Raw genomic sequence first — 114,089 nt, forward strand, 5'->3', positions numbered from 1 at the left:
ACGCACCGCGCCTGCACCCTGCCGAGCTGTACGCCGTGGTGCGCGACGGGCGGCTGCGGTTCGGCGTCGTCTGGTCGCCCTCGCCCAGTGACGGGCTCGACGGCGACAGCGTCCGGGCGCTCTGCTCGCAGGTGCACGGCGTCCTCGCCGAACTCGCCGCGCCGCACGGCGAGTCCGCTCCCGTCTCCGGACCGGAGAACGGCATGGCGATCGCGCCGGCGGTCACGGACTGGACACGTGCGGAGGCGGAGCCCGGCGCGGCGGCGCCCGGAACGGTCGAGTGGCCCCTCACCCCGCAGCAGCTCGGCGTGGTCGCGGAGGCTCTCGCGGCGTCCGTGCCCGGTCAGCACGTGGAGCAGTTCCACTGGTGGTGGGGCGGCGCGTTCGACGCCGAGCGGTTCGACCGCGCCTGGCAGGTGCTGCTGCGCCGCCACCTCGTGCTGCGGGCCCGCCTGGTGGACGGCGCGACGCCCCGTCTCTCCGCCGCACCGGACTGCACGCCGCCGCTCGCCCGGCTCCCCGGCGCGAGCGCGGACGGGCCGGCGTGGGAGGAGGTCGTGCGCGCCGAACGCGACCGCGGCTTCGCGCCCGGGGAGCCGCTGCTGCGTCTGACGGTGCGCCCCGAGGACGGACGGCACCGCCTCCTGATGACCTTCCACCACGCGCTCCTCGACGGATGGAGCGTCGCGCTGCTGCTGGAGCAGCTCTACGAGGCGTACCTCGACGGCACCGGCCCGGAGGAGACCGCGCCGCACCGCCCCGACGCACGCGACCACGCCACGTGGGTCGCCGGCCGCGACGAGGAGCAGGCCCGCGCCTACTTCGAGGGCCGCCTGAACGGCGCGGACGCGGCGGCTCTGCCCGGCCTGTCCCGCCCGGCGGGCCCCCTCCCGGCCGCCTCCGGGACCGAACCCGCCCAGGCACGCTCGGAGTTGCCGGCGGCGACGGTGGACGCGCTGCGGGTCTGGGCGGCCCGGCACGCGGCGACGGAGAGCAACGTCCTGCAGGCGGTGTGGGCGGCGCTGCTGTGGCGCTGCGCCGGAGGCGGACAGGCGAGGCGGTCCCGGCTGGGCGTGACGATGTCGGGCCGGGCCGACGGCCCCGAAGGGGTGCGGGGCATCCCCGGGATGCTCGCCACCACCCTCCCCCTCGACCTCGCCGTCGACCCCGGAGACCGGGTCGCCGACCTGCTGGTGCGGGCCCGGGAAGCAGCGCTCGACCTGCAGGACGTCGAGTGGGTGAGCGCGGGTCAGGTCCACGGGTGGGCCCGCCTGCCGGGCCGGGAGCCGCTGTTCGACAGCCTTCTCGTGGTGGAGAACTACCCGGCGTCCCTCGGCGGAGTCGGCGAGCGGCTCGCCGCGGCCGGATGCGACGTGGGAGTACCCACCGCCGCGGGCGCCCGTACCGGTTACGCCGTGACCGCCGTCGCGCACCGCCGGCCCGGCGCCTTCGTCACCGAGTTCGTGGCGGACGGCAGCCGGGTGGACGCGGCGGACGCGGAGCGGCTGGCCCGGCTGTGGGGGCGGTGTCTGAGCCGGCTCGCCGACGCGCCCGAAGAACTGACGGTGCTGGACCTGGTAGGAGGCGTCGGCGACGACGAGCTTCCCCGCGTCGCCCCGCGCCGCGCGGCCGAGGTCCCCGCCGCGGACGGCACCGCTGCGTGGCCCGCCTCCGGGCAGGACGCCGACGTCGTACGGGCGGCCTTCCGGGAGGTGCTGGGCGTCGAGGACGTCGCCGCGGGCGACAACTTCTACGCCCTGGGCGGCCATTCGCTGCTCTCGGTCCGGCTGCTGAAGGCACTCGCCGACCGGGGTGCGCCGTCGCTGACACTGGGCGACCTGGTGCGGCACCCGGTGGCGGGCGCTCTGGCGGCCCTCGTCGCCGAGCGGCGCACCGGCACACCGCCGGACGGGCAGGACCCGGCGGCGGCGCCGCTGGTGCCCCTGCGCGACCCGGAACCCGGAGACGGCGGTCCGCCGGTGACGGTGTACCTCGTGCACCCGCCGGGCGGGCAGGTCGCCTGCTACGGCGGGCTCGCCGCGCAGTTCCCCGGCCCCGCCCGCCTGGTCGGCGTCCAGGACCCGCGCACGGCACTGCCCGGCGACGTGCCGGCCCGCACTGTGGAGGAACTCGCGCGCTCGTACGCGCAGGCGCTGCCGGAGCCCGCGGAGGGCGAGCGGATCGTGCTCGGCGGGTTCTCCGGAGGCGGCGTCATCGCGTACGAGCTGGCGCGTGTGCTGCATGCCGAGGGCCGGGCCCCTGACCTCGTCGTCATGCTGGACGCCGCCGCCCCCACGGGCCGGACCACCGACACGGAGGCCGACGGCAGCTTCCTGCGGCAGGTCGAGGCGTACGACCGCTCCCGCGGCAGCGCAGCCGAGGAGCCGGCGACGCGGAGCGGCACGGAGAGCGGCACCGGGAGCGGCATGGGCCCCGGTGACGACGTGGCCGGCCTCGCCCCGGACGAGTACCTCGACGAACTCGCCCAGGTCGCCGCCTGGATGGGCGGCGGCGGACCGGACCCCTTCGCGCTGCTGCGGGAGACCCTCGGGGCCGTCGAGTCGTACCGTCCGGGGCCGTACCCGGGCCCGCTGCTCGTCCTGCGGGCTGCCGAGACCGACTTCGGCCGGGGCAGCGCCTTCGACGCGTCCGACGCCTACTACGCGCGGCGGTGCATGGGCTGGGAGGACCACTGCTCCCTGGTGACCGTCGAGGAGGTTCCCGGCAACCACATCAGCCTGCTCTCCCACGACCACGCGGCGGAACTCGCCGGACTGCTCGCCGCACGTATCGCGCGTACGGAGGACCCCGCATGACGACGGTGCACATGTTCGCCGGCCAGGGCAGTCAACGGCCGGGAATGGGCGGCGAGTTGTTCGACCGCTTCCCGGCGCTGACCGAGGAGGCCGACGACGTGCTCGGCTACTCGGTCCGCGAACTCTGCCTGACCGGCGGCCGGGACGGCCAGCTGGACGACACGCGCTACACCCAGCCCGCCGTGTACGTGGTGAACGCCCTCGCCCACAGGGCCCTGCTGGAGGAGGAGCGCGCCCCCGACGCGGCCCTGGGACACAGCCTCGGCGAGTACAACGCCCTTGCCGCGGCAGGGGTGTTCACCTTCTCCGAGGGGCTGAGGCTCGTGGCGGCGCGGGCGGAGGCCATGGCGGCGGTGACGGGCGGAGGCCTGAGCGTCGTCGTCGGCCTGAAGGAGACGCTGCTGCGCTTCCTGCTGCACCGCTCCGGGTTCGGCTCCGTGCACCTCGCCAACCTCAACTCCCCCGACCAGCTCGTACTCGCCGGTCCCCGCGACGACTTGGAGATGATGGAGCTGATCCTGGAGGACGCGGGCGCGCGGATGGCACGCCGGCTGCCGGTGAGCGGGCCGTTCCACTCGCCTCATATGAGCGTCGCCGCACAGGAGTTGGGCCCGCTGCTGGCCGCCACGCCCTTCCGCGCCCCGCGGTTCCCGGTGATAGCCAACACGACCGGCCGCCCGCACCGGTTCGAGGAGCTGGCGGCCACCCTCACCGCCCAGATCGACCACCCCGTGCGCTGGACGGAGTCGGTGGAGTACCTGCTCGGCCGGGCCGCCGGGGAGGCGCCGCGGTTCGTGGAGGTGGGTGGCAGCACCGTCCTGACCGGCATGGTGCGGCGCATCGTCGCTGAGCGCCGGGAACGCGGCACGCCGTCCCCCGGCCCGGACGGCTCGCCGCCCCCGCACGAGCGCACGCGGGCAGTCGCGTCCGCCGGGACGCGGTGACCGTGACAGGTGCCGTGAGCCGTCCCCGCCCCGTGGCCGAGCCCCGGCTGCGGCTGTTCGTGTTCCACCACGCCGGCGGGTCGCATCACACCTACCGTCCGCTGGCCCGTGCCCTCCCCGCGGACTGGGAGGTCTGCCTCGTCGACGCGCCGGGGCGGGGCAGGCTCGGCCACGAGAAGCCGCTCGAGGATCCGGCCGCTCTCGTCGCCAGGATCCTCGACGAACTGCTGCTGTGGCTCGACCGTCCCTACGCGTTCTTCGGCCACAGCATGGGCGCGCTGCTCGCCCACGGCCTGACGCTGCGCATCCGCGACGCCGGGCTGCCCCTGCCCCGCTGGCTGGGGATGTCGGCCCGCGGCGTGCCCCGCCCGGACGGCGGCGGCGTACGGCGGCACCTGCTGCCGTCCGCCGAGCTGCGCCGGACCGTCGGGCTGCTCGGCGGCACCCCGGACGCCGTGCTCGGCGACGACGTCCTGTGGGCGCTGGTGGAGCCGGTGCTCCGCGCCGACCTGAAGGTCACGGAGACCTGGGGCCCCGCCGCGCGGGAGCCGGTGCCGCCGGTGCCGCTGTCCGTGCTCGGCGGGCGGGACGACCCCCTCGTCTCCCCGGACAGGCTGGCCGCATGGGCGGGCCTCAGCCCCGCCTTCCTGGGACTGCGCCTCCTGCCGGGCCACCACTTCTACCTCTCCGAGCGGCCGCAGGAGACAGCCGCGGTGATCGCGGCGGAGGCCCGCCGGGCGCTGGCGGGTGCCGCGGACGCCGGTCCGCGTCCGTCCGGAGCACGAGAACCGACCGCCCTGGAGGCATGGTGACTTCCCCTTCTCCCGCCGATTCCCCCACCGCACTGCTGGCCGGCGAGCTCGCGGCCGTCCTCGGCGTGGACGCGCAGCAGATCGACACCGGACGCCCGCTGACGGAACTCGGCCTGGAGCCCGGCTCGGCGACACTGCTGCGCCACCGGCTCCGCGCGTACGGCGACGCCGACCTGTCGGTGCGCCGCCTGCTCGGCGGGGGTTCGGTGCGGACGCTCGGTGCGCTGCTCGCCCGCGCGGACAGCCCTCCGGCCGCCGCCCCGTCCTCCTCTCCCGCGGCACCCGCCGCGGACCCGCCGGTCCCGCTCCCCGGCGACCTCCTCGCGCGCTTCACCTCGCGCGCGGAGGCCGCCGAACTGACCCGCGAGGAGGCGCTGTTCGCGGCAGTCGTACTGGCCGCCGCGCGCTGGACGTGCGGCACCGGCGGCCTCGGCGTGGAGGCGGAGCAGCCGTCCGCCGGTACCGCGCGGGTCCCCGTACCGGACCTGCTCCGCTGGGAAGGCTTCGCGGCGTACGCGCGGGAGCTGCGCAGCGCGGCACCCGCCCCGTCCGCCGCGCTGCGGTCCGGCGGAAGCGCCGTCAGGTTCCGGCTGGACGCCGGTGGCGGGGCCGTCCTGGGTCTCGTCCTGGACCTCGACGGGCCCCGGCCGGGGGCCCGTTGGGAGTCCCGCGGCGCCACGGGGACGCCGGGTGACGCGCCGCTGGCGACGGGCCTCGGCGCCGCCTTCGGACGGCTGCTGTCGGTCCTCGCCGGCGACCCGGAGGCGTGGCTCCGCCCCGACCTGGGCTGGGACCCCACCTTCGCGTTCCAGGAACCGCTGACCGTACGCCCGTTCCCGGACGCGGGGCCGCTGCTCGACGGCCCGCTCAGGGCCGCCGCGGTGCGCACCCCGCACGCGCCCGCCCTCCTCGGCCCCTCGGACGCCCTCACCCACGGCGAACTGGCCGCGCGGGCGGCGCACGTCGCGGGCCTGCTCCGGGAGGCGGGAGTGCGGCGGGGAAGCTCCGTCGCGGTGGCGCTCCCCAAGGGGTTCGAGCAGATCGCCGCGGTGACGGGCGTCGCACGGCACGGCGCCGTCTACGTCCCGGTGGACGTCTCCTGGCCCGGTACGCGTATCGCGGCCGTGTGCCGCCGGGCCGGTATCGGGCACGCTCTCGTCCCCGCCGGCGGGTCCGCCGAACTCCCCGCGGATGTGGTCCCGTTGGTGCTGGACGAGGGCACGGCGGGCGAGGGGGACGTCCCGTCCGCCGCAGAAGCCGGGGCTCCCCGCGCCGACCCGGACTCCCCCGCGTACACGATCTTCACCTCCGGTTCGACCGGCGAGCCGAAGGGCGTCGTCGTGGACCACGCCGCCGCCCGCGTCACCGTGGACGACATCACCGACCGCCTCGCCATCGGCCCGGACGACCGCGTGCTCGGCCTGTCGGCGCTCAGCTTCGACCTCTCCGTGTACGACGTGTTCGGCGTGCTCGGCGCGGGCGGCGCCCTCGTGCTCCCCGAACCGGGCGGCGAGCAGGACCCGCAGCACTGGATGGACCTGATCGAGCGGCACCGCGTCACCTTCTGGAACACGGCACCGGCGCTGATGCAGATGCTGCTCGACCTGGCCGACGCCGATCCGGCCGCCGCCGCCCGTCAACTGGCCTCGCTGCGCTGCGTCCTGCTGTCCGGCGACTGGATCCCGGTGACGCTGCCGGACAGGCTGCGTGCCCTGGTGCCCGGGGTGCGGGTGGTGAGCGCGGGAGGGGCGACGGAGGCCGCGATCTGGTCCATCTGCTACCCGGTCGGCACCGTCCCGGCGCACTGGCGGAGCATCCCGTACGGACGTCCGCTGCGCGGCCAGTTCTTCCACGTCCTCGACGACGAGGGACGTCCGCTGCCGGTGGGCCAGGAGGGCGAGCTGCACATCGCCGGCCGAGGGCTCGCACGCGGATACGCCGGCGACGAGGCGCAGACGGCGGCCCGGTTCCCCGTCCACGAGAAGCTCGGCGAACGCGTCTACCGCACGGGCGACATGGGCATGTGGCGGACCGACGGCACGATCGAGTTCATGGGGCGCAAGGACCGGCAGGTCAAGATCAGGGGGCACCGGATCGAGCTGGGCGAGATCGAGTCCGTGCTGGACCGGCTCCCCGCGGTGCGGCGCGCGGTCGCCTCGGTCGTGCGTGAGTCCGACGGGCGGCCCCGGCTGACGGCCCACGTCGCGCTGCGGCCCGAGGCGCTGGCACGCGGCACGCGGCTCGTACGGGGCGAACTGCTGGACGCGCTGCGGCAGTCGGTGCCCTCGTACATGGTCCCGCAGAGCCTGGTCCTGACCGACGCCCTGCCGGTCACCGCGAACGGCAAGGTCGACCACGCCCGGCTCGCGTCCCTCGAGGAGACTGCGACAGGCGCCGACGGCGGGACCGGCGCGGGCCCCGCGGCAGGCGACGGCGGGCAGACACCGCGTGCCGCGCTCGCCGACGCCGTGGCGGACGCCCTCCGGCGCGGACTGGCCGTACGGATCTCCGTCACCCCGGGGCCCGGCCAGGACGCCGCCGAGGTCCGGGAGTGGGCCGGAGCGCTCCGCCGCGACAGCACGTTCGCGGTGGAGGCCGGCTCCCCCGCGGAGGGCTCGGGCGCGACGCTGACCAGCCGGCCCGGCCCGGCGCCAACTGGAGTGCGGTGAACGGGATATGACAGACTGTGAGCACGCCGATGCAGGTCTGCGGGCCCCGCGCCCCGGCGCCCGGTACCTGCCCGCAGCGGGGCGCCCCCGTCCCGGATCCAGCACGCCGAAGCGAGTACCCGCACCCATGCCCTTACTGCGGTCCCCGCCCGCGACCAGCCGCCCCGGCCGCGCCCGCGCGCGGGCCAGGTGCTTCCGCGCCAGGCGGCGGACAGGGCGCTCCGGCCCTGCGCGGTGAGCCCCCGCTCCGCCCCGCGCGGCCGCGTCTCCCGGCCGGCGCCCGGGCCCGCCCCCGTACCCATCCGTCCACGAGAGGACCGCTGAGATCCATGACGAGCACGTCACAGGAAGCAACGCAGGTGAGAGCCTCGCGGCCGCGGGCCGTGCTGGCCATCCTCTGCATGACGCAGCTGCTGCTGACCCTGGACGACAACGTCGTCAACATCGCCCTGCCCACGATCCAGGACGATCTGGGCTTCTCGGCCCCCTCCCTGGTGTGGGTCATCAACACCTACATGCTGACCTTCGGCGGCTTCCTCGTCCTCGGCGGACGCCTCGGTGACCGGTACGGCCTGGTGCGCACCTTCACGGTGGGGACGACGGTCTTCGCCGTGGCCTCGCTCTTCAGCGGTCTCGCCGCCGAGCCGTGGCAGCTGATCGCGGCGCGCGCCCTGCAGGGCCTGGGAGCGGCGCTGGTGGCCCCGGCGGTGCTGGGCCTGCTGACGCTGGTCTTCACCGAACCGGCGGCGCGGGCCAAGGCGTTCGCGGCCTGGGGCGCGACCGCCGTGACCGGCGCCATGGCCGGCCTGATCCTCTCGGGTCTGATCACGCAGTACCTGGACTGGCCCTGGATCTTCTACATCAACCTGCCGGTGGCGGCACTCGCGCTGGGGCTGCTGCCGCGGCTGCTGCGAGGCGTGCAGTCCGTTCGGGGCGCCCAGCCCCTGAACTGGCGCGGCGCGTCCCTCCTCACGCTGGGCCTGGCGCTGCTCGTGTACGCGCTGCTGTCCGTCGAGGGCACCGGCCGTCCGCTCGTGACCGGCGGATGCGCCGCACTGTCGCTGCTGCTGCTCGCCGGGTTCGTCCTCGACCAGCGCCGGTCCGCCAACCCGCTCGTCGCCGCCGGGGTGTTCAGCTCTCCGGTGCGCTCGAGAGCGCTGGTGTCCGGCGTGCTGCTCTGCGCCGCCACCTTCCAGGGCTTCCTGGTGCTGACGCTCTATCTGCAGAAGGGCCTTCACTGGTCTCCGCTGATGGCGGGACTCGGCTACGTTCCGTTCGCCCTGGGGTCGCTGGCCGGCGTGAAGTGCGGCGAGCGGGTCACGGTCCGCTTCGGGGCGGGCCGGGTGCTCACCGCGGCCTGCGCCGGCGCCGGAGCGGGAGCGCTGCTGCTGGCGTTCGCCGCGGCCTGGGAACTGTCCTACGCCGGACTGCTGCCCGGCATCCTGTTCTTCTCGCTCGGTGTCGGTGCCGGCCTCCCGGCGGCGACGGCCGCCGCAGCGCAGGGTGCGGACCCGGAGTCCTCCGGTGTCATCGCCTCCCTGGTCAACTCCAGCCAGCAGCTCGGCGGCGCCGTGGGCCTGGCCCTCTCCGGAATCGCCCTGGGCGGGTCGGGTCTCGGCTTCGGTACGGCGCTGGCGGTGACGGCGACCGCGGCCGTCCTCGCCTGCGGCTGGGCGGCGGCGGTGGTGCGCTGCGAGCAGGCCGCCCCCACCACCACGCCCTGACGGCCGGCGGCCGCCCCGTGCGGGCCGGCGGCCTGCCCGGGGCGGTCAGTCCGGAGTGAGTCCGACCAGCGCACCGCTCTCCATGGCCGCCCACACCGTGCCCGCTCCGGTGGCCGCGATCCCGTGCGGTTCGCTGACGCCGGGCGGGAGTTGCCACGTCGACACCCGCCCGGAAGCGTCGACGCGTCCGATGCGGCAGGTGCCCCACTCCGTGAACCAGCAGCCTCCGCCGGCCGCTGCGGCGACGCCGTGCGGACGGGTGGCGGGCCCGCCCGGCAGCGGCACCTCGTCGATCTGCCCGTCGGCGGTGATGCGGCCGACGCGGCCGACGCCGATCTGCGTGAACCACATCGCCCCGTCGGCGCCCGCCGCGATGTGCACCGGCCGCGCACCCGCGGACGGCAGCCGGTGCACTGTCACCGCGCCGCCCGGGCCGATGCGGCCGATCGCGTCGGCCCCGCTGAGGGCGAACCACAGTCCGCCGTCCGGCCCGGCCGTGATCCCCGCGGGGCAGCCGCCGGAGACCGGCAGGGTGAACTCCTGTACGGCGTAGGGCTGTTCACGCTCGTGCCCGCCGCCGGCGGGCACGAGCCGCCCGATCCGGTTCGCGGTCAGCTCGGTGAACCACACCGCGCCGTCCGGCCCGGCCGTGACGCCGTACGGCCCCTCGTCCCCGGCAGGCAGAGGCACGCGCACCGGGGTACGGCCCGGGCGGACGCCCACGACGCGGCCCGCGAGGAACTCCGTGAACCACATGGTCCGCCCGTCGGGTCCGGCGGCGACGACGGTCGGCCTGGCGTCGGCGCGCCCCGCCGAATGCAGCCGCGGCGGTTCCCGGTCGTTCAGCTCGGCGATCTGCCCGGACCCGGCGAGCGTCACCCACAGCGCCCCGTCCGCGTCCTCGGCCACCGCGTACGGCCCCCGCCCGGGGACCGGGACCACCCGGGTCGAGAAGCCGGCGGGCGGGCAGCCGGTGTGCGGCGGGGCGGTTCCGGTGCGGTGGTGCTCGGTGGGCAAGACGTGCTCCCGTGGTGGTGCCGCGGCCCGGCCGGGAGGGCGTCCGCCTCTCCGGCACGGCCTGCTCTGACCACGAGAGCATGGGTGCCGGGCATGCCGCATCCACCGCCCGCTCACCTCCGCGAGGGGCAGGTTCACCCGAAGGGGCCACGTTCCCGCCCGCCCCGACGGCCGCTGCGGGGCGCCCCGTCACGGCGCGGCGGCCTCCGCTCCCGGCCCGTCAGCACCTCGGCCCGTCAGCACCTCGGCCGTTCAACACCTCTCGGCCGTTCAACTCGTCGCGCTTCAGGGCGAGTCCGCGGCCACGGACTCGCCCTGAAGGGCCGCCCGGTCCGGCGACGCGAAGTCCAGCGGCATCCGGGTCGCGGCCCCGGTGACGATGTCGGTGAGAGCTTCGCCGATGCCCGCGGCGTGCTTGAAGCCGTGCGCGTTGCAGCCGCCCGCGAGGACGAGCCGGGGGTCGCCGCCGGGGCGGCCGAGCACGAACTGGCCGTCCGGCGTCGTGGTGAGCATGCACACCGACACCCTGGCGGGAGCGGTTTCGAGGCCGGGCAGGCGGGTGCCGAGGACGTCCGTCAGGTGCGTCCAGTCCTGCGCGACCACCGAGCGGTCGTCGGTGACGGGGTCCAGCGGGCGGGGCGTGCGGCCGTGGACCTCCAGGCCGAGCTTGACGTCGTACGGGCCGTCGCTGCCGTTGCCCCACAGGACCTCGCCGCCCGGCAGGTCCCGCATGAAGACGGGGAACCGGTCGAGTGCGTGGCGCCCGTCGACGGCAGTGGAGCGGAACCAGGTGATGGGCATCCGCAGCGTCTCCAGCGGCATGCCCGGCACGAGCGAGCTCAGCCAGGAGCCGACGGTGAGGACCGCCTGACGCACCCTCAGCACCCGCGATCCGACCTCGAGTTCCACGCCTCCGCCGACGAGGCTCACCTTGTGCACCCGGGTGCCGGTGAAGACCGCGGCCCCTGCCGAGCGGGCGAGGCCGACGGCCGCGCGCACGGACTCCTCCGGCCGCAGGATGCCCGCGGACGGTTCCCACACCGCGACGTCCCTCGGGTCCAGCGCGGCGTGCTGGGGGAAGCGTTCGGCCAGTTCCGCCCGGCCGAGGCGCTGGACCTCGATGCCGTGCTCCCGCGCGGCGCGCAGCGTGCCACCGACGATCCGGCCGTCCTCGGGGCCGATGAGCAGGCCCCCGAGGTTCTCGAAGAGCGTCGTGCCCGAGGCGCCGGCGAGCTCGTGCCAGAGCTCCAGGGAGCGGCGCGCCAGCGGGACGAGGCCGGGGTGCTCCAGGCAGGTGACGCGGAACATCCGGGAGCCGCCGTGCGACGAGCCGAGGGAGTGGCCCGGTTCGAACTGCTCGACGCCCAGCACGTCCACGCCTCTGCCGGCCAGTTGCCACAGCGCGCAGGAGCCCCATGCGCCCAGACCGACGACTGCGACGTCGGCATCCCATGTGCTCACGCGGGTCTCCCTCTCCTGGACGTCTCCGCCGCCGTGGGGCGGCGAAGGGGCACCGGGAGTTTTCCGGCCGCCGCGGAGCGGTGTAAAGGACGCTCCAGCGCCGGTCCGGCAGGTCTCGAGCGGCCCACCAGCACCGGTCGCTCCCCGGCCGGCCGCCGGCCCTGTGCGCGGACGAGGGGCCCGCGGTCGCGCGGCTCACGGAGCCGTCCGCGGCCCCTGGTCCGCCTCCGCCGTGCGGGGCAGGACGAGGACGCGTGGGGCCGCCCGGCTCCAGGGGAAGCCGCAGCGCAGCTCGGCGAAGGGCTCCGGGGTGGCGTCGGACCGGACCGCCACGGCGGCGACGACGTCCGGCGCGGGTTCGAACTCCAGGAACCGCCAGCGGCCCGCCGAGTCGTCCGCGGGGGGACGGAAACCGGTGACGCCGCCGTCCGGCGCGAGCGTGAAGGAGAAGCTGTCGAAGGGCAGGGCGAGTCCGAGTCCGCGGGCCTTGGCGTAGGCCTCTTTCAAGGTCCACAGCCGCAGGACCCGGTGGTCGCGGGGACGGCCGGGCGTCCCGGCGGCGACCCAGTCCCGCTCCTCGGCGCTGAAGACGCGCTCGACGGTCCGGATGCCGCGTTCACCGCGGTCGAGGCTTTCGACGTCGACGCCGATGCGCCCGCGCGGCACCGTTCCGAGCAGGTTCCAGTCGCCGGAGTGGGTGAGGCTGAAGTCCGGTTCGCGGCCTCCCCGGAGCGGTCCTCCCCGGGGGAGCCGCAGGGCGGGCCGTCCCCGCGGCGAGCGCCGGAAGGCCAGTTCGCCCTCGGGCAGCCCGGTTTCGAGGCTGAGGGCCCGTCGGAGCAGCGCGTGCGCGACGAGATACCGGCGCCTGTCGCGTCCGAAGACGAAACGGGAGGCGACGCCGCGTTCGTGCTCGTCGAGCCAGTGGCCCGCCAGCTCCTCCGCGACCGTCGCCGGCAGATCGCCGCAGGCGCAGAACCACAGCCTGACCGGGGGCGGTTCGCCGGTGTCCGCACCGTGCGGAAGCGGAGCACCGTCCGCCGCCGCGTCGCCGCGGGCGTCCGTCGGCGGATCTCCCATACGAGCGCTCCCGCCCCGGACCGCCGGCCGCCCCGCGGGAGACGCCCCGGCACCCGGCAGCAGCCCGGGTGCCGTTCGGCGCGTCACGGCGCGCGGGCGGACGCCTCAGGCCGAGCGTACGAGGCGCTGGCTGTCGTCGGCGGACGCCGAGGGCTGCTCGGCGTTGGACATGAGGACGGAATGCTGCAACCTGCGCAGCCCCGCGGACGGTTCGAGTCCCAGGTCTCCCACCAGGGTGCCGCGCAGCCGCTGGTACACCTCCAGCGCGTCGCCGCGGCGCCCCGACCGGTGCAGGGCGAGCATGAACTGGGCGTGCAGGTTCTCGTGAGTGCGGTACCGGCTGACCAGGACGGTCAGTTCGGAGAGCAGTTCGCGGTGGCGGCCGAGGCGCAGGTCCGCCTCGATCCGCTGGTCGAGGGCGCAGAGCCGGCTCTCCTCGAGGCGGCGGATCTCCGTCTCGAGCTGCGTCCCCGCGTGGACGTCCGTGAGCGCGGAGCCGGACCACAGGTCCAGCGCCGCCCTCAACTGCCGGGCCGCGCCCTGGTAGTCCTCGGCGTCCATCGCCCGGTAGCCGAGTCCGGCCAGACGCTCGAACTCACGGACGTCGCTCGTCCCGCCCGCGGTGTTCAGCATGTAGCCCCCGGGCGAGGTGACCAGCACGTCCTTGGCGCTGAGCTGCGCCTCCCCGGAGGGCTCGCCGTCCTCCAGCGCCGCCGCGATCAGTTCGCGCAGCTGCAGCACGTACGTCTGGAGCGTGGTCCGGGCGCTGCGCGGCGGCGTGCCGGCCCAGAGCTCCTCGGTGAGTACGGATACCGGCACCACCTTGTCGGCGTGCAGTGCCAGCAAGGCCAGCACCTGCCTGGGTTTGGGAGCCGTCGGCGTGATCGAAATGCCGTTCTGCCGCACTGCCAGCGCACCGAGTACACCAATGTCCACGCCGTTTTCCCCCTGTTTGCCTGGTCTGGTCGCATCGAGCCCTGCACGACTCGATCTCTGCTGTCGGGGTCGCCTCGAACCCGAAGGGATTCTTCCGGTGCGAGGATCCTGATTAGAGAACAGGGCGCACTGTCTGTCAATATAAAACCGTTCACGTGGTTTGTTTCAACGGACAACATCGTCGCCCGCACGCCCTCCTCCGCCGACAGCCGGGCACCCTGCCGCCCATCCGGCGCAGGACCCACGGAACCTTCTCAACTCCGCCATGTCCAGCGGTACTTGTGGCATTCTTGAGTGACCGTCGAGTGCCCCCGCCCCAAGACCGGAGCACAGTCGGCGAATGCGACAGGACGCCCTCCGAGGGAGTCCAGCAGGGAGTTATGAAACCGCGTGGACGGTTTATGTAGCACCGATCCGCTAGACCTGCGGCGGCCCGCCGGCGTCGGTGCCGCGGGCGCTGAGCTCACCGAGCACCCCCGGGTGGGACAGCCGCGGCAGCAGCAACTCCCAGAAGCGCGCCACGGTCTCCGGAGCGACCCAGGCCCGGTCGCGGGAGCCGAGCATCTCGAAACCGACGGTGGACGTCACCACGGCCGTCGCGGCGTCCGCGGCCGTGACGCCCTCGGCGAGATCGCCCTTGCGTTCGGCCTCGGCGAGCAACTTCCCGACCCAGTCCTGCCATTCGCGCCGCAGGTCGAGCCCCCCGCCCCGCCGTCCGGTCGAGGCGCAGAGCTCGAACCCCGCCCGCACCACGACGTCCTGGTGGAGAGCGGTCATCAGGCGGTGCGTCGCGTCGACCAGCCGCTGGAGAGCGCTGCCCGGGGCCTCGTCCGCGGTGGCGGCGATGCGCCGGAGGGTCACGGCCGCGCGCTGCTCGACGGCCTCCGCGAGCAAGTTCTTGGTCTCGAAATGGAAGTGGAGAGCCCCGTTGCTCACACCGGCCCGCCCACTGATGGTGCTGAGCGAGGCGCGCGCATAGCCCTCCCGTACGAACACCTCGGCGGCCGCCTGCAGCAGCAGCTGCCTGGTCCGCGCCGCGCGTTCCTGCTTCACCATCGGTCGTCTCCTGACATCGGGGAGTCTGCGTACCGGTCGTCGCCCCACCCGCCGCACCGGCGGCCCCCTCTGGCACCGGCACCGGCGCGGACCCCCGGGCACCCCGCGCACCGGAACCCGGGGCGGCGCGCCACGGCCCGGACCTGCCGGACCGCGACGCTCCCCCACCAGCGGGCTCTCCTTGTCTCGCGGCGGCGGCGCCGCGGTTCGCGGAACGCCCCGCCTGCCGGCCGAGGGAGCCGTGCGATCGCCGGCGCGGTCCGGTCCGGGCCGGCCGGCAGGGCACCGGCGGCCACCAGGACGCGCCGCCCGCGCGGGGTATGCACATCGAGAGGCGCACAGCTCTCGGAAGTCCACGCTAACAAACCGCATATGCGGTTTCTGCGTCCTCTATCAGGCAGGCACAAAGGCTTCACGCGCATCGGACACAGGTCCCGACCCCGGCCCTCGCGGAAAGCCGCGCCCGCGCGTACGGCGACACCGCCATGCCGCGCCCCTGCCCCCGCCCGCGGCCATGGCCATGGCCTTCCGGACACACTCCAGCGCGCACCTCGAGAACGGCTCGTACGCTGCTCGAAGGGCGGTCCCAACACACGGCGGTTCACCGGGAGTTGGGAAGCAGCGTCCCCGTTGTCGCACGGAGCGCGCCTCCCGGCCCGCTCGACCGCACCACGGGCACGGCCACGCGACGCGCTCCGCGGCAAGCCCCCGGAAGCCGCTGCGCACCCCCGCACTGAGCTCCCCGGCAAGAGGGCCGTGCCACTTGCCGCGCCTCCCGCGGCGACCACCTGCACCTACGCCGGAACCGGCTTCTTCCTCCCCGGCGAGTAGAGGGAATCTGTAGAAACTAAACCGGGTGGTATGTATCTTACGGCAGCGAGGGGTCCGGCGGATCAACACCCCTAATCTGTAAGTTCTGTTGCAGTCAATCGGGGAATATCATGATCGCGAGCACTGCCCAGGTCACGTCCTGCTCGTCCGGAATACCGGAGGAGGCCGGCCCGCACCCGGCACACCTCAGCCAGGCGCTGTCCCACTTTCCGCCGCTGACGACCACCGTGCCCAAGGAGTTCGTGCACCGGGCCGCAGTCGCCGAGGTCCTGCTGACCAGTTGGACCCCCCGCAGCGGGACGGAGTTCCGCGTCACCGCCCAATGGCCGCGCTGCCACAGCTACTTCGCGCCGGTCGACGGCCGCTACGACCCCCTGTTCGCCGCCGAGACGATCCGCCAGATCGGCGCGCTGCTCGCCCACACCGGCTTCGACGTGCCCCTCGGCCACAAGTTCCTCATGTGGGACCTGGAGTTCGCCGTCGTACCCGAGCAGCTCCGGATCGCGGGCGCCCCCGCCAGCCTCGACATCGACGTCTCCTGCACGGAGGTGGACCGCCGCCCCGGCGGCGCCCTCAAGGGGCTCCGGTACGAGGCGGTGCTGCGCCAGGACGGGCAGACCGTGGCGACCGGCGGTGCCTCCTTCACCTGCACCAGACCGGAGGTGCACGACCGGCTCCGCCGCGACCGTCCGCGCAGCGACGAGTCACCGCTCCCGCTGACCGCGCCGCTGCCCCCTCAGCACGTGGGCCGCACCTCGCCCGTCGACGTCGTCCTCTCCCCCATCGGCGAGGCCGGCCGGTGGCTGCTGCGGGCGGACACCCGGCATCCCGTCCTCTTCGACCACCCCGTCGACCACGTCCCCGGCATGGTGCTGCTCGAAGCCACCCGGCAGGCCGCGCACGCCCTGCTCGGCCACGCCCCGTTCCCCGTCTCGGCCCGCAGCACCTTCGAGCGCTACGCCGAACTGGACGCCCCCTGCATGGTCGAGGCCCGCGAACTGCCGGACAAGGAGGGCTCGTTGACCACGGTGCTCGTCACGGCCACACAGGGGGACGAGCAGCTCTTCAGCTCCACTCTCGCCGCGGCACGCCTCTGACGGCGGGGCGCACGCAGGCCGCGTCCGGCAGTCCCGCTACTCCGGGCGCCGCCCGGCCCCCGCCTCCCCCGGCCGACGCGGCACCGCGCCGTCCGCGAAGAAGCCGATGTGGTCCGCGGCCCACTGCGCGTAGGAGCGCGCCGGACGGCCCGTCACCTCCTCGACGGTCGGCTCGACCCGGGCCTTCGCACCGGCCCGCTGCTGCTCCGCACTCTGCAGCAGCGCCTCCGCGACGTGCTCGGGATGGCGCCGCAGATAGGCGGCTCTCGCCCGGGCCGCGTCCATCTCCTCGAACCGCACCGGCTTCCCCAGCAGCCGGGAGAGGCAGGCCGCCTGGTCGACGGCGCTGACCGGCTCGGGCCCCGTCAGGGTGTACGCCCTGCCCCCGTGCCCTTCCTCGGTGAGCGCGCGGACCGCTACGTCCGCGATGTCCCGGGGGTCGACGCAGGAGTTGAGCGAGGTGCCGTACAACGCGGACACGGGACGCCCGGAGGCGATCAGCGGAGCCCACCCCAGGGTGTTCGACATGAAGGCCCGCGGACGCAGCAGCGTCCACTCCGTCCCGCATTCCCGCAGACGCGCCTCGCATCGCCGCTGCCACCGGGTGATGGCGTCGTCCGCCGCCGAGTTGGCGACCGCGGCCGCGGAGAGCTTGACGATCAGCCGTACGTCCGTGCCGCGTACCGCCCGCAGGAAGCGCTCGTCGTCGTCGCCGCCCACCGCGCCGGTGAGGAGGAAGACCTTCGTCACGCCGCTCAACGCCCGCTCCAGAGACGGCGCGTCGCCGTAGTCGCCGGCCGCCACCTCCACGTGGCCGGGCACGTCGCCGACGCGGCCCGGACGCCTGGTCAGGACACGGACCGGACCGTCGGCGGGCAACCGGCGCACGACCTCCCGCCCCACCGTGCCGGTGGCGCCGGTCACGAGGATCACAGCGGGACCCCGGAGGCTCCGTCGCTGCCGTCCCGGCCGGACGGCGCAGCCCTGAACACCCCTGATCCCCCCAATGCGGCGGGAGCCCGGCAGCCCCCCTGAACGCAGACACGGTACGGGCCGGTAAGATACAAACTCTTCGGTTTCTTTGCCAGGGGTCCCCCGCGGACCGCCGGCCCACATCAGGAGGGGGCGTGGCTATGCAGGACCGGGCCATCCGCACCCGCCGGAAGATCCTCGAAGCCGCGGCGGCGGTCTTCGGGGAGCGCGGTTACCAGGCGGCGACGATCGCCGACATCCTCTCCACCGCGGGCGTCACGAAGGGCGCCCTCTACTTCCACTTCGCCTCCAAGGAGCAGCTCGCCCAGGGCGTTCTGCGGGCCCAGGAGGGCCAGGACCCGGTTCCCACACGCACCTGCAAGGCGCAGGAGCTCGTGGACATGGTCATGGTCTACGTCCACCGCCTGCAGACCGACTCCATGGTGCGGGCCGGGGTGTGGCTGGCGCTCAACCAGCAGGCGGCGGACCTCGACCGCAGCGGGCCGTTCCTGACCTGGAGCGAGACGCTGACCGAGATGCTCGAAGCGGCCCGGGAACAGGGCGAGTTGCTGCCGCACGTGAAACCGGCCGAGACGGCCCGTGTGATCGTCGGCGCCTTCGCCGGCGTCCAGGCCATGTCGCAGACGCTCAGCGACTACGCGGACCTGGGCGAGAGGATCGCCGAGTTGCTGCGGCACATCCTGCCGAACGTGGTCATCTCCTCGGTCCTCGCGTCGGTCACCCTCGACGGCGACCGCGGCACGAAGGTCAGCGCGGAGATCGCGGCCGAGGCCGACGGGCAGCACCTCGAGACCGTCGGCGGCTGACGGTCCGTCCGGCGGCGTGCCTCGCGCCTCGCCACAGGGCCGCTCGAGTCCCGCTGCAGGGTGATGGCTGCGTCCGCCGCCAGGCGGTTGACTGGCGATCATGGCCGGCCCGCGCACACCCACCGTGCCCCGCACCGGCACAGCTCCGGCCGGAAGCGCCAAGTGCCGCTCCCTGTCCCGGAGTTGCCGTGCGCCCCGCGCTCCCCGGCCGCGCGGGCGCGGGCGACGCCGCCTCCCACCGCGTCCGGCGGGCGGCCGCGTTCGTCCGGCGGCGCGCGGGGACGAAACCCGCTTGCCCTCACCGCCGGAGCCGTGGCAGCGTCCGCACGCAACTGTCGTCGCAGCAGTGGAGTGGTCATGCTCTTCCCGGGCGCTCACCGAACCTCCCGGCCCACAGCGGCCGTCCAGCCGTCGAACGCCCCGAAGGACCCGCATGCCCACTCAGATCAGCTGCCGCTCCGTCACGAAGTCCTATAACGGCCGACTCGTCCTGGACTCCGTCACCGCCACCCTCACCACGGGCGAGCGCACCGGAATCGTCGGCGAGAACGGCTCGGGGAAGAGCACCCTGCTGCGCCTTCTCGCGCGGGCCGAGGAGCCCGACTCGGGAGACGTCGTCGTCCAGGCGGACGGAGGCGTCGGCTACCTCCCGCAGGAGGCATCCTTCCCGCCCCGCCACACCGTCCAGCAGGCCATCGACGTCGCGCTGAGCGACCTGCGCTCCCTCGAACGCCGCATGCGCCGGCTCGAGAGGCTCCTCGCCGAGGACGAGTCCGCGCTCGCCGAGTACGGCGAAGTGACGACCGCCTTCGAGCTGCGCGGCGGCTACGAGGCCGACGCCCGGGTGGAGCGCGCCCTGCACGGCCTCGGCCTGGTGGACCTGCCGCGCGACCGGGCCGTCGGCGACCTCGCGGGCGGCGAGCAGGTCCGGCTGCGCCTCGCCGCCCTCCTGGCCGCCGCCCCGGAGGTCCTGCTGCTCGACGAGCCCACCAACCACCTCGACGACGAGGCCCTGACGTGGCTGGAGGAGCATCTGCGCACGCGCCGGGGCACGACCGTCGCCGTCTCGCACGACCGCACCTTCCTCGAACGCGTCACCGGCACGCTGCTGGAGGTCGACGGCGACCGCCACACCGTCACCCGCTACGGCAACGGCTACGACGGCTACCTCAAGGGGAAGGCGGCGGCCCGTCAGCGCTGGGAGGAGAGCCACCTCCGCTGGAAGGCGGATGTCGAGGCGGTGCGCGAGACCGCGGAGACCACGGCCCGCCGCGTCGCGCCCGGACGGTCCATCACCGACGGCAACAAGATGGCCTACGACCGCGCCGCCGGGCGCGTCCAGCAGTCGCTCGCGAGCCGCGTCCGCAACGCCGAGGAACGCCTCCGGCGCCTCCTCGCCGACCCCGTGCCCACGCCGCCCGAACCCCTCCGCTTCACCCCGGTCCTGCGCGCCGAGCGCCTCACGGGCACAGTCCTCGAAGCCGACGGCGCCACCGTCGGCGGACGCCTCCCCCGCACCTGCCTCACCGTCGAGGCGGGGGACCGTCTGCTGATCACCGGCGGCAACGGCACGGGCAAGAGCACCCTGCTGCGCGTCCTCGCCGGAGAACTCGCCCCCGACGGCGGCCACGTCGCCCGGCGCGGCCGCGTCGGCCACCTGCCGCAGGAGCCCCGGCCCGGCCGCCCCGGCCAGACGCTCCTGCAGGCCTTCGCGGAAGGGCGCCCGGGCACCCCCGAGGACCACGCCGAACAGCTGCTCTCCCTCGGCCTGTTCACCTCCGACCGGCTCACCGCGCAGGTCGCACAGCTGTCCACCGGCCAGCGCCAGCGGCTCGCACTCGCCCGGCTGCTGACCCGGTCCACCGACACCCTGCTGCTCGACGAGCCGACGAACCACCTCTCGCCCGCCCTCACCGAGGAGCTGGAGGAGGCTCTCAGCACCTACCCGGGCACGCTCGTCCTCGTCTCGCACGATCGCCGCGTCCGGGCCCGCTGGCAGGGGAGGCAGCTCTCCCTCGGCTCCGGTCCCGCGGACGAGGCGCGACGGGGAAGCGTCAGAAGGACACCGTCCCGGACGCGTTGAGGAACCGGAACCGGAACCGGGTGCGTGTGCGTCCGTCGCGCCGGATCACGCTGCGCGCCCGGCCCGGTGCCGATTCCCCGCGCGGGGATCAGCGCGCCGGCGGGCTCGTCCACCCGTCCGGGACGTGGGCGACGCGGACGCGCTGAGGATGGTCCCCGACCGGCACGGAGACCGTCTTCTCGCCCGTGCCGAAGTCGATGGCGGTGACCTGGTCGCTGCCGCTCTCGGAGATGACGCAGAACTTCCCGTCGCCGCTCACCGTCGCCCAGTACGGCTTCGAGGCCGTCACCAGCGGCCCTTCCTCCAGGGTCTCCCGGTCGACGACGGTGGCGTAGTCGTCCATCGTCCCGGCGACGCACAGCTTGTCGCCCTGCGGACTCATCGACATTCCGTGGTGGCGCGAGTCGTTGACCCAGGTGGTGCGGTCCTCGCTGGTGTCGGGATTCTTCGGGAGGGTCTTGTCGCGAGTGATCTTGTCCTCGGCGACGTCGTACTCCAGGAACCCGTTGTAGAAGGAGACCTGGAAGTACAGCTTGGACTCGTCGGGCGTGAACGCCACCGGCCGCACGGCGTCGGAGAGGTCCTTGCGGCCGAACGCGTCGAGGCGCTCGCGCATGTCGATGACCTCGACCTCCTCGAACGTCTCCGTGTCCACGACGGTGATCTTGCGGTCGCCCTTCGTCCAGTCGAGCCAGGGCGCGTCGGTGTCCGTCTGGACGTCGCCGATGGACATGTTCCACAGGTGCTTCCCGCCGTCGGTGAAGACGTTCTCGTGGGGCTTGTCGCCCGTCTTGAACGAGCCCGCCTCCTCCCCGGTCTCGATGTCGAGGACGTGCACGGTGTTCGACGTGGAGGCGGAGACCGCCACCCGCTTCCCGTCGGGGGAGACCGCCATGTGGTCGGAGCGGAATCCGGAGACGGGGAAACGCCAGTTGAGCTTCCCCGTCGTCACGTCGACGGAGACGACGTCGGCGAAGCTGGGCCGGGAGACGACCATCGACCTGCCGTCCGGGGTGGAGTACATGTCGTCCACGAACTGGTCGTGCCCCTCCCCCGGTCCGTTCCTGATGCCCAGGAAGAACAGCAGCTTGATCGGGTTCGCGTAGATCTCGTCCAGCCGCTCCTGCTTGTCGGGCACGACGTTGATGCGTCCGAGCTTCCCGAAGGAGCCGCTGGACTCGATCACGTCGGCCGTCCCGTCCCAGTTGTTGCCGACGAACATCACTTCCCGCAGCTCCGCCCGCTCCCCCTGCGGGGCGGGCGCGGCACCGGCCGCACCCGTCGTGGCGGCCACGGCCGCGAGTGCCGCCGCGAGGGCCACCGGGAGCCGGTGGCGGCGCCTCGCGCGGGGGGCTTGCCGTTCTACGGGGGCGGGCGTCCGGGGGTCCGCGTTCTTCCTGGTCACGTCCACGGCTCTCCTTCACGTGGCGGCCCGCACCGCCGGGGCGCGAGCAGCTGATACGTCATGAGCTGTGCCGGACCCTCCGGGGAGGCGCTGCGGCCCTGGGAACGGCCCGGCAGCGGGCGCGCCCTCCGGTGCGGAGGTACGCCGCGCGCTGTGCGGTCACGCGTCGCCGTGCGGGGGTGCCCCGCCCCACAAAGTGAAAATGATGCACTTCACATTCGGCTACTTGAAAGTAACGACAGCGCAGCGGTTGTTCAACCCCCGTGCGCGAGAAGCGCGGGAGAAGATGGCCGGGACACGAGCGAGGGAGAGCGGGTGACGGAGCGACTGAGGCGGTCCACCGGTCGCTACGCGGGCAAGGCGGCCACGGAACGCCACGCGGAGCGGCGCCGGAGGTTCCTCGACGCGGGGCTCGAACTCTTCGGCGCGGGCCCCGGCTACCGCTCGACGACGGTCGCCGCCCTCTGCGAGGCAGCCGGACTGTCGACCCGGCAGTTCTACGAGGAGTTCCGCACCCTGGAGGACGTCCTCGCCGTCCTGCATCTGGAGGTCAACGACTACGCGGAGAGAGCCGTTCTGGACGCCCTCGCGCGGACCGCCGAACTGCCCGCCGCCGAGCGGTACGGCTCCGTGTTCAGGGCGTACGCGGCGAGCATCGCCGAGGACCCGCGCCGCATCCGCATCACCTTCACGGAGATCGTCGGGGTCAGCCCCCGCCTGGACGAGCAGCGCCTCTCGCGGCGGGCCCGCTGGATCGACCTGATCCGGGCCGAGGCGGCCGCGGCGGTCCGCAGGGGCGAGGCGGCGGACCGCGACTACCGTCTCGCGGCGGCCGCCTTCATCGGCAGCGTCAACGGGCTGCTGCACGACTGGGCGGCCGGCTGGGTCGACGCAACGCTCGACGAGATCGTGGCCGAACTCGTGCGGCTGCTGCTGGCGTTGATGCGGTCCGGGGAGGAGTGACCCGGGGAGTGACGGGCTGCCGCGGCCGACGGCGGGGCACTCGGGCGGTGCCCCCGGCCTGAACGCGACAGGACTGGACGGGCCGGGGGCCGGGCCGGGCTCAGCGTGCGACGGCGGTATTGCGCGCCATGACGTCCTCCGCCGTGCCCCACAGCCGCGGCAGGAACCGCAGGACGCGCTCGGCCCGTTGGAGCAGGTCCGCGAAGGAACCGATCCCGAGGTCGGCGACGGCTTCGCGGAACGCGGGATCGAGGGAGCGGTGCAACTCCGGGGCGTCCGCGGCGAGGACGGTGTGGCAGCGCGTGAACGTGGCGACGATCCAGAAGACGGCTTCGCGGTGGTCGCCGCGGTCGATCAGCTCCTGACTGCCGTCGACGGCGATGGGACGCGCCGCGGCGGTGAGGTCGCCGCTGAAGAAGAACGGCGTCCTCGAGACCTCGGCGGCCGCGTCGAACGTCCGGGCCAGCGCGCGCAGATGGTGCCGGACGCGAGCGGCGGACCACTCCCGGCATCCGAGGAGTTCCAGCAACTCCGGGTAGAGCTCCGAGAGTCCGTGGTCGGCGAGCACTTCGCGCACGCGCAGGTAGCGCAGCCGCACCGTGGGGTTGCGCAGGGCGGCGACCAAGGGGACGTGCGTGGTCACGCCGGTGGGGAACAGCCATGCCATGACCTGCTCGTGGAACGGCGCCGAGACCTCCTGTGCCTTCAGAGCCTCCAGCCTGCTGACGATCCTGTGCCGGGCGTCCTCGCACCGGCGCCGCACCCAGGGCAGATCGGCGAAACGGGCCGGAACCTCGGCCAGCAGTCCGCGCAGCAGGCCGCCGGGGTCCTCGATGACCGTGCAGGTGCGGAAGCTGCCCGCCAAGTGGTAGGACGCGAGGACCTGTTCGGGACGTTCGAGCTGCGACGCCGGCATGTGGCTGACCTCCAGCACCGCCTCCCGGTAGCCGAACTTCCCCGGCGCGGCGGGCGGTCGGGGCGCATCGGTGACCACGACGACGTCGACGTCGGAGGTCGCCGGCAACTCCGCGTCGTCCGGGAGCCCCACGGTGGAGCCGCTGAAGTACGCGCCCCTGTACCCGGGCACGGACCGCCCGTACCGCGCCACCCAGTCCGCGGCGACGGCTCGTGCCTGCCCGACCCTCACAGGGTTCTCCGCGCCGGCGTCCTCACGCGGGGCTCCACTTCTGGCTGTCGTCCCCCGAACACTCCCACAGCCGCAGGGGAGTTCCGCTCCGCACGTCGCCGTCCTGTACAGCGACGCACTTGTCGGCCTGCGGGTTGACCAGGTCGCTGCCCTCGCTCAGCACGAACTGCTGCGCGGGGTTGCCGCTGCAGCGGGCGAGCTGGATCACCGCCCCGTTCTCGACGGACCCGTTCGCGACGTCCATGCACAGGTCCCGGAACCGCACCGTGCCGTCGTCCACTATCCTCCACCGCTGCGACGCGGATCCCGAACACGTCCGTATCCGCAGGGGAGTTCCGTCCTCCCCCTCGCCTCCCGGAACGTCGATGCACTGGTCCGAGTTGTGGCTCCAGAGCCGGACGGTCCCCTCCGGGCCCTCTCCGCCGCCGGGCGGAGGGCCCGGCGCCGGCGGCTTCTGCGTACCGCCGTCCTGCGGGGGGCGGTCCTTGCCGTCGTCACCGTCCCCGGGCCGCTCCGATCCCGGCTTCTCATCGTCCTTGCCGCCCTTGCCGCCGTCGTCGCCGGAGGGGGAGCCGCCCGAGGAGGGGGCACCGGGCCTGTTCGCGTCGTTCTCCCGGCCCCCGTTCCACTCCGGGCCCGGGTTGGCGCCCGTCCCCGTCGACTCCTCGCCGCCGCTGCCGCCGTACAGCGCGAACCCGCCGATCAGCAGCCCCAGTACGGCCACGGCGGCGATCGCGGCGAGTACGGCTCTGCGGGTGTGCCCGGCGGGCTCGGGCGGTGCCGGGTTCCGCGAACCCGCGGGGACGATACGGGGGTTGACCGTCGTGACGATGCGGTCGGCAGGCTCCGGTCCGTCGTCGGAGCCGGTGCCGGCCCCCTCCCCGGAACTTTCCCGCGCACCCTCGCCCTGTGCCGGGGCGGCGGGCGTCCCGGGACGGGAGTGCGGGCCCGACGGACCTGCGGGGGTGGCGGGTTCGGCGGGACCGAGGGGGTCGGCGGGATCGGTCATCGTGTCCTTTCGGGTGCCGTGCCGTACGGAGATCAGGCGGCCGGGGGCGGCGGGTTCCGGTCGCGCACGCCGGTTCGCGGCCGTGACGAGCCACGCGGAACCGGCACCTGCCCGGCTCCTCGACGTCTCACACCACTGGTGCCGGAGACCGGGCGGCCAGAGGGCCGGGGAACCGGAGGGTGCCGTCCACCGGACGCCGGGCCGCGGGTGGCGGGCCGCTTGCGGGGGTCGCCCGCTCTCACCAGTCAAAGGGAACCCGCCCCGTCCGCGGAAGCGGCCGAGCAGGAAAACGGCCTGAACATGAGCCCCGCGCGGTCGAGATGAGGCACTTTGTGCCCGCCTGTCTTCCACGGCGTCTTCGCGGGAAGCCTCAGGACGTATCAGTGGAAGGGGGAGGAAGTCGCACCGGTGACCCGAGCGCCACGAAGGCGGGGTACGACGCGCCTCCGCCGTCCCGTCTCCGCGGTCCGTGGCCGGGAAGCGCCGGGACGAAGCCGCCGCGATCCGCAGTTAGTTGCCCGAGCTTACCAATTACTGATATCCCGTCGGGGTCGCCGTACAGGCCCGTCACGACCGGGTCGCGGCCCCGCGAACGGCGGCGGACCAGCACGCCCTTGAACACGGAGGTGTTCGTTGAGTACGGACCAGCAGTGGGACATCGTCACGGGAGTCGGGCGGACCGCCCTGGCGGTCGCCGCCGGGAGAGCGACGGAGACCGCGCGTCCCGACGCGCTGATGACCGACCCCTACGCGTCCCGCCTCGTCGCCGCCGCCCAGCCGGGCGGCCCGTTCTCCGCCCCCGGCAGGAGCGGGGGCCAGGAGCCCGACGACGAACTGTGGGCCGCGACCTCCGAGTACGTGGGCCTGCGCTCCCGCGTCTTCGACGACTACTTCGCGTCCGCCACCGCCGACGGCCTCACGCAGGTGGTGATCCTCGCCGCGGGCCTGGACACCCGTGCGTACCGGCTCGGCTGGCCCTCGGGGACGGTCTGCTTCGAGCTGGACCAGCCCGCCGTACTCGAGTTCAAGTCGGGGGTCCTCGACGCCGAGGGCGCGAAGCCCGGTTGCGACCACCGGCCGGTCCCCGTCGACCTCCGCGACGACTGGGGCGCGGCGCTCCGGGCGGCGGGTCACGACGCCGCCTCCCCCACCGCCTGGCTCGCCGAGGGCCTGCTGCCGTATCTGCCGCCCGAGGCGGAGACCCGGCTCCTCCAGGAGATCAGCCGGCTCTCGGCGCCGGGCAGCCGCTTCGCCGTGGAACGCATAGACGACATCGCCCGCCTGGTCGGCGATCCGGTTCTCCGGGAAGGCTCCGACGACCTCGGCATCGACGTGAAGTCCCTCTTCCCCGAAGGGGAACGCGAACCGGTGGAGACGCAACTCAAGGCGTTCGGCTGGGAGTTGGAGAACCGCTCCGTGCCCGGGACCGCGGCCGCTCTCGGCCGCCCCATGACCCGGATGAAGGCGCTCACCGAGCACGTCACGCACACCTTCGGCCGCCTCCCCTGACGGCGCGCGGGCCGCGTCCCGCCGTCGGCGGCGTGCCGGCCCCCGGGGGTCAGCCGGCGCCGGCGGCGGGCTTCAGGCCCACTCCCGCCCAGATCGGCACGTCGCCGTCGCGCAGCGCCTCGCGTACCCCGGCCTCGATCTCCACCGGCTCGGGACGCCAGTGCTGCGGAGCCACGAGGCCCGGCTCCAGCAGCCGCAGCCCGTCGAAGAAGCGCTCCACCTGGGCTCGCGTCCGGGTGCGCACCGGAGAACCGGTCTCTTCGAAGTCCTCCTCGATGCGGCTGACCCGGACGTCGAAGTCGGCCGTGACGTGGGTGACCACCAGCGCGCTGCCGCCCGGCACCGCGTCCATGAGCGTGCGGACCATGGCGTAGCAGTCGTAGTCCGGCGGCAGCCAGTGCAGGAGGAGGCAGAGGGTGACGGCGACGGGCCGCTCCAGGTCGAGCGTGTCGCGGAGCGCGGGGGCGCGCAGGATGCTCCACGGGTCCGTCGCGTCGGCCTGGATGTACGCCGTTCTGCCCTCGGGGCTGCTGGTGTGCAGGGCACGCGAGTGCGTCAGTACGATCGGGTCGTTGTCGGCGTAGACGATCCGCGCCGCCGGGTCTGCTGCCTGCGCCACCTCGTGCAGGTTGGGCGAGGCGGGGATGCCGGTGCCGATGTCCAGGAACTGCCCGATGCCGTGCTCCGTCACCAGTGCCCGCGCCACCCGGTGGACGAACGCCCTGTTCTCCCTCGCGCTCGCCTCGGCGGACGGGACGGTGGCCAGGACCTTCTCGGCCTGTTCCCGGTCGGCCGCGTAGTGCGTCTTGCCGCCGAGCAGGCAGTCGTAGACGCGGGCGGCGTGCGGCCGGTCGACCTCGAGGGCGACGAGCTGCTCCGGCTCTCCGTCCGTCCACGTGTGGCCCGTCTCTTCCATCCCCCGGCCCTCCCTGCCACTGCGCCCGTCCGCTCCCGGTCCCAAGTCCGGGCGATGCTAGGCGTGTCGGGCCTACGCCCCGCGCTATCCGGCCACGGCCGCCGCCATCCCGGTTCACGCCGCGGGGGCGAGTGCTGGCATGGTTTCCTGACCGGGGGCTCCGCCTCACGCCGAGGCGGCCCGCCGGCGGACCGGCCCGCGCCCCGACGTCACAGCACCTGAGGAGACAGCCCGACGATGAGGAACAGCGCCCACGCACAGGCTTCCCGCAGGAGCCGCTCGCTGAGGCGGGCCCGCGCCGTGGTCACGGCCGGGGCGGTCGCCGCGTCGCTGCTGGTGGGCTGCTCGGGCGGCGAGGACGAGAAGCCCGGGCGTTCCAAGCCGCCATCGCCCTCGCGGGACGGGGACGGCTCCGCGAAGGAGCCCCGGAAGAAGCCCGTCCCCTTCGCGCCGTACGTCGACACCTCGCTCAAGCCCTCCTACGACCTGCTCGAAGGCGCCCGCCGGACCGGCGTGAAGGAGTACAACCTGGCCTTCGTCTCCCCCGGACGCGGGAAGTGCGTGCCCATGTGGGGCGGGCGGCAGGAGCTGCGCGAGAACCCCGTGGCCCGCCAGGCGGCGGAGCTGCGCAAGGCGGGGGGCGACGTCCGTGTCTCGTTCGGCGGGCAGAGCGGCAACGAACTGGCCCGGGCCTGCAAGTCCGTCGACGATCTGGTCGCCGCGTACAGCGAGGTCGTCGACGCCTACGACCTGACGAAGGTCGACTTCGACATCGAGGGCCCCGCGCTCACCGACACCCGTGCCAACGAGCTCCGCGCCCGCGCCGTCGCCCGGCTGCAGAAGCGGCTGCCGAAGCTGGACGTCTCCTTCACCCTCCCCGTCATGCCGGGCGGCCTGAACCGCGACGCCCTCGCCGTGCTGAAGAGCACCGAGGAGCACGGGACACGGGTCTCGTCCGTCAACATCATGGCCATGGACTACGGCACCTACTACGACGGCGACATGGGCGAGTACGCGGTGAAGGCCGCCACCGCCACGCAGAAGCAGGTGGCGAAGGTGCTCGGGATCCGCGGCCGGGAGGAGGCGTGGCGGGCGGTGTCGGTGACGCCGATGATCGGCGTGAACGACGTCAAGGTCGAGGTCTTCCGCCCCGAAGACGCCACGGAGCTGCGGAAGTTCGCCGAGAAGAAGGGCCTGGGAGGGCTGTCGATGTGGTCGGCCACCCGGGACAGGCCGTGCCCCGGAGGCCCCAACACCAAGGCCCAGGCGACCTGTTCGAGCACCGGGGACACGGCGCACGAGTTCGCCGAGGCGTTCAGGGGCTGAGCGCCGGCCGACCCCCGGCCTCAGCCGGCCTTCCTCCCCGAACCGGGTTCAGCGACCCGCCGGTGAGCCGCGGCCTTCAACCGGTCGGGGAGGACCCGGTCGGCGATCCCCTGCGCCTTCGTCGCCGCCGATCCCGTCACCAGTTTCGGCTTGCCCGACATCACCGCGTCGAACGCCTGCCCCGCGACCTGGGCGGGGTCGTCCTTCCGCATCCGGCCGAGGCGGGTGTCCAGCATCCCCGCCCGGCGGAAGAAGTCCGTCTCCGTGGGCCCCGGCATGACGGACGTGAGGCTCACCCCCGTCTCCTTCAGCTCCTCCTGCAGGGCCTGGACGAAGGACTGCAGGAAGGACTTCGAGGCGTTGTAGACCGGCTGGAACGAGCCGGGCACGGTCGCGGCGATCGACGAGGTGACGAGCATCCGCCCCTCGTCGCGGGCGGCCATCTCCTTCAGGAAGCGCTTGGCCAGCCGGACGGTGGAGACGACGTTCAGGTCGATCACCGCCAGGTCGTCAGCGAGATCCGTGTCGACGAAGGCGCCGCCCTGCCCGACGCCCGCGTTGAGGGCCACCGTGTCCACGGGCCGTCCCGTGGAGGTCACGGCCACGTACAGCTCCTCGACGCCCGCCTCGGTCCGCAGGTCCGCCTGCACCGCGCGGACGTCGACGGGCGCGGCCCTGAGCTCTTCGGCGGCGGCCGCCAGCGCACCGTCCTCCGAATTGATCACCAGGTCGAAGCCGTGTGCGGCGAAGCGCCGGGCCAGTTCGTAACCGATGCCCCGGGACGCGCCGGTCACGACCGCCAGGGGTGCGTTGTCACTCATCGGCCCCGGGTACCCCGCTGCCCGCTCCCATTCCCCGCTCGCGGGAGCCGTGCCGGCCCCGGACGGGGGCGGGCGCAAAGGCCCGGGAACCGTCGGGCAGCGCCCCGGGCCTGGCCGTGGCGGAGGATGCGGAGCATACTGACTACACGATGACGAAGCGTTCCGCGCCCAGGCGCCACCTGCCCACCAGTCCCTTCAAGGCGCCCGTCGCCCCGCTCGCCAAGCAGTTCGCCCTGGGAGACCGGGTCTCGCACGACCAGTACGGCCTCGGCAGGATCATCGGCGTGGAGGAGGGGATCGCGATGCTCGTCGACTTCGGTTCCCGCCAGGCCCGGATCCCCAGCCCGTACACGGCGATGGACAAGCTCTGACCTGACCCGCAGGGCGGTCCCGCCCCGGCGGTAGCCCGGAGAGGCCCGCCCGCGAGCCGTCCCACCGCAGCGCACCGAGGCGTACCGGCCGCACAGGCCGGTACGCCTCGTGCTGTCCGGGGCGTCCGCCGGAACGCCCGTGCCGTCCAGGACGGCCCGCCGTGCCCGTTCGGACGCGTGCCGCGGCGCGTTCTTCAGCGGCGCCGTCCTGGGTACACGGCCGCGGGCCGCCCGCCGCGGCGATGCCCGCGGTGTGCGCGGAATCTCCTCCGCGGCCGGGGCCGGATCCGGGGGGCGGTGTCCGCGGACGCCGCCCAGGAGATATCTTGACGTCGAGACGACGTAGACGTGAAGCGGAGTATCGGTGACTGACTCGACCATCATCTACACGCAAACCGACGAGGCGCCGGCCCTGGCCACGTACTCGTTCCTGCCCGTCATCAGGGCCTACGGGTCGACGGCCGGCGTCGGTGTCGAAAGCCGTGACATCTCCCTCGCGGCGCGCATCATCGCCGGCTTCCCCGAGCGTCTCCGGGAGGACCAGCGCATCGACGACGAGCTGGCCCACCTCGGCGAGCTGGCGAAGACGCCCGAAGCCAACATCATCAAGCTGCCGAACATCTCGGCGTCCATCCCGCAGCTCAAGGCGGCCGTCGCCGAACTGCAGGAGCAGGGCTACGCGCTGCCGGACTACCCGGACGACCCGAAGACCGACGAGGAGCGGGACGTCCGCGCGCGCTACGACAAGGTCAAGGGCAGCGCGGTCAATCCGGTGCTGCGGGAGGGCAACTCCGACCGCCGCGCGCCCGCCTCGGTGAAGTCCTACGCCCGGAAGTACCCGCACCGCATGGGCGCCTGGACGTCCGGGTCGAAGACGAACGTCGCGCACATGGACGGCGACGACTTCCGCTCGACGGAGAAGTCGGTCGTCGTCCCCGAGGCCGGCTCGCTGCGCATCGAGCTCGCGGGCGACGACGGAAGCGTCACCGTGCTGCGCGAGTCCGTACCCGTGCTGGCGGGCGAGGTCGTGGACGCCGCCGTCATGCGCGTCGCGGCGCTGCGGGAGTTCCTCGAGGCGCAGGTCGCGCGGGCGAAGTCGGAGAACGTGCTGTTCTCGGTCCATCTGAAGGCCACGATGATGAAGGTCTCCGACCCGATCATCTTCGGTCACGCCGTCCGCTCGTTCTTCCCGAAGACTTTCGCCGAGTACGGCCAGGCGCTCGCGTCCGCCGGCCTGTCCCCCAACGACGGCCTCGGCGGCATCTTCAAGGGCCTGGAGTCGCTGCCCGAGGGCGCGAAGATCAAGGAGTCCTTCGAGGCCGAGCTCGCCGAGGGCCCCCAGCTGGCGATGGTCGACTCCCACCGCGGCATCACGAACCTGCACGTTCCGAGCGACGTGATCGTCGACGCCTCCATGCCGGCGATGATCCGCACCTCGGGCCACATGTGGAACGCGAACGACGAGGAGGACGACACCCTCGCCGTCATCCCCGACAGCAGCTACGCGGGCATCTACCAGGTCGTCATCGACGACTGCCGCGCCAACGGCGCCTTCGACCCGTCCACGATGGGCTCCGTGCCCAACGTCGGCCTGATGGCGCAGAAGGCCGAGGAGTACGGCAGCCACGACAAGACCTTCGAGATCGCCTCCCCCGGCACGGTGCGGGTGCTCGACGGCAGCGGCGCCGTCCTCATGGAGCAGGCGGTCGCCACCGGCGACATCTTCCGCATGTGCCAGACCAAGGACGCCCCGATCAGGGACTGGGTCAAGCTGGCCGTGAGCCGCGCCCGCGCGACCGGTGACCCCGCCGTCTTCTGGCTGGACCAGAGCCGCGCGCACGACGCCAACCTCATCGCGAAGGTCGAGCAGTACCTCCCCGAGCACGACACGGAGGGACTCGACATCCAGGTCATGTCCCCGGTCGACGCGATGGCGTTCTCCCTGGAGCGCATCCGCCGCGGCGAGAACACCGTCTCCGTCACGGGCAACGTGCTGCGCGACTACCTGACGGACCTCTTCCCGATCCTGGAGCTGGGCACCAGCGCGAAGATGCTCTCCATCGTCCCGCTGATGAACGGCGGCGGCCTGTTCGAGACGGGTGCCGGGGGGTCCGCGCCCAAGCACGTGCAGCAGCTCGTCAAGGAGAACTACCTCCGCTGGGACAGCCTGGGCGAGTTCCTCGCGCTCATGGTCAGCTTCGAGCACCTCGCGCAGCGGACCGGCAACCCGCGCGCCCAGATCCTCGCGGACACCCTCGACAGGGCGACGGCCACGTTCCTGGAGGAGAACAAGTCGCCCAGCCGCAAGCTGGGCGGCATCGACAACCGCGGCAGCCACTTCTACCTGGCGCTGTACTGGGCGCAGGAGCTGGCGAAGCAGACCCAGGACGACGAACTGGCCGCGGCCTTCTCTGACCTCGCCACGACGCTGTCGCAGCAGGAGCAGACGATCGTCGACGAGCTGATCGCGGTGCAGGGCTCCGCGGCCGACATCGGCGGGTACTACCACCCCGACGAGGAGAAGACGGGGGCTGTGATGCGTCCGTCGAAGACGTTCAACGAGGCGCTGGCCGCCCTCAGCCGGGGCTGAGGCACGGCGCGGTAGGTCGGACCGAGTCGTCCAGGGCTCCGTTCCACTCCGGTGGGGCGGGGCCCTGACTCGTGCCGTGCCCGCACGTGTGTGAGCGCGACGGCGGGCGAGGGGGAACGGCCTGCGAAGGGGACGGAGCACGCCTCTGCGCACGCCGGGAGCCGGAGCGGTGACGGGAGGGCGCGGGGCCGGGCGGGTCGCGCGCGTGGCGCGGGGCCGGGCGGCCGGTGGAAGCGGTGGTTCCTCCGGCCGCCGTACGGGAGTCGTCAGCGGACGGGGACGGTCATCCGGAGCGGAGACCGCCCCGATATCGTCCCCGATGGAAATCCGGGCATTCCCAGGCGTTCCTGCCGCGGCGGTGCGGCGAGCGGAGTTCCGGGGAATTCGATGCGTCGCCGCCCCGGGCCTGCGGCCCGGTCCTGGAATCGCATGGCCGGCATTGTGCCGGGTGTGCCGGGATTCCCGGGGCGGAGGCGCGAGTCAGCCGGGCAGACCGTCCAGATGCGGCAGGCTGTGATCGAGCCGCTCCCGCTTGGTCCACAGATAGTCGAAATTCTCCTTGTTGGGCTGAATCAGCAGCGGGATGCGTTCCGAGATGTCGATGCCGTTGGCCTCCAGCGCGTTGCGCTTTCTCGGGTTGTTCGAGAGGAGGCGGACGGATTCCACGCCCAGGTCGTTCAGGATCTCGACGGCGACGCTGTATTCCCGCGCGTCCACCGGGAGCCCCAGCGCGAGATTCGCCTCGACCGTGTCGAGTCCCTCGGCCTGCTGCAGCTTCAACGCCTTCAACTTGGCCAACAACCCGATGCCGCGGCCCTCGTGGCCCTGAATGTAGACCAGGATGCCCGCGCCCTCGGCCACCATCATCTGCAGGGCCGTGCCCAGTTGGTCACCGCACTCGCAGTGCGTCGACCCGAAGACCTCTCCTGTCAGGCATTCGGAGTGCACACGGGTGAGCACCCCGTGCGGGGTGATGTCGCCGTGTACGAGGGTTATTTGCTCTCTTCCGCTCTCCCGGTCCAAGTACCCGATGGCCAGGAAATCTCCGTGCACCGTGGGCAGCCGGACCTCGACCACCCGCTCGACAGCAGATCGCGGCGGGGCGCCGTTCGCAAGGGATTCAAGGTCTGCCATGGGCTGAGCGTACCTCCCGTACAACCATTCATCTGGCTCTTGCTGGAAAAGCTGAATCGACGTGCGCATTCTCGGAATTGAATGCGCGGAGTTGGGTGAAAAGCACAGTCAGGGCAGCGTCGCGCGGGAACGCCCGGGATACCGGGCGGCCGGAACGGAGCCGACTCTCCCACAGCGCGGACGGGACTGCCACAGCCAGACGACATCACGTGTGAAGGACCACACCAGCGAGGTCAGCGCGAGAGCGACCAGCGTGACGTTCACAAATCCGGGCAGAACACCGGCGGTCGCGACGAGGAGGACGATCCCCTGGAGCGCCGCGACGGTCTTGCGCGCGAAGCTCGGCGGGAGCGGGGCGTTCATCCAGGGCAGCACCCGGGCGGCGGCGACGAAGGCGTACCGCATGCCGCCTATGGCTATCACCCACGGCCCGAGGGCGAACGCGAGGTAGATGCTCAGTACAAGAAGAAGGAACGCGTCGACTTCCATGTCGAATCGCGCTCCGAGCGAGGAGGCCGTTCCCGTACGCCGCGCCACGAGGCCGTCCACGAAGTCCAGCATGAGCGCGCAGGTGGTCATCGCCACGGTCGCGCCGATATGCGCGCCGCCGCCCGCGTCCGCCACGAGCGCCGTGACCCCGCCGACGAGCGTGGCCCGGGCGAGCGTGACCTTGTCGGCCGGCCCGAGCCCGGGCTTGCCGGACCGCAGCAGCACGGCGCAGACCGTCACACCGAAGAGCGTGCCGGTCAGCCAGCCCACCGGCCCGAGCCCGACCGTCCACCCCAGGAGCGCGAGAAGCAGCAGCTGAGCGGCGACCCCCAGGACGGTCTGCCGTTCCAACTGCCCGGCCTTCCGCCCGCCTTGCGTGATCATCGCGCCTCCCGGTGCAGGTGTAGCGGAGCCGGATGGGGCTGATTATGGTACGAGTGATCAGCGTGATGTGAAGAAATTGCAGTTGCCACCTTGCCTGGAGGGCACAAATGGAGCGCACGGCACGGGCTTACTGGCTCCGGTCCCCGGGATTCGGCGAGATCCACTCCGTCACCCTTCCTTCCCTCGGCCAAGGCGAGTTGCTCGTGCGTACGGTCTGCTCAGGTGTGAGCCGCGGGACGGAGAGCCTCGTCTTCCACGGCCGGGTGCCTGAAAGCCAGCACCATGTCATGAGGGCCCCCTTCCAGGAGGGCGATTTCCCCGGACCCATCAAGTACGGCTATTTGAACGTGGGGATCGTCGAAGAGGGGGATCATGACCTGTTGGGCCGCCGGGTCTTCTGCCTCTACCCGCACCAGACCCGCTACGTGGTCCCCGCCGAGGCGGTGACTCCCGTGCCGGACGAGGTGCCCTCGCGCCGGGCGGTGCTCGCGGGAACGATGGAGACCGCGGTGAACGCGGTGTGGGACGCGGCGCCGATGCTCGGCGAGAGGATCGCCGTGGTCGGGGGCGGGATGGTCGGGTGCAGCGTCGCCGCCGTCCTCGGCCGCTTCCCCGCCTCCCGGGTGGAGTTGGTCGACGCGGACCCCTCGCGCGCCGAGGCCGCGGAGGCACTGGGCGTCGGCTTCGCCCTGCCGGAGGAGGCGGCGGAGGACTGCGACCTCGTCGTGCACGCCAGCGCCACGCAGGCCGGCCTCACCCGGTCCCTGGAGCTGCTGGCACCGGAGGGGCGCATCGTCGAACTGAGCTGGTACGGCGAGGAGAAGGTCAGCGTCCCGCTCGGGGAGTTCTTCCACTCGCGCCGCCTGGCGATCAGGAGCAGCCAGGTCGGGGCGCTGCCCCCGTCGATGCGTTCGCGCCGCACGTTCGCGGACCGCATGGCCCTCGCGCTCGACCTGCTGCGGGACCCCGCGCTGGAGATGCTCGTCACCGGCAGCTCCGGCTTCGACGAACTCCCCGAGGTGATGCCCGAGATCGCGAGCGGCCGGCTGCCCGCCCTGTGCCACCTCATCACGTACGGCGACGACGACGCCCAGTGACGGACCCGAACCCGACCACCGGCTCGATCCCGGCCGGCACCACCACCAGAACCACCGGAGAGTGAACGATGTTCAGCATCACCGTCCGTGACCACATGATGATCGCCCACAGCTTCCGCGGTGACGTCTTCGGACCCGCCCAGCGGCTGCACGGTGCGACCTTCGTGGTCGACGCCACCTTCCGCCGCCGTGAGCTGGACTCCGACGGCATCGTGGTCGACATCGGCGCCGCGACGCAGGAGCTGAACGGCATTCTCGCCGCCCTCAACTACCGCAATCTGGACGACGAACCGGACTTCGCCGGGATGAACACCTCCACCGAGGTGCTCTGCAAGGTCGTCGCCGACCGGCTCGCCGAGAAGGTCCACGGCGGCGCTCTGGGCGAGAACGCGCGCGGCCTGGACTCGGTCGTGGTGACGCTGCACGAGTCGCACGTGGCGTGGGCCAGCTACGAGCGCTCCCTGTGAGCTCGGCGGACGGTACCGGGGGCGGTCCGGGAGGCGGCGCGCAGAGGGCTTCACCCGTGCACTTCGTGATGCCCGGCGACGTGGACGACCCCGCGTCCCCCAGCGGCGGGAACGCCTACGACCGCCGGATGTGCCGCGAACTCGCCGCCGCGGGACGGCCGGTGGGCGAGGCGGCCCTCCCGGGCGGCTGGCCCGATCCGGGCCCGTCGGCCAGGGCCGCCCTGGAGCGTGAACTGGCGGGCCTGCCGGACGGATCCGTCGTACTCGTGGACGGTCTCGTCGCCTGCGGGGTGCCCGAGATCGTCGTACCCGAGACCGGACGGCTGCGCGTGGCGGTGCTGATGCACCTGCCCCTCGCGGACGAGACGGGGCTCGAACCCGGCACGGCGGCGCGGCTGGAGGAGCTGGAGGGCCGGACGCTGCGTGCCGCGCACGCTGTCGTCGCCACCAGCGACTGGGCGGCACGCGACGTGCGGCAGCGGCACGGGCTGGACCCGCGGCGCGTGCACACGGTGTGCCCCGGCACGGACCCCGCTCCGCTCGCCCGGGGCACCGACGGCGCCTCGCGGCTGCTGTGCGTCGCCGCCGTCACGCGCCGCAAGGGGCAGGCCGATCTGGCCCGCGCTCTGGCCGAGGTCGCCGACGCGCCGTTCACCTGCGAGTTCGTCGGAGCCCTCGACCGGGACCCCGCCTACACCGAGGAGCTCCGCGGTGTGCTGCGCGACGCCGGACTGGAGGACCGCGTAAGGCTGTCGGGGCCTCTCACGGGGCGGCCGCTCGCCGAGGCGTACGACGCGGCGGACCTGTTCGTCCTCGCGTCGCACGCCGAGACCTACGGCATGGTCTTCACGGAGGCGCTCTCCCGCGGCATCCCCGTACTGGCCACAGCGGCAGGCGCCGTGAGGGACACCGTGGGAACGGCACCGGACGGGAGCGTCCCCGGCATCCTCGTACCGCCCGGCGACGCCGGTGCCCTGGCCGGAGCCCTGCGCAAGTGGCTGACCGAGCCCACAATTCGTCGTCTTGTGACAACATCCGCACGTCGGCGCCGTGCCGGACTGCAAGGTTGGCCCGGAGCCTCTCAGCGCCTTGACGAGGTACTGGAGAGTCTTCGCGGCGAACGACCCGATGCGCCCGAACCGTCCGTTCCGCCGGACGACGGAGCGCGACACGAAGACCGGAGAACTCCTTGAACGCTGTCGGCGCTTCCCGCTACGCCCCCGAATGGCTCTCGCTGCGTGAAGGCGCCGACGCACAGGCCCGCTCCGGCGAACTGCTGGAGCCGCTGCGCGAGTTCCTGGCCGCCGCCCGGCCGGGCGGCGGCGGAGGTCCGGTCACCGTCCGCGACCTCGGCTGCGGCACGGGGTCGATGGGGCGCTGGCTCGCGTCCCGGCTGGACGGCCCGCAGCGCTGGATCATGCACGACCGCGATCCCGACCTGCTCGCCGGCATCGCCTCCCGGATGCCGGAGCAGGCCGCCGACGGCAGCCCCGTCGAGGTCGTACCGGAGGAGCTGGACGTCACCGAAGTGACCGGCGACTACCTCGCGGGCACCTCCGTGGTGGCCGCCTCGGCGCTGCTGGACCTGCTGACCGCCGAGGAGGTGGACCGCATCGCCGCCGCGTGCACAACGGCGGGCAGCGCGGTCCTCTTCGCCCTCTCCGTGGAGGGCAGGGTCGAACTCGACCCCGCCGACCCCCTCGACGGCGAGATGGCCGCCGCCTTCAACGAACATCAGCGCCGCGCCGTCGACGGGCGCCGCCTGCTCGGACCCGACGCCGTCGAAGCGGCCACCTCCGCGTTCGAACTGCACGGCGCGACGGTGCGCACCCGGCTCAGCCCGTGGCGGCTCGGGCCGCAGGAGAGAGAGCTGACCGCCGAGTGGCTGCGCGGCTGGGTCGGGGCGGCTCTCGCGCAGCGGCCCGGTCTGCGGGCGGCGGGAGAGGACTACCTGCGCCGCAGACTCCGCACGTGCGAGGAGGGCGGGCTGCGCGCCGTGGTGCACCACCGCGATCTGCTCGCGCTCCCCGGACCGGGCGGACGCGCATGACGCGCAGGCTGTGGCGCGGGCTGCGCGTACCGATCGCCGTCGGCATCCTCGTCGCGGTCCTCTACCGGCTGGGCACCTCCGAACTGCTGGACGCCCTGGGACGGATAGACGCCCGCGCCGTCCTGCTCACCTTCCTCTTCAGCGTCCCCGCCACCGTCTTCAGCGCGGGCCGGTGGCTGGTGGTCTCCCAGCGGCTGGGCGTGCGGATGCGGTTGCGCACCGCGATCGCCGACTACTACCAGGCGCTCTTCCTCAACGCGACGCTTCCCTCGGGCGTGCTGGGCGACGTACACCGGGCCGTCCGCCACGGCAAGGACAACGGCGACGTCGGACGGGGCGTGCGCGCGGTGCTGCTGGAACGCACCGCCGGCCAGGTCGTCGTGGTCGCCGCCTCCCTCGCCGTGCTGGGCGCGGGTACGTCGTACCTGCCGGTGCTCGGCGCGTACCGGATCCAGCTGGCCGTGTTCGCCGTGCTGGTGGCCGCTCTCGGCGCCGTTGCCACGGTGTGTGTGGTGCGGGCCCGCCGCTCCCCCGCGGAGCATGCCGGGTGGCAGCGTTCGCTCGCCGCGTTCTTCGCGGACGCGCGCACTGCGCTGCTCGCCCGCGACAGCTGGCCCGGCGTGCTGGGGCTGTCGGTGCTCGCCCTGGCGGGCCACCTGAGCCTGTTCCTCGCCGCCGCCCGCGTGGCCGGGGCGACCGCTCCGCTGGCGGTGCTCGTACCACCGCTGCTGCTCGCGCTGCTGGTGATGGCCCTTCCCGTCAACGTCGGCGGGTGGGGGCCCCGCGAGGGCGTGTGTGCGCTGGCGTTCGGCGTCGCGGGGCTGGGAGCCGCCCAGGGCCTCGCGGCCGCGGTCGTCTACGGGGCTCTGGCGCTGCTCTCCAGCCTGCCCGGCGCCGGCGTGCTGGCGCTCCGCCTGGTGGCGGCGCGCCGGTCACGCCGCGAGGAGGTCCAGCTCGAAGAGCACGTCTTCGCCGAGTGGGAAGACGCGGGTGGGCGGACGCAGGGCCTCCCCCATCCGGACGGGTCCGGGGAACCGCAGGCCGGGCACGCCGTCGCCGATGACGACGGGCGCGACCGTCACGTAGAGCCGGTCCAGCACGTCCGCGCGCAGGAACCCGGACACGGTCGCACCCCCGCCCTCCACCATCACCCGGCGCAGACCGCGCTGCGCTAGCGCGTCCAGCAGCGTCCGGGGCTCGAAACCGCCCTCGCCGCGCGGCAGCCGGAGCACCTCGACGCCGGAAGCGCCGCCGGAAGCGCCACCGGACAAGGAGGCGCCGGACGATGAAGCGCCGGACGAGGAGGCCGCCTCCGTACCTGCGGGAGCGTCCGTGCCGATCACGTGCAGGGTGGGCGCCTGCCCGTCGGTGAAGACCTGCGCGTCGCGGCTCGACTCCCAGGCGCGGCCGCGCGGATCGAGCACCACCCGCACCGGGTTCCCGCCCGTGCAGGCGCGCACCGTCAGCCGCGGATCGTCGGCGATCGTGGTGCCCGCTCCGACGAGGACGGCGTCGGACAGGGCGCGCAGCCTGTGCAGATGGAGGCGGTCCTCCTCGCCCGTGACGTAGTTGGAGTGGCCGGTGCGCGTGGCGATGAACCCGTCGATGCTCTGGCCGAGCTGGGCGAAGGCGCACTCGGCTCCCGCCAGGCACAGCGGCGTGTACAGCGAGGCGAGGACCCCGGCGTCCGGCGACGCGGGGACGCGCCACCGCCATCCGCCGTCCGTCCCCTGTTCCAGGCCCGCCCCGGCTGCCTCCTCGCGGGTGCGCACGCGCAGCAGCCGCTCCCACGCCTCCTGGCCTCCCAGGGTTCGGGGCGTGCCGGTCGCCGCTGCCTCGGCGGCGGCCCCCGGCACGGCGGCCGTGCCGGTCACGTCCGCGTGGCCGTGCTCGCCGGGGGCGGTCACAGCGCCTCCAGCACGCGCAGGTGGTCCTCGAACGCGCCGCAGAGGGCCGTGAGTACGTCGTCCCCCTTGCGGGCGGAGGCGAGGGAAGGGCGTCCGACGACGCCGGAAGAGGTGTAGGGGCCGAGGCCGAGGGAGTGCAGATGCCGGCGGTCGTCGCACAGCCAGTCCGCCGACTCGTATCCCTCGCGTACGGCTTCCGGCCGCGTGTGCAGCAGGATCGACGTCTCGAGCTCGCCCGCGTGCATGTCGCTCCGGGCGGGTGTCTCCACCCCGGCCTTCGCGGTGGCGTCCTCCCAGTCCGCGCCCGTCGGGAAGAGCACCATGCGGTGCCCCTCCTCCGTGGCCTCCTGGACGATGTTGCGCAGCACGTAGTTGCCGCCGTGCCCGTTGACGATCGCGAGCCCCGTCACCCCGGAACGCCGCAGGGAGGCCGCGATGTCGCGGATCACCGCGATGAGGGTGCCCGCGGTGATGCTCACCGTGCCCGGCCACTTCGCGTGCTCCTGCGAGCAGGAGAACGTCAGCGGCGGGAGCGGCTGCACCGGGTAGGCGGCGGCGAGCCGGCCGGCGACGGCGCACGCGACGAGCGTGTCCGTCGCCAACGGCATGTAGCGGCCGTGCTGTTCGTAGCTGCCCACGGGCAGGACCGCCACGGTCGCCCGGCGCTCCCCTACGTCCTCGGTCGTCTCCTTCGGCAGCGCGTGGGAGGCGATGCTGTCCATGGGTGTCGGGCTCCTTCGGGGCGGTGCGTCGAGCGTCGTGGGGGTGCCGCGGCGGCGGGCCCGGCGGCGGCACGATCACGCTTGCACAGAAACCCCACACCCACCAGCCCCACCGGAGAAGGGGGAGAAGGCCCACGTCCGGCCCGTTCCCCCTTCCTTCCGCTGCGCCGGGTGCTCTCGCGCGTCACCGCCCGTCCGGGACGCCCGGAGCGTCCAGGACGTCCGCGCCGACGGGCCCCCTCCTGGTCATCAACCGGACGTGGCCGGGGTTGAGTTCGCCGACGGAGGTGACGCCGAGCAGCTTCATCGTCCGCTCCACCTCGGCGCCGAGGATCTCGATCGCGCGGGCCACGCCGGCCTGGCCGCCGGCCATCAGCCCGTACAGGTAGGCGCGGCCGACGAGCGCGAAGTCCGCGCCGAGTGCGTGCGCCGCCACGATGTCGCCGCCGTTCATGATCCCGGTGTCCAGCATGACCGTCCCGCGGTCGCCGACCGCCTCGGCGATGCGCGGCAGCAGGTGCAGCGGCACCGGGGCGCGGTCGAGCTGGCGGCCCCCGTGGTTGGAGACGACGACGCCGTCGGCGCCGTGCGCCATGACCTGCTCGGCGTCGGCGACGGTCTGGATGCCCTTGACGAGGATCGGGCCGTCCCACGTCTCACGGATCCAGTCGAGGTCGTCGAAGGTGACCGTCGGGTCGTAGAGCTTGCTGACCAGGTCCGTGAGGGCTCCTTCGCCGCTCTTGTCGAAGGCGAAGGAGTACGGCTCGGTGGTGAGGAAGTTCAGCCACCACTCCCAGCGGTAGGAGGCGTCGAGGAACGTCCGGAGCGTGAGCTGCGGCGGGATCGTCATGCCGTTGCGCAGGTCGCGCAGCCTGTTGCCGTTGACGGGGACGTCGACGGTGACGAGCAGCGCCTCGTAGCCCGCCGCCTTGGCGTTGGCGACCAGTTCGCGGGAGAGGCCGCGGTCCTTCCACAGGTAGAGCTGGAACCACTTGCGGGCCGAGGGCGCGGCCGCGGCGACGTCCTCGATGGAGGTCGTGCCCACGGTGGAGAGCGCGTAGGGGACCCCCGCCTGCTCGGCGGCCGCGGCCACGGCACGCTCGCCCGCGGAGTGCATCATGCGTGTGAAGCCGGTGGGGGCCAGGCCGAAGGGCAGCGCCGACGTCCCGCCGAGCACGGTCGCCGAGGTGTCGGCATGTGCGACGTCCCGCAGCACGCCGGGCCGGAACTCCAGGTCCTCGAAGGCCTCCCGGGCACGGCGTACGCCGACCTCGCCGTCGGCCGCGCCGTCGGTGTAGTCGAACGGGCCCGCGGGGGTGCGGCGCTTCGCGATCCGCCTCAGGTCCCAGATGGTGTGGGCGCTCGCCAGTCGCCGTGCCGTGGCGTTCCTCTGCCTCGGCTTCATCTTCAGCAGCGGCGCGATATCCCTGGGGCGCGGGAACCGGCGTTCGAGTGTCGTCATGGGAATGCTCTCCCTCGATGCGTGTGGTCTCGTACTGGTCGCGGACGGCGCCCGCCAGGACCGGCAGCCGGGTCCCGGCACCCGCCGCGGCCCCGTCTACGGCCCCCGGGAGGGGACGTCCGGCCCTCCTCCGCGGTGACCGCCGGCGGAGGGCCCGGTCGCCGCCTCCACCGCCGCGGCCACTCCCCCGCGCTCCAGCACCGCCAGCAGTTCGCCGACGGCGGCCACGAACTCGGCCTGCTCGCCCAGCTCCTGACCGAGCAGCGCCTCCTCCCGCAGGGACAGCCGGGCGAGTTCGTGCGCACGCCGCTCCGGGGTTCCTCCCCTGGCCGACCGCTCCCTCATGGCCGGCAGCCGCTCCGCGTTCGGGTCGGCGGGGGCCCGGCCCCCGGGCAACGCCTCGGGATGGGCGAGGCACTTCAGCCATGCGGCGACAGTCAGTGCGAGCACGGCGGGCAGCGTGCCGTGCCGCCTGTGCCACAGCACCGTCCCGGGGACGCGCTGGGCGAGCTTGAGCGATCCGTCGGCGCCGACCTGCGCGGTGGCGTGCGCCAGCCTGCGGTTCGCGAAGCGCTCACGGAGCTGCCTGCGGTAGGCGGCGACGTCGAAGCCGTCGGGGACGACGAGCGTCGGCTCGTACTCGTCGCCCAGCCGTTCGGCGGCCCTCGCGACGACGGGGTCGGCGGCGGCGTCGGCGATCAGCTCGCGGCCCGTGAGCAGACCGAGGTAGGCGAGGAGCGAGTGGACGCCGTTCAGCAGGCGCACCTTGGCGGTCTCGTAGTCGTGCACGCGGTCCGTCAGCACGGCGCCGGCCTCCTCCCACGCGGGGCGGCCGGCGGCGAAGTCGTCGCGCATCACCCACATGGTGAACGGCTCGGCGGGGACGGGCACTTCGTCGTCGAAACCGGCCCCGGCGGCCAGCCGCCGGTGCTCGTCGGTCGTTGCCGGAACGATCCGGTCGACCATGGTGTCCGGGAAGGTGACCGCCCCGTCGAGGTAGCCCAGCAGCTCCGCGCCGTCCCGGGCGGGCATGGCACCGGCGAAGTCCCGCAGCAGACCGGCGAGGGTGGTGCCGTTGGCCGTGAGGTTGTCGCAGCTGAGCAGCGTGACGGGCTCGGCGGAGGTGCGGCAGCGGCGCAGCAGCCCCGCGGCCAGGCGGCCGACCGTGCTGCGCGGCGGGGAGCCCGCCAGGTCGTGGCGGACGGCGGGGGCGTCCAGGTCGAGCCCGCCGGTGCGGGCGCTGATGCCGTACCCCTTCTCGGTCACCGTGAGGGAGACGATCCGGGTTCCCGGGTCGGCGATCTCCGCGGTGGTGCGGGCGGGTTCGTCCGCGGCGACGAACGCGTCGGTGATGCTCGCGACCGTACGGATGTCCGTCTGCCCGGGGCCGAGCGTCAGGACGTGGTAGCGCATCCCCTGCCGCCGCAGTGCCTCCACGACGCCGCGGGTGCTCCCGGCGGCCCCCGTGATCGTCCAGGGGTCGCCGGAGCGGGCCGCGTCCTCGGTGTAGAGGGCCTGGTGGGCGCGGTGGAAGTTGCCGAGCCCCAGGTGCAGGACGCGGCGCGTGCCGGGCCCGCCGGCGGATGCGTCGGTCAAGTCCGCTCCTTCGCCGGGGACTTCGGCGGCCGGCCGGCGGCGCCGCTCTCCTCGTCCTGCTGCGGGTCCTGCTGCGGGTCCTGTCGCGAATCCTGTCGCACGTCCTGTTCCACGTCCTGTTCCACGTAGCCGTACACCTCGGGCAGCACGTACGTCGCCGCGAGATAGCCCGTCAGGGAGAGCACCGAGACGATGACCGTCGCCAGCGGGACGCCCAGGCTCTCGAACATGATCGGGAAGAAGAAGATCGTCACGAACGCGGCGAGCTTCACGAAGATGTACCCGAAACCCGACGCGGTCGCCTTGTAGCGGCTGGGCGCCACCATCGAGGCGATGGTCATCCCGTTGGACGCTGCCCAGTAGTGGCCCCACATCAGGCCGCCCGCCGCGAGGGGCACGAGCCACTTCCAGTCCAGGTGGAGGAAGAGCGCCGCGAGCAGCAGCGACAGGAAGGCCGTCCCGAACCCCCAGCGGGCGACGCCGCGGTGGCCCAGCCGGGGCGTCACCATGGGGGCGACGAAGCCGCTGACCGTGGCGACGACGTAGATCGCGCCGGTGATGAAGTTGGTCGCGCCGATGCCCGAGACGCCCGTGAGGACCAGGATCACCGGCAGGTAGAAGGCGAACGCGGCGAACTCCGCGCCCTGCATGGCGTTGGAGATCCACGCGAAGACGCTGCTGCGCCGGCGTACGGGGTCCTTCCAGATCCCGGCGAGGAAGTCGCGGGTACGGGGGCGCTCGATGCGGAAGTCCTCGTCGGGGAGCATCGGCAGGTCGTCCCCGAACATCTTCCGGGCGACGGCCTTGGCCTGCCGGAACTTGCCGCGCTGGATCAGCCACAGCGCCGTGTCGGGGACGTCGAGGCGCCCGATCAGCAGGGCGAGCGCGGGCAGCGCGCCCAGCCCGAGTCCGATGCGCCACAGCAGGCTGTGGTCCATGCCGCTGAGGTAGAGCCCGGTGACGACGGCGATCGCCGCGATCTCGCCGAGGCCGAACATCCCCTGCCAGCGGTTGCCCATCACCTCACGCTTGCCCTTGGGCATCGTCTCCATGATGTAGGCGTAGCCCGTGGAGATGTCGCTGCCCAGCGGGAGCCCCAGCAGGAAGCGGACGAGCACCAGTTCCCACATGGATGTGACGAAGGACTGGGCCAGGGCGAGGACCACGAAGAGCGCCATCGTCGTGATGAAGACCTTGCGGCGGCCGAACCTGTCGGCGAACCAGCCTCCGCAGACGGCGCCGATCAGCGCGCCGAGCTGAACCGCGCCGGAGGCGAGTCCGAGCATGCTCGCGCTGGGGTTCAGATCCGCCTTGACGAAGAGCAGCAGGAAGGAGATGGCGTACAGGTCCCACGCCTCGATGAGGATCGTGGAGATCATCAGCCAGCCGGTGCGGCGTCCGGCGTCGGTACCGTGTCTGGCGAGGACGTGTCTTGCCGCGGAGTCCGAGAGGTGTCGTACTTCCGCCTGAGTCGTCACAGCGCCTCCTCACCGTCGCCGGGGCCGTCAGTATTCCGTCACATGGAACGCAATTCCGTGATCTAGAATCCCGCGCAACTTACGAAGCACTGCGTGGCCCTGTCAATGACCTCCCCTTCTCTCCGATCTCTCCGGGCCTCTCCGGCCTCCATCGGTCTCTCCGGTCTCTCCGCCGGAGCACGGCCGGTTCCCCGTTCCGGCCGGCGGCAGCGGTGGGCCCCGCGCTCACCGGCGTCCCGCCCTGCCCCGGCGCCCGCACGCAAGGCGGGGACGTCCCGGGGGCTGACGCGTGCACGCCCGCAGGTGATCCGGCGCCGGCAGCGTGCCCGTGCGGGTACGCATCCCGCATGACGATGCAGACCGACTCGGAGAAGGCGGTGTGGCGGGAGCGCGGCGCACCTCTGGTCGCACCGGCGGCGGCGGGGCCCCTCAGCGGCGTACGCCTCGCCGTCAAGGACGTGCACGCCGTCGCCGGCCACCGGATGGGCGCCGGAAACCCGTACTGGCTCCGGGAGGCCGAGCCGGAGACCCGCAACTCCTGGGCAGTCCAGGCGCTTCTCGACGCGGGGGCGGAGGTGACCGGCATCGCCCAGACCGACGAGCTGACCTACAGCCTCGACGGGACCAACGCCCACTACGGCACGCCGCCCAACCCGGCCGCCCCCGGCCGCATCCCCGGCGGCTCCAGCAGCGGACCCGCCTCCGCCGTCGCCCTCCGCGAGGCCGACGCCGGACTCGGCAGCGACACCGCCGGATCGATCCGGGTGCCGGCCTCCTACTGCGGGCTCTACGGGATGCGGCCCACGCACGGCGCCGTACCCGTGACCGGCATGCTGCCGCTCGCCCCGCGCTTCGACACCGTCGGCTGGCTCGCGAGGGACGCGGAGACGCTGCTGCGGATGGGAGACGCGCTGCTTCCGCCCGCCGAGGACGCCGGCCAGGGGGACGAGGGCCGGGGCGCCGCGGGCCCGGAGGGATCGGCGCTCTTCCGTACGGCCCTCGTCGACGAGAGCCTGCTCACCCCGGCCGACGACGCGGTACGCGAGGGTTTCGCTCCGGCGGTGGAGGAGCTGGCCGTGCGGACCGGTCTGCGCGTCGAGCGGTATCCGCTGCTGGGGCCCGAGGGCGCCGACTGCGAACTGCGGGCCGGCGCCTTCTCCGCCGTACAGGCCGTACAGGTGTGGGAGAACGACGGGGAGTGGGTCGCCGCGCACCCGGACGCGCTCGGGCCCGGAGTCGCCGAGCGCTTCACCTGGGCCTCCACCGTCACCCGGGAACGGGCGGAACGCGCCGCCGAGTTGGTACGCGCCACCGCGCTCGGCCTGGACGCCGCCCTCTCCCCCGGCACGCTGCTCCTGCTGCCCGCGGCGGCCGGTCCCGCACCGCGCGTCGACTCCACACCCGCGGAACGGGACGACGTGCGACGCCGCACCATCCAGCTCACCTGCCTCGCGGGCATCGGGGGCCTGCCCTGCGTGGTGCTCCCGCACATGACCGCCGGCGGCCTGCCGGTCGGCCTGTGCGCGATCGCGGCGCGCGGCCAGGACCGGGCGCTGCTCCGGCTCGCCCTCGCCGGCGGCGCCCGGCGGGAGGGCTGACCCGGCGGCGCCCGGCGGGAGGGCTGACGCAGGGGCACCCCGCGGGAGGGCTGACGCAGGGGCACCCCGCGGGGGCGGGCCCCGTCAGGCGGGCCCGCCGCCGGACGCCTCCTGCCGCAGTTCGACCTTGCGGACCTTCCCGCTGACCGTCATGGGGAACTCCGTCATGACGCGCAGGTGCCGCGGGATCTTGTAGTGCGCCAGCCGCCCGTCGCAGAAGGCGGCGATCTCGTCGCGGGTGGGCGGATCGCTCTGGTCGTGCGGGATGACACAGGCGAGGATCTCCTCCCCGTACCGCTCGTCGGGGACGCCGACCACCTGCACGTCGGAGATCTTGGGATGCGTGTAGAGGAACTCCTCGATCTCCCGCGGATAGACGTTCTCCCCGCCCCTGATGATCATGTCCTTGATGCGGCCGGTGATGGCGAGGTACCCGTCCTCCCTCATCACGGCGAGGTCGCCCGTGTGCATCCAGCGGCCGGCGTCGATGACCTCCGCGGTGCGCTCCGGCTCCTCCCAGTAGCCCAGCATCACCGAGTAGCCGCGGGTGCACAGCTCTCCCGCCGCACCCCGTGGCAGCGTCACCCCGGTACCCGGGTCGACGACCTTCACCTCCAGATGCGGCAGCACCCTGCCGACGGTGGCGGTGCGGCGTTCCAGGTCGTCGTCGGTACGGGTCTGCGTGGAGACCGGCGAGGTCTCCGTCATGCCGTAGCAGATCGCCACCTCGGCCATGTGCATCTCGGCGACGACGCGCTTCATCACCTCGACGGGACAGGGCGAGCCGGCCATGATCCCGGTCCGCAGCGAACTCAGGTCGTAGGACGCGAAGTCGGGGAGCCCCAGCTCCGCGATGAACATCGTCGGCACCCCGTACAGCGACGTGCACCGCTCGTCCTGCACCGCCTTCAAGGAGGCGGCGGGCTCGAAGGAGGGCGCGGGGACGACGACGCAGGCGCCGTGGCTGGTGGCCGCGAGATTGCCCATCACCATGCCGAAGCAGTGGTAGAAGGGCACCGGCAGGCACACCCTGTCCTGCTCGGTGTAGCCCAGCAACTCCCCTACGAAGAAGCCGTTGTTGAGGATGTTGTGGTGGGAGAGCGTCGCTCCCTTGGGGAAACCGGTAGTCCCGGAGGTGTACTGGATGTTCACCGGGTCGTCGCAGCTCAAGAGGGCTTCGGCCGCCCGCAGTTCGTCCTCCCCCACGGTGTCGCCGGCGGCTGCCAGCTCGTCCCAGCCGGGTGTGCCGATGTGCACGGTCTCCGCCAGCTGCGGGCACTCGCCGGCCACCTCCCGGGCCATCGCCCGGTAGTCACTCGTCTTGTACTCGGTGGACGCGATCAGCATGCGCACGCCCGACTGCCGCAGCACGTAGGCGAGTTCGTGCGTGCGGTAGGCGGGATTGATGTTGACCATGACGGCGCCGATCCGGGCCGTCGCGTACTGGACGAGCAGCCACTCGGGGCAGTTGACCGCCCAGATCCCCACCCGGTCGCCCCTGGTGATGCCGCGCGCGAGCAGCCCGCGCGCCAACTGGTCGACGTCCGCGGTGAATTGCGCGTACGTCCACCGCCTCCCGCTGGGGGCGTCGACCAGCGCCTCACGCTCGGGATGCGCCGCCGTGGTGCGGTCGAGGTTGCTGCCGATGGTGTCGCCGAGCAGGGGCGTCGTGGCGGTCCCGCTCGCGTAGGAGAGCTCCGTCGGATGTCCGGTCACCGGGACCTCCTCGTCGTGAAGGCGTCGCGCTGGCACACGCGCCCCGGCCGGGGGCGCCCGAGGCGGCCCGGCGGGGACGTGCCCTGGCATCCTGCGCCACGGGCCTGCTCGGCACCACCCCCCGTCGGCTCCGAGTACCGCCTCGCGGACCGCCGCCCGCCGGCCGGAGCTTCAGCGGGCGGCCCCGGAGCCCATGACGTCGAGCGGCCCCGGGTGCCGGGGCCGCCGGCGGGTCAGCCGCGGCAGCGGCGCCGGTGGTACGCCCAGGTGACGGCGGCGAGCAGCGGCGCCCAGGCCAGCAGCGGCAGGTAGCACGCGATGAGCACCGCCTGCCACAGCCCGTCGGAGAAGCCGAGCCCGGCCAGTGTGGGGAAGTCGCGGAACGCGTACGCCCAGATGGCCTGGAGCGCGGCGGCGCCCGCGACGGCGGGTACGAGCGCTGCCGCCGGGCGCACGCGCCGCCCGCCCAGCAGCGGGATCCACCGGGGCACGCGCTCGCCCCAGGGCTGGACCAGGCCCAGCGTGAGCAGGGCGAGCCCTTCGCACAGGACGCTGAGGAAGACGAAGTAGACGGCGTCCCCGCCGTCGGTGCGCACGGGTTCGCCGTCGACCGTCAGGCCCATGGGGAAGCCCAGCGCCAGGCCGACGCGCCACAGCCCCGACGGCAGCGTGGTGAGCGGCACGAGATGGGCGGCGAGGACCGCCCAGCGCTGCGGCGCCCGCCCGTCCCGGGGGAAGGCGGGGTCGCGCGGAAGGTGGACGGAGGGGCCGGGAACGGGACGGTGTTCGCTGCGTTTCGCTGTCCGAGTCACCTCTCCAGCCTGGCCGCGGCGCCTGGCGGCGCCGTCCCGCTGCGGAAGGAACCTCCTCCGCCGCGCGGGGGACCCCGGGGCGCCTTCCTCCTCCTGAAGGCGTGCGGGCAGGCGGGCGCGCGTTTCAGGTGGGCGCGTTCCCGCGTCCGGGCCCCGGCCCACGCGGGCTCAGCCGGCCACCGCGTGCAGGACGAGGATGGCCAGATCGTCCTCGACGGGTTCCGGACCGAAGTCGTGCGCCGCCTGCCGTACGCGCTCGGCCACTGCCATCGCTCCCATGCCCCCGCATCCCGCGAAGATCTCGGCCAGGCCGTCGTCGTCGTCCAACTGCCGGTGGCCGCTGCGGCGTTCGGTCACGCCGTCGGTCACGCACAGCAGCGTCTCGCCCGGCGCGAGGTCGAAGGGGTAGGCGGTGAACTCGGTGCCGTCGTCGATGCCGAGGAGCATCTGCTGCTCCGCCACCCGCACCACTCCCGTCCCGGGCGACAGTTTCAGCGGCGGGGGGTGTCCGGCGCTCGCCAGGGTGCAGTGCGCACCGCCGGCCTCCGGGTCGGGCTGCAGCTCGCCGTAGACGAGGCTGAGGAACCTCGGCTGCGCGCTCTCCCCTCCCACGGCCACCGCTTCGGCGCCCTCCTCGGCCATGGCGGCGTTGAGCCGTCCGAGTACGGACTCGACGCCGTGGCCCTCGCGGGCCAGCAGCCGCACGAGGTGCCGGGTCAGTCCCGTCACGGACATCGCTTCGGGGTCCTTGCCCTGCACGTCGCCGAGGAGGAAGGCCCACCGGCCGTTGCCCATGGGGAACAGGTCGTAGAAGTCCCCGCCGACGGTCTGGCCCCTGCCGTGCGGCTCGTAGACGATCGCCGACTCCACCCCGGGGAGGCTGGCCAGGGACGGCGGGAGCTGCCTGCGCTGGAGCGCGCGGCTGATGCTCGTCTGACGGGTGTACTGGCGGGCGGTGACGACGGCCTGCGCGACACGGCGTGCGACGTCCTCGACCGTGCGGGCCACGGTGTCGGTCGTCTCCGGCGGACCGGCGCGTCCGATCACCAGTGAGCCGACACAGGTTCCGCCCGAGACCAGCGAGAACGCCAGAGCCGATCCTCCCGTCCCGTCCTCGTCCGGGCCCTCGGGCCAGGGCCAGGGGATGCCGACGGTGCGCAGCGTGGGCGGCGGCGGGTCCGGTTCGAGGGCGAAGCGCAGGGCGTCGACGCGGCGCTCGTCGGCGTGCCAGACGCGGGAGAGCCGCATCGCCCCGGAGTCGGTCGTCAGCCATACGGCGCACCAGTCGGCGAGCCGCGGCACGAGGAGCTGGCCCGCGAGCGCGGCGACCATGTCCTCGTCGAGCTGCCCGGCCAGCAGTTCGCTGGCCTCGGCGAGGAAGGCGCCTCCGCGGTCGGTCCACTCGGCGACGCGCCTGCGGTCGGCCTGCGCGGACGGGGAGAAGATCTCGGCGGCGTCCAGCTCGCGATGCATGGCTTCGCTGAGCGCTCCCGCCGGCGCGGGGACGATCTCGGAGATCGCGAGGCGGAACCAGACGACCTTCTCGGTGCGCCGGTAGGTCACGCCCCAGGACTCCGCGAGCGCGCCGACGATCTGCAGGCCGAGCCCCCGCCCGCGCCGGCCCGAGGTGTCACCGGTGAAGCGGCCGGAGGGCTGCCGGTCGGCCACCTCGACCAGCACGCCGGTGAGCTGTCCGCCGTCGGCCGGGCCGCCGGGCTCCCCGGGAGCGGCCGCCGTGCCTCCGGGGCCCTGGCCGGCCGTCTCCAGCCCGCAGGCGATCTCGACGTCCGTGCCGGCGTGCATGAGGGAGTTGGTGACGAGTTCGCTGACCAGGAGTGCGGCGTCGTCCGCGAGGCGCTCCAGCTTCCAGGCGTCGGTGCCTGCCGGGGGCGGGCCCTCACTGATGGCCGCGCGTACGAGGGTGCGGGCCCTGGCCGGTGCGAGCTGGCTCGCCGACAGCGCTGTCCGCGTGACGGGATCGCTGAGACCGGAGAACGGCAGTCGCACGGGTATCTCCTGACTCGGATCAGAAAGCACCAAAGCCACTACAATAGGATAAAGGCCATACTTCCTGGTCGCTGGGAATGAGGTGCCATGGACGACCCGCTGGGGCAGTCGGTGCGCACGGCTGATCTGCGTCCACTGCTGGGAGCGCTCCGGTCGCTGTCGGACGGGGACTTCTCCGTCAGGGCAGCGACCGAGGCGGAGGGGATACTGGGCGAGATCGCCGGAGTGTTCAACCAGATAGCTGCCCGCAACGAACATCTCTCCTCGGAGCTGAGGCGGGTCCGCGAGGGAGTGTCCAAGCAGGGGGCTCTCGACGAGCGGATCACGGCGAGTCCCGGCGCAGGAGGCTGGGCGAAGAACGTCGACGACGCGAACCATGTGATCGAGTCCCTCGCGGCCCCGGTCACCAAGGCCACGCGCGTCCTGGAGGCCGTCGCGGACGGCGACCTCACCCAGCACATCGATCTGCGGGACGGACACCGCCTCGAAGGGGACCTCGGACGCCTGGGGAACGGGCTGAACCGGCTCGTCGACCAGCTGTCCATGTTCACCGGCGAGGTGACGAGGGTCGCCCGCGAGGTCGGCACCGAGGGCCGTCTGGGCGGCCGGGCCGACGTGGGGGCGCTCTCGGGAGACTGGCGGCACGTGACCGAGGCCGTCAACACGATGACGGAGCGGCTGACCGGCCAGGTTCGGGACATCGCCGGGGTGACCACGGCGGTCGCCCGCGGCGATCTCACGCAGAAGGTGACGGCCGAGACCGCCGGTGAGCTGCAGGACCTGAAGCTCACCGTGAACACGATGGTCGACCAGCTCTCCGCCTTCGCCGACGAGGTCGCCCGTGTCGCCCTCGAGGTCGGCACCGAGGGCAACCTCGGCGGCCAGGCCGAGGTGAGGGGCCTGTCGGGGGCGTGGAAGAACCTGACCGACAACGTCAACACGATGGCGTCCAACCTGACTTCGCAGGTACGCAACATCGCCCAGGTATCGGCGGCCGTGGCGCAGGGCGACCTCAGCCAGAAGATCACCGTCGACGCCAAGGGCGAGATCCTCCAGCTGATGAGCAACGTCAACAGCACGGTCGACCAGCTCTCCGCCTTCGCCGACGAGGTCACCCGCGTCGCCCGCGAGGTCGGCACCGAGGGCAACCTCGGCGGCCAGGCCGAGGTCAAGGGCGTCTCGGGCGTGTGGCGCGACCTGACCGACAACGTCAACCTCATGGCGTCGAACCTGACTTCGCAGGTACGCAGCATCGCGCAGGTCGCCACGGCCGTCGCCGAGGGCGACCTCAGCCAGAAGATCACCGTCGACGCCAAGGGCGAGATCCTCCAGCTCAAGACGACGCTCAACACGATGGTCGACCAGCTCTCCGCCTTCGCCGACGAGGTCACCCGCGTCGCCCGCGAGGTCGGCACCGAGGGCAACCTCGGCAGGCAGGCGCAGGTGAGGGACGTCTCCGGCGTCTGGAAGGACCTCACCGACAGCGTCAACTCCATGGCCCTGAACCTGACTTCGCAGGTACGCAACATCGCCCAGGTGACCACGGCCGTCGCCAACGGCGACCTGTCGAAGAAGATCGACGTCGACGCCCGCGGCGAGATCGCCGAGCTGAAGGACACCGTCAACACGATGGTCCACCAGCTGCGGGCTTTCTCGGACGAGGTCACCCGCGTCTCACGCGAGGTCGGCACCGAGGGCAACCTCGGCGGCCGGGCACAGGTGCACGGCGTCTCCGGCGTCTGGAAGGACCTCACCGACAACGTCAACTTCATGGCGACGAACCTGACTTCGCAGGTACGCAACATCGCCCAGGTCGCCACCGCGGTCGCCAACGGCGACCTGTCGAAGAAGATCGACGTCGACGCCCGCGGCGAGTTCCTGGAGCTGAAGACGACGCTCAACACGATGGTCGACACCCTCTCCTCCTTCTCCTCGGAGGTGACCCGGGTGGCCCGCGAGGTGGGCAGCGAAGGCCAGTTGGGAGGGCAGGCACGCGTCGAGGGCGTCTACGGCACCTGGAAGGGCCTGACGACCAGCGTCAACGAACTCGCCTCCAACCTGACGAACCAGGTGCGCGCGATCGCCGAGGTCGCCAGCGCCGTCGCGCAGGGCGACATGTCCCGCACCATCTCCGTCGACGCCCGCGGCGAGGTCGCCGAACTCAAGGACAACGTCAACGTGATGGTCGGCAACCTGCGCGAGACCACACGCACCAAGGACTGGCTGGAGTCGAACCTGACCCGCATCGCCGGGCTGATGCAGGGCCACCGCGACCTGGTGGAGGTCGCCGACCTCATCCTGCGGGAGCTGACACCGCTGGTGAACGCGCAGGCCGGCGCCTTCTTCCTGGTCGGCTCCGGCGCCGCGCCCGGCGAGGAGCTGGAGTTCATCGCCGGGTACGGCACCAGGGGCCCCGGCGAGGCCGAGGCGCAGACCAGCGGCCCGATGCGCGGGCTGATCGCGCAGGCCGTCGAGGAGAAGAAGCGCATCCTCATCGAGGACGCTCCGCCGGACTACGTCCGGGTGGAGTCGGGCCTCGGCGCCGCGCCGGCGGCCAACATCCTCATCCTGCCGATCCTCTTCGAGGACCGCGCTCTCGGCGTCATCGAGGTCGCCTCGTTCAGCAAGTTCAACGACATCTACCTGACGTTCATCGACCAGTTCGTGCACACCATCGGCGTCTCGGTGAACACGATCATCGCCAACGCCCGTACCGAGGTGCTGCTCTCGGAGTCGCAGCGGCTCACCAAGGAGCTGCGGCAGCGCTCCGAGGAGTTGCAGCGCACGAACGCCGAACTGGAGGAGAAGGCGGCCCTGCTGGCCACGTCCTCGCAGTACAAGTCGGAGTTCCTGGCCAACATGTCGCACGAGCTGCGCACTCCGCTGAACTCGCTGCTCATACTGGCCCGGCTGCTCGCCGACAACCCCGACGGGCGGCTGTCCGGCCAGGAGGTGGACTTCGCCAACACCATCTACCGCTCCGGATCGGACCTGCTCCAGCTCATCAACGACATCCTCGACCTGTCGAAGGTCGAGGCGGGCCGCATGGACGTACGCCCGAAGAAGCTGCCGCTGACCAAGCTCTTGGACTACGTCCACGCCACGTTCCGCCCGATGACGATCGACCGGGGCCTGGCCTTCGAGATCGCGGTCGGCGAGAACGTCCCGCGCGAGCTGTTCTCCGACGAGCAGCGGCTGCAGCAGATCCTGCGCAACCTGCTGTCCAACGCGGTGAAGTTCACCACGTCGGGAGGCGTGGAACTGCGCGTGAAGCGCGTCACGACGAGGGCGTTCGAGGAGGACACGCTCCGCGGGGCGGAGTCCGTGCTGGCCTTCTCCGTCAAGGACACCGGCAGCGGCATCCCCCCGGAGAAGCTTTCGGTGATCTTCGAGGCGTTCCAGCAGTCCGACGGCACCACGAACCGCAAGTACGGCGGCACCGGACTGGGCCTCTCCATCAGCAGGGAGATCGCGGGACTGCTCGGCGGCCGTATCGACGTCGAGAGCGAGGAGGGCGTGGGCTCCCGCTTCACCCTCTACATCCCCGCCGTCTACCCCGGCAGCACCCCCTCCACCGAGCCGGGTCCCGCGTCGATGGCGCGTACGGTCTCCGGCGGTGGAGCGGCCGCGGACCCGCTCGGCGCCCCGGCAGTGCCGGCCGCTCTCCCGGAGTCCGCGCCCACCCCGCGCGCGGAGCCCCAGGCCGACGGCGAGGCCCCCGCGGCCCCGTCCGCCGAACGCCCCGAGCGCGGCGCGGGCACCACCGCCGCGGCCTGGCCGGAGGCCACGCACACCGGGCCCCCCGACCCGCCGGACAGCCCGCCGCGCCAGTCGGCCCCCGAACGGCCGGCCGAGTCCGTCACCCAGGAGCGCGGCGCGCCCGCCGAGCCCCGCGAGCCCGGCGGCGGCGCGCACGACGACACGTGGCCGGAGACGACGCAGCTCAAGCGGTGGCTCAGCGGGCCGCAGGGCCGGGTCCTGTCGGGTGCGAACGTGCTGATCGTCGACGACGACATCCGCAACGTCTTCGCCCTCACCCACGTGCTGGGACGCGTGGGGATCTCGGTGAAGTACGCGGAGAACGGCCGGGAGGGCCTGGACGTGCTGGACCGCTCCCCCGAGGTGTCGCTGGTCCTGATGGACATCATGATGCCGGAGATGAACGGTTACGAGGCGATCCGCACCATCCGCAACACTCCGCGGCTCGCCGGACTGCCCGTCATCGCCCTGACGGCGAAGGCCATGTCCGGCGACAGCCAGAAGGCCCTGGACAGCGGCGCCGACCTCTACGTCGCCAAGCCGGTGGAGGTGGACAAGCTGCTCGCGTCGATGTACGAGCTGCTCAACTCGCAGGACCGGCCCCCGGGCACCGACCCGCGGACGCAGGGCGGAATCCCGCAGGACGGACCGACCGCCTCCGCCCAGCGGAACGGCCTCACGGGCACCGGGGCCCCGCACGGCGGCGCGGCCTCGCCGGACGGGAGGGCGTCGCCGGACGGGAGCGGACCGGCCCAGGACGGTTCCGGCCATCCCGCCGACGAGAACGCCGACCCGCCCGGACGGACCTCATGAGCGCCCCCACGCCGGACAGGTCGAGCATCCTGATCGTCGACGACATGCAGGAGAACCTCGTCGCCCTGGAGGCCGTGCTGGGGCCCCTGGACCAGCAGCTGGTCACCGCCCGGTCCGGCGAGGACGCGCTCAAGGCGATGCTGCGGCAGGACTTCGCGGTCGTCCTGCTGGACGTCCTGATGCCCGGCATGGACGGCTTCGAGACGGCCAGCAACATCAAGCGCCTCGACCAGACCAAGGACGTCCCGATCATCCTGCTGACGGGGACCGACGTCGACGCCGACTACGCCTACCGCGGATACGCCCTGGGCGCCGCGGACTTCCTCTCCAAGCCCATCGACCCCTGGGTACTGCGCACCAAGGTCAACGTGTTCCTCGACCTCGACCGCAAGAACCGGCAACTCGCCGTCCAGGCCGAGCAGTTGCGCCGTCTTCTGGTCGCCGAGCAAGCCCCGGGAAGAAGCGGCGGGCCGGCGGCGGAAGGCCCGTTGGAGGGCACCACCGGCGGGAACGGCCGCATGGGAGCCGGCACGGGCGGTGCGGAACGCCTCGCGGAGATCACCGAGAAGCTCACGGAGATCGAGGTACTGGTGCGCGACTCGCAGCATCCCGACAAGACCGGACTCGCGGACCGTATCGCCGAGTTGGAGGCCGCGGTCCGCGCTCTCAGCTCGGGAGAGGGCGGGGCGTAGCTCCTCCGTCCCGCTCCTCCCGGGCCGGCACCGCCGGCGGTTCCGCAAGGATTCACGCCGGTTGATGACCGACCGCCTCCGCAGCCATCGGCGGACGCTCGCTGCGCCGGTGCGCTGACCGGATGGGCCCACCGGTTCCGTCGTGGTCCGAGCGGCGCGGAAAGTCGGATGCGGCCGTGCCGGGCGCCTGCGAGCATGCGGCGCTGTGGAGATCAACGACGTTGCCGTTCGGCGCGCGGTCGACTCCGACGCCCCCGAGGTGGCCGAGGTGTGGCTGCGGTCCTTCACGGCGGCCCTTCCGAGCGTGCGCCGCGCTCATACGGACGATCAGGTCCGGTCCTGGGTCCGGGAGGTGGTCGTGCCCGGCCTGGAGACCTGGATGGCGACGGTCGAGGGGTCGGTGGTCGGGATGGTGGTGCTGGACGGCGAGGACATGGACCAGCTCTCTCTCGATCCGGCCTGGCAGGGCCAGGGCATCGGCGGCCGCCTGGTGCGGGTGGCGAAGCGGCGGCGCCCGGCGGGCCTGGCGCTGTGGACGTTCCAGGTCAACGAGTCGGCACGTCGCTTCTACGAGTGGCACGGTTTCGTCGCCGCCGAGTGCACCGACGGTCACCGCAACGAGGAACGGGAGCCGGACGTCCGCTACCGGTGGCGACCTGGGAGGCAGCGGCCCTGAGGATGCTCAGGCCACCCCGCGCGACTGGTCGCGGACGGTGGCCGGCTGGATGACGGACTCCCCGTCGCCGCCGCCGAGCAGGCGGAAACGGCGCTCCCGCTTCAGCGGTCCCGCAGGTAGACGTCCGTGGACGCGGTCGTCATGTCGCGCCCCGCGCGGGCCCGCCTGCGTGCCTCACGCAGTGCGGCGCTCGCCGCCGACTCGATGCGCACGCCCTCCGCGCTCGTCTCGCCCCGCCGCCGCTCGCGGCGCACGAGGACGGCCGTCAGCCAGGCGATCACGCACACCGTCACGGCCGCCACCGCGATGACAGTCACCATGGGTCCCCCCGAAACCATCGGCCAGGAGCCCATTTTCCGGCATCCCGCCCTTTCCGGGCCAGGCTGTTTCCGGCCTTCAGCGGGACGCCGCACCGCCCTGCGTGACCGTCACACCCGGCAGACCCGACACGGCAGGGGTCCCTCCGGCGTCCACCTCCACCGCGAACCGCCGCTCGCCCAGCCGCAGTCCGCGAGCCTGCAACGGCCGGTAGGCGGCGGACATCCCGGGGCGGACGGTGAGCCGTCCCGCCGGGGCGTCCGCCTCCAGCCCGAGGACCGCCTGGAGCACCGCCACGGCGGAGGCCGCGGCCCATGCCTGCGGACGGCAGGCCGCCGGGTAGGGCGCCGGACGCGCGTCGAGAGCGGTTCCGTGACCGGCGAACAGCTCGGGCAGCCTTCCGTCGAAGGAGGCGGACGCGCGGACCAGTCCCGCGGCGAGCGACTCGGCGGCGGCGTGGTGGCCCGCTCGTGAGAGGCCCTGCACGGCCATCGCCGTGTCGTGCGGCCAGACCGTTCCGATGTGGTAGCCCAGCGGGCTGTAGCCGCCGGAGCCCTCCGCGAGGGTGCGCAGGCCGAAGCCGGAGTCGAGCTCCGGCCCGGCCAGCCGCTCCGCCACGAGACGGCTCTCGTGCTCGTCGAGGAGTCCGGTGCCGAGGAGGTGGCCCATGTTGGACGTCACCGCGTCCAGGGGCTGCTTGTCGCTCCCCAACGCGATGGCCGGGTACGGGCCTTGGGCGTCCTCCACCCAGAAGCTGCTCCGGAAGCGGGACTTGAGGCTCGCCGCCCACTCCGTCCAGCGGTCGGCGCCCGGCCGGCCGAAGGCCCGCAGCAGCGCGGCCCCGCCGAGGGCGGCCTCGTGCGCGTACGCCTGCACCTCGCACAGCGCCACGGGGGGCTCGGCGAGCCGGCCGTCGCTGTGGCGTACGGCGTCGCCCGAGTCCTTCCAGCCCTGGTTGGACAGTCCGCGGCCGGTGCTGTCGACGTACTCCAGGAAGCCGTCGCCGTCCGCGTCGCCGTGGCTCTCCATCCACCGCAGCGCCGACTCCGCGTGGGGCAGGAGGCGTTCGACCTCCTCGGCGGGCATGCCCCAGCGCCAGGCGTCGTGCAGCAGCGTCACCCACAGCGGGGTGGCGTCCACCGTGCCGTAGTAGCAGGGCGGCAGGGCGACTTCGTCGCTCACCCGGAGCCCGTCGCGGCGTACCTCGTGGAGGATCTTGCCGGGCTGCTCCTCCGTCGGCGGGTCGGTCCTGGTGCCCTGGCGGCGGGCGAGGGTGCGCAGGGTGCCGGCGGCGAGATCCGTACCGAGCGGCAGCAGCATGCGGGCGGCGATCAGCGAGTCGCGGCCGAAGAGGGTCAGGAACCAGGGGGCGCCCGCCGCGAGGAAGGTGTCGTCGGTGTCGAGGGGGTCCGCGAGCAGCAGCGCCCCCAGGTCGGAGCAGGAACGGGCGAACCAGTGGTCGAGGCCGCGGTCCGCCGAGTCGAGCCCCGCGTCGGCGGCGAGAGCGGCACGGGCCGCGGGCGGCGCCGGGCGGAAGGCCGCGCCCCTCTCGTCCTCGACGGTGCAGCGCAGGGTCGCGGTCCAGCGTTCGCCGGCGGCCAGTCCGACGCGGTAACGCAGTTCGCCCGTACCGCCGTCGCCGCCGCTGCCGCCCTCCGCGGCCTCTCCGCCACTCCGTCCGGGTACGCAGTGGACGTCGTCCGGCGCGGGCTCGGCGGCCAGCCGTACGGTCAGCTCCTCGTCGGCCCATATGAGCCCGTCGCGCTGCCGTTCCGGGGAGACGTCACGCGTGGGACGCCCGCCCTTGACCGTCTCCAGGGAGGCCAGGTCGCTCGCCGCGCGCACCGTCAACTGCACGCTCGTGGAGGTGCGTCCGGCGTTCACGACGGTGAGCGTCTCCGTCAACTCGCCTGCCTCGACCCGGCGTTGACGTTCCAGCGTGACCGCGGGGTCGGGACTGTGCTCGGCGAGACCGCGCAGGACCGAGCGGAAGGAGGCGCTCTCGGCGGTGTCGGGACCGCCGCTGATGGGGGCGTTGGGCACGCCTTCCGCGACGACGGTCAGCCGGGCGAGCCCCCGGCGGTCGCCGTGGTAGAAGCCGTCCGGGCCTCCGGCGAGCTGCCCGTCCGGCCGGGAGACGGCCATGCTGGGCGCGCAGATCGTGAGGCAGGCGTCGTGCAGGAACGGCTGGAGTTCCACCGCAGCGGCGGGCGCGCTCGTCGTACCTGTGCCGTCGTGAGTCTTGACAGTTGTCTCCACGTGGGCGCAACCTCTCAGCCATTGGATCGATCAAAACGACCATAGCAAAGAGGTCAAGGCCCCAATTTGCCCACTTTGCACGGTAGATCGACCCCCTTTACCAGCCATCGCTCCCGGGAGCCCGTCTCATGCCGTCACGTTCCGTCCCGACGCCGCCCGCCCCGCGCCAGGGCCCGGGCGGCGACGCGAGCACGCCTCCGGCATCGGGCGCGGCCAAGGGCTCGGTGACGATGGCGATGGTCGCCCGCAGGGCGGGCGTCTCCACGCAGACCGTCTCCAACGCCCTCAACACCCCGGAGCTGCTGCGGCCGGAGACCCTGGAACGCGTCCGCCGCGCGGTCGACGAGATGGGCTACCGCCCGCACCGCGCCGCCCGTTCACTGCGTACCCGCGCCAGCAGGCTCATCGGCTTCGGCATCGAGCCGGCCGGCCCGGGCAACATGGTGCTCGACCGGTTCCTGCACGCGCTGTCGGAGACGGCGGACGCGGCCGGCTACCGGCTGCTGCTGTTCGCCGCCGGTTCCGGGCAGCGCGAACTGGCCGCGTACGAGGAGCTGCTGGGCGAGCACGGTGTCGACGCCTTCGTGCTGAGCAACACCGCACACGGCGACCCCCGTCAGGCGTGGCTGGACGAACGGGGCATCCCCTTCGTCGCGTTCGGCCGGATGTGGTCCGAGCACGAAGTGGGCGACTGGGTCGACGTCGACGGGGCGGCCGGCACGAAGGCCGCCGTGGACCGGCTGGCGAACGAGGGGCACCGGCACATCGGCTTCCTCGGCTGGCCTCCCGGGTCCGGCTCCGGTGACGACCGCGCCGAGGGCTGGCGGCGGGGCCTGCTCGCGCACGGCCTGGAGCCCGAGCACCGGGCGGAGAGCGTCGACGACGTCGGCGCCGCCGCCCGTGCGGTGGAGCCGCTGCTCGACGCGGGGGTGACGGCGGTGGTCGCCGCCAGCGACACGCTCGCGCTGGGCTGCTACCGCGCGGTCGGCAACGCGGGCGGCACGCCCGGGCGCGAGGTGTCCGTCGTCGGGTTCGACGACTCCCCGGTGGCCTCGCTCCTCTCCCCCGGCCTCGCCAGCGTCGCGCAGCCTCTCGGCGACGTGGGCCGGGAGGCGATGCGCCTGCTGCTGGCCCGCATGTCCGAACCCGCCAAACCTCCCGAGCGGGTGCTGCTGCCACCCGCACTGGTCGTACGAGCAAGCCTCGGCGCCGCCTCCGGCTGATCCCGCCGTACGCGGCGCACCCGTCACCGCACCACTTCGAATCTCCTCATCGACTCCCCCAGGAGGCCCGCATGTTCCGCCGATCCGCAGTGGCCGTCACCGCGTGCGCGGTGCTCGCCGCCACGACGACAGCCTGCTCGTCAGGGTTCGACAAGAACAAGAACGGACCCGAGCAGGACACCGGCAAAGGCCAGTCGCTCCGCGTCCTCGTCGCCGTCTCCGGCGACGCCGAGACCAAGGCGGTGAAGAAGGCCACCGCGGCCTGGGAGAAGAAGTCCGGGCACAAGGTGACCGTCCAGCTCGCCAAGGACATCGACCAGCAGCTCGCCCAGGCGTTCGCGGGCAACCGCCCCCCGGACGCCTTCTACGTCAACTCCGACCAGTTCGCGAACTACGCCAAGGGCGGCTCCCTCTACGCGTACGGCGAGAAGGTCCCCGACAAGGAGGACTTCGCCCCGCAGCTGCGCAAGGCGTTCACGTACAAGGGCGAACTGGTCTGCCTCCCCAAGGACTTCTCGACCCTCGGCCTCGTCGTCAACACCGAGAAGTGGAAGGAGGCGGGGCTGAGCGAGAAGGACTACCCGACCACCTGGGACGAGCTGGAGAAGACGGCCGCCAAGCTGACCAAGGGCAAGACGGCCGGCCTCGTCACGACCAACGAGTACCAGCGGCTCGGGGTCTTCATGAAGCAGGCCGGCGGCTGGATAACCGACTCCTCCGAGTCGAGGATGACCGCGGACAGCAAGGAGAACGCGGAGGGCCTCGGCTTCGCGAAGAAGCTGCTGCGCTCCGGTTCCATGAAGTACGCCAAGCAGGTCGACACCGGCTGGGCGGGCGAGGCCCTCGGCAAGGGACGGGCCGCCATGATCATCGAGGGCAACTGGCTCGCGGGCGCCATGGAGCAGGACTTCCCCGACGTCGACTACAAGGTCCTGCCGCTGCCGGAGGGCCCCGCGGGCAAGGGCACGCTGGCGTTCAGCAACTGCTGGGGCGTGGCCAAGGAGAGCACCCACCAGGAGGCGGCCGTCGACCTGGTGCGCCATCTGACGTCCGCCAAGGAGCAGTTGGCGTCCTCCGACGCGATCGGCGTGATGCCGAGCCGGGAGAGCGTGATGGAGGAGTTCACCAAGGAGCACCCGGAGTCGGCCGGCTGGGCCGAGGGCGACAAGTACGCCCAGAGCCCCGTGACGGTGCCCGGATTCACCAAGGTCCTCGACCAGTTCAACTCGGATCTGCAGTCGCTGCGCACGGACAAGCCCGCCACCATCCTCTCCACGCTGCAGCGCAACGGCGAGCAGGCCCTCAAGAAGGGCGACTGAGCAGGAATGTCCACCTCGACCGGGACTCCGGCGCCGCCGTCCTCAGCACGGCGGCCCGGCCCGTCCCCACGATCCCGCTCCGCCTCACGCGGCACACGCGGCCGTGAAGGCATGTGGGGCTGGCTGTTCGTCAGCCCCATGGTCCTGGGGCTCGGGCTGTTCATGGCGCTGCCGATCCTCATGGCCGCCTGGGTGAGCCTGCTCGACTGGGACGGGCAGTCCAACCCCTTCACGCCGGACGCCGACTTCGTGGGCCTGGCCAACTACCGCAGCCTCCTGGCGGAGGACGGCCTCGCGCGCACGCTGCTGGCGACGTCGCTGCGGAACAACGCGTACTACGTGCTGCTGACCGTCCCGCTGCAGACCGCCCTCTCGCTGACGCTGGCGATCATCGTCAACCAGCGGATGCTGCGCGGCCGGAGCATGCTGCGCACGACGTTCTACTTCCCCTCCGTCACCAGCTCCATCGCCGTCTGCACGGTCTTCCTCTTCCTGTTCCAGGGCAGCGGCGCCGTCAACCAGCTGCTGGGCTGGATCGGCGTCAAGGGCCCGAACTGGTTCGCCGATCCGCGCGGTGTCCTGTGGGTGCTGCTGGAGGCGGCCGGCGTCATCGACGGGGAGAAGCCCGGCGGGTTCCTCGCGGAGCACCGGCTCATGGGCCTGCACTGGTCGGAGTGGCTGGCAGGGCCGTCGGTGGCCATGTGCACCCTCATCATGCTCGCCGTCTGGACGACTTCGGGCACCTTCATGCTCATCTTCCTCGCGGCGCTGCAGAACATCCCCCGGGAGCTGGAGGAGGCGGCGGCACTGGACGGAGCCGCACGCCGGCACGTGCTGCGCCACGTACTCCTGCCGGCACTGCGTCCGGTGATGTTCCTGGTGACGACGCTCGGACTGATCGCCACCTGGCAGGTCTTCGACCAGGTGTACGTGCTGGGGCAGGGCGATCCCGCGAACACCACGCTCACCCCGGCCTTTCTCTCCTACTCCTACGGCTTCGACAACGCGGAGTTCGGACAGGGAGCCGCGATCTCCTTCATCCTGCTCGCGATCGTCCTGCTGATGACGGGGGTCCAGCGTCTGCTCCTGCGCGAGCGGGGATCCCGCGGGCCGAGGAGAGCGCGCGGACGACAGGCCCACGGCACGCCGGAGAAGGGAGCGCTCCGTGCGCACGACTGACACAGACGGGACGGGTACGGAGACGACCGGCACGGCCGAGTCCGGCACGCGCAAGGTCGGCACGCGCAAGTCCGGTGCGGAGAGGGAGGGTTCGGCCGCCTCCACCGAGGAGCGCCCGGTACTGGCCCGCTTCCCGCGCCCGGCACGGCTCGCCGGCTACACGCTGCTCCTGGCCTTCGCCCTGCTCTACGCCCTGCCGTTCCTCATCCAGGTGGCGACGAGCTTCAAGACCGACCCGGAGGCCGCGTCCCGCCCCCTCTCGCTCCTGCCGCAGGCGCCCACCACGGCCGTCTTCGACAAGCTGAGCGGCTCCGGGGAGGCGGGGGACGGCGTGCCGTTCATGCGCTGGCTCGGCAACAGCACGCTGGTGACGGTCGTGGTGACGCTCGGCCGGGTCCTCTTCGACTCGGCGGCCGGATACGCCCTGGCCCGGCTCCGCTTCCGCGGCCGCGCGCTGCTGGTCACGTTCGTCATCGCGGTCATGGCCGTTCCGGGGGTGGTGCTGCTCATCCCGAAGTTCCTGGTGCTCAACACGCTGGGGATCTTCGACACCTACACCGGGATGATCGTCCCGCTGCTGTTCGACGCGGCCGGGATCTTCATCATGAAGCAGTTCTTCGAATCGATTCCGCGTGAAGTGGAGGAGGCGGCCCGGATCGACGGTGCGGGCATCGGGCGCATCTTCTGGTACGTCGTCCTGCCGATGTCGCGGCCCGCGCTGATCACGGTGACGCTGCTGTCCTTCCAGGGCTCGTGGAACGAGTTCACGCACTTCCTGGTGGCCACGCAGTCGAGCGACTACGAGACCCTGACCACCGGTCTCGCGCGCTTCGTCTCCGGCGGGCTGGGCGCGGGCACGCAGTACCCGCTGAAACTGGGCGCCGCCCTGCTCTCGACGATCCCCGTCGCGGTGCTGTTCTTCTGCTTCCAGCGGTACTTCATCCGCGGGGCCAACGCCGGCGCGGTCAAGGAGTAGCAGGAGCACGAGCGCGCTCCCGCCCCTTCACGGGGCGGGAGCGCGTCGACGCGGAGCGGGCCTGTGCGGGGCCCGCGCCGCGTCAGTCCGTCAGGTTCGTCGGACGGTAGGGCTTGTACTCGCTGCCGGCGTCCAGGCCGTAGTCGAGCACCCGGTGGTCCGTGCCGTGCCCGCCGCGCTGCTCGAACGCGGAGTAGGCGGTGTGCGAGTCGTCGGTCCACTTCTCGAAGATCACCACGTGGCGCGTGGTGTTCGAGCCGTCGGCGTCGATGAGCAGGTCGCCGGGCTTGAGGTCACCCAGGTTGATCGGGGTGGTCAGGTCCCGGTTGTTCGCCAGCTCGACGGTGTTGGGCCCGGACTTCCACAGGCCCAGCGTCATCGAGACGTAGCCGGAGCAGTCCTGGCGGTACCCGTCGGTCCAGGTCTCGGTCTGGCTGTAGGGCACCTGCGCCCCGTTGTTGGCGGTCAGCCAGGTCGCCGCACGCTCCAGCATCTGGGCCCGTGTGACGGCATCCTTGGTGCTCTTCTCGCTCTGGGCCGCGGCCGCCGGCTTGTCGGCGGGGGTGGCGGTCGCGGTGGACGGCAGGACAGCGAAGCCCAGGACGGCGGCACTGCCGGCGGCCACAGCAGCCAGCGATATACGCGCGCGCCGGCTGATGGACGTGATTGACATGTCGCTTCCTTCATGTGGGGGGTCTGGCCTGCCTCCCGGACGGGCCCGCGGCCTTGCCGTGAGAGTCCGGGAAGCACGCACATCCTGGTGCCGCCTCCCTCGTGAACGCCGCCCCCGGAACCGGACCTTCACCTCATGGGCACAAACGGAATGCGGTCATCGGGGCAGAAGTGGTCTCTTCTTCCGACAGGCCCGCGCGGCCGCTTCCGCAGGTCGGCCCATTGAAGGTGAAGACCCCGCGCACCCTCGCCGGGCCCGGGCCCGGCCGTCCGAAAATCGGTGGACCGGCCCCGCGGCCCGTGAAACGGTCCCGCCATGCCTGACACGACCGAGCAGCCGCTGCCGGACCTCTCCGGAACGTTCGAGTCCTTCGACGGGACCACCATCGGCTACCGGAGGTACGGATCCGGGCCCCCGGTCGTCTTGGTACACGGCTCCGGCGGAGGGCTGCACTCCTGGCAGCCGGTGGCCGAACGGCTCGCCGACCGGTACGAGTTGTGGCTGCCGGCCCGGCGCGGTTACGCCCCGAGCGGGCCCAGCCGGCCGCCGAAGCGCTTCACCGACGAAGTCGGCGACCTCAGGACACTGATCGACAGGATCGGACAGCCCGTACACCTGGCCGGCATGTCCTACGGTGCCACCGTCGCCCTGCACGCCGCTGCCGCCGGGCTCCCGGTGCGCTCCCTCGTCCTGTGGGAGCCGCCGCTCTTCGCCGCGGGCAGCGCCCTGACGTCCGTCCAGGCGCGGTTCGAGCAGCTGACGGCGCAGGGCGACCGGCGGCGGGCCGAACTGCTGCTGGCGGAGGAGGTGGCCCGCATCCCCGCCGCGCTGCTGAAGCTCATGGACGCCGGCGAGCCCGCCGACGACGCGCCCTCCGACGCGCCCGGCTGGTGCGGCGACCTCGAGTCGATGAGCGCGGAGACGGCGGACGAGCGGCGCTGGTCGGCAGTCACCGCTCCGGTGCTCCTGATGCGGGGGGCCGACACCTGGCAGCCGATGCCGGAGACCCTCGACCGCCTCGCTGCCGCGCTGCCCGACGTGACGCAGAAGTCGTTCCCCGGCCAGATGCACTTCGCGCCCATGACCGTTCCGGAAGACGTGGCGGCGGAGATCGGCGCCTTCCTGGCGCGCCGCTGACACCGCGCGGAGGGCGGGCTCTGCGGCACACTCCGGCCGGTGCCGCCGAGTCGGGCGTCGCACGCCGACGCCCGGGCTCAGACGGACAGCGTCTCGACGGAGACCTCCCACAGGCGTTCCGCTGCCGCAGGGTCGAGGGCGTACGGCGCCACGCCCCGGCCCCCGCCGGGCTCGCCGCGCGGCGCCTCGTCGCAGTCCTCGAAGTACCGGCCGCCCACGCCTTCCAGCAGCGGCGACGTCGCCAGCAGCACGGAGGCCGCCGCGCCCTGCCCGGGCGTCTTCCAGGCGGGGGCGTCCGGCCCCGCCTCGGCCCTCATGCGCCGCAGCTCCTCCTCGTCGACGTGCCGCTGGAGCCGCGTCGGAATCGCCCCCGGCGTCAGGGCGTTCACCGCGATCCCGTCGCTCTGCCAGCGCCGCCACGCCTCGACGGCGAAGAGCACGTTGGCGGTCTTGGACTGCCCGTAGGCCTGCCACGGATCGTAGGGGCGCTCGCGGAAGTGGATGTCCTCGAAGACGACGGGTGAACGCAGGTGGGCGCTCGAACTGACGGACACCACGCGGGCGCCGCCCGCCGCTGCCAGCGCGCGGTGCAGCCCGACCGCGAGCGCGAAGTGGCCGAGGTGGTTGGTGGCGAACTGCAGCTCCCAGCCCTCCGGCGTGCGTGACTCCGGAGCGGCCATCACTCCGGCGTTGTTCACCAGGATGTGCAGGGGCCCTTCCCAGCCGGCGATGAACGCGGCGACCGACCTGCGGTCGGCGAGGTCCAGCGGTGCGACGCGTCCCTCGGTGTTGCCCGTGCCCGCGCCGATGTCCTCCGCCGTGCGCCGTCCCGCGGCCGTGTCCCGTACGGCCAGTGTCACCTCGGCACCGGCTCCGGCCAGCGCGCGGGCGGTCTCGGTGCCGATTCCGGAGGAGCCTCCGGTGACGACGGCCCGGACGCCTGTCAGGTCGATGCCGTCGACGACTTCCTCGGCGGTGGAGTCGGCGGTGAAGGGCGTGCTGATGGGAGCGGTGTCGGTCATGGTCTGATCCCGTCTCGCGCGGCGGTCCGGAGTGGGAGACCCGCCCTCGTGCGATGCGGAACGGAGGAGGAGCCTCCACTACGACCACTACCGGCGAGCCCCGCCGTCATCAAGGTGCCCCGCCGACGCGGCCCACGCCGGCGGGGCGGGCCCTTCCCCCTCCGCCCCCGAGGCGGGCAGTGCCGCAGGTGCCCGAATTGACAGATCGGACGGGGGTGCCAGGCTGGGAGAGAAGGACGATCCGGACGGGCCGCACCCGTCCGGCGCCACCGCGAGGAGCGGACGTCCACCGGGCCTCGGAGCCGCGGCGCCGGGTCGGCGGGCCGCGCTCCGGCACGGCACACCCTGACGGGAGCCACTCATGACTCACGCAGCGAGCACCCCCCTGCGGGCGAAGGCAGCAGCCTCCGGCGTCGTGATACGGGAACCGCTGGCCATCTACCTGAACGACCACCTGCTCGGTGCGACCAGCGGCAGCGAGCTGGCACGGCGGGTGGCGAAGCAGCATGCGCAGACCGCCGACGGCGCAGCCCTGGTGCGCCTCGCCGACGAGATCGCGCAGGACCGCGCCGAACTGCTGCGGATCATGGACGACCTGGGGGTGCCCGTCCGCCGCTACAAGATCGGCATCGGATGGGTGCTGGAGAAGGCGGGCCGCGCGAAGTCGAACGGCTCCCTCCTGCGCAGGGCGCCGCTGAGCAGCCTCATCGAACTGGAGTCGCTGCGCGCGGGCGTCGAGGCGAAACGGCTGATGTGGCAGGCGCTGCGCGCCGCCGGGGTGGACCGGACGGGCCCCCTGGGGCCGGACCGGCTGACGGAGCTCCTGCACCGGGCGCGGCGGCAGTCGGAGACGCTCGAAGAGCTGCACCAGCGGACGGCGGCCGTCCTCGCACGGTCCTGACCGGCGCCCGCGCCGGCCGCACGCGGGCGGCGCGGAGGCAGGCCCGTCCCGTCCTGCCCGTCTCACCTGCTGGAACGCAGGGCGACAGGGGTTGAACCGCGCGCGAGCCTCGCACACAATGCGTGACATGACAGCTGCCGCCGACATCCTCGTGGGACGTCTCCACGTCGATCTGTGCCGCCTCCACAGCGCGGCCTGTCGCAGCTGACACCTCGCCGCGGCCTCCTCCGCCGCGCTTCTCTCTCCCCATCGGCGGTATCGCGTTTCGGCGGTATCCCGTTCCGGCGGCATCGCGCCGCTTCTTCCCGTGCCGTGTGCCGGGGCCCCCTTCCGCGCGCCCGGGCGTGACCGCCGGGCCGCGCCGCGTCATGGCCGGGGCCCCGCGTGCCCGGCCGCCACCCCTGCCTGACTCCCACCTTCCCTGGAGCTTCCGTGTCCACTGCGGCATCGCGCCCGGACGTCCAGTCGTCGCCGTCCGGCAGCGCCTCTGCTCCCGAGGCGCCTCTGACTTTCCACTGGTTCCTTCCCACCACCGGCGACAGCCGCCACATCGTCGGCGGAGGCCACGGCTCGACGCCCGGTTCCGCCGGGGGCGACCGTCCCGCCTCCGTCGAGTACCTGGGCCAGATCGCGCGCAGCGCCGAGCAGTTGGGCTTCACCGGCGCGCTGACCCCCACCGGCGCGTGGTGCGAGGACGCCTGGATCACCACCGCCATGCTCACGCAGGTCACCGAACGCCTGAAGTTCCTGGTGGCGTTCCGGCCCGGCCAGATCTCCCCGACGCTCTCCGCGCAGATGGCGGCCACGTACCAGCGTCAGTCCCACGGGCGGCTGCTGCTGAACGTCGTCACCGGGGGCGAGTCGGCGGAGCAGCGCGCGTACGGCGACTTCCTCGGCAAGGACGAACGGTACGCCCGCACAGGCGAGTTCCTCGGCATCGTGCGGCGCCTCTGGAAGGGCGAGCGCGTCGACCACGACGGGGAGCATCTGCGCGTCGAGGGCGCGGAGTTGAACCGGCTGCCCGACCCGGTGCCGCAGATCTACTTCGGCGGCTCCTCCCCCGCCGCCGGTGAAGTCGCCTCCCGTCACAGCGACGTGTACCTCACCTGGGGCGAACCGCCGCAGCAGGTGAAGCAGAAGATCGACTGGATCCGGTCGCTGGCGGAGGCCAGGGGGCGGACGGTGCGCTTCGGCATCCGGCTGCACACGATCAGCAGGGACACCTCGGCCCAGGCCTGGGCCGAGGCGCAGCGGCTGCTCGACGGCATGGACCCGGAACGCGTCAAGGCGGTCCAGCAGGGCCTGGCGGCGAGCGAGTCGGAGGGCCAGCGCCGCATGCGGGAGCTGCACGGCAGCGGCACCAGCGGCCAGCTGGAGATCTACCCCGGGCTGTGGGCGGGCGTCGGGCTGGTGCGTGGCGGCGCCGGCACCGCTCTCGTCGGCAGCCACGCGGAGGTCGCCGCCCTCATCGAGGAGTACCACCGCCTGGGCATCGACGAGTTCGTCCTGTCGGGAGTGCCGCACCTGGAGGAGGCGTACTGGTTCGGCGAGGGCGTACTGCCTCTCCTGGAGAAGCGCGGGCTGTGGCGCCATCCGGCGGGCCCGCACCCGGCGGAGGCGGGCCTCGTCCCGTTCGCGGGCCGGTGAGCGCCGAAGCGCCGGTTCAGCCGGCTGCCCCGGCGGCGCGGGACGCGGAGCCGCGCAAGCTCAGGACGGTGGTGCTCTCCAGCCTGCTGGGGACGACCGTCGAGTGGTACGACTTCTTCCTCTACAGCACGGCCGCGGGGCTCGTCTTCGGCGAGCTGTTCTTCCCCACGACGAACGGCACCGTCGGGACCATGCTCTCCTTCGCGACGTTCGCCGTCGGCTTCGTCGCACGACCGGTCGGCGGGCTGCTGTTCGGCCACATCGGGGACCGGATCGGACGCAAACGCACCCTCGCCTTCACCATGGGCCTGATGGGGGTCTCCACAGCCCTCATCGGCGTGCTCCCCACCTACGAGCAGGCGGGGCTCCTCGCTCCGGGTCTGCTGCTGGTGCTGCGCATCGCGCAGGGAGTGGCCCTGGGCGGCGAGTGGGCCGGTGCCGTGCTGCTGGCGGTGGAGTACGGTCCACCCGGCCGCAAGGGCAGGTTCGGCAGCTATCCGCAGATCGGCCTGGCGCTCGGACTCGCCCTGGGAACGGGGGCGTTCGCGCTGCTGAACAACGTGCTCAGCGACAGCGCGTTCCTCGGGTGGGGATGGCGGGTGGCCTTCCTGGTCTCACTCGTCCTCGTCGGACTCGGGCTGACCGTGCGGCTGAAGATCGACGAGACGCCCGCGTTCCGGGCACTGCGGAAGCTGAAGCAGCCGCCCCGCTCGGCTCCGCTGGTCGAGCTGCTGCGTGAACCCGAGCCGCGGCGGCACGTGCTGCTGGGCATGCTGGCGCGGTGGGGCGAGGGCGCGGCGTTCAACACGTGGGGCGTCTTCGCGATCACGTACGCGACGTCGACGCTCCGGCTGGACCGCACCGCCGTCCTGCTGGCGGTGACGGCCGCCGCCCTGGTGATGGCCGTGGTGATACCCGTCTCCGGACGGCTGACGGACCGGCAGGGTGCCCGACACGTCTACCTCGTGGGGATGGCGCTGTTCACGCTGTCGGTCTTCCCGGCCTTCCGGCTCTTCGGCGCCGGCGGGCCGTGGGAGTTCGCGGCGGTTCTCGTCCTGACGCTCGGCGTCGTGCACGCGTACTTCTACGGAGCCCAAGGCACCCTGTTCGCGGCCCTGTTCCCCACCCGGATCCGCTACACGGGCATGTCGTTCGTCTACCAGATGTCCGGCATCGTCTCGTCCGGCATCACACCGCTGATCATGACCGCGCTGCTGGCCGCCGCTTCCGGCAGCCCCTGGGCGGCCTGCGCCTACCTGGCCTTCACCGGCCTCATCAGCATCTGGGCGACGAGCCGGCTGCGGGAAGCGGACCTGCACATCGCCACGGGACCGTCCGCGCAAGGCGGGCAGACGAAGGGGGAGGCCGCGGTGGCGGCCGGGCCTTCCGGGGCTGCCGCCGCGGTCGCCGGCGCCGGCTCCCTCTCCGGGGAGGCGAGCGCCCGTAGCCGCTGAGCACCGCCCGACGACACGACGCAGCTCCCGCTGCGGCCTCCGTCTCAGCGGGCACGCCGAAGCCACCTCACTTCAAGGAGATCCGCACATGCCCAACGTCCTCGCTCTCTCCGGCAGTCCGTCGCCCCGCTCCCGCACCGCCTCCCTCGTACGGCACGTCGGCGGGCTGCTGGCGGCGGAGGGCCACGCCGTACGGCACGTCGCCGCACGGGACCTGCCGCCCGACGCCCTGCTCACGGGTGACGCCTCGCATCCCGCCGTGAAGGAGGTGATCGACTCGATCACCTGGGCGGACGCCCTCGTCGTGGGGACGCCCGTCTACAAGGCCGCCTACAGCGGGCTGCTCAAGACGCTCCTCGATCTGCTGCCCCAGTTCGCGCTGGCCGGCAAGACCGTCCTTCCGCTGGCGACGGGCGGCACTCCGGCCCATGTCCTCGCGATCGACTACGCGTTGCGCCCCGTCCTCACCTCCCTCGGCACCGACAACGTGCTCCGCGGCTGGTTCGTACTGGACCGGGACGTGACCGCCGGCGCCTACGGCGAGGGCGCCCTGGCCCCCGAATCGGCCACCGGGGTCGCGGAGGCGGCGGGCCGCCTCATCACCGCCCTGGCCGCCCCGGATTCGGCGACGGCCCGGGTGCCGGGGCGGCCGAGGGGACTGCCCACCGCGGTCTGAGGCGGCGCCGGACGCGGGCGCGGCGCAGCGGCGTGAAGGGACGGCAGCGGGGGCGGCCGGGGGCGGAAACCGGCTTGCGGGACGGGGAGCCGGGCACGGAGGCTCGCGTCATGAACCGACCGGCCCCCGACGAGCCCCGCTCCGAGCCCGGGGCCGCGGCCCCCGACGAGCCCGCACCACCCGAGGAGGTCCTTCGCTACTACACCAGGGGCGGCGAGGACGGGCGGCTCCGCGCGGGTGTGGGCCGTCTGGAGTTCCTGCGCACCCAAGATGTCCTGCGCCGGCTCCTGCCGTCCTCGCCGTCGCTCGTCCTGGACGTCGGGGGCGGCAGCGGCGTCCACGCCCGGTGGCTCGCCCAAGAGGACGGCCACCGCGTCGAGTTGTTCGATCCGGTGCCGCTCCACGTCGAGCAGGCCGCCCGGCTGGCCGGCGTCGGGGCCCGCGTCGGCGACGCACGCGCGCTGCCTCTCGCCGACGGTTCGGCGGACGCCGTTCTTCTGCTGGGCCCGCTCTACCACCTCACCGAGCGGCGGGAGCGGGTACGTGCGCTCGCGGAGGCACGCCGGGTGGTCCGGCCGGGAGGGCCCGTCGTCGCGGCCACCGTCAACCGGTACTCCGCGCTCCTGGACCAGATGAACCGCGACGCCTACTTCGAGCCCGCCGAGCGGGAGTTCATCGACTCGGTGGGCGAGACCGGCCTGCACCCGCGCCCCGACGGCGGGTTCTGGGCCTACCTGCACCAACCGGCGGACGTCGCGGCGGAGTTCGAGGACGCCGGGCTGGAGGTGGACGGTCAGTACGGCGTGGAGGGCGCTGTCTGGCTCATGCGGGAGGCCGCCGGGCGGCTCACGGACGAGGACCGGCTCCCCACCGTGCTGGACGCGCTGCGCGCCACCGAGTCGGTGCCCTCGCTGCTGGGCGTGAGCGCCCACCTCCTCACGGCCGGCACCGCACCCGCAGGCGCGGGCTGATCCCGGGCCGCGCGGGCCGGACGCGAATCGGCCGGGCGCGGCATCGGTGGACGCGGCACAGACGGGCACGGCACGGACGGGCGCGGCGTCGGCATCGCACCGAGACCGGCCTCCGGTCCCGCGTCCGGTCCCGCGTCCGGTTCCGCGTCCGGTCCCGCGTCGGGCCGCCCGGCCCGTAGCTGCGGCTCCCCGCCCCTACAGCTCCGTATCCGGCTCCCGCTCCGCCGCGCGCCAGCCCGACCACCGCTCGACCTCGATCTCCACGACAGGCCCCTGCGGCGGACGTCCCGCGTACTGCTCCCGGTACTTCTCACCGAGCAGCGCCACGTACCGTGCCGCCGTGCCGCAGCGGGCGGCCGGCGGCAGCACGCGCCCCCTGCCGTCCGCCCGCGCCCACCACAGCCGGTCCCAGTCCTCGTCGTACGCGTCGACGAGAAGGCAGAGCGAGTCGTTGGCGCGGATGTTCTCCAGCCTCTTCAGCCGCGCCGACCCCTTGGGCTTGTGATCGACGGCGAAGGCGAGGGTGCCGCCGGTCAGGGCGAAGACGACGGGGACGAGGTGCGGGCGTCCCGAGGCGTCGGCCGTCGCCAGCGTGGCGACGCGCGCCGCGGCGAAGCACTCCCGTGCCTCGCCGCCCGTCATCCTCGGCATCGTCGCGGCCTCTCAGCGTCTACTCGGCGAACCGGGAGGCGACGTCGGCCAGTTGGTCCAGCGTCTTCAGCGACTCGCTCTCGGGAAGGGTGGGCAGGTAGAGCAGCAGCCGCTCCACGCCCAGATCCCTGAAGCCCTCGATGGTGGGGACGTCGTCTCCGACCGCGTAGACGGTCACCGGTACGTCGCGGCCCGCCGTGCTGCGCAGCTGCTCGATCTTCGGGGCCAGCTTCTCGGGCGTCGTCCTGTTGGCGAGCCAGGCGTCGCCCAGCTCCGCGATGCGCGGGAACGCCCCTTCCGCGCCGCCCACGTAGATCGGCGGGTGCGGCTCCTGCACGGGCTTCGGCCACGAGTAGACCGGGTCGAAGTCGACGAACTCGCCGTGGAATTCGGCTTTCTCCTTGGTCCACAGCTCACGCATCGCCCGCAACCGCTCGTTGACCATGCGGCCGCGGGTGGTGGGGTCGGCCCCGTGGTTCTCCATCTCCTCCCGGTTCCAGCCCACACCGACGCCGAAGACGGCGCGCCCGCCGGAGACCAGGTCGAGCGAGGCCACCTCCTTCGCCGTGACGATGGGGTCCCGCTGCGCCACCAGCGCGATGCCCGTCCCCAGCAGGATCCGCCCGGTGACGGACGCCGCGGCGCTCAGCGCGACGAAGGGGTCGAGGGTGCGGTAGTACATCTCGGGCAGGTCGCCCCCGCCCGGGTAGGGCGAGCGGCGCTCCACCGGGATGTGGGTGTGCTCGGCGATGAGCAGCGAGTCGAATCCGCGTTCCTCGACGGCCCGCCCCAGGGGCGCGGGGCGGATTCCCTGGTCGGTGATGAAGGTCGATACACCGAACTTCACAGTGGCTCCTTCTCGGCTGAGTTCTGCTGAGTGCTGCTGGTGCTGCTGAGTGCTCGGGCACGCGGAAGCTCCCGGGAGAGGTTCCCGGAGGCGGAGGTACCCGCTGCCGCGTGCTTCATGACAGCGCCCCCGGAGGCGCGCCTGTTCCCGCGCGCCCGTCCCCGCATGGGCACACGCGGCGGGCCCGGTACAGGCCACCGGTGCGCCGCTGCGGCGGGATGTGGGTGCACGGCTGAGGTGGGCACCCGGGACGGGTGTCCGTCAGCGGTCTGCCAGCGGAGAGGAGCCGGCGGTGAGCAGCAGGACCCGGAAAGGCAGCGGTGCGTCCGGCGCTAAGGCCACGGGCGCCGGAGGCACCAGCGGCGGCAAGGGCGGCAAGAGCAGCAAGAGCAGCAAGGGTGCCGGGGCGAGCAAGCCCGCCGGGCGCGGCGAGCCCGCACGGGGCCGCGGGAGCGGGCAGCAGGCGGCACTGACGCGCTACCGCGAGAAGCGGCACTTCGGCAGGACGTCCGAGCCCCGCGGGGAGGGTGCCGAGCCCGCGGGCGCACCGTCCTTCGTCGTCCAGATCCACGACGCGAGCACCATGCACTTCGACTTCAGGCTCGAGGTCGACGGCGTCCTCAAGTCGTGGTCCGTGCCCAAGGGGCCCTCTCCCGATCCCCGCGAGAAGAGGCTCGCCATGCCGACGGAGGACCACCCCCTGGAGTACCGGGACTTCGAGGGGATCATCCCCGCCGGCGAGTACGGAGGCGGCACCGTCATCGTCTGGGACCAGGGGACCTACCGGCCCTTGACGGACGACTTCGCCGCCGGTCTGGAGCGCGGGCACGTGAAGTTCCGGCTGGAGGGGGCCAAGCTGCGCGGCGGCTACGCCCTCACGCGCTTCCGCGGCGGCAGCGGCGAGGACGGCCGCGCCGCGTGGCTCCTGGTGAAGGAGAACGACGAGCGAGCCGTACGCGACGGCCGCACACCCGACCCCGTACGGGCACGCTCCGCCCGCACGGGCCGCACGCTGAAGCAGGTCGGCGCCCAGGCGACCGAGGAGGACACGTGGCACAGCGAGTGACGCCGGCGGGGCACGGCGCCGCGTCCCGCTGACCCCGCCGTCCGCCGGACCTCACGTTCCGCCGCTCCGGGCCGTCTTCCTCATGCGGGCACAGGCCCCACGCGGGCACGGGCCCCACGCGGGCACGGCGAGAATGGCCCGTCAGGAACAGGCAAGGAGCGTGCGATGGAAGTCAGGCACACGGTCGTGGACTCGCCGCTGGGGGCGCTGACGCTCGTGGCTGAGGGCGAGGCGCTGAGCGGCGTCTACTTCGAGAACCACCAGCGGGGCCCCGCGCCGGATGCGCTGGGCCCGAACGTCGAGGACGGCTCCGGCGGCCCGGACTCCGGCTTCGGGAGGGCGCGACGCCAGCTCGCGGAGTACTTCTCGGGCCGCCGCACGCACTTCGACCTACCGCTCGCCCCGCGCGGCGACTCCTTCCAGCAGCGCGTGTGGAAGCTGCTGGAGCAGATCCCGTACGGGGAGACGCGCACCTACGGCGATCTGGCACGCGAGCTCGGCGACCCCGCGCTGGCTCAGGCCGTCGGATCCGCCAACGGCCGCAACCCGCTCAGCATCGTCGTCCCCTGCCACCGCGTGATCGGTGCCGACGGGCGGCTGACGGGTTACGCGGGCGGTCTGCGGCGCAAGCGGTTCCTGCTCGACCTGGAGGAGTCGCACGCGGGCACGGGACCCGGCCGCCTCTTCTGAATCAGCCGGCCGACCGTTCCCGCCGGGGCTCACGTGCCCGGCGTCCGCTTCGTCTACGGGGTGTGACCTTGAGACCTTTCGAGCAGATCGTGACCGAGTACGGGCCGATGGTCCTCCGCGTGTGCCGGGCCGTGGTCGGGCCGGCGGACGCCGAGGACGCCTGGTCGGAGACGTTCCTCGCGGCGCTCAGGGCCTACCCCGGGCTGCCCGAGGACACCCGCGTCGAGGCCTGGCTGGTGACGATCGCGCACCGCAAGGCGATCGACGCCGCACGGGCGGGCGCCCGCCGCCCCGTCGCGGTCGGCCGGGTCCCGGAATCGGGCAGGGCACTGACCGGCGGACGTGCCGGGGACGAGGGAGCCGCGCCACCGGACGGCGGCGACCGGGCGAGCGGGACCCTGCGGGACGCCGGCCAGTGGGACGCCGACCTGTGGGCCGCGCTCAAGGCCCTGCCGCATCGCCAGCGCGAAGCGGTCGCCTACCACTACCTGGCGGGGCTCCCGTACAAGGAGATCGCCGCCGTGACCGGCGGGACCCCGGAGGCGGCACGCAGAGCCGCAGCCGACGGCATCAGGTCCCTGCGCAAGAGCTGCACCCGCCGTACCCGAGAGGACGAGAGAGGAGAGAGACGATGACGAAGCACGCATCGGACCGGGACGGCGAGGAGCTCCTCGCGGGCCTCCCTGCCGCCGATCCCGGCGCCCAGAGCCGTCTGCACGCCCGTCTCGCGGCGGACGCGGAGCGCGAGGGGCTGCTGGACATCGCCTACCGCACGCTTCCCACTCCCGTGGGAACGCTCCTGCTGGCCGCGACGGACAGGGGACTCCTGCGCGTCGCCTACGACAGCGAGGAGCACGGGGGCCACGCGGCCGTGCTGACCGAGCTCGCGGAACGCGTCAGCCCCCGCGTGCTGGAGGCCCCCCAGCGGCTGGGCGGAGCGGTGCGGCAGATCGAGGAGTACTTCGAGGGGCGGCGGACGCGCTTCGACCTCGACCTGGATCTGCGGCTCGCCAAGGGCTTCCGGCGCGAGGTGATCGCGCAGCTCCCCCTCATCGGCTACGGCGCCACGCGCAGCTACGCGGAGGTCGCGGCGGCGGCGGGGAGTCCGCGTGCGGTACGGGCAGTGGGCACGGCCTGCGCGACGAATCCGCTGCCCGTCGTGGTTCCGTGCCACCGCGTCGTCCGCTCGGACGGTACGGCGGGCCAGTACGTCGGCGGGGCCGGCGCCAAGAAGGCCCTGCTCGGCCTGGAGGCCGCGGCCTGAGCCGGGGGCGCCCCGCGGTCCGGGAGGTCCGGCGGGCCCGGGGGCCCGGGGGCCCGGCGGGAGATCGCGCCGTCACCGCTGAGACCGCCTCCAGCGGGCACTCTGTGCGGCAGCGGTCAGCGGCGGCGGAGCCGTCCGCGCCGCTCCGGCGGGGCACCGGGCCCGCCGGTCCGCACTGCCGGTCCACGCACGCAGAAGGAGCAGCCCGTCATGGCAGAGACCTCCCCCCGTCAAGGCGCCGCCAAGGCAGCCGTCGTCACCGGATCGGAGTCCGGCATCGGCAGGGCGACGGCGCTGGAACTGGCCCGGCAGGGCTACGACATCGGAGTCACCTGGTTCGCGGACGAGGCGGAGGGCAGGGCCACCGCGGACCAGGTGCGCCGGCTCGGACGGCGCGCGGAGGTGCGCCCCCTGGACCTGTCGCGCCTGCCGGGCCCGGAGCAGGTCGTCGACGAGTTCGCCGGCGACTTCGGGCGGCTGGACGTCCTGGTCAACGCGGCGGGCATGAACCGGCCCGGGTCTTTCACGGAGCTGGCCTACGACGACTTCCGGCAGGTGCTGTCGGTGGACCTCGAAGGCCCGTTCCTGCTCAGCCAGAGGGCCGCACTGCGCATGATCGACCAGGGTGAGGGCGGGCGCATCGTCAACATCACCTCGGTGCACGAGCACACGCCGCTTCCGTCCGCCGCGGCCTACAACACCGCGAAGCACGGGCTGGGCGGGCTGACGAAGTCGATGGCCCTGGAGCTGGCCGGGCACGGCATCACCGTCAACGCGGTCGCGCCCGGCCTCATCGCCACCGGCATGTCGAACATGGCGGGCGTCGACGTCCACACCGTGCACCGCCCGGCGCTGCCCGTCTCCCGTCCGGGAGACCCCCGCGAGATCGCCTCGCTCGTAGGGTGGCTCGTCTCGGAGGGGGCGGCCTACACCACGGGCCAGTCGTACGTCGTCGACGGCGGCTTCACCATCGCCAACCCCCAGTTCACGACGAGCAACTTCGGCGCGGACGACTGACCGCACCGGACGACTCACCGGGCTGGAAGCAGGCCGGAACGTTCAGCCCGCCCGTCCCCGCTCGTCGACGATGCGGCGGATCTTGCCGACAGAGCGCTCCAGCGTGCCGGGGTCGACGATCTCGACGTCGACGCTCAGCCCGATTCCGTCCTTGACGGCCCGGGTGATCGCCGAGGCGGCCGCCTCACGCTCCGGCACGGAGGTCCCGGGGCGGGCCTCGGCGCGCACCGTCATGTGATCCAGGCGGGCGCGGGTCTCCAGGCGGAGCTGGAAGTGGGGGGCGACCCCGGCCGTGCGCAGCAGGATCTCCTCGACCTGGCTGGGGAAGATGTTCACGCCCCGCAGGATGATCATGTCGTCGCAGCGCCGTGTGACCTTCTCCATCCGACGGAACGCCGGCCGTGCCGTCCCCGGCAGCAGCCGCGTCAGGTCGCGGGTGCGGTACCGGATCACCGGCATGGCCTCCTTGGTGAGGGAGGTGAAGCACAACTCCCCTTCCTCGCCCTCCCCTTGGAGCACGTCGGTGACGGGGTCCACGACCTCCGGGTAGAAGTGGTCCTCCCAGATGTGCAGGCCGTCCTTCGTCTCCACGCACTCCTGCGCCACACCCGGCCCGATCACCTCTGAGAGGCCGTAGATGTCGACCGCGTGGATGCCGAGCCGCTCCTCGATCTCGGCCCGCATCTCCTCCGTCCACGGCTCGGCTCCGAAGATGCCCGTCCGCAGGGAGGTGGAGCGCGGGTCGACGCCCTGGCGTTCGAACTCGTCCAGCAGCGTGAGCATGTAGGACGGCGTGACCATGATGATCTCGGGTTCGAAGTCCTGGATGAGCTGCACCTGTCGTGCCGTCATGCCGCCCGAGACGGGGATGACCGTGCACCCCGCGCGTTCCGCGCCGTAGTGCGCGCCGAGCCCCCCGGTGAACAGCCCGTATCCGTAGGCGACATGGACCTTGTGACCGGGCCTGCCGCCCGCCGCCCGGATGGCGCGCGCGACCATGTCGGCCCACATGGAGATGTCGTTCTCCGTGTAACCCACCACCGTGGGACGGCCGGTGGTGCCGCTGGAGGCGTGGACGCGGCGGACGTCGGACATGGGTACGGCGAACATCCCGAAGGGGTAGGTCTCCCGCAGGTCCGCCTTCGTGGTGAACGGGAAGCGGGCCAGGTCCTCCAGGCTCCGGCAGTCCTCGGGGCGCACGCCTGCCTCGTCGAACTTCCTCCTGTACAGCTCGACTTCGCTGTAGGCGGTGCGCAGAGTGTGCTGCAGGCGCCGGAGTTGCTGCTCCCGCAGCTCCTCGCGGCCGAGCCGCTCGCCGGGGTCCCGCAGCTCCTCCGGGAGCGGCTCACCCGTACGGCGCGGAAGGCCGGTGCCCGAATTCGCCGCGCCGGCGCCGGAATCGGCGGTCGCGGCGGTCCCGGCCGGGGTCGCGGGAAGTTCGCTCGTCGTCATGAAGGCCCCTCCATGCCTGGGACGGTGCGGCTGCGGCCGCGGAACTCGGCTATGACCTCGCCCTCGCGCAGGACGGTCACGTCGTAGACGCCGCTGCGCCCGTAGCGGGTGCGCTCCTCGGCGACGGCGGTGAGCACGTCCCCCTCCGCGGCGGGCCGGACGAAGGAGATGTCGGCGCCCGAAGCGACGGTCACCGGTCCGTGGCTGTTGCAGGCGCAGGCGAACGCGGTGTCGGCGAAGAGGAAGATGTACCCGCCGTGTGCGATGCCGTGGCCGTTCACCATGGCCCCCGTCACCGTCATCCGCAGTTTCGCGGCGCCCTCCGCGGCCTCCAGCAGCGAAATGCCCAGGGCCTGGGACGCCTGGTCCGCCGCGAACATCGTGTGCGCCGCCGACCCGCTGCTCATGGCTTGCGTCATACGTTCCACGCTCTCGTACGTCCCGGCGGCGGTTCGGGCCGCGAAGCCCGGACGAGGCCACCGACCGACCATTCGGTTCACCTTGCGGCGCGGTCCAGTAATCCAGCAACGGACCTGCGGTGTCAAGGGTTCGCGGCAGGCCGGCCGCCCGCCGCGGCGGGCCTGCCGCCGGTGCACGGTCCCCGTACCGGAGCCGGTCGGCCGCGTCCGGGCCTCACGCGGCGGGCCCCGGGAGCGAGCGGGCCAGATCCGCCAGGTCCTCCGCCACCCGCGCGGGCTGCGACATCGCAGCCGGGTAGTGGACCGAGCCGCGGCGCAGCCACGCGCCGCGGAGCCCGGCCCGCCGGGCTCCGTCGACGTCCCAGGGGTGCACGGCGGCCATCAGGGCCTCGCCGGGGCGTACGTCCACGCTCCGCACCGCGTAGTGGTAGGCCTCGGGCGCGGGCTTCCAGCGGCGGGGGCCGCTCACATCGAGGACGGCGTCGAACTGGCCGCGGATTCCGGCACGTTCGAGGAGCCCCTCGGTCAGGCGGGCATCGCCGTTCGTCATCGTCACCAGCCGGTGTCCGGCCTCCTTCAGGACGCGTACGCCCTCCGGAACGTCCGGATGGACCTCCAGATGCGCGAGGCCGCCGAGGACGTGCTCCGCGGCTCCGTCCACGTCGCCGGGCGGGTCCCCGGTCCGCGCCAGCAGGGCCCGCAGGCCGTCGCGCGCGAGGTCCGCGAAGTGCGCGTAGCCGCCGGCGGCGGTGAGCGCGAAGCCGTCGCGCAGCACCCCGGCGAACCACAGCGGCATCAACTCGCCGGGCGCGCCGGCGTCTTCGAAGCGGCGGCGCAGCGGGGCGAAGTCGCTGAGCGTCTCGTTGACGTCGAGGACGACGGCCCGCACAGGAAAACCGTCCTCGTGGGCGGAACCGCCGCGGGGCGAGGGCTCGGTCGGGGGCACTGCGCCGGACTCCCAGGCTCCGCTCATTACCTGAGCAGCTTGTCCGGAGTGACCGGCAGGTCCCGCACGCGGATGCCCGTCGCGTTGTACACGGCGTTGACGACGGCCGCCGGGCTGCCGACGATGCCGATCTCGCCGATGCCCTTGGAGCCCAGCGGCCCGGCGTGCGGGTCCGGTCCGTCGAGCCAGGTGGCCTCGATGTCCAGCACGTCGGCGCTGGTGGGGATGTGGTACTGCGCGAAGTCGTGGTTGACGACGTGACCAGTGCCGTGGTCGAAGACGCTCTCCTCGAACAGGGCCATGGACATCCCCATGATCATGCCGCCGATGAACTGGGAGCGCGCCGTACGGGGGTTGATGATCCGCCCGGCGGAGAAGACGCCGAGCATCCGCGGCACGCGCACCTCCCCGGTGTCGGCGTGCACGCGCGCCTCGGCGAACTGCGCGCCGAAGGAGGCCACCGAGTAGCGTCGCAGGTCCGGGTTCTCGGGCATCCCGGATCTCGTGCGGGCGCCCGGTGCCGGGTCCTCTCCGTGCTGGGCGCGGAACTCCCGCGCGGCCGCGACGATCGTCGAGCCCCACGCGGTGACGCCCGCGGAGCCGCCGGCGACGGTCGCGGTGGGCAGCGCGGTGTCCCCGATCTCCAGGTGCACGGTGTCGAAGGGGCAGTCCAGCGCGTCGGCCGCGATCTGGGTGAGCACCGTCCAGGTGCCGGTGCCGAGGTCCGCCGCCGCGATGCGTACGGCGTGGCCTCCGTCGGAGGTCCGCTCGATCTCGGCGACGGAGCCGGGCCCCCCGAAGCCGGGATAGGTGCTTGCCGCGACGCCGAGGCCGACGAACCAGTCACCTTCCCTGCGCGTACCCGCCTCCGTGCGGGCGTCCCAGCCGAAGCGCCGGGCGCCGGTGCGCAGGCACTCGACGAGGCGCCGGTCCGACCAGGGCCGCCCGTCCCGCGGGTCGGTCTCCGGATCGTTGCGTACGCGCAGTTCGACGGGGTCGAGGCCGAGGGCGTGCGCGAGTTCGTCCATGGCGACCTCGGCGGCGAACGCGCCCGGTGCCTCGCCCGGCGCCCGCATCCAGGAGGGGACGGGCACGTCCAGAGCCGCGAGCCGGTGGCTGGTGCCGCGGTTGGGCGAGGCGTACATCATGCGGCTCTGCGCGGCCGTCTGCTCCGCGAACTCCTTGAGCGTGGCGGTCTGTTCGACGGCTTCGTGGGAGAGCGCGGTCAGCCGTCCCCCGCTGTCGGCACCGAGCCGTACGCGCTGGATCGTGGGGGTGCGGTAGCCCGTGAGGCAGAACATCTGCTGCCGCGTGAGCGCCAGCTTGGCGGGGCGGCCGGGGACGGTCCGCGCGGCGAGCACCGCCAGGACGTGGTGCGCGTGCGGCAGCCCCTTGGAGCCGAACCCGCCGCCCACGTGCGGCGAGATCACCCGCACCCGCTCCGGGGCGAGCGCGAACAGCGGCGCGAGGGTCATGCGCACCCCGTACGGCCACTGCGTGGAGTCGTAGACCGTCAGGGCCGGCTCCCCGTCGTCGCTCGCGCCGTGCCATACGGCGACGCAAGTGTGCGGCTCCATGGGGTTGTTGTGCTCCATCGGCGTGCTGTACGTCTCGTCGACCACGGCGTGCGCGGCCGCGAGCGCGGCGTCGACGTCTCCCTCATCGGTGTCCGCCTCGTCGGCGGGGTTGATCGTCTCCGGGCGGTAGAGGTCGGGGCGGCCGGAGTGCAACCGCGTGTCGTGCGCCTCCACTTCGTACTCGACGTCGACGAGCGACGCGGCATGGCGTGCCGCCTCGGGGCTCGCGGCCAGGACCGCGCCGATGAACTGGCCCCGGAAGGCGACGTCGTCGGACTGGAGCACGGCCAGCGCCCGGTCCGAACTGTCCGCGAGCCGCGGGGCGTTGCGCGGTGTGAGCACCGCGGCCACTCCCTCGGCGGCCTCGGCCGGCCCGGTCTCCATCCGCAGGACCCTGCCGCGGGCGATCGCCGACTGCAGGGGGTGGACGTACACCGGGTCGCGCAGCGCGTGCTCCCACGCGTAGGGCGCGGTGCCGGTGACCTTGGCCGGGCCGTCCAGCCGCACCGGCGAGGTCCCCACCGCGCGGGGATTCAGCGGTTCCAGCGGCTCGGTGGGCCGGGCCGGCTCTTCTTCGGTGCGGGTCATCGCCGATCCTCGGTGGTGAGTTCGCGCAGGAGCGCGGCGAGCGTGTTGCGCGTCATAGGGATCTTGAAGCCGTTGCCGGGGAGCGGACGCGCCGCCCGCAGCTCCGCTTCGGCCGCCTCCCGGAACGCCTCGTCCGTCGCGGGGGCGCCCCGCAGAGCCTCCTCGGCCCGCTCGGCCCGCCACGGCTTGTGCGCGAGGCCGCCGAAGGCGATGCGGGCCTCGCGCACCCGGTCTCCGTCCGTCTCCACCGCTGCCGCGACGGAGACCAGCGCGAACGCGTACGACGCGCGGTCGCGCACTTTGCGGTAGCCGGAGCGCGTGCCGGCCGGCAGCGGCGGAACCTCGACCGCGGTGACCAGTTCGCCGTGGCGCAGAACGGTGTCCGCCTCGGGGGTCTCGCCCGGCAGCCGGTGGAACTCCCCGACGGGGACGCGCCGTTCGCCGTCCTCGCCGAGCACCACGACCACGGCGTCGAGGACGCGCAGGGCGACCGCCATGTCCGAGGGGTGCACCGCGACGCAGTGCTCGGAGGCGCCCAGCACCGCGTGGTACCTGTTCCAGCCGCCGATCGCCGCGCATCCGGAGCCCGGCTCCCGCTTGTTGCAGGGCGTCGTGACGTCCTGGAAGTAGCCGCACCGGGTGCGCTGGAGCAGGTTCCCGGCGGTGGTCGCGGCGTTGCGCAGCTGCCCCGACGCCCCGGCCAGCAGCGCCTGCGAGAGGACGGGGAGGCGCCGCCGGACGAGGGGGTGGGCGGCGAGGTCGCTGTTGCGCACGGTGGCGCCGAGCCGCAGCCCGCCGTCGGGCAGTTCCTCGACGCGGTCCAGGGGGAGGCCCGTCACGTCGACGAGCAGTTCCGGCGCGGCCACCCCCAGCTTCATGTGGTCGACGAGGTTGGTGCCGCCCGCCAGGAAGGCCGCGTCCGGGCGCGCCATGACGGCTGCGACGGCGGATCCGGCGTCGTCCGCACGCGAATAGTCGAAGGGTTTCACCGTCCGGCCACCGCCCGGATCGCGTCGACGATGTTGCCGTAGGCGCCGCAGCGGCACAGGTTCCCGCTCATCCGCTCCCGGATCTCCTCCTCGTCCAGCGGGACGGGACGCGGCACCCCGCCGGGGCCGTCGCCGTCCGCGGTCGCCGAGCTGGGGTGGCCCGCCTCGGCCTCGGCCAGCATGCCGACGGCCGAGCAGATCTGACCGGGCGTGCAGTAGCCGCACTGGAAGCCGTCGTGGTCGAGGAACGCCCGCTGGAGGGGGTGCAGCCGCCCGTCCGCCTCCGCGAGCCCGTCCGCGGTGGTGACCTCGGCACCGTCGTGGGCGACGGCGAACGTCAGGCAACTCACCACCCTCCGGCCGTCGAGCAGCACCGTGCAGGAGCCGCACTGCCCGTGGTCGCAGCCCTTCTTGGCGGAGGTGACGCCCAGCCGGTCGCGCAGGGCGTCGAGGAGCGTGGTGCGGTTGTCCACGGTCAGCGACCGGGGCTCGCCGTCGACATGGAGGCTGAGTTGGGAATCCACCCCGCCCCAGTACCACGGGCCCAGAGGGGGTCAAACCTGCCGCGGCGCACCTGCCGCGCCCGGACGCCGACGGCGTGCGGCGTGCCCCGGGGCGCGGCAAGCTGACCTCGGCGGCCCGGTGCCGCGGACGGAAGCACCAGCACCCGGGCGGCGGTCGGCGTCCGGCGGCGGAGGGACGGCAGAAGATGTTCGAGGCGGGCGACATCCGCGAATGGCGCGACAAGGACGTGGTGGACCCGGGCGGGAGCAAGATCGGCACCCTCGAGGCGATCTACGTCGACACCCGCACCGACGAGCCGTTCTTCGCCACCGTCACCATCGGCGTGCCCACCCGCCGCCGGCTGGTCTTCGTCCCGCTGACGGGAGCGACCGTCGGCCCGTCCTACCTGCGGGTCGCGCACGCCAAGGGCGAGGTGCGCGCGGCCCCCTCGATCGAGACCGACGGGGAGCTGCCCGCCGGAGAAGAGGCGGCCGTCTTCGCGCACTACGGGCTCGACTACGAGACCGGCTCCGGCGGGGAGCGGCGGCTGGCCCGCCGCTGACTCCGCACGGCCCGCACCGCTGCTCGCCGCCCGGCCTGCCCGTCCCCGAGGCCGTGCAAGCCGGGACCGTGGACGGCGGTTGCCTCTAGAGTCGGGGCATGGCTGCAGAGGGAGAGTCCGTACGGATCGACAGCTGGATCTGGTCCGTGCGGCTCACGAAGACCCGTTCGCTGGCCGCCTCGGCGTGCCGCGCCGGCCACGTGCGGATCAACGGGGAGCGGGTCAAGCCCGCGCATCCGGTACGCCCCGGGGACCAGGTGCGGTTGTTCCACGCGGGCCGTGAGCGCGTGGTGGTCGTCGCGCGTGTGCTGCGCAAGCGCGTCGGAGCCCCGGTGGCCGAGAAGTGCTACACCGACCACAGCCCGCCGCCCCCGCCCCGCGAGGCCGTGGCCCCCGCCGGGGTGCGGGACCGGGGCGCGGGACGCCCCACGAAGCGGGACCGGCGGGAGATGGAGCGGCTGCGCGGCCTCCAGGGCTGACCCGGGGCCGCGCCCGCGCGCCCGGGGCCCTGCACCCTAGCCGGGGAGCCGAGCCGGGAAGCCGTCCCGTCCCGAGCCGTCCCGTCCCGAACCGGCCTCATCCGGCCCGCAGTTCCCGGTCCACCGCCCGCAGCATCGTCAGCAGCATCCGGTTGAGGGGGACGTCGATGCCGTGCCGCTCGGCGGCCCGCACGACCGCGCCGGTGATGTGCTCGTGCTCCAGCGGGCGTCCCGCCAGCCGGTCGTAGAGCATCGACGTCCCGCCGTCGGGCGGCACCGAGGTGTTCTTCCGCAGGGCGCTCCGCGCGTCCGCCTCGCCCACCTCGGCCCCCTCGGCCCGCGCCACGGCGACTCCTTCGCGGAGGATGTCCTCGGCGAGCGCGTGCATCCCGGGGTCGCCGAGGATGTGCATGCGCTGCTTCAGGATCGTGGTGAGCGGGTTGGCGGCCACGTTCGTGAAGAGCTTGCGCCACGCGGCCGTACGGAAGTCGGCGACCGTACGGACCGTCAGGCGGCTGCCCTCCAGCAGCCGGGCGAACCGGTCCCCGACCGGCCCTTCCGGCACGTGCAGCTCGCTGGAGAAGTGGTGCACGATCCGGCCGGGGGCGACCCGCTCCACGGCCATGTAGGCGAGCGTCGGCAGCAGCTCCGTCCCCTCGGGCAGCAGCGGCCGCACGCGCTCGTCGTGGTCGACGCCGTTCTGGATGACGGCGACAGCCGTTCCGGGACCGCACAGCTCCCGGAGCCACCCGGCCGCACCCTCCGTGTCCTGGACCTTGGTCGTCAGGAACACCCAGTCGGCAGGCGGGACTTCCCCGGGGCTCGTGGCGAAGCGCAGGTCGGGCCGTAGCTCCTCCCCGTCCGTCCGCATCGTCAGCTCATCGAGTGGCGACCGCAGGCAGAGCGTGACGCCGAGACCGGCCTCGCGCGCGAAGACGGCCGTCAGCCCGCCGACCGCGCCGGCGCCGATCACCGCTATGTGCGCGGGTGAATCCATCGAACGCATACAGGCGATCGTATGCGGCTGCCGCAGGGCGACCGGCCCGGGGCCTCCATTACCGCAAAACAGACATAGCGGGTGTTACGCATAGACCTCTCTGCCGGTTATCACAAGCGGGACGAGGTTCGCCCATGTACGTGCTGCCTGCAGCTCCGAGCGCACCGGTCACAGACCGCCTCAGACGCCTCCCCTACTACGGGCAGAGGACGTCCGGACGTCCCCTGCTCCAGCTCGGACTGGTCGCCGCCGCCTACACGCTGGCCCAGCTCCTCCTCGTCGTCCCCGGCACCGGGCTCGGGTGGGACGAGACGGTCTACGTCAGCCAGGTCGACGGGCTCTCCCCCGCGTCCTTCTTCAGCGCCCCGCGCGCCCGCGGCATCTCCTATCTCGTGGCCCCGGCGGCCGCGTTCACCTCCTCCACCACGGTGCTGCGCGTCTTCCTCGCCCTCCTGTCCGGCGCCGGCCTCCTGGCCGCCCTGTGGGTCTGGCGCCGCCTGCTGCCCGTGTCCGTACTGGCCTGGGGCGGCGCCCTGTTCGCCGGCCTGTGGATCAGCCTCTTCTACGGGCCCCAGGCCATGCCCAACCTGTGGTGCGGCTTCGGTTCCCTGGCCGCGGCGGGCTGCTTCCTGCGGTGCGTGCGCTACGCCCGCGACCGGGCGGCCCTCGCCGGGCTCGTGGTCTCCGTCGGCGCCGTGGCGCTGATGCGCCCGCCGGACGCGGCGTGGCTGGTACTGGCCCTGGGCGGCGCGGCGCTGGTGGTGCCCGGCTGGCGCCGCCCGGCGGTCCTCGGGGGACTGCCGGCCGGAGCCCTCGCGGGCGCGGCCCCCTGGATCGTCGAGGCGTTCACCTCCTACGGCGGGCTCTTCGCGCGTCTGCACCGGGCGAGCGAGATCCAGGGCGGCATGGGCTGGAACGTCGCCATCGGGGACCACGTACGCGCGCTCCAGGGACGGATGCTCTGCCGTCCCTGCGACATGGCGTGGGAGCAGCCGCAGACGGCGCTGTGGTGGTTCGCGTTGCCGCTGCTGGCGGCGGCGGGCATCACGGCAGCAGTACGGGCGGGCCGCCGGGACACCGCCGTGCTGGCCTCCGTGACGGCGGTGGTGCTCGCCCTGCCGTACCTCTTCCTGATGGGGTACGCCGCGCCCCGCTTCCTGCTGCCCTCCTACGCGCTCCTCGCGCTCCCCGTGGGCGAGTGCATGCGGCGCTCGTTCGCCGAGCGCCGGGACGGCCGCCGCCCTCTCGTGCTGATCGCCCTCCCGGCACTGCTGCTGGGCTGCCACCTCGCGGTGCAGTACCAGGTGCTCAACGCCGTACTGGAGCGCAACCACAAGGTCACGCGGCAGATGACGAAGGCCGCCGCCACGATGCACGGGCTCGGGCTGCGGACGCCCTGCACGCTGACCGGGCCGCTCGCCGTCCCGATGAGCCACTACGCGGGCTGCTCGTCCCGGCAGTCGCGCGGCCACGACGTCAGCATCACCGCCGGCGGGCTGCGTGCCCTCGCGGCCCGGCACGAGGCGATGGCCATCACCGTGCGGCACGGCGCCGAACCGCCGCGCTGGGCGCGGGCGTGGCCGTCCGCGCCGCTGAGCGAACTGCCCGGGTACCGGGTGTACGTGTCGCCGCACGGCGACCGGCAGGTGGCCACCGGGCAGGAGTGACCCGGCCCTGGTGAGGGCCCGCCGCGGAGGCCCCGGAGCGGTCCTGCTCCGGGGCCTCCGGGACGTCGGGGGCGGCACGTGGACGTGGGGCAGCGGCCCGTATGCCCCGCTCAGCGGGGTCGGCGCCGTCGGCCGCCGGTTTGTTTGAGGTGCGGCGGCCGAGGCACTCAGCGTCTGTGTGGCTGCTGAGACCGCCCGGGGTGTACGCCCCGCAGGGCGACACGCATCTCCTGCTCGGGGCTCTCCGGCGCACCGGCGTCCCCAGCGGCTCGCGCATGCTCGACATCTGCACCGGGACCGGCCTCGTCGCTCTGACGGGAGCGTGCCTGGGCGCCTCGGACGTGCACGCCGTGGACCTCTCCGCGCGTGCCGTCATGGCGGCACGCTGGAACGCCCGGCTGCGAGGAGTGCCCGTCACCGTGCACCGCGGCGACTTCCTCGACCGCTCCACCGGCCGCTTCGACGTCATCACCGCGAACCCTCCCTACGTGCCGTGCCCGGACCGGGAGCGCGGCCTGGTGTGGGCGGCGCGCGGAGCCCGTCGGTCCGGACGGGCCTGGAACGCGGGAGAGGACGGACGGCGGTGCCTGGACCGGCTGTGTGAGGCCGCTCCCCGGCTGCTGGCGCCCGGCGGCGTGATGCTGATCGTGCACTCCGCGCTGAGCGGACCGCACCGCACGCTCGGGCAGCTGCGCGGGGGCGGCCTGGAAGCGGCGGTCGTCCGGCGGAGCCGCAAGCCGTTCGGGCCCGTGCTGCGCCGCAGGGCCGCATGGCTGGAGGAGCGCGGACTGATCGAACCGGGACAGCGGGAAGAGGAGTTGGTGGTCGTACGTGCGGATCTCGCACCGCGGGGACGATGAGCGGCCCGGACCTGACGGGTCCGCGGGGCGGCAGCCGGAGACGGAAGCGGCCCCGCCGGCCCAGGCGGGTCCGGGAGCCGCGGCGGAGCCGGAAGCGGACGCGGCCAGGGGCGGCGCGGGGCGCGCGGCGCGGCGCGTGTGGGTCGATCCCGCCGGGCCCGTCCTCGTCGAGGGCCCCGTCGAGGTCGATCTGGGCGACGGCCGCACGGCCGTCTCGGACCGCTTCATGGTCGCGATCTGCGCGTGCCGGCGCAGCCGCAGCTACCCCTGGTGCGACACCAGCCACCGGCGCAGGCCGCGTCCCGGGCAGGGCCGGGACGCCGAGACCGCGGCGGACGTGCCGGCGGACTCCGGCCCCGGGGAGGGTACGGGGACGCGGTAGGACGGCATTCAGCGGGCGTTCTTCAGCGGGGCAGCGGCGTGCGCAGCGAGCTGCGGTCCTCGTCCCACGCGCTGCCGATGTGCCGGGAGAGGCGGTCCTCCAGCAGCCCGGTCGCCTGGATCCCGAGGACGATGTCCGGCGCGAGGTGGGGATCGCTCTCCAGCAGGCCGCCCACCACGTCCCGCCGCATGACCTGCTCGTGCACCGCGTCGGCCTCGATGTGCTCGCTGTAGAAGAACACGCAGTCCGGGTGCGCGCCCATCCGTTCCAGCGCACGCACCATCCGGCGGGCGCTGGGGGGCGTCGTGGTCTCCGCGGCGGCGAAGTGCCCGACGAGCGCGCCCCGCAGACCCCGGTGGAGCCCGAAGAGGGACATCATGTTGACCACGGCGATCGCCGGGGCGGGCGCGGCGTCCAGATAGTGCAGGTACCCGGTCTCCAGACCCGCTCCGGCGAGCAGGTCGACGTAGAGGCGCGCGTGGACGCGGTCGGCCCGTCCCCCTCCGAACTCGTCGTACTCGACGGCGACCAGCGACGCCTTCGCCCGGCCGTGCAGCCGCGGCACCACCCAGACGTGCGGGTCGGCCTCCTTGTGGTGGTAGACCGAGCGGTGGACGAGGTACTCCCGCATCTGCCACCACTCCCCCTCCTCGGCCAGGCGGCGGGAGAGGCCGGCGCCGCCGGGCGGCTCGACCAGCAGCTCGTCCAGCTCCGCCGCCACGTCCGCGCCGCCGGGGACGTGCGCACGCAGGCCGTCGAGGAAGACCTGCTCCAGCCGGCCCCGCAGGAGCAGCAGTCCGGGGTCCCACTCCCAGGAGGGGGCGACGCCGCGCAGGCCCCGGTAGTGCGGCTCGTAGCACAGGTGGAGCGCGAGCTGCACGTCCTCGCCGAAGGGGTCGTCACGCGGGACCTCGGGCCAGCGGACAGTGCCGCCCGGCGGTCTCCGGAGAGCGTCGAGGACCGCCGCCGAGAGCGGGCCGCGCGGCTGCGGCAGCGGCGCCGCGCCCTCGTCGTGCACGGCGCGGAGCGCCGCGGCCGGCCCGGTCACGACGCCCTCCGGGCCGTACCGGACCTGCTCGCGGCGGCGCCGGACGGCGCGGACGCGGACGGTGCGGACGCGGGCGGTGCGGACGCGGGCGGCGCCGCGGTGGCCGCGGCCCGCCGGGACGAAGGCGCCCGCAGGGTCTCCCGCACGAGATGGCCGACGACCGCCCGCGGCCACGGGCGCGGTGCGGCAGCCGCGGCGGCGCGCTGCCGTTCGGCTCCGGTGCCCAGCTCCACCACGTCCGCCAGCAGGCCGCGGACCAGCTCCAGGTCGCCGCTCTCCTCCAGCGCCGGGGAGACGTGCGCGACCAGTTCGTGTACGAGCGTGAGCGCGGGGACCTCGCGCTCCAGCCGCGGATGCACCCCCGGGCCGCGCAGACCGTGGCGGGAGGCCGACCACACGGCCGCGGCGGCGACCTGTCCGTCCACGGGAGCGGCCTCCCGGCCCTCGCCGACCGCCGCCAGCGCCGTGCCGACCAGGGCACGCGAGAGCGCCGCCTGCAGTACGGCCTCGTCGACGGTGGAAGCGGTGTCGGCCGCCCGGAACTCCACCGTGGGGAAGCACGGCGAGGGCCGTGCCAGCCAGAAGCTCTGCCGCACGTCGGCGAGAGTGCCGCAGTCGACGAGGCGTTGCAGCTGCGCGTCGTAGGCCGCCGGGGAGGGCAGGTGCGGCGGGACGCCGGAGCCGGGGAACCGCGACTGCAGCACCATGCGCCAGCTCGCGTAGCCGGTGTCACGGCCGTCGTCGAAGGGCGAGTTGGCCGAGAGGGCGAGCAGCGTGGGCAGCCAGGGCCGCAGGTGGTTGACGACCTCGACCGCCGTCGCCCGGTCGGGTACGCCGACGTGGACGTGGCAGCCGCACGCCTCGTAGTCGGCCACCGCCCCCGCGTAGATGCCGGAGATGTCCTCGTAGCGCGGGCCCTCGCTCAGCGCGCCGTAGGGGCCCGCGAGCACCGGGGTGCCGCTCGCCACCGTGCGCAGACCCGTCTGCCGGGCCGCGTCCGCCAGCCGCCGGCGGCCCGCGGCCAGCTGCTGCGCCAGGGCGTCCAGGCCGGTGCAGACGCCGGACGCCGTCTCCACCTGGCAGGCCAGCAGCTCCCTCTTGAGCTGCGTGTCACCGGGGAGGGCGGGCCCCGGCCGCGCCGCGTGCAGGACCTCTTCCGCCCGGGGCACGGGCCTGCCGGTCTCCTCGTCGAGGATCAGGAACTCCTCCTCGACGCCCACGGTGAGCGACCCGCCGCCGGGTGCCGCCGGGACAGCACCGGCCGCTCGCGGGTCCTCCCCGGCGACCGCGGCGGTCACGGGAGCTGTGTCAGCCATCGGACCCTCCTGGTGTTCGGCGGCGGGCGGACGGACAGGCGGGCAGGGCGGGCAAGCCGTACGGACGGGCCGAAGGCCGGGCCGATGACGGAGTGCCCCCGGCCCCGTGCCGTAAACGGCACCGCTGCCCCGCGCCGCGGCAGCCAGGCATGCGGCGCCGCCGGCCGGGGCAGGGGCGCGGAAGCCGGTGGAACCCGGCCGCCACCGCCCCGGTCGCGACGGCGTCAGACGAAGTCGCGCGGCACGCGCTCGTTCCACGTACGCGAGAAGACCCTCCGGTCCCCTTCGTATCCGTCGAGCGTGGCGTGCAGCACGAACTCCGTGCCGGTGGACGTCAGCACCGTGCGGGTCTCCGTGCGGACGTCCCACTCGTCGCGCGAGAAGGCCATCGTCCAGGCCGACTCGCCGCGGGGCGACTCGAAGTCGTCGGCGACGGAGTCGTAGCGCTCGAACGCCTTGCGGTGCACGTCGAGGTCGATGTCCTCGAAGTGGACCGTTCCGGCGTCCTTGAGGATCTCCAGCGCGGACCCGTAGTTGACGAGGTCGCGCCTGACCTCCCAGCGCGAGTCGACCGGGGTCTTGTAGGAGACCTCGATGGGCGGCGTGCCCTCGGGCTCCTCGAAGGGCTTGCCGCGCATCTCGCCCTCCTCCGACGCCGGACGCACCGGCAGCGTCAGCGCGCTGCCGCCCGCGTAGACGCTCAGCAGCACGGGCTTCGGCGGAGGCCACGCCAGCGGCCAGTACGACGTGGAGAGGGAGAGCCGGATGCGGTGCCCGGGCGGGAACGCCTGCCCGACGCCGTTCAGCTGCACCGTGGCGCGGTAGCGGCGGCCCGGCTCCAGGGGCTCCGGCTCACCGGTGCCGTCCCGGCGGGTGAAGTTGAGCAGGCCGTACGTCACCCGCGTCGCGGAGCCGTCCGGCGCCACGTCGGAGAGGCGTGCCGCGACCATCGCGATCGGCTCGTTCACGGAGAACTCCAGCTCCACCGTGGGTGTGCCGAGGATCTCCACACGCTCCGTCAGGGCCTCGGTGTCGAAGACGAGCGAGCCGCCGTCCTCCTCACGCTGGTCGTACGGGAGGTCGGGCGGAGCGCTGTAGGAGGCCCACTTGCCGGCGAACTGGCCCACGGACAGCGGCGACTGCACCGTCAGCTCCTCCTCGCCGACCGTCGTCCCGGGCGGGTTGACGGTGTGCCTGCTCAGGGGATGGGAGACGGGCCGGATGTCCGGGGAGGGCCAGGTCTGCTCGCCCACCCACCGTCCGGGGCGCTCCTCGTAGGACGTCGACGGCGGGACGCTCTCCTGCATCCAGGTCCGCAGCATGGGGCCGTCCATCGCGCCGTTGTCCTCGTCCTTGAGCCAGTGGTCCCACCAGCGCACGACCTCCTGGAGGTACCCGATGGCGGGGCCGGGCTGCCCGAGGTGCGGGAACTTGTGCGACCACGGCCCGACCAGGCCCTTGCGGGGCACGTCCAGGTTGGCCAGCAGCCGCGTGACGGCGTTCGAGTAGCCGTCGGCCCAACCGCTGGAGGCCAGGACGGGGCACTGCACGCTCTGGTAGTCCTCGCAGACCGAGGCGTGCCGCCAGTAGTCGTCGCGGCGCTGGTGGCGGAGCCACTCGAGGGCCCACGGCCTGGTGTGCTCCAGCCGCTCCAGCCACATGTCGCGCCACCGCTCCCCGACCAGCGCCGGGTCGGGCGGGCACGTGGAGTAGGCGAACATGGTGCCCGCCTCGGCCAGGTTGTCGGAGAGCAAGCAGCCGCCCATGTAGTGCATGTCGTCGGCGTACCGGTCGTCCGTGAAGGACGCGATGACGATGGCGTCCAGGTTCGGCGGCCGGCGCGCGGCGACCTGGAGCGCGCTGAAGGCGCCCCACGAGATGCCCATCATGCCGACGCGCCCGTTGCACCAGGGCTGCTCGGCGAGCCACGCGATGACGTCCTCGGCGTCGGACTGCTCCAGGTCCAGGTACTCGTCCGCCAGCACGCCCTCCGACTCCCCGGTGCCGCGCAGGTCGACGCGTACGCAGGCGTAGCCGTGGCCGGCGATGTACGGGTGGTGCATGGAGTCGCGCACCGCCGTCAGGTCGCGCTTGCGGTACGGGATGTACTCCAGCACCGCCGGCACGGGCTCCTCCTGCGCGGTCACCGGGCGCCAGATGCGCGCGGCCAGATGCGTGCCGTCGGAGACCGGGATGCGGACGTGCTCCTCTTCCTCGGTCTTGTGGGGCAAGTTGGTCACGAAGCGCATGACCTGCATGCTCCTTCGCTCACGGGTGTCTCGTGCGTCGTCACTCGGGGCGGAGGCTCACTCGGCGGCGGGGTCCTCGACCTCGAAGGGCAGAGCGGCCAGAGCGCGGTCGTGCTTCTCCCGCATCTCGTCCTCACTGTCGGCCCCGATGAAGATGTGCGCGAGTTCGTAGCTGTAGCTGTCCTGGCCGGGCATCTCGGAGAGACGCTGGCCCTCCTCCGGCACCACGTCGATCTTCACGCCCGGGTTGTCGCGCTCGACCTTCTCGATCTCCTCGCGCGTCGGGACGCGCTTGACGATCCCGTCGGTGAACCAGCGGTGGTACCACTTGGCGGCGACCGCGTACTCGCCGTGCTTGGGCCTCATGCCGGGGTCCGTGCCGAGCGCGAGGCTGATCATGGCGTGGTGGTTGGGGACGCCGTCGACGTACTCGAACATCTCCGCGTGCGACTGCGAGTGCCGCGGATTGATCTCCAGCAGGTTGATCTCGTCGTGCGCGGCGTCGTAGAAGTACTCGATGCTGAAGGTGGCGTTGTCCATGCCGACCTGCTCGATGACGCGCTTCGAGACGTCCTTGAGCCGCCGCTGCACGGGCTCGGGAAGCGCCGAGGGGTACTGGTGCCTCATGAAGCTGGAGCTGTCCGGGAAGTTGATCGAGTCGAGCGCCCCGTAGACCGTGATCCCGCCCTCGAACACGTAGCCCTCGACCGCTGCCTGCACGCCCGTGAGGGACTCCTCGGCGAGGCACGCCTGACCGCCGGCGCCGGCGATCTCCTCCGGGAGGTCCAGCTGTTCGAGGATGTACTCGAAGGGCCGTCCGACGCGGTGGACCCCGTCACGGATCTTCGCGACGGCCTCCTGGAACTCCTGCTCGTCGTCCACCCCGAACGCCAGCTCCGAGGAGAAGGACTTCACGGGCTTCAGCCACATGGGGAAGCTCATGCCCTCGGGCGGCTTCGGGTCCTCGTCCTCCAGGGAGACGAGCCCGAACCGGGGATGCTCGCTGATGACCTTCGACTGCTCCAGCCGGCTCCAGTACTTGTGCTCGCACTTGACGACCGACTCCAGGCTCGCGCTGCGCAGCCCGTACTCGCCGCACAGGATCGGCACGATGGTGCTCACCGGGAAGTCCCAGTAGCCGACGATGGCGTCGACGCTGCCGTCGAACGCGTTCAGCTGCGCACGTGCCTTCTCCAGCAGATCGGGTATCGACACCTCGCCGACCTGCAGCTCTTCGACATCCAGCAGGGGGTGGAAGGCGTAGTTCTCCGCGTTGGGGACCTCGCGGAGAACTGTCAGGTTCACATCGTCCATCCCGATGACGAAGATGTTCTTGCTGCCCACCGATCTCTCCTTCAGGCACTTGACTGGTCCGTTCGGGTCCTCTGCGGTACCCGTGCACCGGCCTTCGAACCTCACGCACAGGTGATCCGGGTCTCTCCGGAACCGCGAAGTGTCCGGATCGGCACGGCGGGCACCTGAACGTTCCACCACGAACCAGGACGGAAAGGGCCGGTTCCGACGCCTTCCGGACATGTGCGGGCGGCCGGCCGCCGGTCGTCCGGTCGAGCCGGCCGCCCGGGTCGTCCGGTCCGAAGGAGGCGACCATGAAGGACCGAGTGCCGCCCGGGGCCGCCGAGGTCCACTTCGTCGGCAACGCCACCCTGCTGCTGCGCTACGGGCCGTTCACGCTGCTGACCGATCCGAACCTCCTGCACCGGGGCCGGTTCGCGCACCTCGGGTACGGGCTCGTCACGCGCCGCCTCACCGAGCCGGCGCTGCCTCCCGGCGGACTCCCGTACGGACTGGACGCGGTGGTGCTCTCCCATCTGCACGGCGACCACTGGGACCGCGCCGCCCGCCGCCGCCTGCACCGCGGCCTGCCCGTCCTGACGACACCGCACGCCGCCCGGCGCCTGCAGGGGCTCCAGGGCTTCCACCGCGCGACGGGGCTGGCGACGTGGCAGAGCCACGACCTGGTCAAGGAGGGGTGCCGCGTCCGCGTCACGTCCGTGCCCGGCAGGCATGCGGGCACGGCAGCGCTGCGCCGGCTGCTGCCGCCCGTGATGGGGAGCGTCGTCGAATTCGATCAGGGCGGTGAGGTCACCCTGCGGCTGTACCTGTCGGGCGACACCCTGCCGTTCGACGGGCTGCGCGAGATCACGGAGCACTTCCCCGACATCCATCTGGGCGTCTTCCACCTGGGCGGTACGCGGCTGCCGGGCGGCTTCGTGGTGACGATGGACGGACGGCAGGGCGGGGACCTGCTGGACATCGTCGACCCCGCGCACGTCCTCCCGGTCCACTACGACGACTACACGGTGATGCGCTCCCCGCTGAGCGACTTCGTCGCCGAAGCGGGCAGGCGGGGCTTCGGGGACCGCCTGGTGCACTGCCCGCGCGGCGCGGGCTTCGTGGCCGGGCCCGGCCCGCGGGTCGGGGAGGTCCGGCCCGCGGTCGCGCGGCCGGGTTCCGCGAGCACCGGAGGCGGCTGACGGCGCGGGGCGGGCGTCGCGGTACGGGCGTCGCGGTACGGGCGTCGCGCGCCGGACGGCGGGGCGGAGGCCCGCAGGGACGGGTGGCTTCGCGGGCGCACGTACGGGAGCGGTGCGGCCGCCTTCCGGCTGCCGCACCGCTCCCGTGTGGTCTCCCCGCGCCTGCTACGCGGCCTTACGGCCCCGCCGCGCACCGTCCGCCGCTCCGTAGCCGCGGCCCGCAGACGGCGCGGCGGTCCTGCGCCGCACGTTCTGGCGGCGCGGCCGTCCGCCGGCCGCTCCGCGGTCGGAGCCCGCTCCGACGCGGCCCGCCTCACCGCTCCGGTTCGCCGCGGCGCTCCGGTTGGCGGAGCCGCGGCCGCGGGCCTGCTGGTCCGGCTCGGGCGCGGCGACGGTCACCGGCACGCCCGACGGCTCCCGCGCCCCGGTGAGCTGTGCGAGCTCGGCGTCCCGCGAGGCGGCGGTCATGGTCCGGGCGCTGATGCCCACGGCGGCCATGAGGCGGCTGATGTCCCGCCGTTCCTCGGGGAGCACGAGGGTGAGCACGCTGCCCGAGGCGCCCGCGCGGGCGGTGCGCCCGCCGCGGTGCAGGTAGTCCTTGTGGTCGGTGGGCGGATCCACGTTGACGACGAGGTCGAGGTCGTCGATGTGGATGCCCCGCGCCGCCACGTTGGTGGCCACGAGAACGGTGACGTGGCCGGTCTTGAAGTGCTCCAGCGCGCGGTTGCGCTGCGACTGCGACTTCCCGCCGTGCAGCGCCACCGCCCGGACGCCCTTGCGCAGCAGGTCCTTCGTCATCCGGTCCACGGAGCGCTTGGTGTCGCGGAACATCAGCACCCGCCCGTCGCGCGCGGCGATCCTCGTGGCGGTGTCCGCCTTGTCGGTGCTGGCGACGTGGACGACGTGGTGGTCCATCTCCGTGACGGCGCCGGCGGAGGCGTCGACGGAGTGGACGACCGGGTCGGTCAGGAACATCCGGACGAGCCGGTCGACCTCGCGGTCGAGCGTGGCGGAGAACAGCATCCGCTGCCCGTCACCCGGCACCTGCTTGAGCAGAGCCGTGACCTGCGGAAGGAAGCCCATGTCGGCCATCTGGTCCGCCTCGTCGAGGACCGAGATCCGCACGTCCTCCAGGCTGCAGTCGCCCCGGTCGATGAGGTCCTTCAGCCGACCGGGGGTGGCGACGAGCACTTCGGCCCCGCCGCGCAGCGCGTTGGTCTGCCGCGAGATCGCCATGCCGCCGACGACGGTCGTGAGCCGCAGCCGCAGCGGACGGGCGTACGGAGTGAGCGCGTCGGTGACCTGCTGGGCCAGCTCCCTGGTGGGCACCAGGACGAGCGCCAGCGGCTTCCGGGACTCCGCGCGCCGGGTGGCGGTCCGGGCCAGCAGCGCGAGCCCGAAGGCGAGCGTCTTGCCCGAACCGGTGCGGCCGCGGCCGAGGACGTCCCGTCCCGCGAGGGAGTTGGGCAGCGTCGCTCCCTGGATGGGGAACGGCTCGGTGACGCCCTCCTGCGTCAGCGCCGCCAGCAGGGGCGCGGGCATGTCGAGTTCGGCGAACGAACCCACCGGGGGCAGAGCGGGGGTCGTGCTGACCGGCAGCGCGAACTCCTGGGGCGGGCCCGACTGCTGACGCTTGGGCGCCGCGCCGCGGGAGCGCCCGGGACGCTGCCGGCTGCTGCGGCGGGGGCCGCCGGCACGCTCGGAGGGGCGGCCTGCGGAACGTGAGGTGTTACGGGTGGGGCGATTCACTCAGAGAGAACCTTCCTCGGGGCGGCACGCATCGAGGAGGGCTCCGGAGCGGCAGCGCCGCACGGAGAATCACAGGAACGAGCCGGCAGTTCGTGAATGTCTTTCACGCGAGCGCGAACCGGGGCCCGCACCACGCAGGTGCGGGCCCCGGCTCGGAATGCTCGGTACTCAGGCAGGAGTGATGTTCTCCGCCTGCGGGCCCTTCTGGCCCTGGGTGACGTCGAAGTTCACCTTCTGGCCCTCGTGGAGCTCACGGTAACCCTGGGCCGCGATGTTCGAGTAGTGAGCGAAGACGTCAGCGCCGCCGCCCTCCTGCTCGATGAAGCCGAAGCCCTTTTCCGAGTTGAACCACTTAACGGTGCCAGATGCCATGCGATCTCCTTCTAAGGCAAAAGCTGAGTCCCGCACTTCGCGGAACCCGTCGCCGCTTTGACCCATCCAGGAAGACCGGGAAAATCCAGGAAGACCGGAAAACAGAAATGCGCCTGAGGTCACAACCTTCAGGCGCACACAAAGTCATGGGTACCAAAACTGCAACTCCTTCAACCTAGCACACTCCGGACCCGTGCGACGCGAATCGGGTCAGTGATGCGGGTCATGTCCGGGAACTGTGCCGTCCGGTTTTGCGACCAGAAGCAGTCCCGCCATGCCCATGTCGGAATGGCTCTGTACGTGGCAGTGGTACATCCACGCACCGGGGCCCGCTTCCTCGCCGGCGATGATCTGGAAGCCGAAGGAGTCGGCAGGGCCCGTGATCTTGTTGTCGATGACGCGGCTGGGGTCACCGGGACCCTCCAGCAGCCCCGTGCGGGTGTCGGCCCAGCGATGACCGTGCACGTGGAAGGTGTGGTAGTACTCGCCGTGCGTGATCATGACGATCTCGACGCGGTCGTTCACCGTGACCTTGAAGTCGGGCCCCTCGGGCAGGTTGTTGATCGTCATGTCGTTGAAGACGATGGTGAGTTGCTCGTCGGGGAGGGGGTCGCCCTCCCTGCGCACGACGAGCGGCCCGTAGAGCCCGGCCCGTATCCCGCCGGTGCCGTGATCGGTCCCCACGACGTGGTCGTGGTAATGCCAGTACCCGGCGCTGCCGGCGCGGTACGTCCCGTCCTTCCGCTTGCCGGGAGCGTGGGTGCGCCAGGTGTAGGTGCGCTTGGCGCCGGGCTCGACGATGCTGTGGTTCATCCTGGTTCCGTCGTTCGCCCGGTCGTAGTCGACGCCGTGCGGATGGAGGCTGACCGCGACGTCGGCGGTGTTCTCGAACTCGACGTGCAGGGTGTCGCCCTCGACGAGTTCGATGAGCGGACCGGGGATCGTCGCCTTGCCCTTCTCCAGGCCGTAGCCGATCTGGTCGTCCCCCAGCCTCTCCGCGTAGAGCTTCATGTGGCGCACCTCGCCTCCCGCGCGGGCGCGGCGCGGGGAGGCGGCTGCGGATCCGGCGGCTGGAGAAGCGGCCGCGGGTGCCGCGGGGAGGGCGGCCGGGGCGAGGGCGGCGGCCGCGGAGCCGGCGAGGAGGCGTCTGCTGAAGCTTCGGCGGGCGAGGTCTCCGGACGTGCGTGTCATCGGTCCCCCTTCGGCGTCGGCCTGAACTGCCGCTGGGCGCCCAGGCGTTGAGGTGAGCCGAGAAGGACGGTAGCGCCGCCCCCGTCGTTTATCCAGATCCAGGACAAAGTTCGTTGAATCCTGGTCATAGCTCTTGGCGTTCCACCGAAAGACGTCTACCTTCATCGTCGTTTCTGTGACTTAAGAGGGGTGGAGCAGTCATGCGGCTCGAACCGCATCAAATGCCCTCAGACCCACGAGGGTTGCGCACGTCACGACGGCGGTCACGGCGAGTCAGGCTCGCGGCGCTCCTGGCGGGGGCGGTCGCGGCCTCCCTGCTCGGCGGCTCCCCGGCCCTCGCGGGCACCGCTCCAGAACCGTCCGTTCCGAAGCTCCGACTGCCCAGCCCGCCGGGCGGGGAGGACGTGCGCGTACTCGTCTTCCACGGCTCCGCGGGAGAGGAACCGCCGACCGTGGACGCCGGGATCGAGGCGATCGAGGCGATCGGCCGGAGCGGTCCCGCGGCGGAGCGCTTCACCATCACGGCCACCGGCGACCCCTCGGTCTTCGCCACCGAGAAGCTCGGCCGGTACAACGCCGTCGTCTTCCTCAGCGGCGGCGGGGACGTGCTCGACCCCGCCCAGGAAGCCGGCCTGGAGAGCTACATGGAGGCCGGCGGCGGCTTCCTCGGAATCCACGGCGCGGCGGGCGCCGAATCGTACTCCGAATGGTTCGGCGGCCTCGTGGGCGCCCGTCCCGCCGACGGCGCGCCCGGGAAGGTGCAGCGCGCCACCGTGGAGACGGGAGACCGGCGCAACCCCTCGACCAGGGACCTGCCGGCCGAGTGGAAGCGTCCGGACCGCTGGCTCGACTGGGCGGAGAACCCCAGCGGCTCGGTGCACACGGTGGCGCGCGTGCGGGAGAGCACGTACAGCGCGGGCGAGGGCGCCATGGGCTGGGACCACCCGGTCTCCTGGTGCCGCGACTACGACGGCGGCCGGTCCTTCTACACCGGCATGGGCGGCACCGCGGACAGCTTCCAGGAGACCGACTTCCGGACGCATCTGCGCGGCGCCCTGATGTGGACCACGCGCCTGGCGCGTGCCGACTGCAAGGCGACGATCACCTCCAACTACGAGGCGAAGCGCCTGACTTCGCCGAACAAGCCGGGCGAGTCCGATCAGATCGGGGAACCGCACGGCCTGGCCACCGCCGAGGACGGCCGGGTCTACTACATCGGGCGCGGCGGCGGCGACGCGGAAGCCCCCGTGGTCACCGACTGGGAGGACCCGGAGATCGGCAAGGGCGAGGGCACCGTCCACGTCTGGGACCCGGCGACGGGGAAGGCCGAGAAGATCGGCTCGCTGACGGTCTTCGGGAACAAGGGCGGCGGCGACGAACTCGTCAAGGTCGAGGAGGGGTTGCTGGGCATCGCCCTCGACCCCGGTTTCGCCTCCAACGGCTGGATGTACCTGCACTGGACGCCGCACTCCGAACTCGACCGGGACACGCACACGGCCGAGCGCCGCGTGTCCCGCTTCACCGTGGACGCGAAGACGGGGAAGCTCGACGGGTCCTCGGAGAAGGTGCTGCTGAAGTGGCCCGTACAGGTGCACAGTTGCTGCCACGCGGGCGGCGGCATGGCCTTCGACTCCGGGCACAACCTGTACATCGCCACGGGCGACAACAACTCCTCGCAGTTCAGCAACGGCTACTCCGGCAACAACCCCGAGCCCGACTTCAAGGGCGTCTCCTTCGCCGACGCCCGCCGCACCGCCGGGAACACCAACAACCTCAACGGCAAGATCCTGCGCATCCACCCCGAGGACGACGGCACCTACACGCTGCCCGAGGGGAACCTCTTCACCGGCGAGGAGGACGACGAAGGCGGCGGCAAGACGCGCGGTGAGATCTACGTGATGGGCGTGCGCAACCCGGCCCGTATCTCCGTCGACACCGAGACCGACACCCTCTACGCGGGGTGGGTCGGCCCCGACGCCGGCGCGCCCAGCACCACATGGGGCCCCGCCAAGTACGACACGTTCGCCCGGATCACGAAGGCCGGCAACCACGGCTGGCCGTACTGCATGGGCAACAAGCAGCCCTACCGCGACCGCAACCTGCCCGACCCGGAGAAACCCCTCGACTGGTACGACTGCGACCACCTGAAGAACGAGTCGCCCAACAACGACGGCCTGGTGGACATCCCGCCCGCCGAGCCCAACAACATCTGGTACTCACCGCAGGGCGGCGCCCCCGACTATCCGCGCGACGAGAACGGCGTGCCCAGCTACGAGGAGGACGAGCAGGAGCTGCTGCTGCCCTGGCTCAAGGGCGGCGGTCAGGCCACCATGAACGGCCCGGTCTACCGCTTCGACGCGTCCACGGCCTCGAAGGAGAAGTGGCCCGCGTACTGGGACGGCAAGTGGTTCGTCGGCGACTTCTACGACCAGGAGCAGCCCAGGCACGCCGTCGTGATGCCGGACGGCGACGAGGCGGGGGCTCTGCCCGTGCACGCCGAGAGCCTGCGCGAGATCATCCCCATCGGTGAGGGCGGCATCCGCAACCTGATGGACTGGAAGTTCGCTCCGGACGGTTCGCTCTACGTCCTCGACTACGGCCGCGGCTTCTTCACCTCGGACGACAAGTCCGCGCTGTGGCGCGTGAGTTACAAGGGCGGGGCGGCGACGCCGAAGCCGGGCGACGTGGTCGGGAAGGCGGCAGGCCGATGAGGACCTACGGCAAGGGCGATCCTTTCGTGACCGCCGAGGTACGGCGGAGGCGCCGCGCGCGCCGGGCGGCCGCCGCCGTGTGCGCGTCGCTGCTGATGCTCCTGGGGCTGACCTCCGCTCCCGCGCAGGCCCTCCATCCTCCGGGCGGAGACGGCACGCGCGCCGAGCAGGTGCTGAACTGGACGGCGAGCGACGACATCACGCGCTACACCTCGGCGCCGGAGACGGCCGTCGCAGGCGCGGCGACCATCGTCTTCGAGAACAGCGAGGCGACGGGCAACACGACGTCCATGCCGCACACGCTGACGTTCGTCACCAACGACCCCGACTACAACAGCGACGTCGACGTCAACATCCTCGCCAACCCCTCGGACGCCCAGGGAGGCAAGCATTCGGTCGAAGTCACCCTGACCCCCGGGACGTACAAGTACCACTGCACGATCCCCGGCCACGGCCAGATGCAGGGCACGTTCGTCGTCACCGACGGCGGCGGGGGCGGGGACACCACGCCACCGGAGACCTCCGCGACGGTGGACGGCGACCAGAACGCCGACGGCGACTACATCGGCATGGCCACCGTGAGCGTCTCCGCGACCGACGAGGGCGGCAGCGGCGTCGACACGGTCGAGTACGCCCTGGGCGACGGCGGCTACCAGGCCTACACCGGGCCGGTGATGGTGCACGAGACGGGCGAGCACACCTTCCGCTACAGAGCCACCGACAAGGACGGCAACGTGGCGGAGGAGAAGTCGGTGAAGTTCACCGTCGTCGCTCCCCCGACCGACGACACCACGCCGCCGGAGACGTCAGCGACGGTGGACGGCGAACAGGACGCCGACGGCGCCTACATCGGCACGGCCACCGTCACCGTGACCGCCTCGGACGCCGGCTCCGGGGTCAACAAGGTCGAATTCGCTTTGGGCGACGGTGAGTTCCAGCCCTACACGGCCCCGGTGACGGTGCACGAGCCGGGCGAGCACACCGTCCGCTACCGGGCCACGGACAAGGCCGGCAACGCCGCCGACGTGAAGACGGTCCAGTTCACGGTGGTGGAGCAGCCCGAGGAGGACACCACACCGCCGGAGACCACCGCGAGTACGGAGGGCGAGCAGAACTCCGACGGGCACTACCTGGGCAAGGCGACCGTGACCGTCACCGCGAGCGACGAGGGCTCGGGCGTGGAGAAGGTCGAATACTCCCTGGACGGCGGTCCGTTCCTCGCCTACGAGGACCCGGTCGTCGTCGATCGGGCCGGCCACCACAGCGTCGCGCACCGGGCGACCGACAAGGCGGGCAACACCTCGCAGGCGGTCTCGGAGTCCTTCGACGTCGTCCCCGGCGGCGGCGTCCCCGCGCCGGACTGCCCGGAGTACGACGAGCGGCCCACCGTCTTCATCGGGGAGACCGACACCGGGGTGCCCAACCGCATGACGGGGCGGCGCTGCACCGTCGGCGAGCTGATCGAGGACGAGAAGGACTGGTCCTCGCACGCCCTGTTCGTCAAGCACGTCACGGAAGTCGCAGGCGAACTGCTCGACGAGAAGGTGCTCGACGAGCGGGAACGCAAGCTCGTCGTCCGGGCCGCGAAGAACTCCGGGATCGGCGAACCCGGCCAGCAGGAGGGCTACAAGAAGCTGTTCGACGGGTCGAAGGAGTCCTTCGAACGGTGGCAGCACGTGGGCGGCGGAGCTTTCGGGCTCAACGGCGACGGCTCCATGACCAGCAGCACCCGGACCGAGGGCATGGGGATGCTGTGGTATCCGAAGCGCAAGTACGGCGACTACTCGCTGAAACTCCAGTTCCGTGACGACGCGCCCGGTGACGGCAACGCCAACGCCGGTGTCTTCGCCCGCTTCCCGTACGTCCACGACCACCCGGAGGAGCCACGGCCCGAGTGGGTCGCCATCAAGTACGGGCACGAGTTGCAGATCCTCGACCGGCCCGACGGCGACATGTACAAGACGGGCTCCGTGTACGGCTTCGACCGGGTGAGCCTGGCCGGTGCGGGAGTCACGCCGAAGGGCACATGGAACGACTACGAGGTCAAGGTCGTCGGACAGCGCTACTCCGTCTACCGGAACGGCAAGCTGATCAACGAGTTCGACAACAAGGGCGGCCAGGTCTTCACACCGCCCCGCGACGACGATCCGGGAACGGACGGACGGCGCTACGCCTCGGGGTACATCGGCCTCCAGGTGCACGGCGTCACCGACGTGATCTCCTACCGGGACGTGCGGATCAAGGAGCTGTAGGGCTGGAGCGCTGGAGAGCGCAGCCCCGGCCCCGCAGGACCGCAGCGCGACGGGGCCCGGCCGGGAACACCGGCCTGGCCCCGGGGAACACCGGCCTGGCCCCGTCGCGCTCTTCGGCGCCGCACTCCCCCAGCGCCTCGATCGGCCGTTCCCTCCGGTCCCCCGGCGCCTGTCGCCTCCACCCGTACCGGCGCGGCAGGTCTCACCGCCGAGCCAATCCCCCAACAGCCGTTCGACCGCGGCTGTACTCTGCCCGCTCGTGGAGCCGCGCCTGCCCTCCACGGCAGTTCGAAGCACAACGCAGCCCCGGAGCCCCCCATGTACGACGCACTGATCATCGCCGCCTTCGCCGTCTTCGTGGCCGCCCTCGTCGCCGAGCTGCGGCTGACCGCGGAGGACGCCCGCACGACGCCCCCGAAGCAGCTCGCCGCGATCCTCGCCGGCATCGCCGTCAGCGCCGCTCTCGTCGCGACGGCGGAGCTGGCACTGCCCGATTCGCGGTCCGCGGGCTCCGAAGCGGGCCTCCTCGCGAAGGGCGTCGGACTGGCCGCCGAGTACCTGCCGCACCTTCTCTACGTCTCGACGGCCCTCGTCTGCGTCGATGTCATCCGGACGTGGCATGCCCGCAGGAGGGCGGACGGCCACATCGCGACTCCGGGGCGCCCGAAGCTTCCCGGAGCCTGAACCCGCTGTCCGCACGGCCGGTGGTGCGCAGCGCCGCATCACAGCGCTGTGCCGCACCGCATCACAGCGCGGCGCGGAACCGGGCCGTGCTGTGAGGGCGTCTCCCCGTCCCGTTGCAGTTTCGCGAGGGACGGGGAGCCGGTATGCGGATGAAGGTCCTGCTGACGGGGGCGGTCGTGCTCCTCGTCGCCGCGCTGACCGCAGGCTGGTACCTGCGGTTCGGCAAGGCCGACGTGAAGGGGCTGACGGTGACCGGGGACAGGGTCCGGATCACCGGCACCGAAGGACGCCGCGTCGCCCTGCACTACGGCGAAGAGGGCCTGGTCGAACGCCACCGGGCGGCCAGGGGCGCACCCTGGTCCGAGCCCCGCGTCCTCTACCGCACCGGCGAGTACGACTGCCAGTCGCTCACCCTCGCCACCCACGAGGACACCGTCGCGGCCATCGCGGACTTCGGATACGGATGTCCCGCCGGCAGTCCCCCGGACTACTCGATCGCCGCCGTCGCGAGCCTCGACGACCTCGACGACTGGGACGTGAAGACGGTCGAGGGCTTCGACGGCTGGGAGCACGTGCGCTTCTCGGCCGAAGGCGACCACGTCCGCTTCCTTTACCCCACCCTGGACGGCACAGCGACCCTGAGCTGGCGGTCCTTCTGGGGGTTCTCCGAGCCCGACCTGAACCGGTGAGCGCCCGCCGTGCGGCGGGACGGCCGGGCGCGAATCGCGAAATGTGCGCAGCGGCGCGTGCGCTGTAGTACGTCTGAGGGGTTCCCGCAGAGCCGTCGACACCTGGAGCCGTTCATGTCCGTCCGCCGTGTCATGCCCGTCATCACCACCGAAACCTCCCCGGAGAGCCGCGACTTCTACGGTCTGCTGGGCTTCCGGGAGGTCATGGACCTCGGCTGGATCATGACGGTGGCGTCGCCTTCCACCCCGGCGGCGCAGATCAGCTTCATGACCGGCGACAAGACGGCGCCGGTCTCCCCCGACATGAGCGTCGAGGTCGACGACGTGGACGCGGTGTACGCGGCGGTGCGGGAGGCGGGCGCGGAGATCGTCCACCCGCTGCAGGACGAGGAGTGGGGTGTGCGGCGGTTCTTCGTCCGCGACCCGAGCGGCCGGGTGGTGAACGTCCTGAGCCACCGCTGAGTCCGCGGTCCCGAAGGCCGCGAGCGCGAGGATCACGGCTCGGGGGCCGCAGCCCGGGAGGCGGCCCGCCGTGCGGCGGGCCGCCCGTGGAAGCGCTGCGGAGTCAGGCCGGCGAACCGGTCAGGCCGCGTAGCCCTTCGGGGGGATCAGGGAGGCGAGCTGGTCGAAGGAGAGCCAGTAGATCTGGTTGCCGCCGAAGGAGGCCGGGTCGGCGATCAGCACCGTCCTGTTGGCGTCGTCGTAGCCGATGACGGTGAAGTAGTGGTAGATCGTCTGGTCCGACGGGTAGCCGGGCGGCTGGTTGCCGGGCGGGGCGACGATGTTGGTCACCAGCGGGTAGTTGTTGTCGATGTCGAGGACGATGTCGCGCCACAGCAGGTCCTTCTGCTCCTGCGTGGGCGGGTCGTTCGGCATCTCCTTGGTCTCGTACCAGCCGGTGCCGAGGTTGGCGTTGAGCACGTTCGTGACCTGGCTGATGTGGTCGGTGCCGCCTTCGTGGGTGCCGAGCTGGGCGGCGAGGTCGGCCTGGCTCGGCGCGCCCATGCGGGCGGAGAGGGCGATGCGCGTCGCCGCGGGGCCGCACCAGTAGCCGGTCTCCTGGACCTGGTAGTCGATCTCGAGCGTCTTGGCGGCCTTCGTGGACACGCCGTCGACGTGGAAGCGGGTGCCGGGCTCGTTGTGCCCGCTGACGACGGCGGTGCCGTCGGAGGTGCCGTGCTCCGTCACCGAAACGGACTTGGGCAGGGGCTGTGCCTGCGCGGTCGCCGGGGCGATCAGCACCGCGGCCGCGGTGGTCGCGGCGAGAGCGGTCATGACAGCGGTCCGGACATGTCTCTTACTCATCAGGGCTCCTTGAGTGATCGTCGATGGTGCGTGGTGGGGGGATCGGCCCGGGACACGCGAGGCCGGTCACCGACGGAAGGGACGGACGGGTCGGACGGGTCGGACGGGGGCGGGCCCGGACCGCGGATCACGAACGCACCCGGCGACGTGCCGGTGCGCAGTGCTGCGAGCCGCGTGTCGGTGCCGGGCCGCCCGTACGGGCTACGCCTTGCGCAGCCGGTCGAGGATGCCGTCGAGGTCGCGGCTGAAGAGCTTCGTGCGGAAGACGTGGCCGCCGGGCTCCTCGTGGGACTCGTGGCGGATGCCTGCCTCGTCGAGCTTGGCGCGGAACTCCCGCTGCCCGGCGAGCACCTGCGTCTCGTTGACGTAGTCGGCCCAGTTCAGCGGGTCGGGGCTGGTGCCGGCGACGAGGAACACCCGCTTGTTCTTGTAACTGCCGACGTTCTCCACGGGGTTGTCGGCCGAGACCCGCTTCTCGTCCCACAGCGGCACGCCGTAGACGCTGCCGCCGGCCAGGTCGGCCGCCGCCGAGGAGACGTTGGCCCAGTGCGCGACCAGGCCCGCGTCGCGCCGGAGGCTGGCGGGTCCGGAGTGGGCGCTGACGGAGGCGAAGTGGCCGTAGTACTTGGCCGCGTACTTCAGCGCCCCGAACCCGCCCATGGAGAACCCGGCGACCGCGCGTCCGTCGTACTCGGCGAAGGTGCGGAAGTTGGCGTCGATCCAGGGCACGAGCTGCTCGATGTGGAAGGTCTCCCAGTTGCGGGGGCCGACGTTGGAGGCGACCGGGTTGGAGTACCAGCCCGCGTGGCCGCCGTCGGGCATGACGACGATGACGGGCCTGCCCTCGGTCAGTCCGCGGATGCCCGCCTTGTCGAAGGCCATGAAGTCCTGGTCCAGGCCCCCGCCGTGGAAGAGGTAGAGCACGGGGTAGCGCCGGCCGCTGGAGTAGTCGCTCGGGAGAAGGACGTTGACCGCGGGGTTCCAGCCGATCGCGTCCGTGGCGAAGCGGTAGTACTTCATGCGCGGGTCTTTCTCGTCGCTCTCCACGATCCGCAGCCCGGAACCGTCCTCGGCTGCCTCCGCTGTCCCGCCTCCCACGGTCAGCATGCCGGCTCCGCCGATCAGGGCCGCCGCAGAGAGGCCGCCCGCGGCCTTCAGCGCTCGACGGCGGCTCATGAAGGACTGACTCACCACAACCTCCAGTTGGGGAAAGGATGTTCGTGTTCGTGACGGTGCGTGAGCTGGTGGAGCGGAACCCGCGGCGACGGCGCCCACGGGCAGTTCGGGACGTGCACGCGCAGCAGGTTCGGAGCGCCGGCCCGGCGCTTCCGTCCGCGGCGCCCCGGGCCGGAGGCGAGCGGCGGCGAGGCGGCTCCCACCCGGCACCCGGACGCCCGGCGCGTCAGCCACCGCCCGCTGCCCGCGGTCGTCCCGTCCGGGACCTCCCTGTTCCCTGGCACGTTCCCTGGCAACGTGCCTCTCTCCAGGGAGAGTTGACCCATGGGGGGTGAGCGGGCCTCCTCACCGGGGCTCGTACGCCACGGATGTTAGGTACGCGGCTTCGGGAGGGGAGGAGGGCTTTTCGGGTGCTGCCGAAAAGCCCTCGTGAGGAGGGGCGGCAGACCTGGGGCCTGCCCTAGTCTCGCTCCATGGCAGGCGTCCTGCGCATCCACTTCAGCGACCGAGATTTCCGCTACGTGCAACTTGCGAAGTCCGCGGATCCCATCTGGGAGGTGATCCTCGGTCTCCATGTGCTGAGCACGTCCACGACGCGGCTGCCCCCGGAGCTGCGCCCGTGGCGGCGGGGAGCGGCGGCGCGGGCCCAGAACGACGAACTCCGTGCCGCCTGCCGCCTCCTGGGGGACCTCGCACCGGCCGACGCGGCGTACTTCCCGGACTTCCTCACCCCGGTCGAGTCGGAGGAGGGCATGTCGGTCGGTCTGCGCACACTGCGCTCCACGTCCCGCGCCCGGCTCGCCCGGGAGCTGCAGGAGGCGGCCAGGTACCGTCCCCTGCCCGGCTGGACCAGGCGGCTCGCCTCGGGTGACCGGGAGTTGCTCGACCAGGTCGCCGACGCCGTGCTCCGCTTCCACGCCGATCTGATCGCCCCTGACTGGAGCGAGGTCGAGGCCACCGTCGCCGCCCACCGGGACCGGCGGACGGACGCGCTGGAGGGCGGCATGACGGCCGTGCTGGAGAAGCTGGGATGCTTCACGTGGCGGGACCCGGTGCTCACCGCGCCGTACCCGGTGGACTTCGACCTGCGCCTGCGGGGGCGCGGCATCCGCCTCATCCCGTCCTTCTTCTGCCACACCATGCCGATCGCGATCGCCGATCCCAACCTGCCGCCGGTCGTGGTCTACCCGGTCTCCTCGCAGCCGCTGAAGCCCCAGGCGGCCGTCGAGTGCCCGGACGCCCTCGGCGCCCTGCTGGGCACCGGCCGTGCCCGCGTTCTCGGTGCGCTGACGGTGGCTTTCACCACGGGGTCCGTCGCCGCGCGTCTGGGTCTGTCAGCCTCCACCGTCAGCGGCCACCTCAAGGTCCTCCGCGGCGCCGGCCTGGTCCGCAGCGAACGAGCCGGGGCCCATGTGGTGCACCGGCTGACCGGCCGGGGCCGCCACCTTCTCGGGACGGACGGGGCCGGACCCGCGTCACCCTCCGCCGGGGGGCCGAGGAGCGGAGGCGTCCGGCGGCGCGGCTGAGAGAGCCGTACGTGCAGGGGCGTCCGATGTGGCCCATGGCGAGGGCCGGTTGAGCGAGGCCCCGGCGCCGGCACGGGCGGCGGCGAGGGCTCACGGCGGGCTACGTCGAGCCGCTACGTCCAGCCACTTCGTCCGCCGAACAGGCGTGCCGCGGCCGTGCGTTAGCATCGCGTGACCGTCAACACAGCGAGGAGCATGGGGAGATGACAGAGGAGGCCGGCACCGGGAGCGAGTCCCAGCACGACACCCCGCTCACCGTCCGGGGGGACGTCCCCCGGCTTGCGAGCGACGTGCCGCACTCGGCACGGATGTGGGACTACTGGCTCGGCGGCAAGGACCACTACGAGGTGGACCGGCAGGCGGGCGAGAAGGCGCGCGAGGCGTATCCGGGCATCGTCGACATCGCCCGCACCAGCCGCGCCCTGCTGAACCGCATCGTCACGCACCTGGTCTCCGAGGCCGGCGTACGCCAGTTCCTCGACATCGGCACCGGCCTCCCCACGGCCGAGAACACCCACGAGATCGCGCAGCGCGCGGCGCCCGAGAGCCGCATCGTCTACGTCGACAACGACCCCCTCGTCCTGGCGCACGCCCGTGCGCTGCTGGCGGGCAGGCCCGAGGGGTCGACGGACTACCTCCACGCGGACATCCACCAGCCGGGGCAGATCCTGGAGGGTGCACGGAAGACGCTGGACCTCACCCGGCCGGTGGGCCTGATCATGTTCGGCATCGTCGGGCACATCGCCGAGCACTCCGAGGCGCTCTCCATCGCGCGAGCCCTGCTGGACGGCCTGGCCTCCGGGAGCTACCTCGCCCTGTACACCGGTACGGACGGGGACCCCGCGCTCGTCGAGGCCGAGCGGCGCGTCGGGGAGGCCGGCGGCACCCCGTACCGGCTGCTCGACAGGCCGCAGGTCGAGGAGTTCTTCGCGGGCATGGATCTCGTCGAGCCGGGCGTGGTTCCCGGAACGCGGTGGCGCCCCGAAGGGCCGGTGGCACGTTCGGCCGCCGACATCGCCTCGCTCAGCGGTCTCGCCCGCAAGCCGTGACGCCGCCCGGCCCGCCCCGCGTCGGGGCCGGGCCGGTGCGACGACGGTGCGGTGCCGGCTCTGCCGGGTGGTCACCAGCCGTTCTCGTGCAGCACCTCCTCCAGCGGCGCCCGCGGGGCGCGTTTGAAGGTCTCGCCCGTGTAGTGCGCTGTCGGGATCAGCGCGGCCTGGCGGACGTCGGCGGGGAGGTCCAGAACCTGCGCGGCCTCCTCCTCGTGTGCCAGGTGCAGCGTCGTCCACGCCGTGCCGAGGCCGCGGGAGCGGGCGGCGAGCATGTAGCTCCACGCCGCGGGGAGCACCGACCCCCACAGCCCCGCCTGGTTCCCCTCGGGCAGTTCACCCGAAGGCAGCTGGAGGCAGGGGACGACCAGTACGGGAACCTCGCCCATGCGGTCGGCGAGGTGGGCGACGCTGTCGTTGACGCGGCCCTGGACCTGCGAGCGGGCCGGGTCGTTCGCGTAGAGGCGCCCGGCCGCGTTGGGTGAGTCGAGGTAGGCGCGGCAGGCCTTCTGGTAGATCGCCCCGATCCGGCGGCGCTTCTCGGGGTCGGTGAGGACGAGCCAGTGCCAGCGCTGCGCGTTGGAGCCGCTGGGGGCCTGCAGCGCGATCTCCAGGCACTCGCGGACGAGGGCGGGATCCACCGGGCGCGTCAGATCGAGGCGCTTGCGGACGCTGCGGGTGGTGGTCAGCAGCTCGTCGGGGGTCAGCTCGGGCACAGCGGGCTCCATCGGTGTTGCGAACGGGCGGTCGGCGGGTCGCACTTGAGGGATAACGACCGTTCACCTCAGCGCCGCCGCAACCGCGGACATTCCCGCACCGCGGTCGCGGCCGGCGCGGGGCCCCGCCGGGCGGTCCTCGGCGGCCCGCGGCCGACGGCGAGCGCCGATCCGGCCCCGCCCGCCGCCTGTTCGGCCGGCGGCTCCCCTTGTACCCACGGACTGTACGTGATTCAGTGGCTCATCCACTGAGTCACTGAGAGGGTGAGGCCGACGTGGAGACTCTGCCCCGCGAGACGATCGTCGACGTACTGGAGAACAAGCTGCGCGAGGAGATCCTGGCCGGGAACCATCCCGCCGGCAGCTACCTCCCGCCGGAGCGCGAGCTGGCCGACGGCTACGGCGTCACCCGCACCACGCTGAAGCACGCCTTCGGCAGGCTCGTCCAGTCCGGACTGCTGGAGACACGTCACGGAGTGGGCACCCGCGTACGGGACTTCGTGCGCTTCGGCGGCGCCGACCTGCTGCCCATGCTGGTGCGGCACAGCCCGGACTGGCTCGGGGAGATCTTCGAAGTCCGGCGCGGCATCGGGGCGTTGATCGCAGAGCGGGCCGCGATGAAGGCCACGCCGGCGCAGCGCGGAGAGCTCCGGTCGCTGCTGGCCGCCGTCGGCGAGGCGGAGGACGGCGGCGCCGCCCAGCTGGCGGACATCGAGGTGCACCGCGCCCTCGCCCGCGCGACCGGCAACCGCGTCTACACGCTGCTGACCAACACCCTCTTCAACGCCTACGTGCCGATGCGCGCCCACCTCGTGGCCCCCTTCGAGGACCCCCGGGTGGCGCACGCCCGTCTGGAACCGGTCGTCTCCGCGGTGGACGCGGGCGACGCGAAGGCCGCGAAGGAAGCGGCCGACGCGTATCTGGCCGCGACCGAGCGCATCATGCTCGACGCCCTCGGGATCGCCTGATGGGCGCCCGGGGAACGACGTTCTCGGAGGTCATGGCCGGCTCCGTGCGGCTCGCCGGAGAGAGGGAACCGCGTCCCGTCCGGCTGGATCTGGCCGTACGGGCCGACGAGGTGCTGCGGCCGCTGGGGACGACCGAAGGCGAGCTGACGGGACGGGTGCGGGTCGCCGGCTGGGCCGACGACACCGGCATGCGGGGCGAGTTGGAGATCTCGCCGCTCGCCCGGCGCCGCATCCGCTACCGCATCCACTTCACCGCCGGCGGCCGCCGCTGCACCCTCGACGGCTGGAAGTCGATATCGCCCGCCCGTCCGGTCAAGTCGATGACGGTGCTGCCGTTCGTGCTGCTGGAGGACGGCGAGCAGACGGGCGAGGGCACGCTGCGCTTCCCCCTGGCGACTCAACTGCTCCCGTTCCTCCGCAGTTTCCGCTTCCCCCGCCGCACCGCTCCCCCGTCCGGCGCGGCCGACCCCGGCGCTCTCCTGCCGCCCCGCTGGGACGGCGCCGCCGGACGTACGGAGGTCTGGTACACGACGGTCACCGACCCGCAGAGCGGTACGGGACTGTGGCTCCACCACGAACTGGTCGCGCCCGCGGACGGGTCCGGGGCGTACGCGCACGGCTGGGTCGCGCAGTTCCCCGGCGA

Annotated in this window: 94 protein-coding genes and 2 pseudogenes (2 of these 96 cut by a window edge); 52 read left to right on the forward strand and 44 right to left on the reverse strand. The window is 72.9% G+C overall.

Annotated features, from left to right (window positions below; all coding sequences use genetic code 11):
* The 5 genes from H181DRAFT_RS12355 to H181DRAFT_RS12375 all read left to right on the forward strand — a co-directional run.
* Positions 1–2,816 carry the final stretch of a condensation domain-containing protein gene (locus H181DRAFT_RS12355; RefSeq protein ID WP_045864460.1) on the forward strand. The gene continues 3,220 nt to the left of window position 1, outside the view, so only the last 2,816 of its 6,036 coding nucleotides appear in the window; its start codon lies beyond the left edge, outside the window; the stop codon is at positions 2,814–2,816.
* Positions 2,813–3,760, forward strand: coding sequence for an ACP S-malonyltransferase (gene fabD / locus H181DRAFT_RS12360; protein ID WP_052708564.1), 948 nt, complete (start codon positions 2,813–2,815; stop codon positions 3,758–3,760). The genes H181DRAFT_RS12355 and fabD overlap by 4 nt, the downstream gene beginning before the upstream one ends.
* 14 nt (positions 3,761–3,774) lie before the next feature.
* Complete coding sequence (locus H181DRAFT_RS12365) at positions 3,775–4,572, forward strand: thioesterase II family protein (protein ID WP_158715435.1); 798 nt, start codon at positions 3,775–3,777, stop codon at positions 4,570–4,572.
* Complete coding sequence (locus tag H181DRAFT_RS12370) at positions 4,566–7,241, forward strand: amino acid adenylation domain-containing protein (RefSeq protein ID WP_052708565.1); 2,676 nt, start codon at positions 4,566–4,568, stop codon at positions 7,239–7,241. Before H181DRAFT_RS12365 ends, H181DRAFT_RS12370 begins: the two co-directional genes overlap by 7 nt.
* Positions 7,242–7,570: 329 nt before the next feature.
* Entirely contained in the window at positions 7,571–8,965 is a 1,395-nt protein-coding gene (locus H181DRAFT_RS12375) for an MFS transporter (protein WP_107068749.1), read from the forward strand.
* Positions 8,966–9,010: 45 nt separating this feature from the next.
* Here the strand turns inward: H181DRAFT_RS12375 and H181DRAFT_RS12380 are convergent, their stop codons facing one another.
* The 5 genes from H181DRAFT_RS12380 to H181DRAFT_RS12400 all read right to left on the reverse strand — a co-directional run bounded on the left by H181DRAFT_RS12380 (position 9,011) and on the right by H181DRAFT_RS12400 (position 14,512).
* On the reverse strand, positions 9,011–9,982 hold the full coding sequence (locus H181DRAFT_RS12380) for a Vgb family protein (protein ID WP_254666812.1): 972 nt from the start codon (positions 9,980–9,982) through the stop codon (positions 9,011–9,013).
* 285 nt (positions 9,983–10,267) lie between these two features.
* Entirely contained in the window at positions 10,268–11,443 is a 1,176-nt protein-coding gene (gene solA / locus H181DRAFT_RS12385; protein WP_045864461.1) for an N-methyl-L-tryptophan oxidase, read from the reverse strand.
* A 195-nt stretch (positions 11,444–11,638) separates the two neighbouring features.
* Positions 11,639–12,520, reverse strand: coding sequence for a 4'-phosphopantetheinyl transferase family protein (locus H181DRAFT_RS12390; protein WP_045864462.1), 882 nt, complete (start codon positions 12,518–12,520; stop codon positions 11,639–11,641).
* 105 nt (positions 12,521–12,625) lie between these two features.
* Positions 12,626–13,456 (reverse strand): AfsR/SARP family transcriptional regulator, encoded by an 831-nt coding sequence (locus H181DRAFT_RS12395; protein ID WP_045864463.1) that lies wholly within the window; start codon positions 13,454–13,456, stop codon positions 12,626–12,628.
* 417 nt (positions 13,457–13,873) lie between these two features.
* Positions 13,874–14,512, reverse strand: coding sequence for a ScbR family autoregulator-binding transcription factor (locus tag H181DRAFT_RS12400; RefSeq protein ID WP_045864464.1), 639 nt, complete (start codon positions 14,510–14,512; stop codon positions 13,874–13,876).
* Between the two features lie 941 nt (positions 14,513–15,453).
* Here H181DRAFT_RS12400 and H181DRAFT_RS12405 point away from each other — a divergent pair.
* On the forward strand, positions 15,454–16,440 hold the full coding sequence (locus H181DRAFT_RS12405; protein WP_045864465.1) for a ScbA/BarX family gamma-butyrolactone biosynthesis protein: 987 nt from the start codon (positions 15,454–15,456) through the stop codon (positions 16,438–16,440).
* Between the two features lie 36 nt (positions 16,441–16,476).
* Here H181DRAFT_RS12405 and H181DRAFT_RS12410 read toward each other — a convergent pair whose 3' ends face one another.
* Complete coding sequence (locus tag H181DRAFT_RS12410; RefSeq protein ID WP_045864466.1) at positions 16,477–17,373, reverse strand: NAD(P)H-binding protein; 897 nt, start codon at positions 17,371–17,373, stop codon at positions 16,477–16,479.
* A 194-nt stretch (positions 17,374–17,567) separates the two neighbouring features.
* Here H181DRAFT_RS12410 and H181DRAFT_RS12415 point away from each other — a divergent pair, with 194 nt between their 5' ends.
* Positions 17,568–18,239 carry a ScbR family autoregulator-binding transcription factor gene (locus tag H181DRAFT_RS12415; RefSeq protein WP_045864467.1) on the forward strand — a complete coding sequence of 224 codons (672 nt, stop codon included), beginning with the start codon at positions 17,568–17,570 and terminating at the stop codon, positions 18,237–18,239.
* A 433-nt stretch (positions 18,240–18,672) separates the two neighbouring features.
* Positions 18,673–20,322: a ribosomal protection-like ABC-F family protein gene (abc-f, locus tag H181DRAFT_RS12420; protein ID WP_045864468.1), complete on the forward strand. Its 1,650-nt coding sequence runs from the start codon at positions 18,673–18,675 to the stop codon at positions 20,320–20,322.
* Between the two features lie 88 nt (positions 20,323–20,410).
* On the opposite strand, the gene H181DRAFT_RS12425 is transcribed toward abc-f, so the two are convergent.
* Positions 20,411–21,616 (reverse strand): YncE family protein, encoded by a 1,206-nt coding sequence (locus H181DRAFT_RS12425; RefSeq protein ID WP_254666834.1) that lies wholly within the window; start codon positions 21,614–21,616, stop codon positions 20,411–20,413.
* Positions 21,617–22,042: 426 nt separating this feature from the next.
* Between H181DRAFT_RS12425 and H181DRAFT_RS12430 the strand changes: the two genes are divergently transcribed.
* Positions 22,043–22,690: a TetR/AcrR family transcriptional regulator gene (locus H181DRAFT_RS12430; RefSeq protein ID WP_045864469.1), complete on the forward strand. Its 648-nt coding sequence runs from the start codon at positions 22,043–22,045 to the stop codon at positions 22,688–22,690.
* A 100-nt stretch (positions 22,691–22,790) separates the two neighbouring features.
* Here the strand turns inward: H181DRAFT_RS12430 and H181DRAFT_RS12435 are convergent, their stop codons facing one another.
* A complete protein-coding gene (locus H181DRAFT_RS12435; RefSeq protein ID WP_045864470.1) occupies positions 22,791–23,837 on the reverse strand; it encodes a hypothetical protein in 1,047 nt (348 codons plus the stop codon).
* A 22-nt stretch (positions 23,838–23,859) separates the two neighbouring features.
* Complete coding sequence (locus H181DRAFT_RS28810) at positions 23,860–24,846, reverse strand: RICIN domain-containing protein (RefSeq protein ID WP_052708567.1); 987 nt, start codon at positions 24,844–24,846, stop codon at positions 23,860–23,862.
* A gap of 633 nt (positions 24,847–25,479) precedes the next feature.
* Between H181DRAFT_RS28810 and H181DRAFT_RS12445 the strand changes: the two genes are divergently transcribed.
* A complete protein-coding gene (locus H181DRAFT_RS12445; RefSeq protein WP_045864471.1) occupies positions 25,480–26,355 on the forward strand; it encodes a class I SAM-dependent methyltransferase in 876 nt (291 codons plus the stop codon).
* Positions 26,356–26,404: 49 nt separating this feature from the next.
* On the opposite strand, the gene H181DRAFT_RS12450 is transcribed toward H181DRAFT_RS12445, so the two are convergent.
* A complete protein-coding gene (locus H181DRAFT_RS12450; RefSeq protein WP_045864472.1) occupies positions 26,405–27,271 on the reverse strand; it encodes an SAM-dependent methyltransferase in 867 nt (288 codons plus the stop codon).
* Between the two features lie 237 nt (positions 27,272–27,508).
* Between H181DRAFT_RS12450 and H181DRAFT_RS12455 the strand changes: the two genes are divergently transcribed.
* A complete protein-coding gene (locus tag H181DRAFT_RS12455; protein ID WP_052708568.1) occupies positions 27,509–28,597 on the forward strand; it encodes a chitinase in 1,089 nt (362 codons plus the stop codon).
* A 20-nt stretch (positions 28,598–28,617) separates the two neighbouring features.
* On the opposite strand, the gene H181DRAFT_RS12460 is transcribed toward H181DRAFT_RS12455, so the two are convergent.
* Positions 28,618–29,418 carry an SDR family NAD(P)-dependent oxidoreductase gene (locus H181DRAFT_RS12460; RefSeq protein WP_045864473.1) on the reverse strand — a complete coding sequence of 267 codons (801 nt, stop codon included), beginning with the start codon at positions 29,416–29,418 and terminating at the stop codon, positions 28,618–28,620.
* A gap of 149 nt (positions 29,419–29,567) precedes the next feature.
* On the opposite strand from H181DRAFT_RS12460, the gene H181DRAFT_RS12465 reads away from it, so the two are divergent.
* Positions 29,568–29,789 (forward strand): hypothetical protein, encoded by a 222-nt coding sequence (locus H181DRAFT_RS12465; RefSeq protein WP_045864474.1) that lies wholly within the window; start codon positions 29,568–29,570, stop codon positions 29,787–29,789.
* A gap of 364 nt (positions 29,790–30,153) precedes the next feature.
* The gene (locus H181DRAFT_RS12470; RefSeq protein WP_045864475.1) at positions 30,154–32,379 is read left to right on the forward strand and encodes an NADP-dependent isocitrate dehydrogenase; all 2,226 of its coding nucleotides are present in this window, start codon (positions 30,154–30,156) and stop codon (positions 32,377–32,379) included.
* A gap of 480 nt (positions 32,380–32,859) precedes the next feature.
* Here the strand turns inward: H181DRAFT_RS12470 and ribA are convergent, their stop codons facing one another.
* The gene (gene ribA / locus H181DRAFT_RS12475) at positions 32,860–33,513 is read right to left on the reverse strand and encodes a GTP cyclohydrolase II (RefSeq protein WP_045864735.1); all 654 of its coding nucleotides are present in this window, start codon (positions 33,511–33,513) and stop codon (positions 32,860–32,862) included.
* A 108-nt stretch (positions 33,514–33,621) separates the two neighbouring features.
* Complete coding sequence (locus H181DRAFT_RS12480; protein WP_045864476.1) at positions 33,622–34,386, reverse strand: CDP-alcohol phosphatidyltransferase family protein; 765 nt, start codon at positions 34,384–34,386, stop codon at positions 33,622–33,624.
* Positions 34,387–34,493: 107 nt separating this feature from the next.
* Here H181DRAFT_RS12480 and H181DRAFT_RS12485 point away from each other — a divergent pair, with 107 nt between their 5' ends.
* The 5 genes and pseudogenes from H181DRAFT_RS12485 to H181DRAFT_RS29420 all read left to right on the forward strand — a co-directional run.
* Complete coding sequence (locus H181DRAFT_RS12485; RefSeq protein WP_045864477.1) at positions 34,494–35,483, forward strand: zinc-dependent alcohol dehydrogenase; 990 nt, start codon at positions 34,494–34,496, stop codon at positions 35,481–35,483.
* Between the two features lie 68 nt (positions 35,484–35,551).
* Positions 35,552–35,950 carry a 6-pyruvoyl trahydropterin synthase family protein gene (locus H181DRAFT_RS12490; RefSeq protein WP_045864478.1) on the forward strand — a complete coding sequence of 133 codons (399 nt, stop codon included), beginning with the start codon at positions 35,552–35,554 and terminating at the stop codon, positions 35,948–35,950.
* A gap of 68 nt (positions 35,951–36,018) precedes the next feature.
* Complete coding sequence (locus H181DRAFT_RS12495) at positions 36,019–37,143, forward strand: glycosyltransferase family 4 protein (RefSeq protein WP_078895727.1); 1,125 nt, start codon at positions 36,019–36,021, stop codon at positions 37,141–37,143.
* Positions 37,140–38,000: a trans-aconitate methyltransferase gene (locus tag H181DRAFT_RS12500; RefSeq protein ID WP_045864479.1), complete on the forward strand. Its 861-nt coding sequence runs from the start codon at positions 37,140–37,142 to the stop codon at positions 37,998–38,000. Before H181DRAFT_RS12495 ends, H181DRAFT_RS12500 begins: the two co-directional genes overlap by 4 nt.
* Positions 37,997–38,827 (forward strand): annotated as a pseudogene (locus H181DRAFT_RS29420) (lysylphosphatidylglycerol synthase transmembrane domain-containing protein); the annotation flags it as partial. The gene H181DRAFT_RS12500 and the pseudogene H181DRAFT_RS29420, both read left to right, overlap by 4 nt.
* 105 nt (positions 38,828–38,932) lie before the next feature.
* Here H181DRAFT_RS29420 and H181DRAFT_RS29425 read toward each other — a convergent pair.
* The 5 genes from H181DRAFT_RS29425 to H181DRAFT_RS12530 form a co-directional block, all read right to left on the reverse strand.
* Complete coding sequence (locus H181DRAFT_RS29425; RefSeq protein ID WP_254666813.1) at positions 38,933–39,907, reverse strand: RibD family protein; 975 nt, start codon at positions 39,905–39,907, stop codon at positions 38,933–38,935.
* Entirely contained in the window at positions 39,904–40,629 is a 726-nt protein-coding gene (locus H181DRAFT_RS12515; RefSeq protein WP_045864480.1) for a creatininase family protein, read from the reverse strand. Before H181DRAFT_RS12515 ends, H181DRAFT_RS29425 begins: the two co-directional genes overlap by 4 nt.
* 184 nt (positions 40,630–40,813) lie before the next feature.
* Positions 40,814–42,091 (reverse strand): alpha-hydroxy acid oxidase, encoded by a 1,278-nt coding sequence (locus H181DRAFT_RS12520; RefSeq protein ID WP_045864481.1) that lies wholly within the window; start codon positions 42,089–42,091, stop codon positions 40,814–40,816.
* A 96-nt stretch (positions 42,092–42,187) separates the two neighbouring features.
* The gene (locus tag H181DRAFT_RS12525; protein WP_045864482.1) at positions 42,188–43,687 is read right to left on the reverse strand and encodes a mannitol dehydrogenase family protein; all 1,500 of its coding nucleotides are present in this window, start codon (positions 43,685–43,687) and stop codon (positions 42,188–42,190) included.
* Positions 43,684–45,165 carry an MFS transporter gene (locus H181DRAFT_RS12530; protein WP_074467836.1) on the reverse strand — a complete coding sequence of 494 codons (1,482 nt, stop codon included), beginning with the start codon at positions 45,163–45,165 and terminating at the stop codon, positions 43,684–43,686. Before H181DRAFT_RS12530 ends, H181DRAFT_RS12525 begins: the two co-directional genes overlap by 4 nt.
* A gap of 347 nt (positions 45,166–45,512) precedes the next feature.
* On the opposite strand from H181DRAFT_RS12530, the gene H181DRAFT_RS12535 reads away from it, so the two are divergent.
* Complete coding sequence (locus tag H181DRAFT_RS12535) at positions 45,513–46,763, forward strand: amidase (RefSeq protein ID WP_254666814.1); 1,251 nt, start codon at positions 45,513–45,515, stop codon at positions 46,761–46,763.
* Between the two features lie 84 nt (positions 46,764–46,847).
* Here H181DRAFT_RS12535 and H181DRAFT_RS12540 read toward each other — a convergent pair whose 3' ends face one another.
* The 3 genes from H181DRAFT_RS12540 to H181DRAFT_RS12550 form a co-directional block, all read right to left on the reverse strand.
* Positions 46,848–48,479: an AMP-binding protein gene (locus tag H181DRAFT_RS12540; RefSeq protein WP_045864483.1), complete on the reverse strand. Its 1,632-nt coding sequence runs from the start codon at positions 48,477–48,479 to the stop codon at positions 46,848–46,850.
* A 233-nt stretch (positions 48,480–48,712) separates the two neighbouring features.
* Complete coding sequence (locus H181DRAFT_RS29160; RefSeq protein WP_139131700.1) at positions 48,713–49,291, reverse strand: hypothetical protein; 579 nt, start codon at positions 49,289–49,291, stop codon at positions 48,713–48,715.
* 168 nt (positions 49,292–49,459) lie between these two features.
* Positions 49,460–51,298 carry an ATP-binding SpoIIE family protein phosphatase gene (locus H181DRAFT_RS12550; protein WP_254666815.1) on the reverse strand — a complete coding sequence of 613 codons (1,839 nt, stop codon included), beginning with the start codon at positions 51,296–51,298 and terminating at the stop codon, positions 49,460–49,462.
* Between the two features lie 87 nt (positions 51,299–51,385).
* Here H181DRAFT_RS12550 and H181DRAFT_RS12555 point away from each other — a divergent pair, with 87 nt between their 5' ends.
* The 3 genes from H181DRAFT_RS12555 (at position 51,386) to H181DRAFT_RS12565 (ending at position 57,238) form a co-directional block, all read left to right on the forward strand.
* Positions 51,386–55,870 (forward strand): HAMP domain-containing protein, encoded by a 4,485-nt coding sequence (locus tag H181DRAFT_RS12555; protein WP_078895699.1) that lies wholly within the window; start codon positions 51,386–51,388, stop codon positions 55,868–55,870.
* On the forward strand, positions 55,867–56,562 hold the full coding sequence (locus tag H181DRAFT_RS12560; RefSeq protein ID WP_045864484.1) for a response regulator: 696 nt from the start codon (positions 55,867–55,869) through the stop codon (positions 56,560–56,562). The genes H181DRAFT_RS12555 and H181DRAFT_RS12560 overlap by 4 nt, the downstream gene beginning before the upstream one ends.
* A gap of 205 nt (positions 56,563–56,767) precedes the next feature.
* A complete protein-coding gene (locus H181DRAFT_RS12565; RefSeq protein WP_045864485.1) occupies positions 56,768–57,238 on the forward strand; it encodes a GNAT family N-acetyltransferase in 471 nt (156 codons plus the stop codon).
* A 101-nt stretch (positions 57,239–57,339) separates the two neighbouring features.
* Here the strand turns inward: H181DRAFT_RS12565 and H181DRAFT_RS12570 are convergent, their stop codons facing one another.
* Positions 57,340–57,558 (reverse strand): hypothetical protein, encoded by a 219-nt coding sequence (locus H181DRAFT_RS12570; RefSeq protein WP_045864486.1) that lies wholly within the window; start codon positions 57,556–57,558, stop codon positions 57,340–57,342.
* A gap of 76 nt (positions 57,559–57,634) precedes the next feature.
* Positions 57,635–59,815, reverse strand: coding sequence for an amylo-alpha-1,6-glucosidase (locus H181DRAFT_RS12575; protein ID WP_045864487.1), 2,181 nt, complete (start codon positions 59,813–59,815; stop codon positions 57,635–57,637).
* A gap of 128 nt (positions 59,816–59,943) precedes the next feature.
* Here H181DRAFT_RS12575 and H181DRAFT_RS12580 point away from each other — a divergent pair, with 128 nt between their 5' ends.
* The 4 genes from H181DRAFT_RS12580 to H181DRAFT_RS12595 all read left to right on the forward strand — a co-directional run bounded on the left by H181DRAFT_RS12580 (position 59,944) and on the right by H181DRAFT_RS12595 (position 64,512).
* Complete coding sequence (locus tag H181DRAFT_RS12580; protein WP_078895700.1) at positions 59,944–61,038, forward strand: LacI family DNA-binding transcriptional regulator; 1,095 nt, start codon at positions 59,944–59,946, stop codon at positions 61,036–61,038.
* 71 nt (positions 61,039–61,109) lie between these two features.
* Positions 61,110–62,357: a sugar ABC transporter substrate-binding protein gene (locus H181DRAFT_RS12585; RefSeq protein ID WP_045864488.1), complete on the forward strand. Its 1,248-nt coding sequence runs from the start codon at positions 61,110–61,112 to the stop codon at positions 62,355–62,357.
* Between the two features lie 111 nt (positions 62,358–62,468).
* On the forward strand, positions 62,469–63,536 hold the full coding sequence (locus H181DRAFT_RS12590; protein WP_254666816.1) for a carbohydrate ABC transporter permease: 1,068 nt from the start codon (positions 62,469–62,471) through the stop codon (positions 63,534–63,536).
* The gene (locus H181DRAFT_RS12595) at positions 63,523–64,512 is read left to right on the forward strand and encodes a carbohydrate ABC transporter permease (protein ID WP_254666817.1); all 990 of its coding nucleotides are present in this window, start codon (positions 63,523–63,525) and stop codon (positions 64,510–64,512) included. The genes H181DRAFT_RS12590 and H181DRAFT_RS12595 overlap by 14 nt, the downstream gene beginning before the upstream one ends.
* 82 nt (positions 64,513–64,594) lie before the next feature.
* Here the strand turns inward: H181DRAFT_RS12595 and H181DRAFT_RS12600 are convergent, their stop codons facing one another.
* Positions 64,595–65,185, reverse strand: a complete 591-nt coding sequence (locus tag H181DRAFT_RS12600) for an NlpC/P60 family protein (protein WP_045864489.1) — start codon at positions 65,183–65,185, stop codon at positions 64,595–64,597.
* Positions 65,186–65,500: 315 nt separating this feature from the next.
* On the opposite strand from H181DRAFT_RS12600, the gene H181DRAFT_RS12605 reads away from it, so the two are divergent.
* Positions 65,501–66,322: an alpha/beta fold hydrolase gene (locus tag H181DRAFT_RS12605; protein ID WP_045864490.1), complete on the forward strand. Its 822-nt coding sequence runs from the start codon at positions 65,501–65,503 to the stop codon at positions 66,320–66,322.
* A 77-nt stretch (positions 66,323–66,399) separates the two neighbouring features.
* Here the strand turns inward: H181DRAFT_RS12605 and H181DRAFT_RS12610 are convergent, their stop codons facing one another.
* Positions 66,400–67,344 (reverse strand): SDR family NAD(P)-dependent oxidoreductase, encoded by a 945-nt coding sequence (locus tag H181DRAFT_RS12610; protein WP_045864491.1) that lies wholly within the window; start codon positions 67,342–67,344, stop codon positions 66,400–66,402.
* 361 nt (positions 67,345–67,705) lie between these two features.
* Here H181DRAFT_RS12610 and H181DRAFT_RS12615 point away from each other — a divergent pair, with 361 nt between their 5' ends.
* The 5 genes from H181DRAFT_RS12615 (at position 67,706) to H181DRAFT_RS12635 (ending at position 72,993) form a co-directional block, all read left to right on the forward strand.
* A complete protein-coding gene (locus H181DRAFT_RS12615; RefSeq protein ID WP_254666818.1) occupies positions 67,706–68,245 on the forward strand; it encodes a hypothetical protein in 540 nt (179 codons plus the stop codon).
* Positions 68,246–68,749: 504 nt separating this feature from the next.
* Positions 68,750–69,892, forward strand: coding sequence for an LLM class flavin-dependent oxidoreductase (locus H181DRAFT_RS12620; protein ID WP_045864747.1), 1,143 nt, complete (start codon positions 68,750–68,752; stop codon positions 69,890–69,892).
* Positions 69,893–69,960: 68 nt separating this feature from the next.
* Positions 69,961–71,346 (forward strand): MFS transporter, encoded by a 1,386-nt coding sequence (locus H181DRAFT_RS12625; RefSeq protein ID WP_199810822.1) that lies wholly within the window; start codon positions 69,961–69,963, stop codon positions 71,344–71,346.
* Positions 71,347–71,434: 88 nt separating this feature from the next.
* A complete protein-coding gene (gene ssuE / locus H181DRAFT_RS12630; protein ID WP_045864492.1) occupies positions 71,435–72,022 on the forward strand; it encodes an NADPH-dependent FMN reductase in 588 nt (195 codons plus the stop codon).
* Between the two features lie 110 nt (positions 72,023–72,132).
* Positions 72,133–72,993 carry a class I SAM-dependent methyltransferase gene (locus tag H181DRAFT_RS12635; protein WP_045864493.1) on the forward strand — a complete coding sequence of 287 codons (861 nt, stop codon included), beginning with the start codon at positions 72,133–72,135 and terminating at the stop codon, positions 72,991–72,993.
* Positions 72,994–73,188: 195 nt separating this feature from the next.
* On the opposite strand, the gene H181DRAFT_RS12640 is transcribed toward H181DRAFT_RS12635, so the two are convergent.
* The gene (locus tag H181DRAFT_RS12640) at positions 73,189–73,644 is read right to left on the reverse strand and encodes a TIGR03668 family PPOX class F420-dependent oxidoreductase (protein ID WP_045864494.1); all 456 of its coding nucleotides are present in this window, start codon (positions 73,642–73,644) and stop codon (positions 73,189–73,191) included.
* A 19-nt stretch (positions 73,645–73,663) separates the two neighbouring features.
* A complete protein-coding gene (locus H181DRAFT_RS12645; protein WP_045864495.1) occupies positions 73,664–74,491 on the reverse strand; it encodes an LLM class F420-dependent oxidoreductase in 828 nt (275 codons plus the stop codon).
* A gap of 469 nt (positions 74,492–74,960) precedes the next feature.
* Between H181DRAFT_RS12645 and H181DRAFT_RS12650 the strand changes: the two genes are divergently transcribed.
* The 5 genes from H181DRAFT_RS12650 (at position 74,961) to H181DRAFT_RS12670 (ending at position 78,528) form a co-directional block, all read left to right on the forward strand.
* Positions 74,961–75,557 (forward strand): DNA polymerase ligase N-terminal domain-containing protein, encoded by a 597-nt coding sequence (locus tag H181DRAFT_RS12650; RefSeq protein WP_045864749.1) that lies wholly within the window; start codon positions 74,961–74,963, stop codon positions 75,555–75,557.
* 165 nt (positions 75,558–75,722) lie between these two features.
* Positions 75,723–76,247: a methylated-DNA--[protein]-cysteine S-methyltransferase gene (locus tag H181DRAFT_RS12655; protein WP_045864496.1), complete on the forward strand. Its 525-nt coding sequence runs from the start codon at positions 75,723–75,725 to the stop codon at positions 76,245–76,247.
* Positions 76,248–76,309: 62 nt separating this feature from the next.
* Positions 76,310–76,882, forward strand: coding sequence for an RNA polymerase sigma factor (locus H181DRAFT_RS12660; protein WP_045864497.1), 573 nt, complete (start codon positions 76,310–76,312; stop codon positions 76,880–76,882).
* Positions 76,879–77,511 carry a methylated-DNA--[protein]-cysteine S-methyltransferase gene (locus tag H181DRAFT_RS12665; RefSeq protein WP_045864498.1) on the forward strand — a complete coding sequence of 211 codons (633 nt, stop codon included), beginning with the start codon at positions 76,879–76,881 and terminating at the stop codon, positions 77,509–77,511. The genes H181DRAFT_RS12660 and H181DRAFT_RS12665 overlap by 4 nt, the downstream gene beginning before the upstream one ends.
* 210 nt (positions 77,512–77,721) lie before the next feature.
* The gene (locus H181DRAFT_RS12670) at positions 77,722–78,528 is read left to right on the forward strand and encodes an SDR family oxidoreductase (RefSeq protein ID WP_045864499.1); all 807 of its coding nucleotides are present in this window, start codon (positions 77,722–77,724) and stop codon (positions 78,526–78,528) included.
* A gap of 42 nt (positions 78,529–78,570) precedes the next feature.
* Here H181DRAFT_RS12670 and paaK read toward each other — a convergent pair whose 3' ends face one another.
* From paaK to H181DRAFT_RS12700, 6 genes are all read right to left on the reverse strand, one after another.
* Positions 78,571–79,980: a phenylacetate--CoA ligase PaaK gene (gene paaK / locus H181DRAFT_RS12675; RefSeq protein ID WP_045864500.1), complete on the reverse strand. Its 1,410-nt coding sequence runs from the start codon at positions 79,978–79,980 to the stop codon at positions 78,571–78,573.
* Positions 79,977–80,399, reverse strand: a complete 423-nt coding sequence (gene paaI, locus H181DRAFT_RS12680) for a hydroxyphenylacetyl-CoA thioesterase PaaI (protein ID WP_045864750.1) — start codon at positions 80,397–80,399, stop codon at positions 79,977–79,979. The genes paaK and paaI overlap by 4 nt, the downstream gene beginning before the upstream one ends.
* Before the next feature lie 214 nt (positions 80,400–80,613).
* A complete protein-coding gene (locus tag H181DRAFT_RS12685) occupies positions 80,614–81,345 on the reverse strand; it encodes a haloacid dehalogenase type II (RefSeq protein ID WP_045864751.1) in 732 nt (243 codons plus the stop codon).
* Between the two features lie 26 nt (positions 81,346–81,371).
* Positions 81,372–83,510 (reverse strand): xanthine dehydrogenase family protein molybdopterin-binding subunit, encoded by a 2,139-nt coding sequence (locus H181DRAFT_RS12690; RefSeq protein ID WP_045864501.1) that lies wholly within the window; start codon positions 83,508–83,510, stop codon positions 81,372–81,374.
* Positions 83,507–84,499, reverse strand: coding sequence for an FAD binding domain-containing protein (locus tag H181DRAFT_RS12695; protein WP_045864502.1), 993 nt, complete (start codon positions 84,497–84,499; stop codon positions 83,507–83,509). Before H181DRAFT_RS12695 ends, H181DRAFT_RS12690 begins: the two co-directional genes overlap by 4 nt.
* A complete protein-coding gene (locus tag H181DRAFT_RS12700) occupies positions 84,496–85,023 on the reverse strand; it encodes a 2Fe-2S iron-sulfur cluster-binding protein (RefSeq protein WP_045864503.1) in 528 nt (175 codons plus the stop codon). Before H181DRAFT_RS12700 ends, H181DRAFT_RS12695 begins: the two co-directional genes overlap by 4 nt.
* A gap of 185 nt (positions 85,024–85,208) precedes the next feature.
* Between H181DRAFT_RS12700 and H181DRAFT_RS12705 the strand changes: the two genes are divergently transcribed.
* Both H181DRAFT_RS12705 and H181DRAFT_RS12710 read left to right on the forward strand, forming a co-directional pair.
* Positions 85,209–85,565 (forward strand): PRC-barrel domain-containing protein, encoded by a 357-nt coding sequence (locus H181DRAFT_RS12705; protein ID WP_045864752.1) that lies wholly within the window; start codon positions 85,209–85,211, stop codon positions 85,563–85,565.
* Positions 85,566–85,675: 110 nt separating this feature from the next.
* Positions 85,676–86,044 (forward strand): annotated as a pseudogene (locus tag H181DRAFT_RS12710) (RNA-binding S4 domain-containing protein); the annotation flags it as partial.
* A gap of 97 nt (positions 86,045–86,141) precedes the next feature.
* On the opposite strand, the gene H181DRAFT_RS12715 reads toward H181DRAFT_RS12710, so the two are convergent.
* A complete protein-coding gene (locus H181DRAFT_RS12715; RefSeq protein ID WP_045864505.1) occupies positions 86,142–87,050 on the reverse strand; it encodes a 2-dehydropantoate 2-reductase in 909 nt (302 codons plus the stop codon).
* 125 nt (positions 87,051–87,175) lie between these two features.
* On the opposite strand from H181DRAFT_RS12715, the gene H181DRAFT_RS12720 reads away from it, so the two are divergent.
* The 3 genes from H181DRAFT_RS12720 (at position 87,176) to H181DRAFT_RS12730 (ending at position 89,950) form a co-directional block, all read left to right on the forward strand.
* Entirely contained in the window at positions 87,176–88,708 is a 1,533-nt protein-coding gene (locus H181DRAFT_RS12720; protein WP_045864506.1) for a membrane protein, read from the forward strand.
* A 200-nt stretch (positions 88,709–88,908) separates the two neighbouring features.
* Complete coding sequence (locus tag H181DRAFT_RS12725) at positions 88,909–89,568, forward strand: HemK2/MTQ2 family protein methyltransferase (protein WP_045864507.1); 660 nt, start codon at positions 88,909–88,911, stop codon at positions 89,566–89,568.
* A 136-nt stretch (positions 89,569–89,704) separates the two neighbouring features.
* The gene (locus H181DRAFT_RS12730; protein WP_045864753.1) at positions 89,705–89,950 is read left to right on the forward strand and encodes a CDGSH iron-sulfur domain-containing protein; all 246 of its coding nucleotides are present in this window, start codon (positions 89,705–89,707) and stop codon (positions 89,948–89,950) included.
* 22 nt (positions 89,951–89,972) lie between these two features.
* Here H181DRAFT_RS12730 and H181DRAFT_RS12735 read toward each other — a convergent pair whose 3' ends face one another.
* The 4 genes from H181DRAFT_RS12735 to H181DRAFT_RS12750 all read right to left on the reverse strand — a co-directional run bounded on the left by H181DRAFT_RS12735 (position 89,973) and on the right by H181DRAFT_RS12750 (position 95,877).
* Complete coding sequence (locus H181DRAFT_RS12735) at positions 89,973–90,998, reverse strand: iron-containing redox enzyme family protein (protein WP_254666819.1); 1,026 nt, start codon at positions 90,996–90,998, stop codon at positions 89,973–89,975.
* On the reverse strand, positions 90,995–92,314 hold the full coding sequence (locus H181DRAFT_RS12740) for a carboxylate-amine ligase (RefSeq protein WP_074467839.1): 1,320 nt from the start codon (positions 92,312–92,314) through the stop codon (positions 90,995–90,997). Before H181DRAFT_RS12740 ends, H181DRAFT_RS12735 begins: the two co-directional genes overlap by 4 nt.
* A gap of 224 nt (positions 92,315–92,538) precedes the next feature.
* Positions 92,539–94,563, reverse strand: a complete 2,025-nt coding sequence (locus H181DRAFT_RS12745) for a CocE/NonD family hydrolase (protein WP_045864756.1) — start codon at positions 94,561–94,563, stop codon at positions 92,539–92,541.
* A 57-nt stretch (positions 94,564–94,620) separates the two neighbouring features.
* Complete coding sequence (locus H181DRAFT_RS12750; protein WP_045864757.1) at positions 94,621–95,877, reverse strand: ATP-grasp domain-containing protein; 1,257 nt, start codon at positions 95,875–95,877, stop codon at positions 94,621–94,623.
* 293 nt (positions 95,878–96,170) lie between these two features.
* On the opposite strand from H181DRAFT_RS12750, the gene H181DRAFT_RS12755 reads away from it, so the two are divergent.
* A complete protein-coding gene (locus H181DRAFT_RS12755; protein ID WP_045864508.1) occupies positions 96,171–97,058 on the forward strand; it encodes an MBL fold metallo-hydrolase in 888 nt (295 codons plus the stop codon).
* A gap of 165 nt (positions 97,059–97,223) precedes the next feature.
* Here H181DRAFT_RS12755 and H181DRAFT_RS12760 read toward each other — a convergent pair whose 3' ends face one another.
* The 3 genes from H181DRAFT_RS12760 to H181DRAFT_RS12770 form a co-directional block, all read right to left on the reverse strand.
* A complete protein-coding gene (locus tag H181DRAFT_RS12760; RefSeq protein ID WP_045864509.1) occupies positions 97,224–98,807 on the reverse strand; it encodes a DEAD/DEAH box helicase in 1,584 nt (527 codons plus the stop codon).
* Between the two features lie 168 nt (positions 98,808–98,975).
* The gene (locus H181DRAFT_RS12765; RefSeq protein WP_028434629.1) at positions 98,976–99,179 is read right to left on the reverse strand and encodes a cold-shock protein; all 204 of its coding nucleotides are present in this window, start codon (positions 99,177–99,179) and stop codon (positions 98,976–98,978) included.
* A 210-nt stretch (positions 99,180–99,389) separates the two neighbouring features.
* Positions 99,390–100,370 (reverse strand): multicopper oxidase domain-containing protein, encoded by a 981-nt coding sequence (locus H181DRAFT_RS12770; protein ID WP_045864510.1) that lies wholly within the window; start codon positions 100,368–100,370, stop codon positions 99,390–99,392.
* Between the two features lie 200 nt (positions 100,371–100,570).
* Here H181DRAFT_RS12770 and H181DRAFT_RS12775 point away from each other — a divergent pair, with 200 nt between their 5' ends.
* The 5 genes from H181DRAFT_RS12775 to H181DRAFT_RS12795 all read left to right on the forward strand — a co-directional run bounded on the left by H181DRAFT_RS12775 (position 100,571) and on the right by H181DRAFT_RS12795 (position 107,168).
* Entirely contained in the window at positions 100,571–103,081 is a 2,511-nt protein-coding gene (locus H181DRAFT_RS12775) for a ThuA domain-containing protein (protein ID WP_045864511.1), read from the forward strand.
* Positions 103,082–103,176: 95 nt separating this feature from the next.
* Positions 103,177–105,333 (forward strand): OmpL47-type beta-barrel domain-containing protein, encoded by a 2,157-nt coding sequence (locus H181DRAFT_RS12780; RefSeq protein WP_254666835.1) that lies wholly within the window; start codon positions 103,177–103,179, stop codon positions 105,331–105,333.
* 318 nt (positions 105,334–105,651) lie between these two features.
* Positions 105,652–106,017 carry a hypothetical protein gene (locus H181DRAFT_RS12785; protein WP_045864513.1) on the forward strand — a complete coding sequence of 122 codons (366 nt, stop codon included), beginning with the start codon at positions 105,652–105,654 and terminating at the stop codon, positions 106,015–106,017.
* A gap of 143 nt (positions 106,018–106,160) precedes the next feature.
* On the forward strand, positions 106,161–106,706 hold the full coding sequence (locus H181DRAFT_RS12790) for a hypothetical protein (RefSeq protein ID WP_052708570.1): 546 nt from the start codon (positions 106,161–106,163) through the stop codon (positions 106,704–106,706).
* 114 nt (positions 106,707–106,820) lie between these two features.
* Positions 106,821–107,168: a VOC family protein gene (locus H181DRAFT_RS12795; protein WP_045864514.1), complete on the forward strand. Its 348-nt coding sequence runs from the start codon at positions 106,821–106,823 to the stop codon at positions 107,166–107,168.
* 120 nt (positions 107,169–107,288) lie between these two features.
* Here H181DRAFT_RS12795 and H181DRAFT_RS12800 read toward each other — a convergent pair whose 3' ends face one another.
* A complete protein-coding gene (locus tag H181DRAFT_RS12800) occupies positions 107,289–108,011 on the reverse strand; it encodes a C39 family peptidase (RefSeq protein WP_199810823.1) in 723 nt (240 codons plus the stop codon).
* Between the two features lie 201 nt (positions 108,012–108,212).
* Positions 108,213–109,187, reverse strand: a complete 975-nt coding sequence (locus H181DRAFT_RS12805) for an alpha/beta hydrolase (RefSeq protein ID WP_107068759.1) — start codon at positions 109,185–109,187, stop codon at positions 108,213–108,215.
* Between the two features lie 473 nt (positions 109,188–109,660).
* On the opposite strand from H181DRAFT_RS12805, the gene H181DRAFT_RS12810 reads away from it, so the two are divergent.
* Positions 109,661–110,713, forward strand: a complete 1,053-nt coding sequence (locus tag H181DRAFT_RS12810; RefSeq protein ID WP_045864517.1) for an ArsR/SmtB family transcription factor — start codon at positions 109,661–109,663, stop codon at positions 110,711–110,713.
* A gap of 203 nt (positions 110,714–110,916) precedes the next feature.
* Positions 110,917–111,762, forward strand: a complete 846-nt coding sequence (locus H181DRAFT_RS12815; RefSeq protein WP_045864518.1) for an SAM-dependent methyltransferase — start codon at positions 110,917–110,919, stop codon at positions 111,760–111,762.
* Positions 111,763–111,833: 71 nt separating this feature from the next.
* Here the strand turns inward: H181DRAFT_RS12815 and H181DRAFT_RS12820 are convergent, their stop codons facing one another.
* Positions 111,834–112,478: a nitroreductase family protein gene (locus tag H181DRAFT_RS12820; protein WP_254666820.1), complete on the reverse strand. Its 645-nt coding sequence runs from the start codon at positions 112,476–112,478 to the stop codon at positions 111,834–111,836.
* A 275-nt stretch (positions 112,479–112,753) separates the two neighbouring features.
* Here H181DRAFT_RS12820 and H181DRAFT_RS12825 point away from each other — a divergent pair, with 275 nt between their 5' ends.
* Both H181DRAFT_RS12825 and H181DRAFT_RS12830 read left to right on the forward strand, forming a co-directional pair.
* On the forward strand, positions 112,754–113,446 hold the full coding sequence (locus H181DRAFT_RS12825; RefSeq protein WP_045864520.1) for a FadR/GntR family transcriptional regulator: 693 nt from the start codon (positions 112,754–112,756) through the stop codon (positions 113,444–113,446).
* Positions 113,446–114,089, forward strand: the beginning of a protein-coding gene (locus H181DRAFT_RS12830; protein ID WP_078895706.1) for a hypothetical protein. Its footprint extends 814 nt past the window's final position; the window shows 644 of its 1,458 coding nt (coding positions 1–644); it begins with the start codon at positions 113,446–113,448; the stop codon falls past the right edge of the window. Before H181DRAFT_RS12825 ends, H181DRAFT_RS12830 begins: the two co-directional genes overlap by 1 nt.

It is taken from the genome of Streptomyces sp. WMMB 714, from assembly GCF_900090125.1.
Classification (GTDB): domain Bacteria; phylum Actinomycetota; class Actinomycetes; order Streptomycetales; family Streptomycetaceae; genus Streptomyces; species Streptomyces daqingensis.

Coding starts and splice junctions, on each gene's coding strand:
- H181DRAFT_RS12655 (WP_045864496.1), top strand. CDS start 75,723: ATGGAAGTCAGGCACACGGTCGTGGACTCGCCGCTGGGGGCGCTGACG.
- H181DRAFT_RS12745 (WP_045864756.1), bottom strand. CDS start 94,563: ATGCGCTTCGTGACCAACTTGCCCCACAAGACCGAGGAAGAGGAGCAC.
- paaI (WP_045864750.1), bottom strand. CDS start 80,399: ATGACGCAAGCCATGAGCAGCGGGTCGGCGGCGCACACGATGTTCGCG.
- H181DRAFT_RS12560 (WP_045864484.1), top strand. CDS start 55,867: ATGAGCGCCCCCACGCCGGACAGGTCGAGCATCCTGATCGTCGACGAC.
- H181DRAFT_RS12600 (WP_045864489.1), bottom strand. CDS start 65,185: ATGTCAATCACGTCCATCAGCCGGCGCGCGCGTATATCGCTGGCTGCT.
- H181DRAFT_RS12610 (WP_045864491.1), bottom strand. CDS start 67,344: ATGACCGACACCGCTCCCATCAGCACGCCCTTCACCGCCGACTCCACC.
- H181DRAFT_RS12765 (WP_028434629.1), bottom strand. CDS start 99,179: ATGGCATCTGGCACCGTTAAGTGGTTCAACTCGGAAAAGGGCTTCGGC.
- H181DRAFT_RS12515 (WP_045864480.1), bottom strand. CDS start 40,629: ATGGACAGCATCGCCTCCCACGCGCTGCCGAAGGAGACGACCGAGGAC.
- H181DRAFT_RS12570 (WP_045864486.1), bottom strand. CDS start 57,558: ATGGTGACTGTCATCGCGGTGGCGGCCGTGACGGTGTGCGTGATCGCC.
- abc-f (WP_045864468.1), top strand. CDS start 18,673: ATGCCCACTCAGATCAGCTGCCGCTCCGTCACGAAGTCCTATAACGGC.
- H181DRAFT_RS12615 (WP_254666818.1), top strand. CDS start 67,706: ATGACTCACGCAGCGAGCACCCCCCTGCGGGCGAAGGCAGCAGCCTCC.
- H181DRAFT_RS12795 (WP_045864514.1), top strand. CDS start 106,821: ATGTCCGTCCGCCGTGTCATGCCCGTCATCACCACCGAAACCTCCCCG.
- H181DRAFT_RS28810 (WP_052708567.1), bottom strand. CDS start 24,846: ATGACCGATCCCGCCGACCCCCTCGGTCCCGCCGAACCCGCCACCCCC.
- H181DRAFT_RS12740 (WP_074467839.1), bottom strand. CDS start 92,314: ATGGCTGACACAGCTCCCGTGACCGCCGCGGTCGCCGGGGAGGACCCG.
- fabD (WP_052708564.1), top strand. CDS start 2,813: ATGACGACGGTGCACATGTTCGCCGGCCAGGGCAGTCAACGGCCGGGA.
- H181DRAFT_RS12640 (WP_045864494.1), bottom strand. CDS start 73,644: ATGCCGAGGATGACGGGCGGCGAGGCACGGGAGTGCTTCGCCGCGGCG.
- H181DRAFT_RS12555 (WP_078895699.1), top strand. CDS start 51,386: ATGGACGACCCGCTGGGGCAGTCGGTGCGCACGGCTGATCTGCGTCCA.
- H181DRAFT_RS12520 (WP_045864481.1), bottom strand. CDS start 42,091: ATGACGACACTCGAACGCCGGTTCCCGCGCCCCAGGGATATCGCGCCG.
- H181DRAFT_RS12690 (WP_045864501.1), bottom strand. CDS start 83,510: ATGACCCGCACCGAAGAAGAGCCGGCCCGGCCCACCGAGCCGCTGGAA.
- H181DRAFT_RS12405 (WP_045864465.1), top strand. CDS start 15,454: ATGATCGCGAGCACTGCCCAGGTCACGTCCTGCTCGTCCGGAATACCG.
- H181DRAFT_RS12790 (WP_052708570.1), top strand. CDS start 106,161: ATGCGGATGAAGGTCCTGCTGACGGGGGCGGTCGTGCTCCTCGTCGCC.
- ssuE (WP_045864492.1), top strand. CDS start 71,435: ATGCCCAACGTCCTCGCTCTCTCCGGCAGTCCGTCGCCCCGCTCCCGC.
- H181DRAFT_RS12460 (WP_045864473.1), bottom strand. CDS start 29,418: ATGAGTGACAACGCACCCCTGGCGGTCGTGACCGGCGCGTCCCGGGGC.
- H181DRAFT_RS12750 (WP_045864757.1), bottom strand. CDS start 95,877: ATGGACGATGTGAACCTGACAGTTCTCCGCGAGGTCCCCAACGCGGAG.
- H181DRAFT_RS12805 (WP_107068759.1), bottom strand. CDS start 109,187: ATGAGCCGCCGTCGAGCGCTGAAGGCCGCGGGCGGCCTCTCTGCGGCG.
- H181DRAFT_RS12665 (WP_045864498.1), top strand. CDS start 76,879: ATGACGAAGCACGCATCGGACCGGGACGGCGAGGAGCTCCTCGCGGGC.
- H181DRAFT_RS12450 (WP_045864472.1), bottom strand. CDS start 27,271: ATGGAAGAGACGGGCCACACGTGGACGGACGGAGAGCCGGAGCAGCTC.
- H181DRAFT_RS12810 (WP_045864517.1), top strand. CDS start 109,661: ATGGCAGGCGTCCTGCGCATCCACTTCAGCGACCGAGATTTCCGCTAC.
- H181DRAFT_RS12480 (WP_045864476.1), bottom strand. CDS start 34,386: ATGATCACGCAAGGCGGGCGGAAGGCCGGGCAGTTGGAACGGCAGACC.
- ribA (WP_045864735.1), bottom strand. CDS start 33,513: ATGGCAGACCTTGAATCCCTTGCGAACGGCGCCCCGCCGCGATCTGCT.
- H181DRAFT_RS12815 (WP_045864518.1), top strand. CDS start 110,917: ATGACAGAGGAGGCCGGCACCGGGAGCGAGTCCCAGCACGACACCCCG.
- H181DRAFT_RS12635 (WP_045864493.1), top strand. CDS start 72,133: ATGAACCGACCGGCCCCCGACGAGCCCCGCTCCGAGCCCGGGGCCGCG.
- H181DRAFT_RS12670 (WP_045864499.1), top strand. CDS start 77,722: ATGGCAGAGACCTCCCCCCGTCAAGGCGCCGCCAAGGCAGCCGTCGTC.
- H181DRAFT_RS12535 (WP_254666814.1), top strand. CDS start 45,513: ATGACGATGCAGACCGACTCGGAGAAGGCGGTGTGGCGGGAGCGCGGC.
- H181DRAFT_RS12605 (WP_045864490.1), top strand. CDS start 65,501: ATGCCTGACACGACCGAGCAGCCGCTGCCGGACCTCTCCGGAACGTTC.
- H181DRAFT_RS12490 (WP_045864478.1), top strand. CDS start 35,552: ATGTTCAGCATCACCGTCCGTGACCACATGATGATCGCCCACAGCTTC.
- H181DRAFT_RS12770 (WP_045864510.1), bottom strand. CDS start 100,370: ATGACACGCACGTCCGGAGACCTCGCCCGCCGAAGCTTCAGCAGACGC.
- H181DRAFT_RS12755 (WP_045864508.1), top strand. CDS start 96,171: ATGAAGGACCGAGTGCCGCCCGGGGCCGCCGAGGTCCACTTCGTCGGC.
- H181DRAFT_RS12375 (WP_107068749.1), top strand. CDS start 7,571: ATGACGAGCACGTCACAGGAAGCAACGCAGGTGAGAGCCTCGCGGCCG.
- H181DRAFT_RS12455 (WP_052708568.1), top strand. CDS start 27,509: ATGAGGAACAGCGCCCACGCACAGGCTTCCCGCAGGAGCCGCTCGCTG.
- paaK (WP_045864500.1), bottom strand. CDS start 79,980: ATGACGACGAGCGAACTTCCCGCGACCCCGGCCGGGACCGCCGCGACC.
- H181DRAFT_RS12780 (WP_254666835.1), top strand. CDS start 103,177: ATGCTCCTGGGGCTGACCTCCGCTCCCGCGCAGGCCCTCCATCCTCCG.
- H181DRAFT_RS12705 (WP_045864752.1), top strand. CDS start 85,209: ATGTTCGAGGCGGGCGACATCCGCGAATGGCGCGACAAGGACGTGGTG.
- H181DRAFT_RS12785 (WP_045864513.1), top strand. CDS start 105,652: ATGTACGACGCACTGATCATCGCCGCCTTCGCCGTCTTCGTGGCCGCC.
- H181DRAFT_RS12585 (WP_045864488.1), top strand. CDS start 61,110: ATGTTCCGCCGATCCGCAGTGGCCGTCACCGCGTGCGCGGTGCTCGCC.
- H181DRAFT_RS12720 (WP_045864506.1), top strand. CDS start 87,176: ATGTACGTGCTGCCTGCAGCTCCGAGCGCACCGGTCACAGACCGCCTC.
- H181DRAFT_RS12485 (WP_045864477.1), top strand. CDS start 34,494: ATGGAGCGCACGGCACGGGCTTACTGGCTCCGGTCCCCGGGATTCGGC.
- H181DRAFT_RS12400 (WP_045864464.1), bottom strand. CDS start 14,512: ATGGTGAAGCAGGAACGCGCGGCGCGGACCAGGCAGCTGCTGCTGCAG.
- H181DRAFT_RS12715 (WP_045864505.1), bottom strand. CDS start 87,050: ATGCGTTCGATGGATTCACCCGCGCACATAGCGGTGATCGGCGCCGGC.
- H181DRAFT_RS12370 (WP_052708565.1), top strand. CDS start 4,566: ATGGTGACTTCCCCTTCTCCCGCCGATTCCCCCACCGCACTGCTGGCC.
- H181DRAFT_RS12390 (WP_045864462.1), bottom strand. CDS start 12,520: ATGGGAGATCCGCCGACGGACGCCCGCGGCGACGCGGCGGCGGACGGT.
- H181DRAFT_RS12800 (WP_199810823.1), bottom strand. CDS start 108,011: ATGAGTAAGAGACATGTCCGGACCGCTGTCATGACCGCTCTCGCCGCG.
- H181DRAFT_RS12495 (WP_078895727.1), top strand. CDS start 36,019: ATGCCCGGCGACGTGGACGACCCCGCGTCCCCCAGCGGCGGGAACGCC.
- H181DRAFT_RS12580 (WP_078895700.1), top strand. CDS start 59,944: ATGCCGTCACGTTCCGTCCCGACGCCGCCCGCCCCGCGCCAGGGCCCG.
- H181DRAFT_RS12775 (WP_045864511.1), top strand. CDS start 100,571: ATGCGGCTCGAACCGCATCAAATGCCCTCAGACCCACGAGGGTTGCGC.
- H181DRAFT_RS12465 (WP_045864474.1), top strand. CDS start 29,568: ATGACGAAGCGTTCCGCGCCCAGGCGCCACCTGCCCACCAGTCCCTTC.
- H181DRAFT_RS12590 (WP_254666816.1), top strand. CDS start 62,469: ATGTGGGGCTGGCTGTTCGTCAGCCCCATGGTCCTGGGGCTCGGGCTG.